The sequence below is a fragment of the Pseudoalteromonas sp. DL2-H2.2 genome (genome assembly GCF_021532535.1).
GTDB lineage: Bacteria > Pseudomonadota > Gammaproteobacteria > Enterobacterales > Alteromonadaceae > Pseudoalteromonas > Pseudoalteromonas rubra_A.
Map to the genome: position 1 here is coordinate 1 of NZ_JAKGBD010000019.1, position 82,727 is coordinate 82,727.

The following is an 82,727-nucleotide window of genomic DNA, read 5'->3' on the forward strand; positions in this document are numbered from 1 at the left end:
CATCTTCTAGCAAGCTAGAAATGTTACCGCTCGACTTGCATGTGTTAGGCCTGCCGCCAGCGTTCAATCTGAGCCATGATCAAACTCTTCAATTAAAAGTTTTTTGTTTGAAGTAAACTTCAAACCATGCTCAATGAATTCTGATTTTGTCTGTTTCTACTTTTAAAAAAGTAAAATCAAAACGAATTGACTATGTTAGTCACTCAGTTCAGTTGAGACTCTAAATTTTTGTGCGTCATTCAGTAAAACTAAAATCGGCTGTTAGAACTCAATCTGTACGAGTGCCCACACAGATGATTGCTTCATATTTTTAAAGAACAGTGCGACTTAATGTCGCTGCGCTGTTAGCGCTGAGGGTTGTGCATTCTAATCACTTCCCATTTTATGTCAACACTTAATTTTGAAAAGATTCAGAATCAAGTTTTATTTGACTCCCAACTCGTTGGCTCGTTGCTTTTCAGCGTTGTGCCCCGTGTCGGTGGATGCGCATTATAGGGAAATCGAAACTCAGCGCAACCCCTTTTTTGAAGAAAAGTGAGAAAAACGGCGCGTTCGGACAAAATTACAGCAAAGCGGGGGTTTTTGATACTTTATGTACAAAAAGAGCGCTTAATCGCGCTCAATTTTCAATATCCAACCGGCTTTTTCCTGATACCCGGCCTCTGACTCCAGCTCACTTCGCATCAATGGATGCTCATGTAGCCAATCTCCTGGTAAAGTCAGGGTCAGTGTTTCAGGCTCGGTTGCCGTAATATAGAGATCAGGTAGTACATCATCTTGACGGCGCATTGATAAAATCACTGCAACCCGGAGTATCCTGACAAGCAACTCAATCAACCCTTGATGATTACCAAACTGAGAAAGCAAACTTTCTTCGACATCAAGTCGGTGATTACCGACTAAAGCGACTACCATCTGCTTTTGTACTCGCGAATATCCCGGCATGCCTGTGTGCTTCAAAATGTAGGCACTGTGCTGGTGATAAGACTTGTAATCAACGACCAGGCCAATCTCGTGCATAGATGCAGCTGCGCTCAATAAGTCACAGGCATTTTGAAAGTCAAACTGCATCGGAGCTTCGAGCTGCTTCAGTAGTATTTTACATATCTCAAAAACACGTGCCGCCTGGCTAGTGTCAACATGATATCGCGACATAAAACCATCAAGCGTCCGTTTACGAATATCAGCCTGATTGAGTTGATCAATCATGCTATATAGGACACCCTCACGTAATGCACCGCCAGCCAGACCCATTCGCTCAATCTGTAATGCTTCAAAAAGCGCTATCAATATCGCCAACCCGGATACAAATACCAGGCGGCGCTCTTCGCTTAATCCCGGTAGCTCAAGCTGCTCTATGCTTTTGAACTGGATTGCCTGCTTGCGAATTGCCTGAAGCTTGTCCAGAGTCAGCAATTCATCTAAGCCAAGCGCAGCAAAGATCTCCTGAATAGCCTGTACCGTGCCGGATGCGCCAATCGCCAGCTCCCACCCGGCAGTTTTGTATTGTGTTGTGAAAGGTGCAACGACACTATGCGCAGCCGCTGTGGCCGCAGCAAAATTTGCCTCACTCAGTGCGCCATCAGAGAAGTAACGCTCCAAGTAGGTAACACACCCCATATTCAGACTGTGGTATAAGTGCGCTTCAAAACCTTGGCCAATGACTATTTCTGTACTTGCACCACCTATATCGACAACAAGTTGTCGCCCCTGACATGCGGAGGTATGTGCAACGCCTTTGTAAATAGAGCGCGCTTCTTCTTCACCACTAATAATAGAGATAGGATGACCAAGAATTTCCTCTGCTCTAAGCTTAAACACATTGGCATTGGTCGCCAGACGCAAAGTTGCAGTCGCGACAATACGAATATTTCCGGCCGGAATATCCTGAAGCCGTTCGGCAAACAAAGATAAACACTCCCAACCTCGCTGCATCGCTTCTTCACTCAGCAGGTTTTGCTCATCCAGGCCTGCGGCCAGGCGTACTTTACGTTTTACTCGCCCGATTGTATGCACGCCGCCGGCCATATGTTTTGCGATCAGCATATGGAAGCTGTTTGATCCTAAATCAATCACCGCATACACATTTTCGTGTGGAGATTTCTGAACCACGCTCACTAACCTCTATTTACCTCTACCAAAACGCCCGGCTAGCTGCGCGGGCGCGATTTTTGGTAACTACCTTGTCGGCGGTTATTACCGCTGCGATTACCGCGCTGACCGGATGGATTTCTGCGCCTTTGTTGTCTGGCTGGCGCTTTTATATCATCCAGTAATGCTGACTTATCGTAGTGAGAAACCGGAATTGCATGGTCAATGTATTCTTCAATCTCATGTAAGTTGTAAGCATATTGCTCACAGGCAAAGCTAATTGCATGCCCTGATGCACCCGCTCGGCCAGTACGACCGATACGATGCACGTAATCTTCGCAATCGTCTGGTAAATCAAAATTGAGCACATGACTCACTTCAGGGATATGTAAGCCCCGCGCTGCAACATCCGTCGCAACGAGCAGATCTAACTCACCTTTAGTAAACCTAGACAAAATCGACAAACGTTTTTTCTGATTCACATCACCGGTTAGCAGTCCCACCCGGTGTCCATCATTTTTCAGCCACTCATAGACGTTTTCACAACTATGCTTAGTATTGGCAAATACAATGGCTTTGTCTGGCCACTCTTCCTCAATCAGGGTGAGCAGTAAAGGAATTTTGTCCTCTTGCGAGGGATGGAACAATTCTTCTTTGATCCGTTTGCCTGTTTTTACATCCGGCTCTATCTGCACATGAATAGGGTTGTGCATGTGTTCAAAAGCCAATTCCTGCACGCGATAAGACAAGGTTGCAGAAAACAGCAGGTTCAGACGTTGCTGGGTATCCGGCATACGATTGAACATATAACGAATATCTTTAATGAAGCCCAAATCAAACATGCGATCCGCTTCATCCAGTACAACAACTTCAATGTTATTAAGGTTATAGGCACCTTGTTTATAGAAATCGATCAGGCGTCCGGTCGTGCCGATTAGGATATCCACCCCTTTTTCTAACTGCGACCGTTGTTTTTCGTATTCTTCGCCACCATATACTAAGCCAAGCTTTAACCCACACGCCGGCGCCAATATTTGTGCGTCTTTGTGGATTTGGATCGCAAGCTCTCGTGTCGGTGCCATGATCAATGCACGTGGCTGACCGGCAACCTGAGCGTCAGATTGGCTTTGCAACAGTCTATGGCAAGTCGCAGTTAAAAACGCGAGCGTTTTACCTGTTCCTGTCTGAGCCTGACCGGCAATGTCTCTGCCCTCACTAATGTAGGGCATGCACTTTGCTTGGATTGGCGTACAGTATTCGAAGCCACTCGCTGTCAAACCGGCGACCACTTCCGGCGCTAAAGCAAAGTCGATAAATTTTTTATTGGTCAAATGTGTCTTAGTCATAGCAATTAAGCATAACGTTTAAACTTGCAATAAGAAACAAGAGTGTTTAAATACGCATTAAATAATTGACCTAATTCTAACGGAGAGCGCAATGAGCGACAAAATTATTCAACTAACTGATGACAGCTTCGAAGCAGACGTGCTTAAGTCGGATACCCCTGTACTGGTAGATTTCTGGGCTGAGTGGTGTGGTCCTTGTAAGATGATCGCCCCTATCCTGGACGAAATTGCAGACGAGTTCGAAGGTCGCGCGACCGTAGCTAAGCTTAATATCGACCAAAACTCGCTAACACCGCCTAAGTTCGGTATTCGTGGCATCCCAACTCTGCTTCTGTTCAAAGACGGTGCTGTAGCAGCAACCAAAGTTGGCGCATTGTCAAAAACACAATTGATTGAGTTCCTTGAGAACAACATCTAACTGATCACTGATTAATGGCACCGGCATACGCTGGTCGCCAATCAGTCACAGTCTAAAGACATCAGGTAGCGCCATTTTGGCCTGCCTGATTAAATTTGTATAAAGACTGGACGACTGCTCCCCTAGCTGCTAACTTATAGAGCCACTAACCTAAAGCAATTTCAATTCAATCCCTCGTACCACGAGAGAACAACTTTTAAATAAAGAACCCACCAATATGCATTTACGCGAACTGAAAGACAAGTCAATCAATGAGCTTGTAAAACTTGCCGAGTCTATGGGGCTCGAGAACGTTGCCCGTCTGAGAAAACAAGACATCATCTTCGCCATCTTGAAAGCGCACGCTAAAAGCGGCGAAAACATTTATGGCGGCGGCGTGCTGGAAATTCTTCAGGATGGCTTCGGCTTTTTACGCTCATCAGAAGCCTCCTACCTGGCAGGCCCGGATGACATTTATGTTTCGCCCAGCCAGATCAGACGTTTTAGCCTGCGTACAGGCGACAGCATCAGCGGTCTGATCCGCCCACCAAAAGATGGTGAGCGTTACTTTGCGCTGCTGAAAGTAAACGAAGTTAACTTCGATAAGCCAGAAAACTCCAGAACTAAGATCCTGTTCGAGAACCTGACGCCAATTCACGCCAACGAACGTATGGTGATGGAACGTGGTAACGGCAGTACAGAAGACATCACTGCGCGTGTTCTGGACCTGGCTTCTCCAATCGGTAAAGGTCAACGTGCACTGATTGTTGCACCACCTAAAGCCGGTAAAACCATGCTGCTGCAAAACATTGCACAGTCTATTTCTTACAACAACCCAGATGCAACACTGATGGTACTGCTGATCGACGAGCGTCCGGAAGAAGTAACAGAAATGCAGCGCCTGGTACAAGGTGAAGTAGTCGCCTCAACGTTCGATGAGCCAGCAAGCCGCCACGTGCAGGTTGCAGAAATGGTCATCGAAAAAGCGAAACGTTTGGTTGAGCACAAAAAAGACGTCATCATTTTGCTGGACTCTATCACGCGTCTTGCTCGTGCCTACAACACAGTGATCCCATCGTCTGGTAAAGTACTGACAGGTGGTGTCGACGCTAACGCACTGCACAAGCCAAAGCGCTTCTTCGGTGCTGCACGTAACGTAGAAGAAGGCGGCAGCCTGACTATCATCGCTACAGCCCTGATCGACACGGGCTCTAAAATGGATGAAGTTATTTACGAAGAGTTTAAGGGTACCGGTAACATGGAACTGCACTTAAACCGTAAGATTGCTGAAAAGCGTGTCTTCCCGGCCATTGACTTTAACCGTTCAGGTACGCGCCGTGAAGAACTGCTCACAAAACCAGATGAGCTGCAAAAAATGTGGATCTTGCGCAAAATTGTCCATGAGATGAGCGAAATCGATGCAATGGAATTCCTGATCGACAAGCTGTCAATGTGCAAAACCAATAACGAGTTCTTTGACTCGATGAAGCGTAAATAACCAATCGCTTGAACAGAAAAAGCCTGCTTATGCAGGCTTTTTTTATGCACTCGTTGCTTGGAACTCTCAAGGGTGTGTTCTATATATAAAAGGATACGTAAAAGACATTGGAACGCGAATAAGGACTCGCTCCTTATCCTGCAAGTCCGATAAAGGAACCCATACCCATGCGTTTAGTAGCCAGTGCCATGGCCGTGACGACAGTGAACATAGCCGCCGTGCTGGTCTGTACCGCCATCTTTTCTCTCCCCCTGACTGTCACTGCCACTTTAATCACCATGATGCTGGTTGCGTCTGTGCTGATCACCGTGTGGCTAGATAAAAAACAAGAAAAGGGTGCCTATTTACAAAGCTTTGTCAGCGCACTACATCACCAGGACACCATAGACCTCACCTTTCGTTTTGACGAACAGGACAAAACGCTGCCTAAAGCGTGCCTGGCCATTAATGCCAGTATGGCCATGATGGAACACATTATTGGCGAAGTCTATGCGTCTTCTTCCCGTCTGACCCCTATGGCCGACAACCTGCGCGATACCTATGCCTCAATGACACAAAAGGCCACCATACAGCATGCCCACGGTGCGGATCTCGCCACGGCCATCAATCATATGCTGACGGTATCAAGAGAGCTGGATGACAGCCTGGAGAAAATTTACAGCTCAGTCGAAAACGCCACACAGGCGGTCAAAAAAACACGTATTGATACTGACCGCAGCCAGCAAAGCCTGATGACGCTGGCGACGAATATTCAGGCCACCAGTGAACAAATTGCGGCACTGAAAGCAGACAGCGACGCCATTAGTTCCGTCATTGATGTGATTAATGCCATTGCTGATCAGACCAACTTACTGGCGCTCAATGCCGCTATTGAGGCAGCTCGGGCAGGTGAGCAAGGCCGGGGCTTTGCCGTGGTCGCCGACGAAGTACGCAGCCTGGCCGCACGCACCAGTCAGTCAACGCAGGAAGTACGGACCATGGTCAATAAAATTCAGGCCGGCACAGACAGTGCCCATGCACTGATGCTCACTGCACTGGAAGAAACCGATAAAACGGTCAGTTTATCAGAAGCCTCCACCAAAGAAGTCGACCAGATAGAAGGCGCCATGATTGAAATAAATGCGATGTCACACAGTATTCACGACCAGGTCAGCCGGCAAAAGGCGGTCTCAGACGAAGCACAATCGAGCATTGAGTCTATGGTTGAACTCAACTCGGATGCACTATCTGCCTCTAAGATCCAGGCCGTATCGAGCAGCGATCTGATTAACCTGGCCGCAAGCATTCATGAAAAGCTGTCAATTTTTACAGCCCAGCGACCTGAACTGGATATGTCCCACCGCACCGACACCAGTCGCTACAACTATGATACAGAGTCGAAGGCGGTGTCGAAACCAGGCCACACTACACAGCCTGACCAGCACAGTGAATTAGGTGACATCGAATTGTTCTGAATAACTGCACACCTTGAGTTCATCACACAAGATCAGAAACAAGTCCTGATACAGTGCGGTTTGTTGTTGCTTCAGCGCTGTTTCAAATTGCGAGGCGACATCGGCGATATGCACAAACTCGAACATACTCGCTGCGCCATTCAATTTGTGGCAATGATGCTGCAGGGCTTGCCAGTCCTGCTCCTGCCACAGATCAATCAGCTTATAGCGCTCTTGTTCCAGCGTTTGTGCAAAGCTCTGTTTGAGGTCACTCATATCGATCGCCAGGTCCAGTGCCTGTGAATCACTGGTATGGCGTAAAGACTTGGCAAGCGTCTGATATAACAGCTCGCGGTTAATCGGTTTGCTCAGGTGCCCACTGAAGCCCTGGGCCAGATAATCTTTGATTTCATGCTCCATCACATTGGCCGTCAGTGCATAAACGTCACCTTCAAAGCCTGCCTGGCGCAGTAATTGTAGCGCTTCCAGGCCATCCATCTGGGGCATCTGAATGTCCATCAACACCACATCCGGGTAGGCGCTGAGACAGCGCTCCACCGCTTGTCGTCCATTGCTGACCGCATCCACTTCCAGACCCATTCTCTGAAGCATACGGACGATCAGAGCACGATTATCATCATGATCTTCGGCCAGCAACACAGTGCCGGATAAGCGTATTTCTGAGGCCGGTAGCAGAGCATCGTCAACCCTGTGAGCCTCTTCGCCTGTTTCACTGCCCTGACTTAAGCGTGCACAAGGCACTAACAGCGTAAACTGGCTGCCCTTATCCACTTCACTGTGTACCGAGATCTCTCCTCCCATCATTTTAGCTAGATGCTGTGACAGACTGAGTCCTAATCCTGAGCCGCCAAAACGGCGGGTGATGCTATTGTCTCCTTGCTGGAAACACTCAAAAATCCGTGCCACCTGGGACTGAGACATGCCAATACCGCTGTCCCGGACGATAAAAATCAGGCCATCGTCATGTTGTCTGATGAGCAGCTCAACCTGCCCCTGGTGAGTGAACTTCACCGCATTGCTGAGCAGGTTAATTAAGATCTGTTTCAGCCGCACATAGTCAAGCCGCACCAGGTAGGGTGTGGGCAAGTCATTTTCGACCAGTAAGGCAAGCGATTTTTCCATGCAGGGACGCTGGAACATATCGCAGACATCCGCCAGTAAATTCTCGATGGTAAACTCGGTGTATTCCAGCTCAAATCGCTGCGCTTCAATTTTACTCAAGTCCAGTACATCGCTGATGAGATCCTTAAGATGATTGCCCTGACGTGCCACCACCGCCAGAGAGGACATCAGGTGAGCATCATGTGCATAGTCTTGCTGCAAACTCTCCGCATGGCCCAAAATAGCCGTCAACGGGGTGCGAATTTCATGGCTGATATTAGCCAAAAACTGGCTCTTCACCTGGTTGGCATTACGTAACTCATCCGCGCTCTGTTGTAACTGTGCGGTGCGCTGCGCCACTTTTTTGCTGAGTTCAATTTTCGCCCGCCGCTCGTTCGCGCGATGATAAAAGGCAAACACAGAAATCAAGGTCAGACACAAGATCAAGCCACTCATCCACAGCAACTGATTGCGCTGCTCGTCTTGCAACTTTTGCAGCTCCTGCGCTTGCTTCATCTTTGCCAGCTCCTGGCTTAACTGACTTTCTTCAAACTTGCTTTGGTATTTATTCAGGCGAGTGATCAGACCTTCATTTAGCAAAGAAAACTGTAAGTCCCGGTAGTGATCCAGCGTTTCTGCCGCAGCCTGCATCTTGCCAGTGGCCGCCTGCACCAATGCCAGCAAATGCAGAAATTCACGCTCCCTGAGTCTGTCTCCCAGCGTACGGGTTAGCGTTAAACCCCGTTCGATACTCACTTCGGCTCCGCTGATATCACCACGCATTAACTGTAGCCTGGCCGTTGGGTGCAAAGCATGCATGACGCCAGCCTGATTGTCGGCCTTTTCGGCATAGTACATGGCAAAGTTCACTTCCTGCCCCGCCGTGATGTAATCGCGAAGCAGCAGGCTGAGTTTTGCCATATTGACGTATTCGAATGCCAGATGGCGCGTATCATTGATGCTGTGATAGTATTCTACGGCGGCTTTTACCGCGACGCGCGCCAGCTCAGGACGGTTTGACTCAGTATAAATGACACCCAGGTTCCCCTGCGCCAGCGCTACACCATACTGATCTCCCAGGCGCTCAAACAAGGTCATCGCGCGCTTGAGTAACTCTTCTGCTTTGTCATAGCGAAACTGGCGAATATACACCCCGGCCAGATTCAATAACATGTCAGCTCTGTCTTGCTCGTTACCGTGTTGTTCATACAACATGTATGCAGCCAGATAATGCTCCAGTGACGCTTCTAAGTCGTGGATCTGGATAAATGACATCCCCAGATTATTATGGATATCCGCGCGCTCAATGGGGTTATCTCTTTGCTCTGCCACACTCAGCGCCTGCTGATAGTCGGTCACCGACGCGGCATAGTCTCCCTGGTAGAAGGCGCTGATCCCTTGCATCTTAAGTGCATGATACAAGCTGTCAGACAACTGCTCGCTGCGACTTGAGGATTCAAGTTGTTCAAAATAGCGGATCGCCATGTCGTAGCGTGCGCTCTCCAGGGCAATTTTTCCGATCGCTGTCAGGGTGGCGGCACGTTGCACGGGGCCGAGTTCATTGTGCTGTAACAAGCGCTCAGCACTGAGCACTTGCTCCTGCCAGTTTGGCAGCTCTGATAACGCGTCAATTTGCGACGCAATCGCTGGTTTGGCGGCAGACGTATCAGCATGGCCCAGCGGTGACCATATACCCACTATTAGCACTGTGGTCACAGCCCACTTAAAACCCTTTATCATCCCTGCCTGCCCCGTATTACTTGCAATCAACGCGTCAAAAAATAAGAATTGAACAAAGAAGATACACTATGTTTACAGGCGGAACAATGTTGAACCCCCTCCTTGATGCCACATTTAGGATAATCACCCGTGAGCGTGCCACGCAGCTACACCGGCTGGCAGCCACCCTGGATGCCGAAATCGGCCTGCCAACGCTGGACAGCGACCCGGATAAAGACCTCTTTAAGCGTAATTTTTTGTTGATGAATGCCCTGTATCAACTGCAACAAGAGGTTGCTGAGCAAGGCTATTATCTTCAGGTTGAGGCAATGGATATCCGCCTGAGTGAGCAGTCCCTTCCGTCTGCATTACAAACCCGGGATCCGCTCAGAGAATATTATTTAGATTGGTGCAACTATGATACCAGCAAAGAGGAAGTGAACGCGCTGCTGGGTCAGTTTTGGCAACGCTATCTGAAAGTACCCACCCTGGCACCACAGCAGCACAACGAATTAATACAGAAGTGGCAACTGCCCAATCCGTATTCACGGCGCCAACTGAGTAAGCGCTGGCGCACGCTGGCTTTTGCAGCCCACCCGGACCAACAAGGGGAGAGTTCAGCGTTTGTGCAGCTGCAACACGAATACGAACAACTTAAGTACTATGCCCATGCGGAAGAATAACTACAGGCTCATCCGCTTGGCTTTAAATTTACGCCCCTTGAGCTTGCTCTCCTGCAGTTTTCTGAGTGCCGGTTTGACACCTTCTCTGGCCACGGCGACAAACGCCTGATGGTCCAGTAAATCGATATTGCCAATCAGGCTGGCACCTATCCCTTGCTCCGACGTCAGACATCCGACAATGTCCCCGGCGCGCAGCTTGTCTTTTTTACCACCATCGACCTGCAAGGTAACCATTGGGGGTTTAAAGACCGGCTTGTCGAGCAGGCTCAAAGGTGGTGGCGTTGCCGGTTCAAACGTTTGCTCGTAGATTTCACCCAGTTTGGCAACTTTAAAGGCCTCATTTTCGCCATATAGCGAACAGGCGAGTCCCTTCTTGCCACCGCGCCCGGTACGACCCACCCGGTGCACGTGCGTTTGTGGATCCAGCGCCATATGATAGTTAACCACCATATCTACATCTTCGATATCCAGACCCCGTGCCGCGACATCGGTGGCCACCAACACCGAAGCACTTTTATTGGCAAAACGGATCAATGCACGCACCCGCTCGGCCTGGTCCAGATCGCCATGCAGAGTCACCACATTGACGCCACAGCTTTTGAGTTCACTGTACAGCTTCTTGGTCTCAACTTTGGTATTGCAAAAGGCAATACAGCTGACCGGCTTGTAATGCTGCAATAACAGGCGCAGTGTGTTAAATCTCAGTTTGTTGTTTTTGAGGGCAAAAAACTGCTGTTTGATCTGCCTGTTAAGGGTCTCTTCTTCTCCTTTGACCATTACAGGTTCACGCATAAACTGCTGTGTCAGCGCTTCGATGTCCTGCTGATAGGTGGCGCTGAACATCAATGTCTGACGCTCCGGCGGCAGATAAATTGCGATATTTTCGAGCGCTTCAACAAAGCCCATGGCCAGCATTTGATCGGCTTCATCCAGGACCCAGGTTTGCACCTGAGTCAGGTCAAGCGTGCCCTTATACAAGTGTTCTTCAATCCGACCCGGTGTGCCAACCACAACGTGCGCACCATGCTCCAGAGAGCTGATCTGCGGCCCGATGGGCTCACCTCCACACACTGTGAGTACCTTGATATTTTGCATGCTACGCGCCAGCTTGCGGATCTCTGTAGCGACCTGTTGCGCCAGCTCGCGGGTGGGCGCCAGCACTAAGCTTTGGATCACCTGCTCTTCGGCCACCAGTTTATTGAGCAAGCCAAGGCTAAAGGCCAATGTCTTACCCGACCCGGTTTTTGCCTGAGCAATCACATCCTGGCGGGCAATAATGGCGGGCAATGCCTGCGCCTGAATGGGTGTCATGGTGGTAAAACCGGCTTGTTGTAAACCAGTTTGCAGATGGCGGGCCAATGGCACTTGATTAAACGACTGAGTCACACTATTACCTCGGATGAACTTAATCCGCCAAGTTTAGCAAATCCCGCATAGCGCCGTCACTTCAGTAAGCAAAAACGCCCGTTCACCCCGAAACAGTTTAATTTAGCAGCAATTGTTGCGACAATCTCAGGCGATATAAATTACCAAGGGTTACTATGGATCAGATGATACGCTTTACGCCTTTTAGCAGGCTAAGCAGCGCTGCCAAACACTGGCTGTTACCACTGTGTGCATTAACCGTCAGTGCGGTTGCACAGGCGCAGGAATTCACGCAAACACAACTCGAAGACGTCGCTAAAGTGCGCACACTGGCGAGCCAGAGTGATTTAAGCTGGCAGTTACTGGAGTCGCTGACAACAGAGATTGGCCCGCGCCTGCCTGGTACAGAAAATGACAAGTTAACGGTGGCCTGGGCAGAAAAACACCTTAAGCGCTTGGGTTTTGACAAAGTCTGGCTGGAAGCCGCGACCTTCCCTGAATGGCGCCGCTATCACGAATCGGCGAAACTGATCGCCCCCAGTGAACAGCCTCTGCATATCACCGCGCTGGGCAACAGTATCAGTACACCCGAGCAGGGTCTGCGTGGCGAGGTTGTATTGTTTGAAACATTCGACGAACTCAAAGCCGCGCCGCCGGGCAGCCTGAAAGGTAAAATTGCTTTTATCAACTACAGAATGAACCGGGATATCGATGGCAACGGCTACGGCCCGGCCGTTCAGGCACGTAATAAGGGCGCCGTAGAAGCCGCCAAAAAAGGCGCCATTGCCTACATGATGCGCTCGGTCAGTACCGCCCATCACCGCTTTGCTCACACCGGCGGCAGTCATTACGATGATCAGGTAACAAAAATTCCAACGACCGCCATTGCAAACCCGGACGCCGATCAAATCGCACGCTTGCTCAAACATGGTCACACCCCGCAGGTCGAAATCAATATTCAGACCGAAGATTTGGGTGAAGGCACCAGCTTTAACGTGATCGGCGAAATCACCGGCTCGGAACATCCGGACCAATACGTGCTGCTTGGCAGCCATCATGATTCCTGGGATCTGGGCACAGGTGCGCTGGACGACGGGGCCGGTATGGCGCTGACCATGGCGGCGGCCAAGCACATTGCGTCTGTGACCCGCCCCAAGCGCAGCATCCGGGTAGTGCTGTTTGCCGCCGAGGAGCTGGGATTATGGGGAGCAAAAGCTTACTTTAAACGCCATCAGGACAATCTGACGCAGATTGTTGCCGCTGCCGAATCCGACTTTGGTGCCGACGTGGTATATGCCTTTGAGTCCAATGTGAACGCCGCTTCTCTGCCACTGGTACGCGCCATTGCTGAGCAGCTGAAACCGCTAGGTATCAAATATATTGGTGCCAACCGCGCGCGCGGTGGTCCGGATCTGATCCCATTAAATAACCTGACCTCTGCGCCGATTTTCGATCTCCATCAGGATGGTACTGACTACTTTGATTATCACCACACGGCCGACGACACGCTGGATAAAGTCGACCCGGATAAACTCAAGCAAAATACCGCCGCCTATGCCGTCTTTGCGTTGATGGCAGCGAACGGCAAAACCCGAATGCAGGGTAAGTAATCGTCGCTTTATTGGCGCGACGGACTCTGCCAAACCGGCACCAACCTGACAGGTTTGGTGCCAGTTCCAACCACAGGGAGTGACTTTGAATAAACTCATCGCCGGACTGTTTGTGTCTCATGACATCATCAGCCGCTTTCTGATCCGCTTTAAACACGGCCTGATGATAACTTGTTTGCTGGGTATCATCGCGTATTTCTGGCAGCAACAGGTGCAGCAGACGGCCCAATATCAGCGCCTGTTACTCGACCCACAAACAGATGATCTGATCTTAATCGACCTCGGGCGCTTCGATGCAAACAGAGTCTACCAGGCCCAGTTTCGCATCACCCAGGTCATTGCTACCAGCGAAGATACGATCACGGTTAAACAAGGACGCTATACCTATGGGCGCAAACGAGATATAAAGCGCGCCATTCAGTTGGACAACCTGATGATCGACAACTATTTCGACCCAGACCCCATTGAGTGGCCAAGAGCCGCACTGACGGATTACTTTGCGCGTAACGCAATCTACGCCATCCACCGACCTAATGATATTTATGTGATGGGCGGCATCGTCAAGCAAAGAGCACTTCCCCGTCTGCACGTGCCGGTGGCAAAATACCGGCTTTCACCAGACAATCAGCGTGGCATTGCCCACTATCAAGTGGGTGAACTATCCGAAGCGCGAGAGGCCTTTGCTGCGGCGGTACATAAGGATGATCATTGGGGGCAATACAATCTGGCCACTATGCTGCTTGAGGGCGAAGGTGGCGAGGCCGACCCTGCACAGGCAATAGCCTTGCTGCGCCAGGCCGCCGCACATGGCAATCACAAAGCCCTGACACTGCTCGATACGCTGTGTCCGGGTAATACAGCTTGTGACTAACGCGCCAGACTAGTTGACTCAGCCGCCGTATCTGGCAGCGCGTTATAATCGCGGATAAAGGCTTCGAATTGCGCTGCGTCACCGGGTTTGGCATGCAAAAAGCCTTGCGTATAATCGCAGCCCAGTTCCTGTAAAAACGCCAGCTGGGCGGGTGTTTCAACCCCTTCAGCAATCACAGTTAGATGAAGCTGGCCAGCCATGGAAATGATGGCACTCACCAGTGCCCTGTCTTCCTCATCGTCAGGTAAATCACGGATGAAGGCGCGGTCTATTTTCAATTTCGAAAGCGGGAAGCGCTTCAGATAACTCAAAGACGAATACCCGGTGCCAAAATCATCAATGGCCAGACCCACCCCCATTGCACGCAAAGTCTCCAGCTGACGCTGAATATGGCCCGAGTTATCTGCCAGTACAGTTTCGGTGATCTCCAGTGTCAATGCCTCGGCCGCCAATCCGGTTTCCTTGAGCACTTTGGCCACCAGACTGGCAATATCCTGGCGCTTAAACTGTGTGCTCGACACATTCACCGACACAAACAAAGACTGACCGGTTTGTGTGATCCAGGATTTGGCCTGCGCACAGGCCTGATACAATACCCACTCGCCGATGGTGATGATCAGCCCAAGTTCCTCGCAGATGGGCACAAAATCAGCCGGTGACACCTGCCCAAGCTGAGGGTTGTGCCAACGCAGTAACGCTTCGCACCCCAGCCGTTGCTGACCAACAATGGGCTGATATGCGAGGTAAAGCTCACGATTTGTCAGCGCACGATGCAGCGCCCCTTCCAGCGCACTGCGTGCTTTGGCATGTTCGTGCATGGCAGAGGTAAAGAACTGAAAACAATTTCGGCCATGGTCTTTTGACTTATACATGGCACTGTCGGCATTTCTGAGCAGCACTTTGCGATCGGCACCATCATCGGGATAAAAGGTGATCCCCATGCTGCCAGACACAAATGCTTCATGGCCTTCGAGAAAAAACGGCTCGCTCAGTACATGCAGGACTTTGCTTGCCAGCTTTTCCATGTCGCTGATCTTGGCCATATCTGGTAGCAAGAGCGCAAACTCATCACCGCCCAGGCGCGCCACCGTGTCTGAATTGCGGGTGCACTCACGGATCCGATTGGCCGCTTCAACTAGCAGCTGATCACCAATATGGTGGCCCAGCGTATCATTTACTGCCTTAAAGCGGTCCAGGTCGATAAAACACACCGCCAGACGGGTTTGCTTTTGCTTGGCCTGAGCCAGGGCCAGGTCAAACTTAGTGTGATAATGATGACGGTTGGCAAGCCCGGTGAGGTTGTCAAAGTTGGCCTGCTGCCACATTAATTGCTCATTGCGCTTACGCGAGGTAATGTCGTTGAACAGCGCGACATACATATCGATTTCGCCGGACGCATCAAATACCGCGGAGACCTGCAACCAGCTTGGGTATACTTCGCCGTTTTTACGCTTGTTCCAGATCTCGCCTTCCCAGTGCCCACGCGCACTCAGCGCGTCATACAGCTGAGCAAAATAGGCAGCATCATGGCGGCCTGAATTAAAAATCGACGGCGTATTTCCCAGCACCTCTTCAGCCGAAAAACCGGTAATATCGGTAAAAGCCTGGTTAACCATTTGAATTTGATTGTCGCGATTAGAGACCAGCACGCCTTCACTGGTGGTTGCAAATACCGTGCTGGCAAGACGCTGCTCTTTTTCGTCCGCCAGGCGCTTGCTGATGTCCTGAATAAGATAAATCGAGCCACTTTGTGTACCGGCACCATCCAGCACCGGCGTTTTGCTGATCTCAACATCCCGTTGCTGACCGGCCAGTATCACCCGGCACTCAATGGGTTCTGCACCAAGTGCTTCGAGGCAGGAGCAACCCTCAAGCACAAACGTCATCGGGCGCCCCTGAATAGCGCCTAAATCGCGCAGCGCAGCCTGATTGGCCGAAGCCACCACATTGCTTGCGTTGGTATAGATAAGGTAATCGCCAATGGCGTTGAAGATGGCACTGAAGCGGTTTTTCTGCAGCTCTGTGCGACGCTTGGCACGGCGCAGGCGCAGCGTAAACATCACCAGCACCAAAATGGACCCGGCCAGGATCGCTATCACACTGCCAAGCAAAACAAGCTGCACTGTGTTGGCGTCTTTCAGCTCTGCGGTTTGCAGCGCCACTTGTTGCTCCAGATTCGACTGATAATGCCATAAGTCTTGCTCCAGGCTGCGCTGTGTGCTGATGTCCTGGATCACCGATAGCAACAAAGGCTGGTCTTGCGCACCACGGAACGGCGCCGAATAAACACTCACAGTACGCACTTCATCATTGGCAAGCTGATGCTGAAAGATAAAGTAGTTGCGGCCTTCACTGAGCGCAGACATGCGCTCCTGCTCAACCTGCTGGGCTGAAAACTGATTGATCTGCTGGATCTGCATGGTTTCCAGCTGTGTTTTGTCATAGCCATAAAACAGTGCCGCCGCCTCATTGGCCTGGACGATGTCGCCAGATTTGGGCTCAATGATCAGCATTACCGCACTGTGTTGCTCAAATGCACTCATTGGCAAAGAGGACGCCGCCTCGCTGTCCATTGCAAACAATGAGGTCCAAATGGCAATACATGAGCTGGCTACTATGGTTGTTATTTTCAAGCCGCCTCCAAACAAATACTGCGCAATGCGTCCGACTATAACTGAAAGCCAAAAGCAAAGATATATGAGGACTAAGGACTATTGCGCCGAATCAATTAATTCTACTGTTAGCATAATAGTAGTTAATAAAGTTGCAATGCACACTCAGTGTCTCCGGGTAAACCAGACGGGCACGGCGAACGTAAATACCTGTTCTACCTCTGGCGACTTGTTATACTAGCGCCATCAACTCTGAGTAGCCCAAGATAGTGATGAAATATAAAGATTTGAGAGAATTTATTGCCCTGCTGGAAAAACAGGGTGAGCTGGTGCGGGTCAGCCAGCCCATTTCCACCAAACTGGAAATGACCGAAATTGCCGATCGTACATTGCGCGCCGGGGGACCTGCCATCCTGTTTGAAAATCCCATAGGCTTTGATATGCCGGTGCTGGCCAACTTGTTCGGCACCCCCAAACGAGTGGCGATGGGCATGGGCCAGGATGATGTCGGCGAATTACGCGAAGTCGGTAAACTGCTGGCATTTTTGAAAGAGCCAGAGCCCCCGAAAGGCATCAAAGAAGCGCTTGGCCAGATCCCGGTGTTTAAGCAAGTGCTCAATATGCCAACTAAGGAGCTGAAAAAAGCCCCCTGCCAGCAAGTGGTATTGCAAGGGGATGAGGTGGATCTCACCCGCCTGCCCATTCAACATTGCTGGCCCGGTGATGCCGCGCCGTTGATCACCTGGGGCCTGACGGTCACCCGTGGACCCCATAAAAAACGTCAGAATCTGGGCATTTATCGTCAGCAGCTACTCGGCAAAAACAAGATCATTATGCGCTGGTTGTCGCACCGTGGCGGGGCACTGGATTTTCAGGAGTGGTGCCAGCAAAACCCGGGCGAACCGTATCCCGTGTCGGTTGCACTCGGCGCCGATCCGGCCACCATCCTGGGCGCAGTAACGCCGGTGCCCGATACCCTCAGCGAGTATGCCTTTGCAGGTCTGCTGCGGGGCAGTAAAACCGAGGTTGTAAAGTCTATTTCTAATGACCTTCAGGTGCCGGCCACTGCAGAGATCATTCTCGAAGGCTACATTCAACCGGGCGAGACAGCACCGGAAGGCCCTTATGGCGATCACACTGGTTATTATAATGAAGTCGATGACTTCCCGGTCATGACGGTGACCCATATCACACATCGTGAAAATCCCATTTATCACAGCACCTACACCGGCCGACCACCCGATGAGCCAGCTATTTTGGGCGTTGCACTGAACGAAGTGTTCGTGCCCATATTGCAAAAGCAATTTCCTGAAATTGTCGATTTCTACCTGCCACCAGAAGGCTGCTCTTACCGCATGGCGGTGGTGACGATGAAGAAACAATATCCGGGCCACGCCAAACGTGTGATGCTGGGCGTATGGTCCTTCCTGCGTCAGTTTATGTACACCAAGTTTGTGATTGTCTGCGATGATGACGTCAATGCCAGAGACTGGAACGATGTGATCTGGGCAATCACTACGCGGATGGACCCCGCCAGAGACACCACTATGATAGAAAATACGCCGATTGATTACCTCGACTTTGCGTCGCCGGTATCGGGCCTTGGCTCTAAAATGGGGATGGATGCCACCAACAAATGGCCGGGTGAAACCGACCGTGAGTGGGGCGAGCCCATTGTGATGGATGAGGCAACCAAGCAACGCGTAGATGACATCTGGGACAGCCTCAAAATCATGAAGCCATAATCAATCTGACAGACTTTTTTCTGGCATGTCGCAATGCATCATGCCGGAATCTGTCTGTCTCGGTGTGAAAGCGGTTACAGGGTAAACGTGAGTGTGCTAAAGTGCACACACTTTCACCACCGTGCTTATTTTCTAAGGTAAAAAATGCAAGTACTTAAAGCCACCGTGGCCGAGATTTCGCCACTGACTGAATACGTATCTAAAGTTGTCTTAACACCGGAGCAGGATGCCGAATTTGCCGCTGGCCATTACCTGCAATTAGTACTGGGTGAAAAAGACAAACGCGCTTTCTCAATCGCAAGCAGCCCGTCAAAGAAAAACGCCCTAGAGCTGCATATTGGCGCTTCGGGCGCCGATTCTTACGCAATGCAGGCGCTGGATCATTTAAAAGCGGCACACACCAGCCAGACTCAGGTAGACCTGGAAGTGGGTCTGGGTGTCTCTCAGGTTCGTCCTGAGCAGGCAAGACCGCTGGTTTTACTGGCGGGCGGTACCGGATTTTCTTACGTCAAATCCATGGCCGACCACCTGGCTGAAATTAACTACGATCAGCCGGTACTGTTTTACTGGGGTGTGAAAGAAGAATCTGCCTTGTATGCCAAAGCGGAAATGGAAGCCTGGGCAAACAGCAGAGCCAACTTCCAGTTTATTCCTGTGGTAGAACATGCCTCAGAGGCCTGGACGGGCCATACCGGTTACGTGCACCAGGCGGTGATGAAAGACATTGTGTCTTTGGAGCCATACAGTGTTTACATGGCGGGTCGCTTTGACATGATTGGCATTGTGCGTGATGACTTCATCACCCACGGCGCCCAGCGCGAATTTATGTTCGCGGATGCATTTGCATTTATCAAGTAATGCACTGTGATGCGCGGTTGCCAGATCGCGCATCAATTCATAAAACCAATCGCTGAGATATAATTAATCCATTTTAAAAATCAATTGCCTTTATCCATACTGACTCTGTCACTTAACAGGAGAACTCATATGGCTAAACAATTTATCGCAGACATCATGTCGACCCAGTTTCCGCTGATCACACCCGAGACCGAAATCACCGACGCCATTGCTCAGCTCGAAAAGTTCGCCCTCTTCGGCGCACCGGTGCAAAATAGCGAAGGTAAACTGGTGGGCTTTATTTCTGAGCAACAATTACTGACGCCGTTACTGCAAAGTAGTTACTTCTGTGATGGTGCCACTGCGGTTGGTCAGCTCATGCGCACAGAGACTCTGTCGGTCAGTCAAACCACGACTGTGGTCGACCTGGCTACACAGATGCAACAGGACAAACCTAAAATTTATCCGGTCATCGAAAATGACAAGGTAATTGCGGTTGTAACCCGCAGCCAGGTGCTCAGTGCACTGAAAGAGAATTACTTAAGCTGCTCAGCACACTGAGCAGCTTAACGCGCAGGGTTAGGCGTATTTTTGCAACAGCGCCTGCTTGTCTGAATCACTTAAGAAGGCAATTTCAATCGCATTCTTTTGCGCCTGAAGAATATCTGACTCACTGAGGCCTGCCAGTGGCGCCGCTTTTTCAAACTCGTTGTCCAGCTCGACCCCTTGTACTGCCGGATCATCGGTGTTGATTGTGGCCAGAATACCGTGGTCCAGGAACTGTTTAAGCGGGTGTGTTTCTATGCTTGCCACTGTGCTGGTCTGTAAGTTGCTGGTCAGGCAAGATTCAATACCAATGCGATTATCGCGCAGATAATCCATCAGTTTAGGATCTTCGATGGCTTTTACGCCATGGCCAATGCGCGTTGCGCCGAGCTCGTTGATCGCCTGCCAGATACTGCTGGCACCTTCCGCTTCTCCGGCATGGATAGTGGCACCCAGATACGCATCGCGTACTTGCTTGAAGTGATCGATAAACAAGGCACCCGGGAAGCCGATTTCATCCCCGGCCAAATCGACCGCGACCAAATCGTTTTTAAACGCCAGCAAGGCATCCAGTTCATACTGGCATTTTTCAACGCCAAAGGTGCGCGACATAATGCCAATCAGATTCACCTGGATATCCTGCCCGCGCGTTGCGGCTTTGATCCCGTCGACCACGGCTTCCACCACGCCCTGCGGATGCAGGTTATGGGTTTTGGCCATGTAATACGGGCTAAAACGCAGCTCAGTGTAATCCATGTTTTGCGCCATGGCGTCTTCGACATTTTCTACGGCAATACGGCGACAGGCATCATAATCTCCCAATACCTTAACGCCCCAGTCCAGCTTTGCCAGAAAGGCCATCAGGTTAGGTGCATTGTCAATGACCTGGACGTGAGGCCTCAGACCTTCTACATCCAGCGCAGGCAATGGCATATTAAACTTCTGACCGAGGTCCAGTATGGTCTCAGCACGGACGTTACCGTCTAAGTGGCGATGTAAATCAAGTAAAGGTAATTTGGTATTGATCATAGGACACCCGGATTGCAGATAAAATTTTTCAGATCATACGCAGCCTAAGTGTAGATTCAAGGACAAATATCCGCAAAGTGACAAATTAAACCCAAACCCCTTCAATGCCAGGTCAATTGGCAGGGAAAATTGGCACAAAAAAACCGGTCGGGCGACCGGTTTTTTTATAAATCTCTTGAGGTTACTGCGTAGCCAACAGGTAGGCTTTATCAAACTGCCTGGTTTTGGCATAAGCCTGCTCTGCCTGCTGCTGCCACAGTGCCTGCCACGGCGATTTTGCCAGTGTATCGAAAATCTTGGCCGCCAGTTCATGCTCTCCTTCGGCATTGGCCAGACACGCCAGACTGAATAATAACTCGGCCTGCTCCGGCTGCTTCTGCAATGCCGCCTGGATCAGTTTGCGTAATTCAGGATCGGAACTGCCAGCATATTGTAAGGCCTCTGCGAGCTGCTGATACTGACCTTTTTTCAGGTATTTTAATAAGTCTCCGCGCACCGCATCAAATTGACCCAAACGCAGCGTCTGTTGAGTCAGTGCCGGAGCAGCCAATGGCCGCAACGCTTTGGGTAAGGCATTAAACGTGGTCTGTGCCGAGCTTTCGTCAATGGCAAACAACGCATGCAGGTACTGTTGCCAGCGCGATTCCGACCAGCCCAGTTGTTTGTGTCTTTGCTGGATCAGTGCCAGTGCTTGCTGCCCTTTACCAGCCTGGAGCAAAGCGTCCAGGTAACTGGCCACAACATTGTCCGAGACTTTTTTCTCGTCCATTTGTGCGCCAAGTAACAACAGTGCTTGTTCTCCCTGGTTCGCTTCCAGCCACAACCTGGCCACCTGACCTTGTGCCTCTGGAGACATCGCCTGTAACTGTGCCAATGCCTGAGCCGGCTGTTGCTGCTGCAATGCAACCCGCGCAGCCATTGCACGCTGCTGATCCTGCCACTGGTTTGGTAAATCAGCGATGCTCAGGGCCTGCTGTAATTGTTCGTCATCGCCATTGATACATGCCCACAGCGCAGCTTCAAACGCCTGTTGCTGACGCTTGCTTCTACGGCCTTTCAACCAGCCACGACTGCGGGCAAATGCCCGCCACAAAGTGCCGGCCAGGTTTAACAGCAAAGACCCCAGCAGCAGCGCAAAAATCAGTATGACACCGAGTGCAAACAGGGAGGTTTCTATGGTGTAGTTGTTCACCGCAACCAGTAAGTAGCCTTTTTCATCGATCAGCAAGTGGCCCGCCGCCAGCACACCCAGCAGCACCATGACTGAGATCAGAGTGCGTGTCATTGTAACCACTCCTTCACCGCCTGCGGGGTTTGTAGCTCAAGCACGCCTTGCGTTGCAAACTCTTGCTGCTGTAATACTTTCAGGCCGGTTTGCATTGCCGCCACCGCACTGTTCTGGGTACGGTAATAACGCGCTAAGGTCGCGCTTGCCCCTTCCAGGGCGGTGAAATAAACACTTTGCTGATGCTGCATCAGGGCCGTCTGCGCCTGACGTAAATAACTGCTCAGCTGGGCCCGAATAAGCTGCTGCTCTTCACCGTCCAGTAGCGGATCGATGACAGGTTTATCATGCGAGCGCACCTTAATAAACTGATCCTGAATTTTGAGCCAGGAGCGCCAGGCATTGGCTTTCCAATCACTCACCTGCTCGGTCAGCTCACTGCGCTCACTGTGTTGCTGCGCCGGTTTGGTCATCACCTGTAACGGTAATTTGTCAGCCTGGCTAATATAGCCATGCAAGTCCAGATAGAGCGCTTCTTGCTGAGGTTTCGGCTGCGCTTTGAGCAGGGCAAGATCGGCAGCAATCGCGGTTTGCACCGCCGTTGTATTGCTTTGCGAACGTACCAGATCATGCAAACGCGTGAGCGTCGCCCCCGCCGCCAGATAGTGACGTTGAATATTGGCCTGAAACTCTGCGCTGCGGATCAGCGCATTGATTTCGGCTTTCTGAGCACCGCCAAGCTGTTTTTTAGCAGCCTGTAATGTGCTTTTCAGCCGCTGCTCCAGCTGTTGAGTTTGCGCACTCAGTTGTTTTTCAACTTGTTGTTCGCGCTGGCTCACCTGCGTATTCAGCGCAGCCAGCGTTTGCTCACTGGCACTCAGAGCCTGGCGCAATTGCTGATTGTCGCGGTTAAGCTGAGCCACAGCCTGCTGGTACTGGGTCAGCTGCTGCTGTCCAAGATAATACACACCCGCAGCACCGGCGCCGGATGCCAACGCCACCAGCAGCGCCAGTACGGCGGTTTTGCTGACTTTGTCTGAAACGGCTGCGGGTTTGGCTGCCTTGCCCGAAGACTGAGGGCCTGAGTGACTTTGTTGTTGTTCTGTCATAGTTCCACCTTGGCGGGGCTGATTATCCATAATGCAGGCCAGTAACGCATCGTTATCTGCCCCTGCACTGATGGCGATTTGTTTGTCTTCAATCGCGTATTGTTCGCGAAGGTATTCAGCACTGCGTTGACTGACCAGATAAAACCGGCGACTACTCAGCCAGTTCAGTAATTCGCTCTGCTGGGTATTAAAAATGGCATCAATGGCCGCATTACTGGTGATCACTATACCGTCAATACCCTGCCTTTGCCAGTGGTCCAACCAGATATCAGAACCAGTCGCAGCCGGGATCCGCTCATACACCACACAATGCGATAGCGAAGCACCACGCTGTTTCAGTATTTGACTGATCAGGGTACGACCGCCACGCCCTTTGACCACCACAACTCGTTTATCTTCAACCTGTTGCAGCTCAGGCAGAGCGAGCAACCCCTCTGAGTCATGTTGCTTTGGCACACGTGCACGGCGACCAAAACAGGCCTCGATGGCGGCTGCGGTCTGCTCGCCTACGGCGAAAAACTGACAATCGGGGGAAAAATCAGGCTGATGCTGTGCCAGATAGTGCACGGCATCCTGAGAAATGAAGATCAGCTGCTCGGCATCCACAATGGGTGCCAGTTCGGCCTCGCTGACAGGCAGTTTTACCAGCTCCAGTACGGGGGTACAGTCACACTGGACCCCCTGCGCTTCAAGCTGCTGTGCCAGCAAGGTTCCTTTGCCGGCCGGGCGGGTGATGGCTAGTTTCACATTAGTTGTCCCGATAAACCTCGGCCAGGATTTGGTCCGCACCTTGTGCCAGCAAAGTCTCGGCCAGGCGGATCCCCAATTGTTCAGCATCCGTGACCGGACCGCTTTGTTCACCGCGTAAGATCTGGCTGCCGTCAACCGCACCCACCAACCCGCGCAGTGTTAGCTGCTCGCCTGCAATTTCGGCAAAGGCACCAATGGGCACCTGACAGCCACCTTCCAGACGACGGTTCATGGCACGCTCTGCCAGTACTCTCATCCGCGTTTCACTGTGCTCCAGTGGGGCCAGCCAGGCCTGAACCTGTGCATCATCACTGCGGCACTCAATCCCAACCGCGCCCTGGCCATTGGCCGGTAGAGAGTCTTCAACGCTGACAAAGCTGGCAATGCGCTCAGCCATTTCCAGTCGGATCAGGCCTGCGGCGGCAAGAATAATGGCATCGAATTCACCGGCATCCAGCTTCGCCAGTCGGGTATTCACATTACCACGTAAGTCTTTGATCACCAGATCCGGGCGCATTGCGCGGATCTGACACTGACGACGCAAGCTGGAGGTGCCCACCACGGCACCCGCCGGCAGGTCAGCCAACGCCTGATAATGGTTCGACACAAACGCATCGCGCGGATCTTCACGCTCACAAATAGTGTGCAGCTCCAACCCTTCAGGGAAATCAACCGGCACGTCTTTCATCGAGTGCACGGCGATATCCGCACGCCCTTCCAGCATAGCCTGCTCCAGCTCTTTTACGAACAAGCCTTTACCGCCAATTTTAGCCAGCGGCGTATCGAGGATTTTATCCCCCTTGGTCGACATAGGTACCAGCTCGACGGTCAGGTCGGCGTGAAACTTTTCCAGTTCGGCTTTTACAAATTCGGCCTGCCACAAGGCCAGCGCACTTTTTCTTGTTGCGATACGCAACACATTATTTTTCGTCGTCATGCTTTACTCAGTCTGCTCACTATTGAGCGGTTGCAATAATTCTAAAGGTTTTTTGTGCCAACAGCTGATCATCAGCGGTGATCACTTCAATGCGCCACTGGCCACTTTGGCTGGGCATTATGTTTTTGCTGGAATAGGTGCGATGGCGGTAGGCACTGATAGCCAGGTCAATCTCTGCCATCAGCTGATCCTGATGAAACCACAAATGGCGGATGGTTTGCCCCTGCAGGCCACGTACTTCGGTAAAGAAATACAACTTATCTGCAAAGGCCGATTGCTCCACGCTGTCTTTGAGTACATTCACCGGCTCGCGGTTGACCACCTCAGTGGTCAGCACTGCGCGGCTGATGTGATTGGTATCCACTTGTGCCGCCATGGCCACGCTGGCTACCTGAGCGTCGTCAGCAAAGCGCTTGGTCGGCTCGTTGCTGGCTTCCTCATCGGTCGTTAGATCCGCACTCTGTGGTGCAACATCGTCACTGCTTTGCTCATCGTCCCGCTCTGCTTCAACCCGGGTGACAGCCGGTACGACAGCTGCCGTCACAACTGCCTGAGTTGGTGGTGCTTCGATGACAAGCTCAGCGACGAATTCATTGGGCGCGGATGCCGCGACACTAACAGGCTCGGGCTCACTGACGGGCGCAGATGTTTCAACACCATCCGGTTGCGGCGCTGGTTGCACAACCGCCTGATAGTCATTCAGTGCCGAGGCTGGTTGCTCATCGGCACTGACCGAATTCACTATCCCATAAAACAAAGCGGCTAAGCCACATGCCGCCACACTGCCAACGGCACCAATTCGGCGCCAGTGATATTGGTAGGTCACGGGCCTGGCTGGGCCTTCGTTTGCTTTGGTTACCGCTGTTTTAATCACAATGCGTTGTGTCATGGGTGTTCACTCTGTTGTCACGTTAACCTGGCCAGTAACCAGGTGCGGATTGCCTCCAGCTCTTCCTGACAAACCTGATGCTGCATCGGGTAATCCTGCCAGCTTACTTCATAGCCTTGTGCTTGTAAGGTTTCAAATGCCTGTTGTCCTGCCATCATCGGCACCACAGGGTCCAGACTGCCATGTGCCATAAACACATTGAGGTCAGTTTGCTGTGCCTCCTGAGCCAGTTTATCCGGGGCACACATGTAGCAAGAGAGCGCCAAAACGCCGCCCAGGCGCGTCTTAAAACGCGGTGCTACGTGCAGCGCCATCACGCCGCCCTGCGAAAATCCAGCCAAAATAATACGCTCCGGTGGTATCCCCACAGCCAGCTCGGCATCAATTAATGCCTCGACCAATTTCGCTGAGTCTCTCACACCGGCCTCGTCGGCTCTTTTATCCAGATCAAAAGATTTGATGTCATACCAGGAGCGCATCACCATGGAGTTGTTCACAGTCACCGGCTGCTCTGGCGCATGCGGGAAAATAAACCGGACACCCAGTTCGGCGGGTAATCTTAGCTCTGGCGCAATAGGCAAAAAGCCATCGCCGGAATCGCCAAGGCCGTGCAGCCAAATCACACTTGCCCTGTGGGTTCCCTGGGCCGGGTATTCTACAAACGGCAGCATCAGTCGTGCTGCCATTCAATACACTGACCCGCCTGGCGGGTTGCGGCATCGCTCATAAACTGCCAGAACTCAGCGCCACTGCGGTTATCAATCCACTGGGTGTCGCGCAATTCAAAGTGATGCCCGTTAAACTTAGTCGCCACCCACACCTGGTGCAGCGGGGCTTGCTTATTAATCACAATTTTACTGCGATCCGGAAAAATGATTTCCAGGATCCCGGATGCCGATTCATAATCCAGGTCCACCTCACAGTCGTCAATTTGTTCCTCAATGGTTAACATTAACGCATCGGCTAACTCGTGATATTCATGATCTGTCATAGCTTGATCCTTACTGTGCAAACCCCGAAAGTCCGCCACTTTGGCGCAATTAAATTTACTTTCTAAGCTGCTTTTTTTACCAATTCTGTTACTCTGCGATTATAAAGGCACTGACATCATTAATCTAATGAAAGCGACACACACTCAATTTAGCCTATTTACCCTGATCTTGACCAGCCTCTTGCTGTTAAGTGGATGCGGTCAGAGTGGGCCTCTATACTTACCCGAGCAACGCGCCCAACCGACCAACGCGCCCGAGCAGGCTCCTCAGCCTGAACAGGATAGCGGATCGTCTGAGGATGCTGATACGAAACAGGAGTCATAAATGGATTTCTTTCACTATCAGGATAATCAACTCCATGCTGAGCAGGTCGCCATCCGTGACATCGCCGAAAACTATGGCACGCCCTGTTATGTGTATTCCCGAAAGACGCTGGAGCGTCACTATCATGCGTTCACCGACGCGGCACAGGGACACCCTCACCTGGTTTGTTATGCCGTCAAGGCCAACAGCAACCTGGCTGTGCTGAATGTCTTGGCCAGATTGGGCGCCGGATTTGATATTGTCTCTCAGGGGGAGCTGGCGCGGGTTCTCAAAGCGGGCGGCTCCCCGGCCAAAATCGTGTTTTCCGGCGTTGCCAAAACGGCTCAGGAAATCGCTTTTGCGCTCAAAACAGGCATCAAGTGTTTTAACGTAGAGTCTGCCGCTGAATTGCGTCGCATCAGTGAGGTTGCCAGTGAGCTTGAGCTGCTCGCGCCCATTTCTATTCGGGTTAATCCGGATATAGATGCCAAAACACACCCGTATATTTCCACCGGGCTGAAAGAGAATAAATTCGGTATCGACATTAAAGAAGCCTTTAATGTTTATCAGCTGGCATGTGCCCTGCCCGGCATCAAAGTCGTAGGCATCGACTTCCACATTGGCTCACAGTTAACTGAAGTTGCGCCCTTTATTGCCGCGCTGGACAAAGTGCTGGCGCTGGTCAACACGCTTGAGTCGGCCGGTATTACCTTGCAGCACCTGGATATTGGTGGCGGTCTGGGTGTGCCCTACGACAGCGAAAAACCACCCCACCCCAGCGCATATGCCGCTGAGGTCAAGGCACGACTTGCCGACTATCAACATCTGGAGCTGATCTTTGAACCAGGCCGTGCCATTGCAGCGAATGCTGGCATACTGGTTACCAAAGTGGAATACCTGAAACCGACCAAAGACAAGCATTTTGCGATCGTCGATGCGGGCATGAACGACATGCTGCGCCCTTCGCTATATCAGGCGTGGCAGCAGATCATTGCGGTCGCCCCAAGACAGGACGATACACCCTTGCATACCTATGATGTTGTAGGGCCTGTTTGTGAGACCGGAGATTTTATCGGCAAAGACCGACCGCTCGCGATTCAGCCCGGAGACTTGTTGGCACAACGCGGCGCCGGGGCCTATGGCTTTACCATGAGCTCAAATTACAACTCACGCCCGCGCATTGCAGAAATCATGGTCGATGGCGATACTTGCCACCTGATCCGCCAACGAGAAACGCTGGAATCGCTGTGGCAGGGCGAGCAAGTGCTTCCGTAATAGCGCACGGCGTGGCAAAGTAAGGGTATCACAATCATAAAATAGGTGCGTGCATACACAGCGCGACACCAAAATAGATAAGGCTTTATGTTTGTAAATTTTTCAAAGATGCATGGTTTGGGCAATGACTTCGTGGTCGTGGATAACGTGACCCAGAATGTCTTTTTGTCGCGGGACCAGATCCGTAAACTGGCACACCGCAATTTTGGCATCGGATTCGACCAGCTACTGTTGGTTGAACCGCCCTATTCGCCCGACCTGGACTTTCATTATCGTATATTCAATGCCGACGGCACCGAAGTAGAACAATGTGGCAATGGCGCACGCTGCTTCGCCCGCTTTGTCCGCATGAAGGGCCTGACCAACAAACACAAAGTGAGCGTGTCCACGAAAGGCGGCAATATTACGCTGTTTACCGAAAAAGACGGCCAGGTCACCGTGAATATGGGCAAACCCGAATTTGCGCCTGCACAGGTGCCATTTAAGGCAAAACAGCAAGAACAAACCTATATTCTGCGCGCCGAAGAACATACGGTGTTTTGTGGTGTGGTTTCTATGGGGAATCCGCATTGCGTGATTGAGGTCGAAGACATTGAGCAGGCAGATGTGAACACGCTGGGACCGCTGCTGGAAACCCATGAGCGCTTTCCAAAACGTGCTAATATTGGCTTTATGCAGATCATTAACCGTGAACATATCAAACTGCGTGTCTGGGAGCGGGGCGCCGCAGAAACCCTGGCATGTGGCAGTGGCGCTTGCGCTGCCGCAGTCGTCGGCATAGCGCAGGATAAACTGGCCAGCACAGTGCGTGTTGACCTGCCCGGAGGCAGTATTCAGGTGCGCTGGAATGGCCCAGGCCAGAGCGTTAAAATGACTGGCCCTGCAGAACACGTCTTTGACGGACAAATTGCGTTATGAGCCACTCAGAAGGTCCACTGACACACCAGCTGGTGCAGGACTTTCTGCACCAGCATCCCGATTTTTTGCTAGCGCACCCGTATCTGTTGCTGGAGCTGAACCTGTACAGCGATACCCAGGGCGCGCCTAACCTGGCACTGTTACAGCAACGTACTTTGCGTGAACAAAATCAGCAGCTGCAAAAGCAAATTGCGCAGATGGTCGCGCACGCACAAGAAAATGAACAGATTTATCGTTTGTTCAGTGAGTGTCAGCGACGCCTGTGGCAATGTCAGGATGTGTCAGCCCTGACCGAGCTGTTGAGTCAGGAGTTAACCCAACTGCCTAACGTCAATCACTGCCAGCTGGTTAACCTCAGTGACGACAGTGAGCAAGCCCGTGCAGTGAATGCGCTCAGGCACAGCCGCTTAAAAGACAGCAATGGTTATCAGGGCCGCCTGAATCAGGCAGAACGCACCGGCCTGGTCGAAGACGAACAATGTCAGTCGTTTGCGTTATATACACTGGGCGACAAGGATAACCCGCAGGCCGTGTTATTGTTTGCCAGTCATTGCGCCGATCATTTTGCCCCTGGTAACGGCTCGCTGTTTGTCAGTGAGCTAGTGTCTTCTTTGCAACTTAGATTGCAGCATCTGGCATGAGTAAGCCACACCTGGATGTGGATCCAAGCGAGCTTGGGCCGGGCTGGCTGGAGCCGATTGCCGACTTTGCCAATTACCTGAAATTTGAACGTCAGTACTCAGCCCACACCCTGGGACAGTATCACCGCCAGTTATTGCAGGCGGCAGCTTTTTTTGCCCCCCACTGTGAGCACTGGCTGGCAGTCAGCAGTGAGCTGGTCAGGCGCTACTCAATGCAGCTGCGCACCCGCCAATACAACCCGCGCAGTATCAATCTAAAACTCAGCTGTGTGCGCAGCTTATACAAGTTTTTGCAGCACAAACACGCTACAGATCAAGACGCCTACAACCCGGTCCAGGGGCTACGTGGACCAAAATTTCAAAAGCCGCTGCCAAAAAGCCTCGATGTGGATCAGATGGCGCAACTGCTAGACATTGCAGATGACGATGCGCTCGCAGTGCGCGACAAGGCCATGATGGAGCTGATGTATTCCAGCGGACTGCGAGTAAGCGAGCTGGTCAATGCCAACCTGCACGATATCCGCGATGGTGAAATACGAGTGCTGGGTAAGGGCAATAAAGAGCGGGTTGTGCCCGTGGGCGGTAAGGCCCTGGAGGCCATTGCACTGTGGTTAAAATATCGTCCTTTGTTCGCCCCTGCTGATGAGCCGGCACTGTTTGTCAGCAAACGCAAAACCCGCATCTCGGCCCGTCACGTGCGTGCCAGAATGCAGGAATGGGGGGTCCGCCAGGGTATTACCGGTACCATTCACCCCCACAAATTGCGTCACTCCTTTGCCACCCACTTACTCGAATCCAGTGGCGATCTACGGGCCATCCAGGAAATGCTGGGCCACACCAGCCTGTCGGCAACTCAGGTCTATACCCATGTCGACTTTGGTCATCTTGCCAAAGTGTATGACAACGCCCATCCCCGAGCCCGCAAACAACGTAAAGACTAAGTAGGCCTGAAGCGTTTCTTTAGGTACACTCTGGCAAACTTGAACAACTGAGAGGTGTTATGCGATTTAACCGTGCTATTGATAAGATCCAGGTACTGAGCTTCGACCTGGACGATACTTTGTATAACAACCACCCTATCATTGCGAATGCGGTGCAGGCAATGAACGACTACGTGAATGCACTAGCGCCCTGGCGTGCCCAGGGTCCACAATTTTGGCTCGAATGCCGCCAGCACGTTGCCACCGAGCAAAGCGAGCTCACCAATGACGTTACCCGCTGGCGTCAGGCTGCACTGCGCTATGGCTTACAGCAAGCCGGGTTTAGCGATGCAGACGTTGAGCAACATGCCGATGCTGCTTATCAGGCGTTCGCAACCGCACGCAGTCAGATTGAGGTTAGCGCATCGGTCTTGGCGCTGCTGGCGCGTTTGAGCAAGCGCTTCCGGTTGATTGCCATCACTAATGGCAATGTTGAGGTAGAGCGCTTCAACCTCGCCGGTCAGTTCGAACAGGTGTTTATGGCAGGGCGAGATGGCCGTGCTAAGCCCCATGCCGACCTGTTTGACGCCGCCTGTCAGTACTGCGCTGTGGCGCCGCACCAGATACTGCACATAGGTGACAGCCTGGATACGGATGTGCAAGGTGCCAACCTGGCTGGATGTCGCAGTGTTTGGCTAAACAATCAGGATGTTGCCTACCGTTATCAGGGTCTCGCCGACATTGAAATTGGTGATATCCATGCCCTGTCATTACTGCTGAAATAACCTCTGCGCAGGGCATTTCCTCTCGGTCGAAGGCCAACTGACTTCGGTTGCAAATTTTTAACAAATCACGTACTAATAAGACTTTCGGATAATAAAACAACAATCGGAAGTCTATTATGTCATCTCAGGACACTCATCTTGATACGGGATTTTTTGGCCATCCCAAAGGCCTGTCTACCCTCTTTTTTACTGAAATGTGGGAGCGCATGAGCTACTACGGTATGCGCGCCCTGCTGGTGCTTTTTATGACCGCCTCTTTGCAAGAAGAAGGCCTGGAGTTCACCGTGGCAGCAGCTGCGGCCATCTATGGCTTATACACAGGCGCGGTGTACTTTCTGGGCTTACCCGGCGGCTGGATAGCCGATCGTCTGCTGGGCGGTCAGCGCACCGTCTGGTACGGCGGTATCATCATCATGTGTGGCCATATCGTGCTGGCCATTCCGGCCCATGAAACCTTTTTCATTGGCCTGATCCTGGTGGCTGCGGGCACCGGTTTGCTAAAACCCAATATCAGCGCCATGGTGGGTCAGCTTTATCGCGATGAAGACGAGCGACGCGATGGCGGCTACGCCCTGTACTACATGGGGATCAACCTGGGGTCGGTGCTCGGCTATACCATTTGTGGCTACTTTATGGAAAACCTGGGCTGGCACTGGGCGTTTGGCGCGGCCGCGGTAGGCATGGGTGTTGGCCTAATTCAGTATCGCCACACTCTGGGTAATATTGCCGAGGTCGGCGACCAGCCCAGCAACCCGCTTCCTGCTGAAAAGGCGCGCAAGGCCTGGTCGGTCATAGGGGCGGTGGTTGCCGTCGTTGCGGGCGTGGTGGCACTCACCTACAGTGGGCTGATCACCATTAATCCTGTGGTGGTTGCCCAATATGTGGCCGTGGCGTTTACCCTTATCTTCTTCGCCTATTACGGGTTTATTTACTTTGCCGGCGAGCTGGAACACGATGAGAAACGCAAAATGTGGGCACTCTTTTTGGTCTGTGTGGCCTCAGCCTGCTTCTGGTCCGGGTTTGAGCAGGCTGGTTCTTCTTTGAACCTGTTTGCCCGCGACTATACCGACCGACTGATTGGCGACTTTAGTATTCCCACCGCCTGGTTCCAGTCGACTAACTCCTTTTTTATCATCATACTGTCGCCCTTCTTCGCGGCCCTGTGGATCAACCTGGCCAAGCGCATGATCTCGCCGTCGTACACAGTAAAATGTGCCATTGGCCTGGTGATCATGGCCAGTGGCTTTATCGTCATGTTCTTTGCCGCTCAGTACGCTGCGCAAGGCCTTAAGGTCGCGCCCATGTGGCTGGTAACCACTTACTTTCTGCATACAGTTGGTGAGTTATGCCTGAGCCCGGTGGCACTGAGTGCAGTCAGCAAGCTGTCGCCAAAACGCTTTGCCGGACAGATGATGGGCGTATTTGTGTTAACTTACTCAATCGGAAACATTATCTCGGGCCTGCTGGCTGGTAATTTTGACCCCAATAACGTGGAGCAGATGCCGAATCTGTATCTGCAGATCAGCCTGTTCTGTATTGGCGTGGGGATCCTGGTTGGCCTGTTTGGCTTGCGTGCCAAAGTCTGGGAAGGTCAGGGTCAGCAGCAAGCGGCATAACGCATTGTGCTTTAACTACCGCTTATTGAGGGAATGGGGTCTGCTAAAGTGCAGACCCCATGCTTTATAGGCTAAAATAGACAGTACCCGCCACAACTTTGCTTTGTTCAACAAAAAAGTGACCAAACCAGCTTTGCTGTTCAATTTCCAAAACATCATCCACTAATTCTTCATCTGTTATATCAAGGTCAGATAGCGCTGTGTGATATGCAAGATGGCGAAATTGCCACGGCTGAAAGTCAAACAGGCGTGTGGCCTGCCACAGTTGCGCATTTCTAATGCGGATAGGTTCAAGTAAATCCAACTGCTTAACTCTGCCGCCCTTCTCCAGGGTAATCACCTCGCTGCACCCGCTCATATACACCTGCTCACCTTGCACTGATACAAGCTCAATCATCCCGGTAAGATCTTTTTCTTTTACCGATGTGCTCTGCGCTGTGGTCAAACAAGGTAGGGATGATACCCCGTTTGCAAGCGAGGGTAATTTCCCTATTTCAAGGTGCTCCAGCTTAGTGGCCTCACTCCCCTCATCGGCCAGCCTGACTTTAACCGTTTGATTAACAGAAAATGCTTTACGAATAAACTCACTTTGCGAGTCGTCCATCATGAGCCCGTTTGATACCGTCAGCGAATTCTCACCCACAGTGAGCATCATGTCCAGGGACTGAAACTCGACAAGATTATTAATGACCGTTGGGAAAAGAAAGTTAGCATACTGGTAGCCCACAAACTGATCATCGACAAAAAATAGCGCATGATTGCGTCCTATCGTAGCCAATCGAGTTTTGGCATCAAGTTGCCAGAGCAGGCTAAAGCGCCCGATCAAACGTTCAGCATCCGCAAAGCGGGTACCTAAATGAATACCGAATACGCTCGATGGCGTAATAACATTGGTGGGCAAATGCTGCTGCTTCACCTCACGCACGATATCAATATTGATTGCGTATTCGGTCACAGATGACTGTTGGTGTTGATTAACCGGTTGCACATTCAAATCAGCGGCACGTGTAATGCGATTATTACTGGCGCATGTCTTAACAGCATGAGCCGTGAGCTTAGCTTCTACAATCGTGTGGTATAACGCTGAGCCGGATACTTCGTCATAGTCGAAAGTGAGTGAGTCAATCTCAACGCCATTAGGATAGCCAGACAACTTACTCTGCAGCTCGTCAAAGAGATCTGCTTTTAATAAGTCGATAATATCATGGAGCTGCTGACCTTTTCGTTGTTTCAATTCAGCTTGAAGTTTCATGGCTGGGCGGACATCATCCAGCGTGCAGCTGCTGCCAATTGGATAAATTGCTGCGGCCACCACATTGCCACAAAACAGTGATACCGTGGCCATCAGAGCACGGACATTCAGTATTTTCATTGCAAATCCTTCTGTGTTGTAATAACAGTTTGCAGGTACAATAGAACACAGTTAGCACACTTTCGCAACGGAGCCAGCATGACGAAAATCGCCATTACCGGCGCTACCGGATTACTCGGGCGCGCCATTTATAGCACACTAAAACCACACCATGACGTGATAGGGTGTGGCTACCGGCGAGCTACAGCTCCCTTGGTGGCACTGGATCTCAGTGAGCAGGCTGAGGTTTGTCGATTTTTGGACACCTATCAGCCGGACGTGCTGATCCACGCTGCCGCAGAGCGAAAACCAGATGTTTGTGAAACGGATCATGCTCAGACGCTGGCACTCAATGTTGCTGCCAGTGAGTACCTGGCCGCACAATGCAACCAGCGTGGGATCCGATTATTTTTTATCAGCACCGACTACGTCTTTGACGGCACTCAGCCACCTTATAACGAGCAGGCAACAACCAACCCGCTCAATTTTTACGGTCAGAGTAAGCAACGGGCAGAGCAGGCCGTGCTGTCTATCGACCCGGGCCATTGCGTTATCCGCATCCCCGTACTGTATGGTGAGGTCGAATACCTGGCTGAGTCGGCAGTAACAGTTATTGCCGAGCAACTCAAAGCATCCCCATCCGGCGCGCACGACGACTGGGCCGTCCGTTACCCTACTCATGTTGAAGATGTCGCACTCACGCTGGCCGACTTAGTGGCACTGCCTGCTGAGAAACTAGGTGGGATCTATCATGTGTCGGATACTCAGGCGATGACCAAGTATCAGATGGCACGCACTATGGCAGCGCAGTTAGGCATAGACGCCGAACAGCTTGTTGCTGTGCCTGAGCCGACGCAAAGCGCAGCCCGGCCGCACAACTGTGCACTTCAGGACACCCGCCTGCACGAGTTAGGGATTGCCCATCATCGCGATTTTACCTCAGCGATAGCAAGCGTGCTGAGTAAGCACCGCTAGGAGCACAGGTAATGCAGGTGAAATCAACGCTGTTAGGACTCTCTTTGCTGCTCAACACTTACCTGGGCTGGCAGCTCTATCAGTTATCGCCTGCATTGCAACCTGCAGACTCGACCTTGCCTCCTTCGACTCCACAGGCCAGAGCAGTACAATCCAAAAACAGCGGCACGCCAGCCTCTTTTGCCCAGGCCCAGCAGGCATTTGAGCAGGCCCGTTATGAACAGGCTCTGGCCAGTTTGCTGCAAGCGCGACAAACCCACCCGGACATCACAAAGCGTTATGCGCAGCAGTGGTGGCAATGGATAGATACCCAGTTGGCACAAGCCAGCCGTGCCCAGTTGTTTGCCCAGCTGGCGCTGGTACAGGGTTACCTCAGAGCCGACCCCCAGGCAGTGACAGCACAACGGCTAGAAATTATGCTCTATCAATCTCTTGGGCAACCCGATGAAGCACTTACCCGGCTCCTAATTGCGTACCGGCGCAACCCACAGTATGCAAAATGGCAAACGCTGGTTGATACGTTGCTGGTGCCACGCCTGGTTGAACTGAGCCAGCAGCAACAATGGCATGAGCTGCTGACACTTGCCGCGCCCTGGTACGATGAAAAGCCACACATGCTGCCCCTGCTGACACACCAGGTCGAGGCACACCTGGCATTATTGCAGCCTGCCGAAGCCTTGTTTTTAATTGCCCAGGCGGATCATACCCTGCGCCACCACCAAAAGACGGAGGCACTTTATCAGCGCGCACAAGCGTTGCAACAGGGCGTTACGCATGTCCCGCTGCGTCGCCTGGGTAGTCATTTTGTCGTCGAAGCCCGGCTCGCTGGCACCACCATTGAATTGATGATAGACACCGGCGCCAGCGTGACGTCGCTGACCCAACAACAATTCGCGACCCTGGCGCAGGCCGTTGACTACCTCGATACCCGCACCGTGTCTACGGCCAATGGTCTGGCGAGCGTCGAATTTTATCAAAGTGAGCAGATGCAAATTGGCGATCAGGTACGTGGTCCCATGCAGTTTGCGGTGATGAATGAGATGCGCTCAGGCCCCGGACTGCTGGGCATGAACTTCCTGCGCCATTTTGACTTTGATATCGACCAGCAAAATGCAGTGCTGATTTTGCGCCCGCGCAGCCACAATTGATATACTGAGCTTTTGCTCCCGGGTTATCTCCTTTATGCAGCCAATGCGCCTAGCCAAATACCTGAGTCACTGTGGTATCTGTTCCCGCCGTCAGGCCTCTCGACTGATCGAAGCCGCTGAGGTGACTGTGAATGGTCGCCCGGCGAACCACATTGACCATGTTACCGACGACGACGACGTTTCTGTCAGCGGCCGCCCGGTGTCCGGTCCGGCCCCGAAAAAGCTCTACATGTACCACAAACCTGTGGACATTGACTGCAAGTTACGCCCGGACGACACTAGCAGCCTGATCCATTACCTGCCCCCGGGTGAGCGTGTTTATCCTATTGGACGGCTGGATAAAGACAGTCGCGGATTGTTGCTACTCACCAATGACGGCGAACTCTGTAACCGGCTTATCCACCCCGACCATCATCAGGAAAAAGAGTATCGGGTGGTGGTAGACCGCCCGTTTGATGCGCAATTTTGTGCGCAAATGCGTGCAGGTGTGCCAGTAGATGGCGTCATGACTCTGCCGTGTCGGGTCGAGCCTGTTTCAGCCGATTCCTTTACCATCATTCTCAAACAGGGGCTGAACCGGCAGATCCGTAAAATGGCGCGTTATTGTGGTTATCGGGTGGTGGATTTATATCGGGTGCGGATAGCCAATTTGCACCTGAATGCACAGGCTCTGCCGCCCGGACACTATCAGGCCATTGCCCTGACGCAGCTTGAACTGCTGGAAAAGGAAAAATAATACCGCCCGACCGGCTGCCTGGGCGGTAAAAAGTAGCATCGCTAAGCAGTATAGCGCGCGGCGAGCCGCGACACACTGTGGCAAATTGTCGCACCACCATTGACCCTTTTTATGCTGAATATTTCTCAAGGCGCTGGTAATTCTCGGCCGACGCAGGTAGCGTCAGGGCTCCTGAATTACTAAAAGTCATTACGTATGGAATGGATTGCCTTTACCTGTCTGGCCGCATTTAGCCAGGCCTGGCGTAACGCCCTGCAAAGCCGTTTGAGCCAGCACGCCAGTGTGGCCAGTGTCACGCTGGCCCGTTTTCTGTTAGCCACGCCTCTGGCCGCGCTATACCTGCTGGGCCTGTACCACTGGCAGGCGGCACCCGCACTGACCTTTAATCCAACTTTACTGGGCTATATTGGCGGCGCGAGCGTGATGCAGATCATCGCCACCGGGTTAATGGTGGTCCTGTTCAAACGCAATAATTACGCTGTGGGTGTGGGCCTGGCCAAAAGTGAGGCTTTATTGGCGGCTATGCTGGGCGTGGTGTTTTTTGGCTCTCACCTGAGCGCGCTGGGCTGGCTGGGTGTTGTGCTCGGCGGCATAGCCGTGCTGATGCTCAGCGGCGTGACCCTGCGGCAATTTCAGCTGTCGACCGCCCTGCTGGGACTTGCCTGCGGCGGTGCCTTTGCACTCACGTCTTTGTGGGTGCGAGAAGCCAGTATTGCCACTCAGTTACCCTTTCCTCACAGCGCAGCCTGGGTGTTGTTGCTGGTGTTATCCTGTCAAACTCTGCTGCTGTCGGGTTACCTGAGCTATGCCGAAGCCGACTCCTGGCGGCAGCTGTGGCAACACCGCCGACTGACTAGTGCCATCAGCACCACCAGCTGCATCGGGTCGATTGGCTGGTTTAGTGCCATGAGCTTGCAACACGTTGCTTATGTGAAGACCCTGGGTCAGATTGAAGTGTTCTTCACCCTTGCTATCTCATTGTGGTGGCTGAAAACCCCCGTTGGCCGACGTGATACCCTGGGACTGGGGCTGATAGCACTGGCCGCAGTGCTGGTCATGACGGGCTAGGTGACTGGCCTGACATAAATTTTCAGGGAAAAAATGCCGACGCTTTCTATACTGAAGATATCGCAACAATAACAATTGAGTGCCTTACGTGCCGATTGCGCAACACATTTATAGTCAGCCGGACGAAGTAGAGCTGGTCAAAGTAAAGCTGTTTAAGCAAGTCGCTTATTACTGCTTGTGCTTGCATTTGCTGTTTATTTTCGCCTTCTGGTACAGCCAGGTGTATATCCTGGCCATCGCCAATATCGCCAGCGTCGCAGCCTGGGCAACGGGTATATATTTGCTCAATCTGGGCCACAGCCATTTGGCACTCAGGGTATTTTGTGTCGAAGTCACCGCCCACTCGGTACTGGTGTGCGCCACCCTTGGCATGGACTATGGTTTTCAGTATTACCTGTGGACCATCGCCTGCATGTTGCTGCTGGACATGAAACTGAAATTACGACTGGCCATCACCCTGTCGCTGAGCCTGATCGTGCTATTTGCCGCCCTGTTTGAGCTGTTTAATGACGTGCAAACCGCATTTGTGTTCCATGACTACGCTCGCCCAATTCATTTTATCAATGTCTTTGTCTGCGGCCTGCCGATGATTTACGTCATCGGACAGATACGCGAAAGCACCTTTATTCAGCGTCGGCAGCTGGCAACTCTGGCCGCAAGAGATCCACTTACTAACTTGTTTAATCGCCGTTATGCAAAGGAGTTGATCTTAAGAGCCCATGCCAGTTGTGTGCACAATGATCAACCTCTATGTGTCGTGATGGCCGATCTGGACCATTTTAAACAGATCAACGACCAGCTGGGCCATGACGTAGGCGACGAAGTACTGCAAACCGTATCTAATATTTTGCGCGAGCATGTCACTGATCAGGACATTGCCGTACGCTGGGGTGGGGAGGAGTTTTTGCTGGTACTGGTTGACTGTACACTGGAAGAAGCGCTCCAACGCCTTGAGACACTGAGACAAACGCTGGAAAAGCAGCGCTTTAACGGCGATGAGCTGACGGCAACCATGAGTTTTGGTGTGGCCTTATGGCACACTGCGCTGCCCTTTTCTGTGACCTTGCAGCTGGCCGACGATGCACTATACAGCAGCAAAGCAAAGGGCCGCAATTGTATTACTGCAGCCCGCTCTGGCTAGTTCAGGGGTTTAAACGAAATGCGATGGGTGATTTTACCCGGAAACAGGGGCACCGCCTCACCTTGTGCATAGCCACTAAAGCCAGCCCGATAAAACGGCGATAAAGGATGGCCGCTTTGCCCTCCCGCAATGCTCATAATGGCGTTATCCAGGTGGCCTGGTTGCGCGATAAAACGCTGAGAGGCGCCAAACGCCGGCTTTTGTACCGCGGGCATATAACTGTCACCAAACCCCGCAACCACCGGCATATCGAGCAAGCCACTGAGCAGTGGCATTTGCCGGCTAAACGGATGCTTTACCTCGAGCTGATTCACTCGCCCCCACTGCCACGCCGCCATATCCCGACCCTGGGTTTCTGTTAGCTGCGTCTTAGCCGCTTCATAAGCAGCCAGTAACAGGCTATCCCAGTCAGAATACTGTGCTTGCCAGTGCGCAGGTTGCTCACGCAGCAGCTGCCACGCAGCCGGCTCAAGATAGCGCTTTAAGGGTGACAAGCTGCCCTTTGCTTGTTGCAGCTTTGTTTCTACCGGTGCAAACAGCTGATCAAGCGTATGATCACGAAAACGCCTGACTAGGGTATAACCAACCGAGCCCGGGCAAGCGCACGCCTGCCAGTCGGCCAGGTAATGGCTGTCACGGGCATAGCGGTCGCCATTGTTTGCCAGTAGCTCGCTGAGCAGCTGATGCCAGGGCATGAGAAAGCGCGCTTCATTATCAAGCTGCAAACGCATAAAGTCTGCCTCATCAAACTGGCTCTGCGCCATCAGGCGATCGCGGATCTGCACTGCCCGCGCGCCCAGTGCATAACCACCATCACCAAAGCGCAGATGCTGCTGCGCCGACACCACCCGGGAGTTGGCCGTCCAGAGCTTGCCATGAGAGGGGTTTTTAACCACGGGCCGCTGAACTTCGTTGTGTTGCCAATCGGTACTGTAATTCTGGCTGTCAACCGCCAAATCACTGGGCTCTGGGCGACCTGGCACCGCGCCCGTTGGGCGCCATGCGGCATTGCCTTTGGCATCCACAACCACCAAGTTTTGCACCGGGATAGCAATGTGTGCGGCCTGCTCCAGCGCACTATCCACAGAGTCGGCCTGCTCCAGTGTCAGTAGCCCAAGATTAACCGAATAGTCCTGGTGTGCCACCCAGCTCAGCGCATAGGGCTGACCCTGGATCTCCTTGACCGGGCCAAAATCACTCATTGTCAGCTTGAACGTTTCACTCTTGCCACCCGGTAAATTCAGTTGCTCAGTTACTTCCCAGGTATTGTCATTCTGCGGGTCGAGCTGGATCCAGTCGGCAGTATCCAGATAACCATTGGTAAATCCCCAGGCGATGTGATTGTTACTGCCCACCACCACAGCGGGTGCTCCCGGTAAAGTGACGCCCGTCACCTGAATGGGCTGATTTGTTGCGGAGTTATAGTTTAGTTGCGCGCGATACCAGATAGCCGGTGCGTTTAAGCCAAGGTGCATATCGTCTGAAAGCATGGCTGCACCAGTTTGAGTATGCCGTCCTGTAACAGCCCAGTTGTTACTGCCATAAAGCGGAAGCTCTTTGATATGAGTAATACCAACAACATAAGCAATGTCGTCTAAATTTGGTGTCAAAACCTCCTTTTTGGTGACTTTAGACCCATCAAGCGACGCCTGATAATTTCCTGGCTGCAGAATAAAATCTACCATTTCTTTTCCAAATAAAGACTCCACTAAAATTAGTGACTCATCTCTTTTTATCGTACTTTCTTGTAAATCCAGATACATACTGAAAATTACCAGCAAGCTGTCTTCTGGCTGCCAGGGTCTGACTTCAGCACCTAACAGCAGGTATTCAAAGCTTGTCATTCCACTTTGCGCTTGTCCTTCATTCACTCCCTCGGTGTAACGTGCCAGCAACACCTGCTCAGACTCCGGCAGTTGCTGCAAAATGGTCTGACTCAGAGCACGAAAGCGGTGAAACCTTAGGCGCTTATCCAGCCCAATCGCCGCTTCACCAAATAGTTCACTCAGCTCTCCGGCGGCATTACGACGCAGCAGGTCCATCTGGAAAAAGCGATCCTGGCCATGTGCAAAACCCAGTGCATAAGCAGCATCATGGCGGTTTTTAGCCGTGATCACCGCCTGTCCGAGCGCATCTCGCTCCAACGTCACGGTTGCACTCACCCCCTCCGACTGACCCTGCCCGTCGAGCGCCGGCAAGCTCAGTGATAACACGCCATACACCACTGCACTGGCAGCCAGTGCGAGCAACACCAGCACCGCAACCCCGCGTTTCAGCCAAGTCAGCATATCTTTCCCTCATTTGATTGATTAATGACCTTAGCCAGCTTAGCGGTTATTGTGCTGTATTGCATTACATCTCAGTGAATCTGACGCTACCAGTACACAGAGTTGCAAAGTGCAGCTCGCACGACTTCATCAGTGCGTTAGATCAGATTATGTATACCAAGGTACTGGTCAGCCTCGGCAACGGTTTTTTTGTGCTTTAAATGTATCTGGGCCTTGGCGAGTTTTCATACAGACAACTATAGTTAAATGATTCAAGGATACTTTTTCATGTTTACATGCAAACCATAAACGTGCTGTCGTCAAGGAAAGCTTTTTTAACCCGCTTTATGGTGGGCGCACTTTTATTGGTGATCCTGGCGGCGGGTTGGTACATAGATGGCGTTAACGAGCGACGCCTGATTGAAGTGGAAAAAAACCGTACGTTTGAAGAGCTCAATGTCTATCGCACCCAGCTTGAAGGCACGCTGGCGTCTAATATTCAGCTGGTCCGAGGGTTAGCCATTGCATTGGCGCCACAACCAAACCTCAATCAAGCGCAGTTTGAGCGCTTTGCCGCCCCGCTCTTTGAGACCAGCCAGGTGCTGCGTAATGTTGGTGCGGCACCGGACATGGTGCTACAAATGATCTACCCGCTCGAGGGCAATGAAAAAGCCATCGGGCTCAATTACCTTACTCATCCAGAGCAAAAGAAAGACGCCATCAAAGCCCGCGACTCTCGCACCATCGTGCTGGCCGGGCCGCTTGAGCTGGTCCAGGGCGGTATGGCGTTGATCGCGCGAGTCCCGGTGTATGTTGATAAGGACCAGTTCTGGGGCCTGTTGTCGGTTGTGATTGATATGCCTAAACTGTACGAGCAAGTGTCACTGAACAAGCTCGAAGGGGATTACCTGATCGCCATTCAGGGCAAAAATGGCCTGGGTGAAAGCGGCGAATATTTCTATGGCTCGCCCACCATACAGGAGCACAACCCGCTCGCATTTACCATTCATGTGCCATCGGGCAGCTGGGTAATGTATGCAGCTCCCCGCTACGGCTGGAAAGCGTCTTCCGCCGCATTGTGGCCATTTCGGCTTGCATTACTAACCATAGTGCTGTTCTTTTTGTTCGCTTTTTCGTTTTACACCCGGCTGCTCTCTGAACTTAAAAGCAAGACCAGTGCGCTGACCAACATGGGCTCATTGGCCAAAGTCGGTGCCTGGTCGGTGGACCTGGCAACTCACCAAATCACCTTGTCGGAAGTCACCCGTCAGATTTTTGCCGTACCACCGGATTATCAACCTACCTGGATGAGCAGCACAGAGTTTTTCAAAGAAGGTCCGCATCGCAAGAAATTTCAGGATCATATGAATCAGGCGATCAAATACGGTAAGCCTTTTGAGGCTGAGTTCATTGTACAGCCACATAAAGGACAAGAATGTTGGGTGCTCGTTAAGGCTCAGGCCAAGCAGCATAACGGCTGGACCTTGCAGGTGTTTGGCTCAGTACAAAATATCAACGACCGCAAACTGATGGCCATTGAACACGAAAAAGTGGCCAGAAATAACGAGCTGCTGGCGCAGCTAAGTACCCATGAAGCCATCCTCAATAATCACACTGAGCGGGCTCAGGAACTGTGTACCGATGCCGTGTGCCAAGCCGCACGCGCTTCACGTGCCAGTATCTGGCTACTCAGCGAAGATCACGCGCTGCTCTATCCCACTTGCTTTAGTAATACCCGACGAGATAGCCTGCAACACTTCCCTCCCTGGCGCAAAGCCACCCTGCCAGGCCTGTTTTCAGCGGTGCTCAGCAAGCAGGTGATTGAGGCCAGCATGGCAACCAAGCACCCGATAACCCGACCACTGGCCGATCAATATCTCGACCCCTTTGAGGTCGAAGCCATGTTGGTCATGCCTATCCTGCATCGCGGTGCAGTGTGCGGCATACTCTGCACTGAATACGGCGACCCGTACCCGGACTGGACCGACAGTGACAGGCGTTTTATTCACGCCATTGCCGCAATGCTGGCGAGTTTGTTCAGTGGTCAGCAGCAACAGCAAGCAAAGCGCAAAGCCATTATAGAAAAGGAGCTGGCGGAGCAATCAGCCAAAATCAAGGCCGACTTCCTGGCCAGTATGAGCCATGAGATCCGCACACCGATGAATGGCATCATAGGTATGCTCGAGATCCTCGGTAATTCACAGCTGACAGATACGCAGCAGCGCAACCTGGCACTGGCACAAAGCTCTGCGGAGTCATTACTGACGATTATTAACGACATCCTAGACTTCTCTAAAATTGAGGCGGGTAAGCTCAATATTGAGCAAATTGAATGCGATCTTATCCAGATCATCAGTGACTGTTTTGCCGCCTTTGCCCCGCGTGCCAATGATCAGCAAACTGAGCTGTTTATTGACAGCCGGAATATGCAATATCAGCACGCCAAAACCGACCCACACCGGCTCAAGCAAATTCTTAATAACCTGATCAGCAACGCCGTTAAGTTCACTGAAAACGGCAAAGTGACATTGACCTGTTATACGGAGCGTACCAACGAGCAGACACGCCTTTGGTGCAGTGTTGAAGACACAGGGATCGGGATCAGTAAACAGCAGCTGAGTAAGATCTTTGACTCCTTCACCCAGGCTGACCCTTCAACTACCCGCAAATTTGGTGGGACCGGGCTGGGTTTAACGATAGCAAGGCAATTGTGTGAGCTGATGGGTGGCGCACTTAATGCCTACAGCAAACCCAATTTAGGCAGCACTTTTACCTTTTACATTGAACTCACTGATCCTCAGCCGATCCGTGCGCTGGATACCAATAATGACAGCCTGTATGTCATAGATGCCCACTGCGCATCCGACCTGGCTGCTCGGCATATGCTGGATGCCTGGCACATACCCAGCGAGCATTTTGAAAGCGTTACACATATGCTTGCGGTATATGAAGAAGCACCATCGCAGCGGCCTGCCCTGATCATCGCCACTGACGTACTGAACGATACACCGGAATCTGACATCAACCGCTTGCTGAAGCACATCAAAACCAAGCAGCTAAGCTATGCACTGCTATGTAAAAACATGGCGCAGACTCAAGCCTGGCCACAGTTTTCGTCCAATAATGTGTTGCTTGCGCCACTCACCCCCGCTAATGCATTGTCACTGGTGAAACGCAAAGAGCAACTGGCCGCTAAAACTGTTGACGATGTATGCCTGGATGTCGACATCTTGCTGGTCGAAGACAACAAGATCAACCAAACCGTGGCAACCACCCTGCTTGAGAAGTTGGGCGCCCATGTAACCTGCGCACACAATGGCCTGGCCGCCCTTAACCACCTCAAAGTGCGCGACGAGTCCTATGCCATTATCCTGATGGATTGCCAAATGCCTGAGATGGATGGCTACACGGCAACAAGAGAAATCCGCGCCGGCGTGGCCGGTGAACAACACCAGCAAACTCCCATTATCGCACTGACGGCCAATGCGATGGAGGGCGACGAAGAAAAATGCCTGGCTGCCGGTATGGATGCCTACCTGAGTAAGCCAATTAACTTTGCGGCGCTAAGTAAAATGCTACAGCGGTGGGTGGATGAAGCAAAAACCTGCTAAACCGCATCCTGAAAATACCCGCTATTCACCTGAGGCCACTATGCAAGGTCTTGTAAATCGCATAGAGTAAAGTCATGAAAACTAACCTGATGTGCTGCACTGTGCGGCAGCACATCATATAGGGAATGAATATGAACTTATCCAAGATTGAACAACGGATCATTGGCTGCCTGCTGGAGAAGCAAACCACGACCCCAGATCAGTATCCGTTGTCACTCAACGCACTGACCAATGCCTGCAATCAAAAATCGAACCGCGAGCCTGTGATGTCACTGTCAGAGTCAGAGGTGCTGGACACACTGACACAGCTAGAACAAAAGCGCATAGTGGTCTGCGATGAAGGTTTCTCCGGAAGGGTAAGTAAGTACCAACATCGATTTTGTAATAGCGAATTCGGTAGCTTGCAGCTCACCGAACAACAACGGGCCATTGTTTGCTTGCTGCTGTTACGCGGACCACAGACCCCCGGCGAACTGCGCACTCGCAGCGGTCGGCTGGCGGAGTTCGCCACGGTCGGTGAGGTAGAAGCGGCACTCAACGCACTGATACAGCAAGAACTTGCCACACGCCTGGCCAGAGAGCCCGGTAAACGCGAAGCGCGCTATCAGCACCTGTTCGGTGACATTGAAGACAATGCGCTCAGTGAGCAGATGAGCACACCCGGTGCAGAGCCGGTCGTGAACCTGGATGAACTCCTGCAGGAAATCGATCAGCTTAAGCAGGAACTACAGACTATCAAGCAGCACCTGGGTTTGTAACTATCACGGCAAGAAACAGATCTAATCTGTCATAATTTCAAGTAAACTTAGAACAATCAGTCATTATTAGACCAACCGGATATAATACGGCAGGTCAGAGGGAGTCCCCATGCGTGAAGCTATCATTGCTGAAATGAAAGTTCAGCCAACCATTGATGTTGCGGCAGAAGTTGCCCGACGTGTTCAGTTTATTAAACAAACCCTGATCTCAGCCCATTGCCACAGTCTGGTACTGGGGATCAGTGGCGGTGTTGACTCGTCGACTTGTGGTCGCTTATGCCAGCTGGCCATTGACGAGTTGAATGCAGAACAAGGTCGCCAGGGATATCAGTTTATTGCCATGCGCTTGCCATACGGCACCCAGGCTGATGAAGACGAAGCACAGCAGGCGCTGGAGTTTATTCAGCCCAGTAAGCGCCTGACCGTTAATATCAAAGCCGCAGCCGATGCCATGCATGAGCAGGCAATTCAGGCGATGCAGCTCAGCGATACCCAGTTACCCAGTGCCGCTCTGGTCGATTTTGTGAAGGGTAATGTCAAAGCCAGACAGCGCATGGTTGCTCAGTATGAGATAGCAGGACTGACACGCGGCCTGGTGGTTGGTACCGATCATAGCGCAGAAAATATCACCGGTTTCTATACCAAGTTTGGCGACGGTGCCTGTGATTTAGCCCCGCTATTTGGTCTGTCTAAACGTCAGGTGCGTGCATTGGCCGATCACTTGGGTGCACCGCAATCATTAGTGCATAAAACCCCCACCGCGGACTTAGAGTGTGACCGCCCGGGTCTTGCCGACGAAGAGGCGCTGGGTCTGAGTTATGATGACATTGATGACTTTCTGGAAGGTAAACCCATCAGTCTGGATGTTGAACAGCTGCTGATCGATATTTATCAAAAAACACAACACAAGCGCCAGCCCATACCAACTATCTACGACCATGAGTAATACCCCAATGTAGTCTGAGTGATCTGGCCTGCGCTGCACCACGTACAAGGCCAGACGCACTACAGGTACAAACGCGGGATCACCCGCCACCCGTTCAATTTGCAAAGAAGGATAGATGCCAATGACAGCGCCCATTTTGATCACCGGAGCCGCACAGCGTATTGGGCTGGCGATGGTTCAGCACTTTGTTGCTGAAGATATCCCGGTGATCATGACATATCGCACTAAACACCCGGTCATCGACACCCTGACGAAACAGGGCGTGATCTGTATCCAGGCCGATTTTAATCAAGCCGGAGCCGTTGACGCTTTAATCGCTCAGGTTCAGCAACATACTGATACGCTGAGCGCCGTGGTACACAATGCGTCCAGCTGGGATTGCGAAGCGCGCAACCCGGACCACAATGCCCTGTTTGATGCCATGATGCACATTCACGCCAAAGTGCCATATCTGCTGAATATGGGCCTGGCGCCTTTGCTGCAAAATTATCATGAAACAGCGGACGTCATTCATATTACGGATTATGTGGTCGAAAAAGGCAGCCCGAAACATATTGCCTACGCGGCCAGCAAAGCGGCGCTGGATAACCTCAGCCGCTCCTTTGCAGCCAAGTATGCGCCGGATATCAAAGTAAACTCGGTGGCCCCGTCACTGATCATTTTTAATCAAGATGACAGTGAGGAATACAAGGCGAAAACACTGAAAAAATCCATTATGGGCATAGAACCGGGTTGTCGCGAAGTGATCGACGCCATCGAGTTGCTGCGTAAAAGTAATTACATCACCGGCCGTACTTTGGCCGTTGACGGAGGCCGCCACCTGAAATAGCGGGCCTGAGCGAATCAACTACAGTGAGTTTTATTATGCATGAAGAATTAAAGAGCAGTTTTCAACAGATCATTTCCGCCGTTGGCGAGGACAAAGACCGTGAAGGGCTGCTCGATACCCCCAAACGTGCTGCCAAGGCAATGGAATACCTGACTCAGGGCTATCGTCAGGAGCTTAGTGATGTGACTAACAACGCGGTGTTTAGCTCTGACGCCGATGACATGGTGCTGATCCAGGACATTGAGCTGTATTCTATGTGCGAACACCACTTGCTGCCTTTTGTCGGGCGCGCCCACATTGCTTACATTCCCAATGGTAAGGTGTTAGGCTTATCTAAGTTTGCACGCATTGTTGATATGTACGCACGCCGCTTTCAGATCCAGGAACAGCTGACGCACCAAATTGCCAAAGCTGTAGAGGAAGTAACCGGAGCGCGCGGTGTCGGTGTGGTTATTGAGGCAAAGCATATGTGTATGATGATGCGTGGCGTTGAGAAACAAAACTCACAGATGCGCACCTCTGTCATGCTGGGTAACTTCCGAGAAGATGCCAAAACACGCAATGAATTCCTACAACTACTGAAACGCTAAGGACCGCTTATGCACACGGCCATCATCAATATTACGAACCTGAGGTTACGTACTTTCATTGGTTTCAATCAAGAAGAAAGAGAGAAAAAACAGGACGTGGTGATCAATATCGAGATCCACTACCCGGCTGATGCGGAGTGCCTGTTCCACGATGAGGTTGGCCACGCGCTGAACTACAAAACCATTACCAAAGCGGTGATCGCGAAAGTCGAAGATGGCCACTTCCTGTTGTTAGAGAAGCTGGTCGCCGACATTCTGACGGAGTGTCATCAGCACCCGGACGTCAGCTATGCCAAGGTCAGGGTTGATAAACCGCATGCACTGCGCTTTGCGGACTCAGTTTCTCTGACCCTTGAATGGCGCAAACCCGCCTAAGCACAACCTGGCAGCCACTTATATCAATTTGGCTGCCAGCCCTATCACCACCGCATATCGCAGACCCTTACCCACAGTCACCAGCAACAGGAAAAGGCTAAACCGGGTACGGAATACACCGGCAACCAGCGTGAGCGGATCGCCCACCACGGGCAGCCAGGCAAACAGCAGGCTATACACCCCATATTTCTGAAATTGCCGCTGTGCCTTGTCCATTGCTGGTCTGGAAACGGGAAACCAGCGTTTGTTTTCAACTCGGCTCACCATAGTGCCCAAGTAATAATTAATCACACTGCCTAGCACGTTGCCAGCCGTTGCACTGAGCCACAGCATCAACAGCGCCCCCTGCTGCTTTACAACCAACCCACTCAGCAGCAACTCCGAAGAGGCAGGCAATAAGGTTGCGGAGAGCAACGCCGAAAAGAACAAAGAAACATACAACATGGTTGTGACACTCTGAAATGAACTCTGATGGGTTCAGATGGGTGTGTTTAGGCGCATCCTAAGATACGTCGTTGAAACTTGCACTCACCTGAAAAATACGCATTAATGGGGAGCATTGTAACGCAAGGACCACAATAATGATAAAACGTCTCGCCATGGCTGCTTTGATAACTGCGCTGGGCAGCCAGCTTAGCGCCTGTCATACCACACAGCAGCCCGCCCCCCATGCAAAGGGGTATGAAACTTACATCAATCCGGGTGACACCTTCAAGCATACTCAGCTGACCAATATAGATGGCCAACCAGTCGTGCTGGCCCAGAGAAAGAAGCTGGTAATTCTTTTTGCCACCTGGTGTTCTGACTCTCAACGCACCCTGAATGAACTCAAGGCGTCTGCGTTGCTGACGGATCCCACGCTGCAGATCATTGCCATAGGCCGTGAAGAAGATGCCGATACACTCAAAGCATTCCGAACATCCTTTGGTATCGACTTTCAGCTGGTTGCCGACCCCGATCGCGTCATTTACCAGCACTACGCCAATAAAGGGATCCCGCGCCTGATCATGCTGGACGAGCACAATCGGGTCGTGAATACACTGATTGGTGAACAGCCGGGGGTCATTGAGCAGGTACGCTGGCGATGAATGGGGATGTTGTCAGCATACTAACGATGGCCAAGGTGATCCAAACCGCGGTAGCACCGGTTTTTTTGATCACCGGTATTGCAGCCACTTTGGGGGTCTTATCAAATCGTTTGGCGCGGATCACCGACCGAGCCCGATTGCTGGACCGTAAATTAAACAACAGCCAGGATGAAGAGCTAAAAGATCACCTTACCCGTGAAATGCGCGCTTTACTTAAACGTTCGCGCTATATTCATGTGGCTTTTAGCATGAGCGTGCTGTCTGCGCTGTTAGTGTGCGCCGTGGTCATGGTGCTGTTTGTGTCTCACCTGTATACCCTATCACTGGGCGTAACCCTGTCGAGCTGTTTTATTGCCGCCATGCTGCTGTTGATCTGCGCATTTTTGGCGTTACTCGCTGAGGTTTTTCTGGCCACTCGCAGTATGCGGCGTGGCATGATATTCAAGGATATCGGGGAATAACCTGCTCATTTACGATGCGTGACCCAAACACCCAACCTTTTCATTAATGCCCGGGCTGTGAGAGCAGCCTGAGCGAATACTTCTCCTGTCCATCCATCACCTTATGACGCTCACAATGGATAGCGCTATTACTAACCGTGATAGCGCCAATCCTGCTCCTTCGGCGCTCAGCCATAAAAAAACCGCCCCGAGCGAACCCGGAGCGGCTTTTTCAACTAATGCTTAATTAGTTGCTTATTTACGCTTACGGCGACGTAGCGCTGCAAACGGTGCTGCAAGTAACGTCAACCAAGCCAGTGAACCTGAATCGTCGTCGTCATTGTCATCACCACCAGTCACGTTAGTCACGTTAACACGTACAGTTACAACCTCTGATACAAACTGTGCAGAGTCTTTCGCCTGAACCTGGAAGCTCACTTCTTTTTCAAATTCGAAGTCAATTTCGCCGCTCACACGGACGGCGCCATCAGCGTCAACAGTGAACAGATTAGTACCCGTTACGATGAACTCAGTTACAGGTGATACATCTGCATCTGGGTCAGAGTAAGCCAGTCTGCCGATAACAGTACCTAGCTGAGCGTTTTCAGTTACTGAGAAGATTTGACCGTGGTCAACCACTGGTGAGTGCAGTGCAGGGTTCAGTACAACATCAACCGTTACGTCAACCATCTCAGACTTCAGACCTACGCTGTCTTCAACCATTACTTTGAAGGTATAGCTCGGCACTGCCAGCTGGTTGATTTCAGCTGTTGTTACCAGTTCACCTTTCTCGTTGATTTCAAACAGGTCAGTACCCTCTACAGTACCACCAACAATGCCATCAGCTGCGCTTTCAAATACAGCGTAATCAAGCATACCAACAACAGTACCGGCTGGTGCACCGTCCATCATGCTGAACACTTGGCCGTGTGCAACCACTGGCATCTCGTCATGCTCATTGGTCACTGCGATTTCAATGTCAGTCATGGTTGAAGAACCCAGAGTGTCCATCGCCATCACTTTCAGCTCTACGCTTTCAACGCCCATCTCAACGTCTAGGTTTTCAGAGCTTACCAGTGAGATAACGCCCTTATTGTCAATCGCGAAGCTGTCTGCGTGCATGCCTTCTATACGGTAACCCATAATTGGGAACGCAGGAGACTCAGCACCGAAGGTAACCGTTGCAACAGGCATTGGCTCAGCGTTTTCGCTTACGCTCAAGTCACCGTCAACAACCAGTTCAGGTAGTGCTGGTACGTCCAAGTCACCTGGAACAACTGCCATGACGTTTGTGCTTGTAGTGGATGTGAACGCAAATGGCATATCGAACTCAACCATCGCTTTTTCACCTGGTGCCAACTCTCTTAGTGCTTGATCTTCACTGTCTTTCAGCGTGACCGTCGGGTTCATACCAAAGATAAAGCCACCACTTACTGAATCAGTCGGCTTATCCCAGATACCAACATCGTAGTTTTCCTGACCAACAAACGCCTGAACACCAATTGGCATGCCAACCGCGTCTGCATTCAGCCCCAGTGATTCAGTACACGCAGCAAATGTTACAGTGTCTTCACCAGACTCATGTAACATAGGCGTACCCCATTCCCACTGATCCTCGCCATCAACGATTGAGCCAATCAGTGTACGGCTACGACCACGCACCGCGGCATTGTCACCAACATCGTTCAGGTTCGTCATGAACTTATCAGCAATACCGTCGTTGTTAAGATCAAACTCCATACGGTAGCCAGCTTGACGCAGGTGGTTAAGTCCATCCTGTAACTGAATAGAGAAAGTTGTGAAAATGCCTGACTCACAGTTATCGCTCTGGAATGCTGCGGTTGTAACCGACTTGATGTCAAATTGACGGTTATCATCTTCACTGATTGCCACAACTTGCTCAGCCATACCCGAGATAGCCACAGCACCGGTGTTCTTAACCATCAGGTGAGACATTTCCTCGCCGGCTTCGATACCAAACTCAGCTTCCTCTGCTGCTTTTGGCAGTACATGGTAAACAACATGCAAATCATGGTCGCCATCTGTTGCCGCATCATCAAAGATTAAGGCACCGTCGTACTCAGCTAAATCCAGTGCTGCAACACCTTGTGCCAGTTCGTCATTGTCGAACGGGTTCATGATGCCAAACTCAGGCAGCTTGCTTGGATCTATGGTCATATCAACGTCAATCAGGATTGTCTGATTTGCTGGTACAACTACTGTCTGCGGGTGCTCAAACATCACTGCGCCAGAGTCCACATCGTTCTGATAGCGGTGCTCCATACGCAAGTTATAAGTGCGCTCTTCATTTGAGAAGTTACGTAACACGACAGACTTAGTATAGGTTTTAGTCTCTGCAAGACGTTTAGCACCAAACGACAGAGCCGCTTGCTTAGTATCAAACTCTGGCAGATCTACCCAGGCAGCCACAGGCGACGCAATCGCTTTTTCAACATCAACCAGACCCGCACCGATGCGGCTGATTGGCGCCAGTGGTGACTCAGGGTCAACATTCAATGAATCTACATGGATATCCAGGTTGGCAGTGTTCATCAGCATTGCTTTGATTTCAAAGGCATCCAGCTCAGGACGACCTTCTTTCATCAGTGCCACAGCACCTGCCACCATTGGGCTCGCCATAGAAGTACCTGACTTTCTGTGCAGCTGATCACCGCTACCTGGAAGCGCCGCCAGAATATCTGAACCTGGTGCCGCAATTTCAGGCTTCAACAAACCGTCCATTGAAGGACCACGTGAAGAGAAGTCAGACACGCCGCCGGTCTGAGATTTCAAAGTACCAGAGATGCTATAGGTTGCCGCACCATCACGCAGTTGGTTTTTAAGCGCTGTACCCGCTGCAAAGTTAATACCCACAGACGGGATAGTCACTGCCGCATCGCTACCACCCATAGGTGCTGGTGTACCATCGTCATTGTTGTTCGCAATCAGAACCAGCGCTGCACCACGCTCCTGAGCATTAAGTACTTTCTCTGTGAAAGCACAGGCACCACGGTCAATCAGAACCGCTTTACCTGTAAAGTCCATGTCAGCAAACGGGTTTGCTCCGCCATCCAGGTCACAGCCATTTTGGTTTTCGCTTGGGTAAACCAGCTCTGCATCGTCTTGGGTAAAGGCAAAAGCGGTTTGCGGGCCAAAGCTCGCAGGCTGGATCACAGTTTCTGAACCGGCCATTGTGCCTTCACCAAACAGGCTCTCAAGCGTAGGGTGAGTCAAAGACGCAACTGAAATTGCATTAGGTGTTGTACTTGGGCCACCAACACGGAACGGAATATCGTCGTCATTACCGGCCGCAATGATCATATTGGTACCTAACTCAACCGCGCGCTGGATAAGGTATTGTGTGCCGTCGCCTGTGTACGTGCTACCAAATTCGCCACCCAGTGACATATTCATCAGGTCAACACGGTCGCTGATGTCGCCATCACCATTGGGGTCCATTGCCGCCTCAAGTGCGTTGATCTGCGCAGCCCAGGTACAACCCTGATCACCACACACAGAATACACATACAATTCAACATCTGGTGCGATACCCGTTACATCATGTGATACGTGGGTACCGTGGTCAGAAAGTCCATCCGCTTCCGGGCGAAACTTAGGGTCATCCTCAATCGGGTCAGCGTCGTTACGCACAAAGTCGTAACCCCCTTTTACCTGGCCTTGTGGCCAAGCTACAGTTGTCGGGTCGGCAGCTTCCGCTTCATAAGCCTCGACTGTACCGGCGGCTTCGTTAAATACTTTGTGTGTGTAATCAATACCAGTATCCAAGACTGCGACTTTGACATCTTTACCGGTAACATTCAGGTTTTGTTTTACGGCATCAGCACCGATGTAACCTGAGCTCTCTTCAACAAACAGTCGCGAATTTCGAAGTGGTAAAATACGCTCTACAGAAGCATCATTACGCAGTTTATCAAGGGTGCTGTCGGATGCCTCAACGATCAGCGTAGAAGCCAGCACTTTGGTTGAACCCAATACTTTAGCACTCGGCTCAAGCTTTTGAATTTGTTCTCTTAAATTAAACTGTGCGGCCTGTACGGTGGCATATGTATGCTTTGCTGCGGCTCTGCTGTACGTACCTTTAGACATCAGGTCAACCGCTGTAGACTGCTTCAGAACAACTAGATATGCTCCTGCTCTTTCCTGTTGCGGGTTGCTGAGTGCTTCAGCTTTTACCTGTAAAGAAGCGGGTGCTGTTGGAAGCTGCGTCGCAGCCGTCGCTGACGCTGCCATTAATGCACCTGAGACCGCTGTTGCTACCGCGGTGGCTTTAAATGAATACTTGGCCATAGTTTCCCCTAGGACTTGTTGTGTAAAAGATGTTTCTTTTAGTTTTAGAGAGTAGATTCGTCCATCAATATAGTGTGACTTCACTGTTAATTACAATATTAAACACACAAAGAAGTTACAAAGTTTTCAATCAAATCACAACAACAGACACAAGCCTATGTTTATTAAGAAGTTTGAGACTGTAAACAAACGTAAACCAACACGCCATCATGTTGTCACATTGATGAAGTTGTAAAGCAGTAAGAACAAAAAACATACAAATTGAACATCAATCTTAGTCCAGAACACCCAACTCGTCTAAGAGACTTGCAATATCTTCTGTAAAGGCATAGAAAAGGAGCTGTTTTTTAATTTAAGGGGTCAAAATGAGAATCACGTTACTATTAACAAGTTTGCTAAGCGGACTCGCTCTGAATGTACAAGCAAGTTCAATATTCGAAAAACCAGAAGACGCCATCGAGTACCGTAAAGCCGCGTTTCAGCTGATCCGTTATCAGATTGGCGATATGGGCGATATGCTCAAAGGCAAGGTACCGTTTGATGCAGAGCGCTTTAAGCAGCGCGCAAACAATGCAGCCCAGCTGTCTGCAATGCCTTGGGAAGCCTTCCCGGCAGGATCTGATAAAGGCGCAACAGACGCTTTACCAGCAATCTGGTCTGACAGAGCGACGTTTGATAAGAAAGCACAAGCTTTCGCTGACTATGCGCAAAAATTGTCGGTAGCAGCACAATCAGGTGACAAAAAGGTCATTGGCGCAGCATTCAAAGATTGGGCAAAAGGCTGTAAAGATTGCCACAACTCATTCAAAGACTAAGCTTATAAGATAAGTAAGGCAGCTGGCGCTGCCTTAGTCTTTAATTCTGTATCTCGGCACACTAGGGCATGTCGAGTTGGCCTGACTGGCCAGTTTACCCGCTCAATCGTCTAAAAAATCTAGGTCGTCCTCTCCAAGATTACGTTTCAGCCGTTTCTGCTCCAGATAGTCATCCAGACGGCGCTTCACCCGCTTCTTTTGCTGTGCCTGTAATTCTTTGTCTAACGACCCGAAGTCGTCTTCATAATCATCATCTGACGGATCATAGGAAAATGTTTTACCCACGATGAGCTCCAAAACTTAATTGTGCTAAATAGTCCAGCAGTACACGCTGTGCTGACACTGCTTAAGTTAGTATTTAGCGCTAAATGCGGGCGCTGAAAAGCAAGACTTTTTTATCTATACGATAAATATTTTTTATTGCCAAAATCGTCAATATACAAACTGGTTAAAAGCACTACTTTTTGGTCATATCACAAACTAACAAGCACGCCAGCAAAGCGACCAAAACAATCAAAAGCCATGTTTATCAATAACATAATAATCTGGCACTGTTTTTGTTACTTCCTCTGTGTCATCAACAGCCCAAGGAACATAGCATGAAAACAATTTTACTCGCTTCAACGCTGGTTTTATCTAGCCAGGCGATAGCCCATACCGATACACATTTTTCTGTCAGTACTGATGAGTGCGCCGTAGATTTTAAAAACGATGTACAAATTACGCCCGACCAGGTGTATATCAAAAATGGCAATGGTCAGCCTGTGATGATAGACGCGCAGGGTTATCTGTATATCGCAGATCAACCCGTTAATCTCAGCCAGGATGAGCGCCTGGCCATGCAAACGTATGCCGACACCCTCAGGGCCGAACTGCCCAAAGTAGCCAGCATTGCATTGCAGGGCGTCGAGTTGGCCGGAGTCGCGATTGGGGAAGTCGCCTCTGCCTTCAATTTGCATAGCTTTGATACCTTGACTGGGCTGATTGACGAGCTGCACTCAGAAATTGAAGGCGCGTTTTATCAACAAGGTACCTTTGTAATGGGTGAGCAAACCTTCAATGAGTTTGGTGAACAATTTGAGCACCAGTTTGAAGAAAAAATAGAACAAGCGATAGAAGGTGCCATGATGGAGTCAATTGGCAGCCTGTTGGTTGCCATTGGATCTGAAATGGTGAACTCCGGCGGCGACATGGACAGCTTCGAGCAGCGCATGGAAAATCTCGGCAGTGAGCTGGAGCAACGCGTCGAAGGCCAGGCAAAAGCTCTGGAGCAACAGGCCAACGCGTTATGTGGCCGATTTGAATCAATTGCAGCACAAGAGGCACAACTGAGTGCGATGATCCCTCAGCTAGCAGGCTATCAATTGTTTAACTATCGCTAAATCAAGGTTTTCCCTGTACAGTCAGCCACACCGATATACGAGTTTCACTTACTGCGGTTGTGGCTGCTTTTTCGCCTGCTGCACAAGCGCGCCAAGGGTGCGCACATAGCCCTCCATTTCTGCGCTCCAGGGCAGACCATAACTGATCCGCACGCAACTGCGATAGCGCTCATAGGCGCTGAATATGGCGCCCGGCGCCACGCTGATCCCGGCGCGCAGTGCCAACTGAAAAAACAGCCCGCCATCGTAAGCTCCGCCCAGGTCCAGCCACAACACACACCCCCCTTTTGGGTCACTGACACGCACATGTTCGGGAAAATACTTTTGCACAGCCAGGCGCATTTTCTGTTTATTATCGTAAAGGCGCTTGCGTAATTGCCGTAAATGGCGCTGAAACTCACCACTGGCCATAAAATCTGCCAACGCCCATTGATTCATCATCGGCGCCGAGCAGCTCAGCGCGCGTTTAAAACGCTTAGCCCGCGCGCTGTAAGGCCCTGCCAGCATCCAGCCAACCCGGTAACCCGGTGCCACAGTTTTAGAAAACGACGAGCAGGTCAGCACCTCGCCGGGTGTTGCAAAGCACTGCGCCGGTCTTATTCGCTGCTCACCAAAATATAAATCGCCATACACATCATCTTCAATGAGTACCACGTCATGTGCGCGCAGTAATTTCAGCAACTGCTGCATACGAGATTCGGGCATCTGACTGCCCAGCGGGTTATTGATACTGGTCGAAAACAGACACGCTTTGATAGGATGACGCGACAACGCAGCACTGAGATCGTCAAGCCACAGTCCGTCGTCCGGACATACGGGGATTTCTATCGCTTTCAGACCCAGGTTTTCTACCAGCTCGACAATGCCAAAGTAGCAAGGTGATTCTATCGCCACGATGTCACCGGGCTGAGTCACACACTGCAACGCAATGGCGATCGCCTCCTGGGCACCATTGGTGATGATCAAATCATCGCTGTTCACCGTTAGTCCCAGCGCCAGATAATATTGCACTATCTGCGCTTTGAGCATTGTTAGGCCATCGATAGCACCATAATCCAGCATCCGCTCCTGAGCCTGACGCATTGCCTGGCGCATGCTTTTGGCCAGCGCCTGTTGCGGACTGGCTGCTGCGACCGGGTTGGCGAGCCCCAGCGGTGCCACGTCTGGCAGGTGGATCCCCTCATATACTTGCTCAATGAGCTGCTGTTTATTCACCATCACAGGTTTGGCAGGTAATTTACTGCGCCTGGGAGTGGCTGTGTCATGACCACTTTGCAAAAAGTAGCCGGACTTTTCACGGGCAACCACCAGGCCAGTCATCTCAAGCTGCTGGTAGGCCTGTTGCACCGTAGGAATACTTACACGCAGCCGGCTTGCCATGGCTCTGAGCGACGGCAACTTATCCCCTGGCAGCAGCAACTCCTGCTCAACCATCTCTTTGACCACGGTGATGACTTGCTGATAGAGGTAATCGGGCTTAAAAGTAGAATGATCCATCGCGATCCCTATCTGTATAGGTTTAAAAACACATTTTTTGTATCTGGCATATACAGAATATATCGCTAAACTGGCCACGCTGACTAGTCCTTCCTGTGAGTTGAAAGAATGAACAATGCTTTTCTGTATACGATCACTGTCCTGATCTGGGGCTCCACCTGGCTGGCAATTGAATTCCAGCTGGGCACGGTAGACGAAGTGGTCTCTTTGTTTTACCGCTTCGCGATTTCTGCCGCCTGTATGTGGTGTTATGTGCTGATCAAACGACCACCGATGCGCTATTCGCTCACTGATCACGGCTTTTTTATGTTGCTGGCGCTGGGCAACTTTGGCTTAAACTATCTCTTTCTCTACTGGGCGCAAGGCAGCCTGACGTCCGCGATGGCCTCAATTGCTTTCTCACTCTTGCTGGTCGCCAATATCGTCAATACCAGACTGTTTTTTGCCAAGCCCATTGCGGGCCGCATCTACATTGGTGCAGCACTGGGACTTGGAGGGATCGTTAGTTTATTCTGGCAGGATCTGCGCAGTGCCGACCTCAGCAGCGATGCTTTTATTGGTTTACTGCTGGCGCTGGCGGGTATGTTTATCGCTTCGCTCGGTAACATGGTCAGTGTTCGTAACTCCAATCGCCAGATTGGCGTATTACAGGGGAATGCCTGGGGCATGCTGTATAGTGCGCTGTTTTTAGGCGGTTATGTGGCGCTCAGCCCGCTGCAATTTAGCATTGAGGCCGACGCGCAATACTGGGGATCGCTGCTGTATTTGTCGGTGTTTGGTACTGTGATTGCGTTTGCCTGTTACTTCCACCTGCTCAAAAACATTGGCCCGGAAAAAGCCAGTTACCTGATCGTGCTGTTCCCTCTGGTGGCAGTCACCCTCAGCACCTGGTTTGAAGGGTTTGTCTGGCAGCTCAATACTTTTATCGGGTTCTCGCTGGTGCTGATCGGCAATGCAATCGTACTTACACCGTACCAGCGCATTCGTGCCTGGCTCAGTCCAACAACACCGTCGCAGGCAAGACCCTAAGCTGCACAGCGCCAGGCAGGCTGCGGATGGTCACGGGGGTTGTAGCCACCAGGTCGCCGTCGGCCTCCACCGTCAGGCCTGGTGTTGTAATATCCAGCTGGGTGCGTTTTTCCCGATGCACCCAGGGTAAATGCTGATGACACCCCACCAGCATAGCCGCAAACACCACCAAGCGCTGCCACCAGTTACGAGCAGAGAACCACACACACTCCAGCTGAGCGTCCTGTAAGCTCGCCAGAGGCGCAGGCTTTAATCCGGCGGCAAAAAAGCGACCATTGGCCAGCAACAGCATCATGCCGTGCTTTAATTCAGGTCCCTGGGCCGTTGTCAGTTGCACCGTCGGCGCACAGAATAACTGTTTAATACCGCCCCACACATAGCTCAGCGCCCCGACACTTTTATTGCCGCGCAGGCTCTTGACCACCTCCGCATTAAACCCAACGCCGGCAATATTGACAAAATAGCGCGCGCCGATGGCCCCCAGATCCAGGGCAATACAGTGTGACGAAAACACCGCCGCACGCCATTGCCGCTGTGAATAACCAAACTGACGACAAAAATCATTGCCGGTTCCGGCTGGCAGGCACGCCAGCTGGGCCGCTGATCCGTACATTGCATTGACAACCAGGTTGATGGTCCCGTCACCCCCGACAACCACAATCAGTTTCTGGGCCTGAGCCTGCAACCGGATAGCATCATGATCCCGGCCATAAAACCCGCTGGTCTCATACCAGCTAATGATGATCTTGCGCTGCTTTGCCTGCGCCCGTAACCAGCGTAGATGCCGCTGCGTTCTTCGCCCCCCTCCGGGCTTATAAACAACTAACAACTAACAACTAACCCCCAAAATAATAAAATCAATTTATCTGAATAACTACCCACGAAAAACCCCCAAGAGAAAAGAAAAACAAGGCAAGCAATTGTAAATTAACACACAAATTAGAGTATCATCATTCACAAAAGTGAATAAACAACCATTTAAGAGACTATAAAAAGCATCTAACGCGCAATTTTTAATTAGTTTTTCTAATCTCTCACCGGTAATTTTTATCGTTTTATTTTTGGCCACAATGCACGCAAAATAACCATGTCGATACAGACCGCATTTACTAACGATTTTGAGGAGTCAGACATGCTTAATTCAGCTGCAGCGTGCAGCAACACGCAAACCACCCTAAACCCAGTCGAAGCGCCAGTGATTAAACGCCGCTTTAACCTGACAGCCTGGTTGAACAAGCTGGGTAAACAACTGATGTTAAGTCAGGTGGTTATGTATAAGTAAGTCTGCTTCGGGCATGATCTTCCCAACCGATCATGCCCAGTTTCTGCCATCTCCCACTTATCTCAATATCATAAAACACACCTATTCGCCTATAAATCGGCCAAAATCGTAAAAAACTGACGTCATTAGCACAAAATTTAAGCAAACAATTCAAAAACTATTTACAGCGCCAAATTCGCTAAGTATTATCTTTGCCCATGGAGAGATGGCTGAGTGGTTGAAAGCACCGGTCTTGAAAACCGGCATACGTTAATAGCGTATCTAGGGTTCAAATCCCTATCTCTCCGCCATTTTTAAGTTTTTGCGCCGGAGAGGTGGCCGAGTGGCTGAAGGCGCTCCCCTGCTAAGGGAGTATAGGGTTTGTAGCCCTATCGAGGGTTCGAATCCCTCCTTCTCCGCCATTACTTTAAAAAAACCGCCTATACGGCGGTTTTTTTATGCCCGAATTTTACCTCTTCACGAATGAGAAGGCGGGTGAGAACCCTCGACCAGGGTTCGACAATTTTGTCTGGAACAAAATTGAACGCACTTCAGTGCGGCCCGCAGGGCAAAATACAGGACGTATTTTGTCATCCCTCCTTCTCCGCCATTACTTTAAAAAAACCGCCTATACGGCGGTTTTTTTATGCCCGAATTTTACCTCTTCACGAATGAGAAGGCGGGTGAGAACCCTCGACCAAGGTTCGACAATTTTGTCTGGAACAAAATTGAACGCACTTCAGTGCGGCCCGCAGGGCAAAATACAGGACGTATTTTGTCATCCCTCCTTCTTTGCCATTACTTTAAGAGAACCGCCTCAATGTGGACGGTTTTTTTATGCCCGAAAGCGAATCCCTCACTCTTGTGCACACACCATTACTTTTAAGAGAACCACCTATACGGCGGTTTTTTATGCCCAAAAGCGGATCCTTCACTCTTGTACTCACGCAATTACGACTAGAAAAACCATTTCTTACCCGGACATCCACCACAAATAGTATGCGCCCGGCTCCTACTCAAACTCGTCACACAGACACTCCACTGATCAGACTTATTTGAGCACCTATTACCCACTCCACACTCGTTGCACATTTCAGTGCTGGAATATCTGTATTCGAAAAAGGGGGATTCGGATCGCGTCTCTTTTCCTGTGTTACTGGTCAGTCGCTTTTACCTGTACCAAAAAACACGAGCAGAGCGGGCTACCCGGACACCTTGAGGACAGACATTGAGTAACAGCATGACGACACCCACAACACAGTCGGTTTACCCTTTAGGCCAGCATATTATTGTCGACCTGTTTGATGCTTCTAACCTGATAGGTGAGGCGCACATAGAAAAGATGATGATTGAATGTGCCAACGCCGCAAACGCTACCATCTTGAAAACCCATTTACACCCATTTGAAACCAATGGCGGGGTGTCGGGCATGATCATTCTGGCCGAAAGCCATATTTCTATTCACACCTGGCCGGAGTACAACTTTGCTGCCATGGACATTTTTATGTGCGGCGACGCGCAGCCTGAACTGTGCCTGCCGGTGATAGAAGCGTGTTTTCAGCCCGGCCGAATGGTCATTAATACCCTCACCCGGGGTGGCTCTGTGAGTCGCACCGGAGCATTTCAGCCCCTGTTAGATAATCAGTTACACGCACCCCTTAAAACCGCACAACAACGGAGTATTCACGCACATGACTAAGATTAATTGGCATTACGAGCAAATGACAAGTGGCGTTCACATTGCACTTCGTTCAGAAAAAGATTTAGTCGACGTAGAAACCGAGTTCCAGGATGTCAGCATCTTCGAAACCCGTCACCTGGGCAAAGTAATGCGCATAGACGATGGTATTCAGGTCACCACCAAGGGTGAGCACATTTATCATGAAATGATGGCGCATGTCCCAATCCTGTTTCACGGCAAAATTAAAAACGTGCTGATTGTGGGTGGCGGAGACGGCGGCAGTGCCCGCGAAGTCTTAAAGCATAAAAGCGTCGAAAACGTCGTGATGGTGGATATTGATGAGCAAATCATTCAGTTAAGCCGCAAGTTTTTACCCGAAATCAATAACGGCGCATTTGATGACCCCAGGTTTGTCTTGCGCATAGGAGATGGCGCGGAAATCATCTCTCAGTACAGTGATTGCTTTGATCTTATCATCCTGGATGCGGCAGATCCGGATGGCGGCGCATCAGAAACCCTGTTTACCCAATCTTTCTTTGGCAATTGCTTAACCGCACTGAAGACAAACGGGATTTTGGTCGCACAAGGTGGCACACCGTACTTTGAACCCTACATGATGCAGTCTATGGTGTCGCGTTTGACTCAGGCGTTTAACAACCCTGCGGGCATTTATATGGGCGGCTGTTACGACTACTTTGGCGGCTCTCATGCGTTTATCTGGGCAACACGCAGTGGCACCATAGACACGCTATCGCTTGATGAGCTGGAATCACGCTTTACCCAGGCCGACATTCACACCAAATACTACTCACCTGAGGCCCACTTTGGTGCCTTCTTCTTGTCAAAAGACATGCGGGATTATGTCAATCAGGCTGTGAAGTGTGAAAACGTGGATGAGCTGTCGATGCCAGAAGCCGGTGACTGGGATGACTACACCCCGGCCACCTCCAATCAGAGTGATGATGACGAATAAGCCTTTCTCCTGCATGACATAAAGGTAAATTACCATGACACTCAGAGCCACTGTCACGACACTCTGTCATCGTGCCAGTGGCTTATTTGGTCCAGGTTCCGGCAACACAGCCGGAGCAAAACCCGATCCGCCCAGGTGCCATACAACACAATGAAATCATTATTTAAGCTATTTGAGAAATTAGGCCACAAAGACACCTTTGACAGCCAGTTAACACCAGCAGAGCATAACCTGCCGTTTATTCGCCAGTGCGCCAAAGAGTTCTCTGGCTGGATAGTCATCGCCTTTGTCATTTCTTTGCTGGGTGGTCTGTTACAGATAGTGACGTTCGACTTTTTAGGCGACTTAGTCGACTGGCTGGATAGTGCAAGCGGCAGCGTAGAGCTCAATGACAAAGGCCACACGCTGGCCCTCGTTGCAGTTGCCATCGCCGTGGTGATCCCCACCATCACCCTGATTAAAAACCTGGTGTTTCATCAGTTGCTCGGACCAAACCTGCAAAAAAATACCATTATAAAATTATATCGAACCCTAATTGCCTCTCCTGCCAGTTACCACGAAGAAGATGATCCTGGCTCAACCGCCATTGTCATTGTGGATACCTCCGAAGCTATCATCGATGTGGTATTACAGTTTTGTGGCTTTGCCGGGTTTTTGCTCGCGTTTCTGGGCGCTCTGCTGTTTTACGTGGGCAACATTGACGGCTGGCTGGCACTGCCTTTCCTTATCTGGACCGGCCTGTTTTTGGCTATGTTGCTGGGGCAATGGATCCCCAAAGCCAAAACCACCAACCGACTCGAAGCAGAGAGTTGCGCGCAGATCACCGGAAAATTCACCGAGCGCTTTGCGCGGATCCGCACCGTAAAAATGCTCTCCAACACCGACTATGAACAACGATTTGCCGAGAAATGGGCCACCCGACACCGCAGAGTAGTGGCGAAGGAATTCCGCGTATTCTCAAACTTTGCCTCTATGGTTGGCCTGCTCAATGGTCTGTTAGTGGTCGGTACGGGCGCATTGTGTTTGCAGCTGTGGATGCAAGGCAGTATCTCCATTGGTGAGTTTTCCATGGTGCTTGCCCTGGTGTACCGGGTGATCTCGCTGTCACAGTGGTGCCAGGACGAATTTGACGCCTTCTTTGTCTCCTGGGGCCAGGTTACCGTGGGCAGAGAGGTGGTCAACGAGTTTCTGGAAGATGTAGAACCCATAGAAGACGAAGGCAACTTTAATGTCGCGAACGGCAAAATCACCTTTAAACAGGTTGAATTTGGCTATGAGAACAAAGCGCCACTGTTCACCGATCTGTCTTTAAAAATCAAAGCCGGTGAAAAAGTCGGGATCATCGGCCCTTCCGGTGCGGGTAAGTCCTCGATGCTGAATATGCTTGCCGGCATTGACGAAATTGAAGCGGGCGCGATTTATATTGATGGTAAAAACATCGAAGACTACTCAACAGACAAAGTATGCGGTGAGATTAGCTTTTTGAACCAGGATATCGGCCTGTTTAATCAAAGCATTTATGAGAATGTGGCGTTTGGTTTGAATAACATCAGCCGGGAGGCTGTGAAACAAGCCCTGGTACAGGCCAATGCCCTGACGTTTGTTGAAAACTACAGTGATGCCCGGGGTCGCACTGGCTTATCGGCCTTTATTGGTGAAAATGGCGGACAACTGTCGGGTGGCCAGCGACAGCGCCTGGCACTGGCCAGAGCGCTCCTCAGAGATAAAAAAATCCTCTTACTAGACGAAGCAACCAGCGCCCTGGACCCGGTGCTTAAGGCTGAGTTTATCGCGTCTCTCAAAACACTGATGAAGGGCAAAACCGTGATTTCGGTTGCGCACTCTTATGACGTGCTCGCCATGATGGACCGCATTATTGAAATTAAAGACGGTAAAATCGTGCGCGAAGGGAAACCTGAAGACATAATTGCACCTGTGCCTTCGTAAGATTAACAAAGTACCGCCAAAGCCAGATGCAGAGCATGAGGCTTTGGCACAGGCGCACAGATAAAAGCCGCCGGCCAATTTTCTATTCCCTTATCTGCCCTTCTCAAAGTTAAAAACTTGTGAAATTTATGTTTATATTGCTATGATGGCATTGTGGCTAACGGCTGCAATTAAGCCTGCAAATCACAAGCTGTAAGGCGACTGTCCTGGGCTACTGGGCTTGCCTGAATTCAGACACTGTATTGTGGTTGGCAAATTAACAACCAACGTGCCATGCGATCGCTCGTAATCAGGCAAGTTTAACGTGAACACCGGGCAGGTGAGCTAAACGCGAGTCAGTATTCAATGTGTCATGCCCAGTGCCAAATCGGATTTTTACGCTTACTGCTTTACGTAAGTAATATAAGGAGGATGTATGACTAACAAATCGTCTCGCAGAGACTTTATGAAAAAAATAGGCATAGGTAGCCTGATTGTTGGATTTAACCTGCAAAGCCAAAGCTGGGCAACCGAAGCTGATTTACTCAATGCGCCTCCTGAGGTGTTTGCCGATAACTTTCCGGTGTTTGAAGGCGAGCTGATCACCGATGAAACCAGCCTGAGCGAAGCCGCCGATGATTTTGGCCATATTCATCGCTATGTGTCCCGGGCAATCTTAAAGCCTGCTGTTTATCAAGACATTATCAAAATGGTGAAGTTTGCGAATCAGCATAACTTAACCATTGCGGTCAAAGGACAAGGCTATTCAACCAATGGGGAAACGCAAACCCAGGGTGGCGTGGTCATTGATATGGTGTCATTAGCGGATATCTCTGAGGTGAATGATCAGCAAGTAGTCGCCCAGGCTGGCGCACGCTGGATTGATTTGCTGACCAAAACGGTGCCGCACAATTTGGGTTTGCCAATCGTGACTGACTTTATCGACTTAAGCGTCGGCGGCACCCTGGCCGTTGGCGGCCTCGGCGCGCAATCATACAAACATGGCTGCATGGCCGACAATATCTGCCACCTCAAAGTCATTACTGGTGACGGGCGTTTACTCACCTGTTCGCCATACCAAAACAGCATGCTATTCCATTCCATGAAAGGCGGATTAGGCCAGCTGGGTATTATTGTAGAGGCAGGCTTTGAACTGGAGCCAACCCCCAGCCAGGTCAGAGCCTATCAGCTGGTTTATGATGACTTAACACACTACTTAAATGACAATCAGCGCCTGCTGGACGAAGGTATTTTTGATGGCGTACAGGGTGGCGCAGAGCCCGATCCCGCCGGTGGCTGGCGCTACGTTATGCAACTGGCGAAGTACTTTGAACCTGATACTCCTCCTGTGGATGCCGAGCTACTCGATGGCCTGAACTTTGTGTATGGAGAGGAGGTGATCCAGGACCTCCCTTACTTTACATTCCTGAACCGTTTAGCACCTGTGGTTGAGCAATTAAAAGCAGCCGGACTTTGGACATTGCCTCATCCTTGGTGCCCGTTGCTGATCCCCGCATCAAAAGCCCAGGCATTTATCGAGGATACCCTGGCAAACACGCCACCCAATGATGTCGCGGGCCCGGTATTAATGTCGATGCAACAAAGAGAAGCATTTGGCAGTCTGTTTTTCAGCGTACCGGAAGAAGATAAGTTCGTGTATTTCTCATTGATGCGCACCGCCATTCCACCCACACCGGAACGAGTTGAGCAGCTCACCCAAGCCAACAGAAGTATTTATGAAGCGGCGCGTGCGCTGGGCGGTTGCCAATACCCGGTGGGCGCCATCCCCATGAGTACAAGAGACTGGAAGAAGCACTACCACAGGAAATGGTTTTTACTGAAGTTACTGAAAAACTGGTTCGATCCGAATAACCTGTTAGGCCCGATGAGAGGGATTTTTAAGCGATAGCTAACGCCCTCATCCTCGTGTCAGCGACAGGTTCACATTGAACCTGTCGCAACACCTGTCCACCAGCCAGGCGTGGATGTCCTTGCTCAATCTCGTCGCGCATTTAAACTTTTACTGTCAATCTGATAAATGCAAAATCTGCTCTGTAAAGGGATGTTGCTCCGATTCACTATCCCAGGTCACCGATAACACACACCAACGCCGGCCATCATTCAGCAGCTGAAAAGAGTTCACCCCTCTTGCATAAGGCGCTAACTCTGGAGAACGTCTGGATTCATAAACACTCAATACATTGGCCATATGACCAAATGTGAATACTTTCTGAGAGACCTCACGCTCAAAAAAGCCTTTATCTTTGAACAGGCGCTTATTTAAAGCGATAAACTGCTCAACACTGCCTGGTTGGGCAATCACGTCTTTCCCGTTATGAAAAACCGGTGTGATCATCGCCTTTGGAGAAAAAAGCTGCTTGAGAAGGCGCCAGTCCTTAGCTTCTCCCGGACGTCCTGAAACTATGTCATATAAAGTGGGTATCAGTGTTTCAATTTGTGCTGCCTGTTTCGGGTTATCGGCACCACAAAAATAGCTTGTTTCTGCATAAGTACTTGTCGCAAAAGCACATACCAGCGCTGCAATGAATTTATATTTCAATGTCCTTTTAGCCACGCTCTTCATTTGCTTCTCCTCTGTATCATTGCGCCTCTTAGCGCGTTACTAAAAACAGAGGTCAAACTAGCAATTACATTCTAACCACACAATTGATATTCTTTACCCACCTATGAATAAAACTCACAGTTAACTATGGCCACACCTGTAATGCCTCCGCTCAAATCACTTTATATTTTTTCTGTTGCAGCCAGGCATTTGAATTTTTCCAGGGCGGCTGAAGAACTATGCATTACACCAAGCGCGGTAAGCCACCAGATAAAAAGGCTGGAAGACTGGCTTGGCTGTAAGCTTTTTGAAAAGAGCGGAAAGCAACTGGTCATGACTCAAAAAGCGCAAAATTATGCACTGCAAATTCGTCAGTCTTTTGAGCATATTCATAACGCCACCTGTGAAATTACGTCATATCAATCCGGACCTATTCAACTAGGAATAAGCAGCGCATTTGCCATGAAACGACTGATGCCAGCTCTGGAAAAATGGCAGCTGGCCAACCCTGAGATAGACCTCAGAGTTCGTATGCTTAACTGCGAAGATAAACCCGAAGCGCTCGAACTTGACGCTGTCGTTGCTAATCAAATTCATCACGTTTCTTACCAAAGCAAGTTTATCTGTCATGAAAGTTACCACCCTATGTGCAGCCCCTCTCTTGCCGAGCAAATTCCCGGCTTTCCTAACTTGGATGCTGCCAGCGATATTCCGCTTATTGATATTGAGGGCGTTAATATCTGGTCATTATGGCAACAAGACAAAAATATCTCTTTCCCTGAGGGCCAAGCACATATTCTGTTCGGCCACACGCTGCTGCTGGTACAGGCTGCCCTCTATGGCCAGGGTATTGCCATGTTAGAAAAGACCTTAGTTAAAAACGAACTTGAGACTGGGGCACTCATATGCCTGGACGATGATGGCTTTATTCCACCACAAACAGCCTACTATTTTTCATGGCGTAAGAGTCGTCGAAACGACCCAGCACTCAAGAAACTTCAGTCATGGCTGGAGGAGTTGTTATTCGAATAACTGGATTGCCAGTGATGCGCTTCGACTCGCCTCACTGAGCTGTATAACTCACTCCCTGTCCACAAGGTCTGCTGGCCAATTGCTTGCAGGTCAGATTGCAACAGCCACTTTAGCCTTCCCAGCCCAACCATAATTTCACCTTGCCTATCTGGTCAGATGTGTTACCTATATGGAATGAGTGCGTGCGAATACATTACCAACATGAAGATACATACAATCGAAGGCTATATTCAGAATATCTATCTGGTGGAATATCCGGATAAGTTGCTGCTACTGGATGGCTGCAGCCGCGCCGACGTGTCGCTGATCTGCCGTTTTATTAGCGATGAACTATGCCGCCCGGTGCATCAGCTTAAGCTAATTGTGGTCACCCACATGCACCCGGATCATGCCGGGGGTGCCCATCTATTGCGAAAAATAAGCGGAGCACAAATTGCGACGGCCAATTGCCCGGGACAGTGGTACCGCGGCATAGATGGTGTGCTGATGCATTTATCCGACATCGCACTGGCACTTTGGGTAGCGGGGCGTAAACGCAAGGCGCGTAAAAACCTCTGGTATGCGCGCACCTTAAAACCGGATGTTTATTTGCCCGACGGTGCAACCTTACCCGGCTTTGAAGACTGGCAGGCACTGCACACCCCCGGCCACACAGATCGGGATATCAGCCTCTATCATGCCGGGCGCAGCACAGTGTATATCGCCGATGTTATGGTGCAGGTGCACGGTAAGCTCATACCGCCCTATCCGGTGTTTTATCCGCGTCTGTACCGGGCAACCCTGCTTAAGCTTCAGCAACTGGCTCCCGCCTCTGTGATGCTGGCGCACCACAGTGAAATCGCCTTTGCCGATATCGATTTTGAACAGCTGTTACAACTGGCGCCAAAGCAGCCCGTGACGCACTGGCGCTCAGTCAAAACCAAGACGAAAAAGGCACTGGGGCTGAGCCATAGCTCAGGCTAGTAACGCCCTTTTGAATACCCGGATAAAGGCATCAATGTCTGCTGGCGTATTGTAAATATGCGGGGAAACCCGAATACCGAGCTTGCGCGCATCGACCGCAATACCGGCCTCACGTAACGCCGCCAGTACCTTATCCTGCGCATCGCCCGCATTCAGGATGGCCGTCCCCGAGCAGCGCTGTGCCTCGGTTGGCGCTATGTACCAGGGAGCCAGCTCAGTGTGCAAGCGTGCCAGCAGATTCAGGTTATGCGCCCGCACTGTCTCAACACCAATCCGGGCAAAGTACTCGATGCTGTGGGCGGCAAAGATATAAGCAGCCACGGACGGGGTGCCCCCCCAAAACCTCAGCGCGCTGTGGTGTGGGGCAAAGTGGTGAATATCAAACTCCATGGGGTTTTGGTGGGAAAACCAGCCCACATCTTTAGGCTGGCATTGGTCGAGTATGGCCGGATTCACCCAGATAAACCCGGCCCCTGGTCCGCCACATAACCACTTTACGCAGGAACCCAGTACACAATCCGCCGCACTGTCAGACAGGTCGATGGGGATCACGCCTGCGGCCTGAGCAACATCAACAATCACCCGACAGCCCTGGGCTTTTGCCAGCTGCGTAATAGCGTCAACGGGCGCCTGCTGGCCGGTATTTGAATACACCTGACTGACAAACACCCAGTCTATCTCATCACTGAGGTGCTGCTGCCAGACATTCAAGTCTGACATATCCAGGGCCGCAGGGATAAAGCATATCTCCACATCGGGCACCGCTTGTTGCAGTACAAACCCCATGCTGGGGAAGTCGCTTTCACTCATCAGCACCCGCACCGGTTGCTTACCCGTTTCCGGTAGACTCATCACCCACTTAGTCAGGCCGCTGGAGAGGTTGCTTTGCGGACAAAAGTATTCGGCCTGACTGTTGAACAGTTGGGCCAAAGCCGCAGTGAAACGCTGTATACCATCGATCCATTGGTACCAGGGCTCATGATTGTCACCAGCCCAGGGGTGAAAATAGCGCTGCATAAAATCCTGCTCGGCACTGGCCAGTGGCCGCCCTACCGAATGACTGAGTAAGTAGTGGCCCTGAGGCAGCGAAAAGTCGACCTGGTTCATTAGAAGTCCTTAGCAATGCTGCGGCGCAGCGTGTTCAAATCATCAAAACGGGTAAACACATCGTCACGCTTTGCTGCTGCCCGTTTGTCGCGCAACAGGGCCAGCTGATTAAGCAGCACAGGTAAAGGCGGCCCGCTGGCGGTCACTTTATCCAGGTGCGCCGTGTTCATATCACCCGACGGCTTGGCGATGTACTTTTCCACCAGCTGATTATGGTGCTGAATAGCAGTATCGCCGTGCAGCTTACACACCTGCACAAACGCAGTCACCGCTTCCTGGTACCAGCCACTGGCATGATGCTGGGGCGCAGCGGCTAAGAACGCATCCATCAGATTGGGCAGGCGCATGCACTCTCGCAGTGTAGCCTGATCCTCGGGCATCATATACAGGAACTTGTCCACCAGCATCTGAGCGTAGTTCACATCATTGGCCTGACACAAGCCAAGCAGCATATCAATCACGTTGATCCCGGCGAAATCCCCGGCATTAGCGCCCCGATAGACCTCCTTACCAACCCGATAAGGCTTGTAATACGGGCGTACCACGTAAAAGAAGGCGTCGGTATCGAGCTGCTCAAACAAACACTGATTAGAGCGGATCACATCGAGCAATGCTTCTTTGACCTGCATCAGCAGCACCGGGGTCATTGGATGTGAAATACCCAGAGGCTGGATCTTTAATAAACATTCCGCGGCACGTTTATAGGCCAAAATTGCCCGGGTGTTGTAGTCAATAAACAGCTGCTCAGCTGGATGGCTGGTGAAGCGTTTATAGACCCCGTTAATGGCCCGATTGTGAGTCGTCAGGTGTGCGGTGGCAAAGCGCGGTGTAACCCCTATCGAAGCGCCAATATGCATGGCCAGCGCGGAGGCTTCTTTGAGCGGTGAATATTGCTCCCGGCTGGGTTCAGTTAGTTCATGGCGGCGGCACGCTGCCATATACAGACCCACGTTGCCGAGTAAGTCGAAGGCATTGTCAAAGCCTTCATCGGTATTACCCTCTGACAGCAAAGCTTGAATATGCTGCTGCCCTTCGTTGAGTAATTGTTGTTTTATGTCGTCTTCGACACCCTCTACATTGGCCTTATCCTGCTGCTGCCAGTAGGCAGCCTCCAGCTTATCGTTAAGCGTCACAAAGTCACTGCGGATCCAGTGGTCGAATGCCTGTGTCAGCGTGGTCATAGTTACTCTCCAAATTCTAGAGCTTCAGGCTATCAAAACTCGTGCGCTAAAATTTGCTAAAATTCATGTAAACGCTAGACTAGATTAGTAATAATTATAATTAAAAAACCATAAATTAGCAGAAGTCACTACCATGGCACACATTGACAACAAAGATCGCATCCTGCTCAGGGCCTTGCAGCACAATGCCCGACTCAGCAATGCCCAACTGGCTGAACAAGCCAGCTTATCCGATACCCCTTGCCTTAGACGGGTTAAAAAGTTACAACAGGATGGCGTGATTTTAGGTTACCATGCCACGTTGGCACCGCAGTCACTGGGCTATACTGTACTGGTATATGCCTTTATTCGGCTGAGTGAGAACTCTGCGCAGGCAGCCACCCAGTTTGAAGCGGATGTAGAACAACTGCAACAGGTGCTCAGCTGCTCGGTGGTCTCTGGCGCACATGATTACTTACTTGAGATCATTGCCGAAGACTTACCCAGCTACGAGCATTTTGTAAAGCACCGGCTTGGTGCCATCGGCTGTATTGCAGGGATTGAGTCAACCATAGTTTTGAAGCAAACGTTTACCAAACGTCCCCTGCCAGTTTAACACAAAGGACAGGATCGATATGCAGTTCCAATTTCGCACAGTGTACCATCAGTGGACTGCTTACTTGCTCATGGCAGTGAGCTACTTTGCACTGGGAAAACTGCTCACCGCATTTGCCTTTCAGGATCAGGTCTTGCCCATTTGGCTACCGGCCGGCGTAGGCCTGGTAGGCTCTTTAGTGTGGGGCTGGCGTTTTCTGCCCGGCTTATTTATGGCCTCGGCATTATTCAACTGGACCACAGCCCATGGCTATGTGTTTACTGATGCCACCCTGGCGCAGCTGCTGCAGGTGTCGATTATCGCTCTGGGTGCCTGTTTTCAGGGACTGGCCGGAGGCTCTATCCTGCGGCTTTGGCTGGGCGATCCACTACGTATGCGCTCGCGCAAGCATATTGCCTACTATATCTTTTTGGTCGGCATTGCGTGCAATCTGATCTCGGCCAATATCGGTGTCTTCTCACTGAGTTTGTTTAACCCCGACTATCAATTTAGTCATCACTGGCAAAACGTGGTGGCCTGGTGGCTGGGCGACAGTCTGGGCATACTGATCTTTACCCCGTTGCTACTGCTGATGCTCGACGCATGGGCTTTTAAACAACACAGCTATCACCGCGGCCGCAATGTGTTTGCTACCAGCTTTGTGCTGTTTTTATCTGTGGTGCTGACCACTTACTTGTACAATCAGGGCAATGTTCAGGCCGCCAAGCGAGAAGCACAAAGAGAGCTGAGACTGGTAGAAAATTTACTGTTACAGCAGGTCAACCTCAGTATGCTGGCCGTGCAGGGCGTGGCCGCTAAGCTGCAATCTCTGAGCGAGGTCAATGCCGAGGAGTTTCACCAAATTGCCGAACAGCAGCGCGTCCGCTACCCGTTTTTGCGGGCCATTTCCTGGAATGTCAGGGTCGCTCAAACGCAGGGCAACGACCTGCAGGAGAAATTTGATGCACAGTATAATGGCCGGGTTAAGCTCAAAGGGCTGCCCCTGGCACCCGATGATCCTCTGGTGGTCGTGACCTATATTTCGCCACAGGCAGACAACTTCGGCGCACTGGGCTTTAATGTGTATTCACGTGAAAACCGCAAGCAGGCACTGGAAAACCCAGCCATTACGGTGCGGCCACAGGCCACAGACATCATTGAGCTGGTCCAAAGCGATACGCCAGAACCTGCTTATCTGTTGCTTTCTCCGGTCTACCACCGAGGCGCGGCCGACTCTCAGGCGGATATTCTTGGCTATGCCGCAGCGGTGGTGCAAACCGACACCTTACTGGGCTCAGTGCTTAAACGCTCGCAGGCGGGTAGTTACAATATTGCGGTCTATGATGGCAATGCAAACGTACCTTTCTACAGTAACCATCCTATCTCAGCTAATAGTGTACCGGCAGATAACCTGTTTGAGACGCGCATTCAGTTTGGTGGTCAGGTCTGGCGTATCAAGCTGGAGCTCAGAGCCGACTTTGTAGCCAGCCTCAACCACCGCCAGACGGTGTTGCTGCTCCTGCTGCAACTCAGCATTACTGCGCTGATCACCTTTATCGTATTACTTAACAACTATCAGCACTATGAACTCAACCATCTGGTTGAACAGCGCACTCAGTCGCTGCGCCAGGCGGTTGAAGATGCCGAGCGTGCCAACCAGGCTAAAAGCCGCTTTCTGGCTAATATGAGCCATGAGCTTCGTACCCCACTGAATGCCGTGGTGGGGTTTGCCTCTTTGATGAAAACCACAAACTCATTCGAAACGCTCCAGTCTTATGCCAGCCGCATTGATATGGCAGCAAAAACCTTACTGAACCTGGTGAACGATATTCTGGATATTGCCAAAATCGAATCCAATCACCTGGTCATTGAACAGCACGACTTTAACCTGCAACACCTGCTTAGCCGCATAGACAGCCTGTTTGCCACCAGCGCCTCAGACAAAGGGCTACAGTGGCAACTCAATACCAATATCAGCAGCGCCTGCTGGATCAAAGCAGATGAACTGCGGATAGAGCAGATCCTGCTGAACCTGAGCAGCAATGCTGTGAAGTTTACCGACAGTGGTAAGGTTACATTGCACTGTGAAGCTCTGCATGGAGACAGTGACTACCTGCTAACTTTCTCCATTATTGATACCGGCATTGGCATTGATGAACACAAACAGCAGCTCATTTTTGCCCCCTTTACACAGGCTGATGCCTCCACTTCGCGGCGCTTTGGCGGCACCGGCCTGGGCCTGGCTATCAGCAAGGAGCTGGTTGAACTCATGGCAGGCGAGCTGAGTGTGCAAAGCACGCCTGGTCAGGGCAGTACCTTTACCTTTTCGCTGCGTTGCCCTTTTGGCGATGCGCAGCTGGCGCACACGGCAACACCGGACCACACCGTGCTTAAAGGCATGCAGGTACTGGTTGCCGAAGATAACCCGGTCAATCAGCTGGTGATCAAGGCCATGCTTCAGTCCATTGATGTAGAATTTGTGCTGGTCAGTGATGGCCAGCAAGCAGTTGATGCCTGTGAGGAGCAAACCTTTGATCTGATCCTGATGGATTGCCAGATGCCACTGCTTGATGGCTATCAGGCCACCGCACTGCTGCGTAAACGTTTCAACACCCAGCAGCTGCCAATCATCGCCCTGACAGCCGACGTGATGCCCGAAGACAAGGCGTACGCACTGGCAGTCGGGTTCAACAGCCACCTTGCAAAACCACTGGAGCGCGATAAGCTGGTGCAATGCTTAACACAATACCGACCGTCATGATCAAAAAAGGATTATTCTTTTCTATCACGCTCGCGCTGTCACATCTGGCAGCCGCGTCAGTACAAGCACAAACATGCCAAAGCCTGGTGACAGACATTCCACGCTACCAGACCGACGCGCAACAAGGCAGCTATCGCTTCGCCAATGAAGCCGGCCCTGCCGTGCTGGATATTCCCGAGGCGCAATCGTACTCCGCCTATATTCGCGCTACCCGGGAATTGATCTCTGCGCGAAATCCCAAAGCCATGCTCAGCTGCGTGCTGGCAACCCGAGTCTCGTCACTGCTGCCGGGTAAACCTACCCAAGTAGTGGACTATGTTGCCCCGTTTGAGCTAACGCATCCCAATAACCAAAAGGCCGTGTTACTGATCCATGGCCTGACAGATTCGCCATTTACTTTTCATTCTCTGGCGGCCGATCTGCACGCACAGGGCTTTGATGTCAGAGCCATGCTCCTGCCCGGACACGGTACGGCGGCCAGCGACCTCAAAGAGGTGGATTACCGGGACTGGCAGCAACATGTGCGCTATGCCATTTCACGCACAGCAAGCGATTACAGCGAGTTTGCAGTATTGGGCTATTCGACCGGTGCCGCACTGGCAACCTCGGAAATTGCCAAACGCCGGCCAGATAACCTGGCAGCGCTGGTACTGGTCGCGCCTGCAACACAAAGCCACAGCAAGGTGGCCTGGCTGGCCAAATGGCTGGACTGGGTGCCCTGGGTTGACTGGGTAGATAAGGGTGCAGATCTCGACCTGGCCAAGTATGAGTCATTTCCCTTACATGCGGTCACTCTGGTGGAGCAGGCCATGGCCGATATGCGTGCAGCCAGCTTACCGGCATCACTGCCCACAATGGTGGTCGCCAGTGATGTGGATGCCACCATTGATAGTCAGGCCACCTATCAGCTGCTGTTGCGCTGGGCACAGGCACGTACAGCGCCGCTGGCACTGCGAGTTTATGCGCCAACCTCTATTGCCGCGCTTCCGGATTCAGTCAATGTCACTGAAGTCACCACGCTTGATGGCGTGATTGATATGTCTCATATTGGCTTTTTGAATCCCCCCGCGCACCCTTACTATGGTGCAATGGGGATATTTCGTAACTGTGATGCCTATCTGGATGACACTGCAGCATTTACTGACTGCAAAACCACGGATAAACCCTATTTTGGCGAGCGCAGTGAGACAAACCTGGCGCAGTATCGTCCTCTGGTTCGGGTGTCCTACAACCCGGATTATAGTCCTATGCTCTCTCAGCTGGTTACGTTTTTACACAAGGCAATGCAATAACCTATGTATCAACATCGCTTTATTACCAGTCTTGCTGCGCTCACCGACAGCGAGCGCGCTAGTTTGTCGGGCGAGTCCCCATTTAGCAGCCTTGAGTGGCTTGAAGCGCTGGAGCTCAGTGGCTGTGTTGGCGAGGAAACCGGCTGGCTACCGTATCACCTGAGCGTGTATGACAACGAGGTGTTGGTCGCGTTGCTGCCAGGTTATATCAAGCTTCATTCCTATGGTGAGTATGTGTTTGACTGGGCCTGGGCAGAAGCGTATGAGCGTCATCAGCTGGCCTACTACCCTAAGTGGATCTGCGCTATTCCGTTTACGCCCGTGGTCGGCAGCCGTATTTTATCCAGCCAACCCGTGTCAGATCCCCTGTATGATTATGTCACCGCTGCGCTGCATCAGGCGGCCGGACAACAGCGCTGGTCGGGGTGGCATATCAACTTCCCCGCGCACCGTGCAGGCTGGCAAGGCCAGTCGCTGATGGAGCGCCATGGTGTTCAGTTTCACTGGAAAAATCATGGCTACAGGCAGTTTGAAGACTTTTTAAATGCGATGACATCGCGCAAGCGCAAAGCCATTAAAAAAGAGCGAAAAGCGGTCGCCAGCCAGGCATTAACCATACGCTGGTATCAGGGCGCTGAGGTAGGTGATGACATACGCCAGGCATTTTATCAGTGCTATGCCATCACCTACCTGAAACGCTCTGGGCATCAGGGTTATCTGAATGAAGCGTTCTTCCAGCGTATCTTTGACACAATGGCCAGCCAGGTTGCCATTGTGTGTGCGATGGAGCACGACAAGATAGTCGCAGCCAGTCTATATTTGCACGATCAGGATACGCTGTACGGACGCTACTGGGGCGCCTTGCAAAGTCATGCCCATTTGCACTTTGAGTTGTGCTACTACCAGGGCATAGAGTATGCCATCCGCCATGGATTAGCCCGCTTTGATGCCGGCGCACAGGGAGAGCACAAGCTGGCGCGTGGTTTTGAGCCGGTCACTACCTACTCCTACCACCACATCAGCCACCCTGACTTTGCCTTAGCAATCAAAGACTATCTGGCTCGAGAGCAAGCCCATATGGCTGTTTATCGCAGCCAGTGTGAAGCTTCACTACCGTTTAAAGATCAGTAACCGATTGTTCGCTGGCATCGTGTTGTCTGCGTGTAACGTCAGCCCGGCGCTTTTTGCCAACGCGCAGATCCATTCTATATCGCGGATCCCACTGTCGGGATCGCGACTGCGTAGAAACGCATCGAATTCCTGATTGCTGGCAGAGGTAAACTGACCATGGTAATTAAATGGGCCGTATATCATCAGGACTCCCCCGCTTGCCAGATGCTGCTTGACCCCGGCAAAGAAAGCCTCAACTAATGCTTCAGACACTATGTGCAAGGTGTTCGCCGTGTAGATAGCCGGGACCGCGTTTACCGGCCAGGGCGTTGACGATAAGTCGAGCGTGAGTGGTGCTGGCAAATTAGTGGCCCCACTGTCTTCACACCACATTTGGATCCCGGCATGGTTAATCGCCAGATCGCTGCACTGCCATTCTAAATGGGGCAATGCCCTGGCAAAAAATGCGGCATGCTGTCCGGTGCCTGAGCCGACTTCAAGTACCGACACCACTTCGCTGACATAGGGCCGTATTTTCTCCAGTATGGGGTGTTTATTGTTTTCACACGCTTGTGAGAAAGGTTTATCCATAGCTAATGCACCTCGATGATCCAAGTTTGCGCCCTATTGAGGCAACCTTACCACCAAAAAGCAAGTCATTTGAGATTGCATATGGTTAAACACATAAAAAATATACGCTTTTATCCTTGGTATAAAGCATGCATTGTCTATACTGAAATTTAGACACAACGCTTGGAGCACATTATGACAACTTCAGATCTTTCTCAAACCCCACTACAAAGCCGTGGTCTGATAGACACGGAAGCAGAACCAAATTTACTGGAAAGCGAGGACTACTGCCAGGAGGTCGCGAACATCCTGACCAGCCCAGAGCAAGAACGCGAAAAAACAGCCCAGCAATTTTTGCTCGGTTATAACTAATTCACCACAGTGAAACCAATTCAGACTTGCTAACCTCGCCCTTTGGTGTAATGATAATTATTATCGTTACACCAAAGGATACTTCACTATGCTAATACCACTTGCGCTTATCAATTTTAAGCCGCACCTCAATGCACACTGCACACGCCCACATCTGGATGCGCCACAGCAGGTTGCTGAGTTCATACGGACTGGCTGCGAGCTGGCAAAGTGGTACGAGCGACAATCCTGCACCTTGTTGCAAGAATTGTATCTCAGGCGGGTATTCTTTGAGTTACTTAATCACATTGCTGATCCCCTGGTTCATACCTGCATCAGACAACAATGCCTGGAGCAAATTTATAAACCACTGCTGGCCCTGAAACGCTATTACAAAGCCAGGCGTAAAGGGCTAAACAAATTCTACCTGCTTGAGCGGGAAGCCAGGATCATCAGCCATGAATTTAATCCGTACAGCTAGGAGTTGTTATGAGCGAATTTCGTCAAGTTTCAGATAGCATGGGCGTGTTAGACGTACCAAAAGAGGCGCTGTACCAGGCGCAAACACAACGGGCGATTAATAATTTCCCCGTCAGTGGGCTGACATTACCAGGCAGCTTTATCCGTGCTCTGGCATATATCAAACAAGCGGCTGCGGAATCAAACCAAGAGCTGGGCCATTTACCACCGCACCAAGCTCAGGCAATTGTTAGCGCCTGTCAGCAGATCATTGATGGTAAGCACCAGGAGCAGTTTCCGGTCGACGTCTTCCAGACCGGCTCCGGCACCAGCTCGAACATGAACGCCAATGAGGTCATTGCTTCTTTGGCCAGCCAGCACAGTGGTGAAACAATTCACCCCAATGACCATGTAAATATGGGGCAAAGCTCCAATGATGTGATCCCCACCGCCATTCATGTAAGCAGCGCCATACTTGCCGTGTACGAGTTACTACCGGCACTGAAGCACTTGTCTCAGACAATAGAGCATAAAAGCAAAGAAGTGGGCCATCTGGTCAAAACCGGCCGCACGCATTTAATGGATGCCATGCCAGTGACCTTTGCACAGACGCTCAGTGGCTGGCAACATCAGGTCGATTCTGCCTGTGAGGGCATAGTTCAGGCACTGGACAAGATCTATGAGCTGGGCCAGGGCGGGACGGCTGTAGGAACCGGTGTGAACGCCGATGAGCGCTTTGCCGCCACGTTTAATAGCTACCTGAGCAGCAATGTTGGGATCCGCTTTACGCCCAGTAAAAACTTCTTTTATAACATAGGATCGCAAGACGCCATTGTGGCGCTGTCGGGCCAGCTGAAGACACTCGCCGTGGCTAATATGAAAATAGCCAATGACTTACGCTGGATGAATTCAGGCCCACTGGCCGGATTGAGCGAAATAGAGCTACAAGCACTCCAACCCGGCTCGTCCATTATGCCTGGCAAGGTAAATCCGGTGATCCCGGAGGCAGCAGCTATGGTCAGCGCTCAGGTCATTGGTAATGATGCGACCATCACAGTGGCAGGCCAGTCGGGTAATTTTGAGCTCAATGTGATGTTACCTGTCATCGCTTACAATATCCTGCAAAGCATCGAGTTACTGGCCAATATGTCTCGTTTGCTGGCAGACAAAGCCATTGCGACCTTCAAGGTCAACGAAGCCAGCATTCAACAGGCGCTAAAGCGAAACCCCATACTGGTAACCGCGCTGAATCCGGTGATCGGGTATGAGAAGGCTGCCTATATTGCCAAGCAAGCTTATCAGCAGGGCCGCCCCATTATTGAAGTTGCGGCAGAGCATACAGACCTCAGTGAAGCTCAGTTACGCGAATTACTAGACCCGCAAAAACTCACGCTCGGCGGGCTGTAACCGAATCACGCGCCTGTTATTATGGCGCGTGACCTCTTGTATCTGAAGAAAAAGCGCGGCACACTGGATAAAAAATTAACAGGATCAGATATGAACGCGTTTAAACTCTCTCTTTGTAGTTTGTTATTCGTCGCAGGCTGTAGCGCCTCGCCCAATGACCCCAAAAATAACGAGGAAACCGCAAGCTCGCAGCAAAGTAGCACAGAAAGTCGTACTGTCGCGCCCGCCAAATTACAAACAAAAGCAGCAGTACGCCACGATGTTGGACATAGCAAACCTTCACCTGCAGACAAAGTCCATAAAGCAGAGCCTGCTGCTCATCTGGACAAAGACGCCGTTACAGAAGCGGGTCTGAAAAACCAACGCGCCTATTTGAAGTTTATAACCAAAGACAAAGAGTGTGACACTACCACCCAGTGCCAGGTACTTCCCGTGGGTAGCCGTGCCTGTGGTGGCCCTTCAGACTATGTCATTTTCTCAACAAAAACAGCCGACCCCAACAAGGTCAAAGAACTGGCTGACCAGCTTACTCACGCTGAAGCGACCTATAATGCCAAGAATAAAATGATCAGCATCTGTCAGCACCTGGCCGTACCTGCAACTCAGTGCGTAAACAATAAATGTGTTAAACTCGAGCATTCAAACCAGGCAACCTACTAGGGATTTTCGATGAAGTATCAGTGTTTGGCGCTTTTTTTACTGACAGGCTTACTGAGTGCTTGTAGTAGCACTCAGACTACACCACACAACCATGATGATGATAATCAGGCATTGTCGGAGTTAGTTGCAGATAAAGGGTGTGATGCGAGCTTTCAATGTAAAGTGATCGGTGTCGGTGAACGGCAAACCTGCGGCGGACCGAGTCAGTATGTTGTGTATTCGGTGCGCAATGTCGATGAAACTCAGGTCGAGCAAATGGCGACAGCCATTACGCAAAAAGAGCAAGCTATTAACCAGCAAACTCCCCCCAGTGAAGTTTGCAAACAAGTGCTGCCCATACAGGCTCTATGTATCAATCGTGAATGCCAGGCAATTACACTGAAGTAACCACTAGAACAACGCCTCTGTTTAGCTGCCAGCAAGCCTGGTAGCCTGCCCTCTAAACTAGCCACTGACTGAGCAACGAAATGGGTATAATGAGCAAAGCACACAGACATGCCCGCCATACATACCTAATTTCAATCTGCTTCTTTACCCAATAACAATAGATAAACTTCACCAGATAGGTGGAAGCACAGCCAAACAAGGCAAAAATAATAAAGAGAACAATTAAATATAGAGACACAATCAGCTCAGAACAACGGCAACTAACGCTCATCATAACGGGTCATTGCGTACAGAGCAATGTAAGCGCTTCAGTGAAGCTCTGTCGTGCAAAGTACAATGACAGCGAGCAACGCGAGTACATTTACTTTGCGCAAGGTGAAATGAGCTGGTTTAGCTGTTGCTGAGGGACTTAAACGCAAAAAGCCTAACTCGTTCGATTCGAGCTTTCTCGTTTGGAGCCTGACAATGATTGTCGGATTTCAGTGCAGCTCATGCTCACGGTGTGGCCAGTTAGAAGATCCCGCATCAAGTGCGGGATGACGCTAGTGTGGGCTGTAAGAGTCGAATATAAGCGACTTCTTCAAAAGCACTCGTTCTATAAAGAGTCTGAACAAACGGTACTTTTAACCCATTCCAGCAGCGACTCATACCAATTTGCTTAATTAAGTGTTCTATTTTGAGGCGAGAAAATATCGTCGATAACCAGGCAAAAATTTCGCTATTTATACCAAATTGATTAAATTTATGATCTAATATCAAAATCTAATATCCATCGATGTGATAATGATTTTGCAGCCCTCTGAATTTATTAAGCTCTCCAAACAAACTAAAGATCCAAGAAAGAAAGTGCG

The 82,727-nt window shown here is 51.1% G+C and carries 71 protein-coding genes, 2 tRNA genes and 1 rRNA gene; 50 read left to right on the forward strand and 24 right to left on the reverse strand.

What is annotated here, in order from left to right:
- The 3 genes from L1285_RS21375 to rhlB form a co-directional block, all read right to left on the reverse strand.
- Nucleotides 1-95: ribosomal RNA gene (locus tag L1285_RS21375) — 16S ribosomal RNA — on the reverse strand; the annotation flags it as partial.
- Nucleotides 96-609: 514 nt separating this feature from the next.
- Nucleotides 610-2,112: a guanosine-5'-triphosphate,3'-diphosphate diphosphatase gene (gene gppA, locus L1285_RS21380; protein ID WP_328285075.1), complete on the reverse strand. Its 1,503-nt coding sequence runs from the start codon at nt 2,110-2,112 to the stop codon at nt 610-612.
- Nucleotides 2,113-2,150: 38 nt separating this feature from the next.
- A complete protein-coding gene (gene rhlB, locus L1285_RS21385) occupies nt 2,151-3,437 on the reverse strand; it encodes an ATP-dependent RNA helicase RhlB (protein WP_046005853.1) in 1,287 nt (428 codons plus the stop codon).
- Between the two features lie 91 nt (nt 3,438-3,528).
- Between rhlB and trxA the strand changes: the two genes are divergently transcribed.
- The 3 genes from trxA (at nt 3,529) to L1285_RS23940 (ending at nt 6,786) form a co-directional block, all read left to right on the forward strand.
- Nucleotides 3,529-3,855: a thioredoxin TrxA gene (trxA, locus tag L1285_RS21390; protein WP_010387092.1), complete on the forward strand. Its 327-nt coding sequence runs from the start codon at nt 3,529-3,531 to the stop codon at nt 3,853-3,855.
- Nucleotides 3,856-4,072: 217 nt separating this feature from the next.
- On the forward strand, nt 4,073-5,332 hold the full coding sequence (rho, locus tag L1285_RS21395) for a transcription termination factor Rho (protein WP_010387091.1): 1,260 nt from the start codon (nt 4,073-4,075) through the stop codon (nt 5,330-5,332).
- Between the two features lie 167 nt (nt 5,333-5,499).
- Entirely contained in the window at nt 5,500-6,786 is a 1,287-nt protein-coding gene (locus tag L1285_RS23940) for a methyl-accepting chemotaxis protein (protein WP_328285077.1), read from the forward strand.
- Here L1285_RS23940 and L1285_RS21405 read toward each other — a convergent pair.
- Nucleotides 6,763-9,627, reverse strand: a complete 2,865-nt coding sequence (locus tag L1285_RS21405) for an ATP-binding protein (RefSeq protein ID WP_235414260.1) — start codon at nt 9,625-9,627, stop codon at nt 6,763-6,765. The genes L1285_RS23940 and L1285_RS21405 overlap by 24 nt on opposite strands.
- An 86-nt stretch (nt 9,628-9,713) precedes the next feature.
- On the opposite strand from L1285_RS21405, the gene L1285_RS21410 reads away from it, so the two are divergent.
- Complete coding sequence (locus L1285_RS21410; protein WP_235414261.1) at nt 9,714-10,289, forward strand: DNA-J related domain-containing protein; 576 nt, start codon at nt 9,714-9,716, stop codon at nt 10,287-10,289.
- Here L1285_RS21410 and dbpA read toward each other — a convergent pair whose 3' ends face one another.
- Nucleotides 10,290-11,675 (reverse strand): ATP-dependent RNA helicase DbpA, encoded by a 1,386-nt coding sequence (dbpA, locus tag L1285_RS21415; RefSeq protein WP_209053122.1) that lies wholly within the window; start codon nt 11,673-11,675, stop codon nt 10,290-10,292.
- 155 nt (nt 11,676-11,830) lie between these two features.
- On the opposite strand from dbpA, the gene L1285_RS21420 reads away from it, so the two are divergent.
- Together L1285_RS21420 and L1285_RS21425 are read left to right on the forward strand one after the other, a co-directional pair.
- Nucleotides 11,831-13,264 carry a M28 family peptidase gene (locus L1285_RS21420; RefSeq protein WP_235414262.1) on the forward strand — a complete coding sequence of 478 codons (1,434 nt, stop codon included), beginning with the start codon at nt 11,831-11,833 and terminating at the stop codon, nt 13,262-13,264.
- Nucleotides 13,265-13,349: 85 nt separating this feature from the next.
- Complete coding sequence (locus L1285_RS21425) at nt 13,350-14,135, forward strand: tetratricopeptide repeat protein (RefSeq protein WP_235414263.1); 786 nt, start codon at nt 13,350-13,352, stop codon at nt 14,133-14,135.
- Here L1285_RS21425 and L1285_RS21430 read toward each other — a convergent pair.
- On the reverse strand, nt 14,132-16,768 hold the full coding sequence (locus L1285_RS21430; protein ID WP_235414264.1) for a sensor domain-containing protein: 2,637 nt from the start codon (nt 16,766-16,768) through the stop codon (nt 14,132-14,134). The two genes, L1285_RS21425 and L1285_RS21430, sit on opposite strands and share 4 nt — an antisense overlap.
- Nucleotides 16,769-17,019: 251 nt before the next feature.
- Here L1285_RS21430 and ubiD point away from each other — a divergent pair, with 251 nt between their 5' ends.
- The 3 genes from ubiD to L1285_RS21445 all read left to right on the forward strand — a co-directional run bounded on the left by ubiD (nt 17,020) and on the right by L1285_RS21445 (nt 19,890).
- Nucleotides 17,020-18,492, forward strand: a complete 1,473-nt coding sequence (ubiD, locus tag L1285_RS21435; RefSeq protein WP_046005857.1) for a 4-hydroxy-3-polyprenylbenzoate decarboxylase — start codon at nt 17,020-17,022, stop codon at nt 18,490-18,492.
- Between the two features lie 144 nt (nt 18,493-18,636).
- Nucleotides 18,637-19,350: an NAD(P)H-flavin reductase gene (gene fre, locus L1285_RS21440; RefSeq protein WP_235414265.1), complete on the forward strand. Its 714-nt coding sequence runs from the start codon at nt 18,637-18,639 to the stop codon at nt 19,348-19,350.
- A 129-nt stretch (nt 19,351-19,479) separates the two neighbouring features.
- On the forward strand, nt 19,480-19,890 hold the full coding sequence (locus L1285_RS21445; protein WP_046005859.1) for a CBS domain-containing protein: 411 nt from the start codon (nt 19,480-19,482) through the stop codon (nt 19,888-19,890).
- Nucleotides 19,891-19,908: 18 nt separating this feature from the next.
- On the opposite strand, the gene add is transcribed toward L1285_RS21445, so the two are convergent.
- From add to cyaY, 7 genes are all read right to left on the reverse strand, one after another.
- Nucleotides 19,909-20,904: an adenosine deaminase gene (gene add / locus L1285_RS21450; RefSeq protein WP_125783704.1), complete on the reverse strand. Its 996-nt coding sequence runs from the start codon at nt 20,902-20,904 to the stop codon at nt 19,909-19,911.
- 181 nt (nt 20,905-21,085) lie between these two features.
- Nucleotides 21,086-22,189, reverse strand: a complete 1,104-nt coding sequence (locus L1285_RS21455; protein ID WP_235414266.1) for a heme biosynthesis HemY N-terminal domain-containing protein — start codon at nt 22,187-22,189, stop codon at nt 21,086-21,088.
- Nucleotides 22,186-23,985, reverse strand: a complete 1,800-nt coding sequence (locus tag L1285_RS21460) for a uroporphyrinogen-III C-methyltransferase (RefSeq protein WP_235414267.1) — start codon at nt 23,983-23,985, stop codon at nt 22,186-22,188. Before L1285_RS21460 ends, L1285_RS21455 begins: the two co-directional genes overlap by 4 nt.
- Before the next feature lies 1 nt (nt 23,986).
- The gene (gene hemC / locus L1285_RS21465; RefSeq protein ID WP_235414268.1) at nt 23,987-24,925 is read right to left on the reverse strand and encodes a hydroxymethylbilane synthase; all 939 of its coding nucleotides are present in this window, start codon (nt 24,923-24,925) and stop codon (nt 23,987-23,989) included.
- A gap of 19 nt (nt 24,926-24,944) precedes the next feature.
- Nucleotides 24,945-25,814, reverse strand: coding sequence for a DUF2914 domain-containing protein (locus L1285_RS21470; RefSeq protein ID WP_235414269.1), 870 nt, complete (start codon nt 25,812-25,814; stop codon nt 24,945-24,947).
- Nucleotides 25,815-25,831: 17 nt separating this feature from the next.
- Complete coding sequence (locus tag L1285_RS21475; RefSeq protein WP_235414312.1) at nt 25,832-26,485, reverse strand: alpha/beta hydrolase; 654 nt, start codon at nt 26,483-26,485, stop codon at nt 25,832-25,834.
- On the reverse strand, nt 26,485-26,805 hold the full coding sequence (gene cyaY, locus L1285_RS21480) for an iron donor protein CyaY (protein ID WP_235414270.1): 321 nt from the start codon (nt 26,803-26,805) through the stop codon (nt 26,485-26,487). Before cyaY ends, L1285_RS21475 begins: the two co-directional genes overlap by 1 nt.
- Nucleotides 26,806-26,932: 127 nt before the next feature.
- Here cyaY and lptM point away from each other — a divergent pair, with 127 nt between their 5' ends.
- The 7 genes from lptM to L1285_RS21515 all read left to right on the forward strand — a co-directional run bounded on the left by lptM (nt 26,933) and on the right by L1285_RS21515 (nt 33,264).
- On the forward strand, nt 26,933-27,130 hold the full coding sequence (lptM, locus tag L1285_RS21485; RefSeq protein WP_125721501.1) for an LPS translocon maturation chaperone LptM: 198 nt from the start codon (nt 26,933-26,935) through the stop codon (nt 27,128-27,130).
- Nucleotides 27,131-28,384 (forward strand): diaminopimelate decarboxylase, encoded by a 1,254-nt coding sequence (gene lysA / locus L1285_RS21490; protein ID WP_235414271.1) that lies wholly within the window; start codon nt 27,131-27,133, stop codon nt 28,382-28,384.
- 87 nt (nt 28,385-28,471) lie between these two features.
- Nucleotides 28,472-29,302: a diaminopimelate epimerase gene (dapF, locus tag L1285_RS21495; RefSeq protein WP_130244944.1), complete on the forward strand. Its 831-nt coding sequence runs from the start codon at nt 28,472-28,474 to the stop codon at nt 29,300-29,302.
- The gene (locus L1285_RS21500; protein WP_235414272.1) at nt 29,299-29,943 is read left to right on the forward strand and encodes a DUF484 family protein; all 645 of its coding nucleotides are present in this window, start codon (nt 29,299-29,301) and stop codon (nt 29,941-29,943) included. The genes dapF and L1285_RS21500 overlap by 4 nt, the downstream gene beginning before the upstream one ends.
- Nucleotides 29,940-30,884, forward strand: coding sequence for a tyrosine recombinase XerC (locus L1285_RS21505; protein ID WP_235414273.1), 945 nt, complete (start codon nt 29,940-29,942; stop codon nt 30,882-30,884). The genes L1285_RS21500 and L1285_RS21505 overlap by 4 nt, the downstream gene beginning before the upstream one ends.
- A 59-nt stretch (nt 30,885-30,943) precedes the next feature.
- Nucleotides 30,944-31,648 carry an HAD-IA family hydrolase gene (locus tag L1285_RS21510; protein ID WP_235414274.1) on the forward strand — a complete coding sequence of 235 codons (705 nt, stop codon included), beginning with the start codon at nt 30,944-30,946 and terminating at the stop codon, nt 31,646-31,648.
- A 116-nt stretch (nt 31,649-31,764) separates the two neighbouring features.
- Nucleotides 31,765-33,264: a peptide MFS transporter gene (locus tag L1285_RS21515; RefSeq protein ID WP_235414275.1), complete on the forward strand. Its 1,500-nt coding sequence runs from the start codon at nt 31,765-31,767 to the stop codon at nt 33,262-33,264.
- Between the two features lie 64 nt (nt 33,265-33,328).
- On the opposite strand, the gene L1285_RS21520 is transcribed toward L1285_RS21515, so the two are convergent.
- A complete protein-coding gene (locus tag L1285_RS21520) occupies nt 33,329-34,636 on the reverse strand; it encodes a hypothetical protein (RefSeq protein WP_235414276.1) in 1,308 nt (435 codons plus the stop codon).
- Nucleotides 34,637-34,714: 78 nt separating this feature from the next.
- Between L1285_RS21520 and L1285_RS21525 the strand changes: the two genes are divergently transcribed.
- The 5 genes from L1285_RS21525 (at nt 34,715) to L1285_RS21545 (ending at nt 39,683) form a co-directional block, all read left to right on the forward strand.
- Nucleotides 34,715-35,590 carry a dTDP-4-dehydrorhamnose reductase family protein gene (locus tag L1285_RS21525; RefSeq protein WP_235414277.1) on the forward strand — a complete coding sequence of 292 codons (876 nt, stop codon included), beginning with the start codon at nt 34,715-34,717 and terminating at the stop codon, nt 35,588-35,590.
- An 11-nt stretch (nt 35,591-35,601) separates the two neighbouring features.
- Nucleotides 35,602-36,738: a retropepsin-like aspartic protease family protein gene (locus L1285_RS21530; RefSeq protein WP_235414278.1), complete on the forward strand. Its 1,137-nt coding sequence runs from the start codon at nt 35,602-35,604 to the stop codon at nt 36,736-36,738.
- Nucleotides 36,739-36,781: 43 nt separating this feature from the next.
- Nucleotides 36,782-37,474, forward strand: coding sequence for a pseudouridine synthase (locus L1285_RS21535; protein ID WP_235414279.1), 693 nt, complete (start codon nt 36,782-36,784; stop codon nt 37,472-37,474).
- A 195-nt stretch (nt 37,475-37,669) separates the two neighbouring features.
- Nucleotides 37,670-38,542, forward strand: a complete 873-nt coding sequence (locus L1285_RS21540; protein ID WP_235414280.1) for a multidrug transporter — start codon at nt 37,670-37,672, stop codon at nt 38,540-38,542.
- 88 nt (nt 38,543-38,630) lie between these two features.
- Nucleotides 38,631-39,683 (forward strand): GGDEF domain-containing protein, encoded by a 1,053-nt coding sequence (locus L1285_RS21545; RefSeq protein WP_235414281.1) that lies wholly within the window; start codon nt 38,631-38,633, stop codon nt 39,681-39,683.
- Here L1285_RS21545 and L1285_RS21550 read toward each other — a convergent pair.
- A complete protein-coding gene (locus L1285_RS21550) occupies nt 39,680-41,971 on the reverse strand; it encodes a penicillin acylase family protein (RefSeq protein ID WP_235414282.1) in 2,292 nt (763 codons plus the stop codon). The two genes, L1285_RS21545 and L1285_RS21550, sit on opposite strands and share 4 nt — an antisense overlap.
- 275 nt (nt 41,972-42,246) lie before the next feature.
- Here L1285_RS21550 and L1285_RS21555 point away from each other — a divergent pair, with 275 nt between their 5' ends.
- The 6 genes from L1285_RS21555 (at nt 42,247) to folX (ending at nt 49,059) form a co-directional block, all read left to right on the forward strand.
- Nucleotides 42,247-45,561, forward strand: coding sequence for an ATP-binding protein (locus L1285_RS21555; protein WP_235414283.1), 3,315 nt, complete (start codon nt 42,247-42,249; stop codon nt 45,559-45,561).
- Between the two features lie 131 nt (nt 45,562-45,692).
- Entirely contained in the window at nt 45,693-46,319 is a 627-nt protein-coding gene (locus tag L1285_RS21560) for a YceH family protein (protein ID WP_046005880.1), read from the forward strand.
- Nucleotides 46,320-46,428: 109 nt separating this feature from the next.
- The gene (gene nadE, locus L1285_RS21565) at nt 46,429-47,265 is read left to right on the forward strand and encodes an ammonia-dependent NAD(+) synthetase (protein WP_235414284.1); all 837 of its coding nucleotides are present in this window, start codon (nt 46,429-46,431) and stop codon (nt 47,263-47,265) included.
- A gap of 121 nt (nt 47,266-47,386) precedes the next feature.
- Nucleotides 47,387-48,094, forward strand: a complete 708-nt coding sequence (gene folM, locus L1285_RS21570; RefSeq protein ID WP_235414285.1) for a dihydromonapterin reductase — start codon at nt 47,387-47,389, stop codon at nt 48,092-48,094.
- 35 nt (nt 48,095-48,129) lie between these two features.
- Entirely contained in the window at nt 48,130-48,684 is a 555-nt protein-coding gene (folE, locus tag L1285_RS21575) for a GTP cyclohydrolase I FolE (protein WP_209053102.1), read from the forward strand.
- A 9-nt stretch (nt 48,685-48,693) separates the two neighbouring features.
- Complete coding sequence (gene folX / locus L1285_RS21580; protein ID WP_046005884.1) at nt 48,694-49,059, forward strand: dihydroneopterin triphosphate 2'-epimerase; 366 nt, start codon at nt 48,694-48,696, stop codon at nt 49,057-49,059.
- Nucleotides 49,060-49,077: 18 nt separating this feature from the next.
- Here the strand turns inward: folX and L1285_RS21585 are convergent, their stop codons facing one another.
- Nucleotides 49,078-49,503: a YqaA family protein gene (locus L1285_RS21585; RefSeq protein WP_235414286.1), complete on the reverse strand. Its 426-nt coding sequence runs from the start codon at nt 49,501-49,503 to the stop codon at nt 49,078-49,080.
- A 137-nt stretch (nt 49,504-49,640) separates the two neighbouring features.
- Here L1285_RS21585 and L1285_RS21590 point away from each other — a divergent pair, with 137 nt between their 5' ends.
- A complete protein-coding gene (locus L1285_RS21590) occupies nt 49,641-50,147 on the forward strand; it encodes a TlpA family protein disulfide reductase (protein ID WP_235414287.1) in 507 nt (168 codons plus the stop codon).
- Nucleotides 50,144-50,608 carry a DUF2721 domain-containing protein gene (locus tag L1285_RS21595; protein ID WP_046005887.1) on the forward strand — a complete coding sequence of 155 codons (465 nt, stop codon included), beginning with the start codon at nt 50,144-50,146 and terminating at the stop codon, nt 50,606-50,608. Before L1285_RS21590 ends, L1285_RS21595 begins: the two co-directional genes overlap by 4 nt.
- A gap of 234 nt (nt 50,609-50,842) precedes the next feature.
- Here the strand turns inward: L1285_RS21595 and L1285_RS21600 are convergent, their stop codons facing one another.
- Entirely contained in the window at nt 50,843-54,895 is a 4,053-nt protein-coding gene (locus L1285_RS21600; protein ID WP_235414288.1) for a S8 family serine peptidase, read from the reverse strand.
- A gap of 365 nt (nt 54,896-55,260) precedes the next feature.
- Between L1285_RS21600 and L1285_RS21605 the strand changes: the two genes are divergently transcribed.
- Nucleotides 55,261-55,710 (forward strand): c-type cytochrome, encoded by a 450-nt coding sequence (locus tag L1285_RS21605; RefSeq protein ID WP_235414289.1) that lies wholly within the window; start codon nt 55,261-55,263, stop codon nt 55,708-55,710.
- Between the two features lie 102 nt (nt 55,711-55,812).
- Here the strand turns inward: L1285_RS21605 and L1285_RS21610 are convergent, their stop codons facing one another.
- Nucleotides 55,813-55,995, reverse strand: coding sequence for a PA3496 family putative envelope integrity protein (locus tag L1285_RS21610; RefSeq protein ID WP_235414313.1), 183 nt, complete (start codon nt 55,993-55,995; stop codon nt 55,813-55,815).
- 314 nt (nt 55,996-56,309) lie between these two features.
- Between L1285_RS21610 and L1285_RS21615 the strand changes: the two genes are divergently transcribed.
- Complete coding sequence (locus L1285_RS21615) at nt 56,310-57,092, forward strand: YggN family protein (protein WP_235414290.1); 783 nt, start codon at nt 56,310-56,312, stop codon at nt 57,090-57,092.
- A 48-nt stretch (nt 57,093-57,140) separates the two neighbouring features.
- Here the strand turns inward: L1285_RS21615 and L1285_RS21620 are convergent, their stop codons facing one another.
- On the reverse strand, nt 57,141-58,589 hold the full coding sequence (locus L1285_RS21620; RefSeq protein ID WP_235414291.1) for an aminotransferase-like domain-containing protein: 1,449 nt from the start codon (nt 58,587-58,589) through the stop codon (nt 57,141-57,143).
- 108 nt (nt 58,590-58,697) lie between these two features.
- On the opposite strand from L1285_RS21620, the gene L1285_RS21625 reads away from it, so the two are divergent.
- Complete coding sequence (locus tag L1285_RS21625; protein ID WP_125783762.1) at nt 58,698-59,618, forward strand: DMT family transporter; 921 nt, start codon at nt 58,698-58,700, stop codon at nt 59,616-59,618.
- On the opposite strand, the gene L1285_RS21630 is transcribed toward L1285_RS21625, so the two are convergent.
- The gene (locus L1285_RS21630; RefSeq protein ID WP_235414292.1) at nt 59,584-60,447 is read right to left on the reverse strand and encodes a diacylglycerol/lipid kinase family protein; all 864 of its coding nucleotides are present in this window, start codon (nt 60,445-60,447) and stop codon (nt 59,584-59,586) included. The two genes, L1285_RS21625 and L1285_RS21630, sit on opposite strands and share 35 nt — an antisense overlap.
- 303 nt (nt 60,448-60,750) lie before the next feature.
- Between L1285_RS21630 and L1285_RS21635 the strand changes: the two genes are divergently transcribed.
- The 7 genes from L1285_RS21635 (at nt 60,751) to L1285_RS21665 (ending at nt 67,368) form a co-directional block, all read left to right on the forward strand.
- Nucleotides 60,751-60,900, forward strand: a complete 150-nt coding sequence (locus tag L1285_RS21635) for a hypothetical protein (protein ID WP_164488166.1) — start codon at nt 60,751-60,753, stop codon at nt 60,898-60,900.
- A 199-nt stretch (nt 60,901-61,099) separates the two neighbouring features.
- Nucleotides 61,100-61,190, forward strand: a tRNA-Ser gene (locus L1285_RS21640).
- Nucleotides 61,191-61,208: 18 nt separating this feature from the next.
- Nucleotides 61,209-61,301 (forward strand) — tRNA-Ser (locus L1285_RS21645).
- Nucleotides 61,302-62,119: 818 nt separating this feature from the next.
- The gene (gene speD / locus L1285_RS21650) at nt 62,120-62,578 is read left to right on the forward strand and encodes an adenosylmethionine decarboxylase (protein ID WP_235414293.1); all 459 of its coding nucleotides are present in this window, start codon (nt 62,120-62,122) and stop codon (nt 62,576-62,578) included.
- On the forward strand, nt 62,571-63,533 hold the full coding sequence (speE, locus tag L1285_RS21655; RefSeq protein ID WP_235414294.1) for a polyamine aminopropyltransferase: 963 nt from the start codon (nt 62,571-62,573) through the stop codon (nt 63,531-63,533). The genes speD and speE overlap by 8 nt, the downstream gene beginning before the upstream one ends.
- A gap of 150 nt (nt 63,534-63,683) precedes the next feature.
- A complete protein-coding gene (locus L1285_RS21660) occupies nt 63,684-65,480 on the forward strand; it encodes an ABC transporter ATP-binding protein (protein WP_235414295.1) in 1,797 nt (598 codons plus the stop codon).
- Between the two features lie 415 nt (nt 65,481-65,895).
- Entirely contained in the window at nt 65,896-67,368 is a 1,473-nt protein-coding gene (locus L1285_RS21665; protein WP_235414296.1) for an FAD-binding protein, read from the forward strand.
- 117 nt (nt 67,369-67,485) lie between these two features.
- On the opposite strand, the gene L1285_RS21670 is transcribed toward L1285_RS21665, so the two are convergent.
- Entirely contained in the window at nt 67,486-68,043 is a 558-nt protein-coding gene (locus L1285_RS21670; protein ID WP_235414297.1) for a hypothetical protein, read from the reverse strand.
- Between the two features lie 141 nt (nt 68,044-68,184).
- Here L1285_RS21670 and L1285_RS21675 point away from each other — a divergent pair, with 141 nt between their 5' ends.
- Both L1285_RS21675 and L1285_RS21680 read left to right on the forward strand, forming a co-directional pair.
- Nucleotides 68,185-69,054 (forward strand): LysR substrate-binding domain-containing protein, encoded by an 870-nt coding sequence (locus L1285_RS21675; protein WP_268836280.1) that lies wholly within the window; start codon nt 68,185-68,187, stop codon nt 69,052-69,054.
- A gap of 201 nt (nt 69,055-69,255) precedes the next feature.
- Entirely contained in the window at nt 69,256-70,017 is a 762-nt protein-coding gene (locus L1285_RS21680; RefSeq protein ID WP_235414299.1) for an MBL fold metallo-hydrolase, read from the forward strand.
- Here the strand turns inward: L1285_RS21680 and L1285_RS21685 are convergent.
- Entirely contained in the window at nt 70,009-71,124 is a 1,116-nt protein-coding gene (locus L1285_RS21685; RefSeq protein WP_235414300.1) for an aminotransferase class V-fold PLP-dependent enzyme, read from the reverse strand. The genes L1285_RS21680 and L1285_RS21685 overlap by 9 nt on opposite strands.
- A complete protein-coding gene (locus tag L1285_RS21690) occupies nt 71,124-72,305 on the reverse strand; it encodes a PrnB family protein (protein ID WP_235414301.1) in 1,182 nt (393 codons plus the stop codon). Before L1285_RS21690 ends, L1285_RS21685 begins: the two co-directional genes overlap by 1 nt.
- Before the next feature lie 133 nt (nt 72,306-72,438).
- On the opposite strand from L1285_RS21690, the gene L1285_RS21695 reads away from it, so the two are divergent.
- Genes L1285_RS21695 through L1285_RS21710 form a run of 4 tightly spaced genes read left to right on the forward strand, consistent with a single transcriptional unit; the run spans nt 72,439 to nt 78,063 of the window.
- Nucleotides 72,439-72,900, forward strand: a complete 462-nt coding sequence (locus L1285_RS21695; protein ID WP_046007245.1) for an Lrp/AsnC family transcriptional regulator — start codon at nt 72,439-72,441, stop codon at nt 72,898-72,900.
- A 19-nt stretch (nt 72,901-72,919) separates the two neighbouring features.
- Complete coding sequence (locus tag L1285_RS21700; protein WP_235414302.1) at nt 72,920-75,640, forward strand: ATP-binding protein; 2,721 nt, start codon at nt 72,920-72,922, stop codon at nt 75,638-75,640.
- Nucleotides 75,613-76,932 (forward strand): alpha/beta hydrolase, encoded by a 1,320-nt coding sequence (locus L1285_RS21705; protein ID WP_235414303.1) that lies wholly within the window; start codon nt 75,613-75,615, stop codon nt 76,930-76,932. Before L1285_RS21700 ends, L1285_RS21705 begins: the two co-directional genes overlap by 28 nt.
- Nucleotides 76,933-76,935: 3 nt before the next feature.
- Nucleotides 76,936-78,063 (forward strand): GNAT family N-acetyltransferase, encoded by a 1,128-nt coding sequence (locus L1285_RS21710; RefSeq protein ID WP_235414304.1) that lies wholly within the window; start codon nt 76,936-76,938, stop codon nt 78,061-78,063.
- On the opposite strand, the gene L1285_RS21715 is transcribed toward L1285_RS21710, so the two are convergent.
- On the reverse strand, nt 78,043-78,633 hold the full coding sequence (locus tag L1285_RS21715; protein WP_235414305.1) for a DUF938 domain-containing protein: 591 nt from the start codon (nt 78,631-78,633) through the stop codon (nt 78,043-78,045). The two genes, L1285_RS21710 and L1285_RS21715, sit on opposite strands and share 21 nt — an antisense overlap.
- A gap of 174 nt (nt 78,634-78,807) precedes the next feature.
- On the opposite strand from L1285_RS21715, the gene L1285_RS21720 reads away from it, so the two are divergent.
- The 5 genes from L1285_RS21720 (at nt 78,808) to L1285_RS21740 (ending at nt 81,876) form a co-directional block, all read left to right on the forward strand.
- Nucleotides 78,808-78,984, forward strand: a complete 177-nt coding sequence (locus L1285_RS21720) for a hypothetical protein (protein ID WP_156158744.1) — start codon at nt 78,808-78,810, stop codon at nt 78,982-78,984.
- 88 nt (nt 78,985-79,072) lie between these two features.
- Nucleotides 79,073-79,444, forward strand: a complete 372-nt coding sequence (locus L1285_RS21725; RefSeq protein WP_235414306.1) for a hypothetical protein — start codon at nt 79,073-79,075, stop codon at nt 79,442-79,444.
- A gap of 8 nt (nt 79,445-79,452) precedes the next feature.
- Complete coding sequence (locus L1285_RS21730) at nt 79,453-80,829, forward strand: class II fumarate hydratase (RefSeq protein ID WP_235414307.1); 1,377 nt, start codon at nt 79,453-79,455, stop codon at nt 80,827-80,829.
- A 90-nt stretch (nt 80,830-80,919) separates the two neighbouring features.
- A complete protein-coding gene (locus L1285_RS21735) occupies nt 80,920-81,489 on the forward strand; it encodes a hypothetical protein (RefSeq protein WP_235414308.1) in 570 nt (189 codons plus the stop codon).
- A gap of 9 nt (nt 81,490-81,498) precedes the next feature.
- The gene (locus tag L1285_RS21740; RefSeq protein ID WP_235414309.1) at nt 81,499-81,876 is read left to right on the forward strand and encodes a hypothetical protein; all 378 of its coding nucleotides are present in this window, start codon (nt 81,499-81,501) and stop codon (nt 81,874-81,876) included.
- The last annotated feature ends 851 nt before the right edge of the window (nt 81,877-82,727 follow it).

Coding starts and splice junctions, on each gene's coding strand:
- L1285_RS21470 (WP_235414269.1), bottom strand. CDS start 25,814: ATGACACAACGCATTGTGATTAAAACAGCGGTAACCAAAGCAAACGAA.
- L1285_RS21535 (WP_235414279.1), top strand. CDS start 36,782: ATGCGCCTAGCCAAATACCTGAGTCACTGTGGTATCTGTTCCCGCCGT.
- L1285_RS21740 (WP_235414309.1), top strand. CDS start 81,499: ATGAAGTATCAGTGTTTGGCGCTTTTTTTACTGACAGGCTTACTGAGT.
- L1285_RS21515 (WP_235414275.1), top strand. CDS start 31,765: ATGTCATCTCAGGACACTCATCTTGATACGGGATTTTTTGGCCATCCC.
- L1285_RS21680 (WP_235414299.1), top strand. CDS start 69,256: ATGAAGATACATACAATCGAAGGCTATATTCAGAATATCTATCTGGTG.
- L1285_RS21475 (WP_235414312.1), bottom strand. CDS start 26,485: ATGCTGCCGTTTGTAGAATACCCGGCCCAGGGAACCCACAGGGCAAGT.
- L1285_RS21595 (WP_046005887.1), top strand. CDS start 50,144: ATGAATGGGGATGTTGTCAGCATACTAACGATGGCCAAGGTGATCCAA.
- L1285_RS21500 (WP_235414272.1), top strand. CDS start 29,299: ATGAGCCACTCAGAAGGTCCACTGACACACCAGCTGGTGCAGGACTTT.
- speE (WP_235414294.1), top strand. CDS start 62,571: ATGACTAAGATTAATTGGCATTACGAGCAAATGACAAGTGGCGTTCAC.
- L1285_RS21735 (WP_235414308.1), top strand. CDS start 80,920: ATGAACGCGTTTAAACTCTCTCTTTGTAGTTTGTTATTCGTCGCAGGC.
- L1285_RS21510 (WP_235414274.1), top strand. CDS start 30,944: ATGCGATTTAACCGTGCTATTGATAAGATCCAGGTACTGAGCTTCGAC.
- L1285_RS21620 (WP_235414291.1), bottom strand. CDS start 58,589: ATGGATCATTCTACTTTTAAGCCCGATTACCTCTATCAGCAAGTCATC.
- L1285_RS21670 (WP_235414297.1), bottom strand. CDS start 68,043: ATGAAGAGCGTGGCTAAAAGGACATTGAAATATAAATTCATTGCAGCG.
- L1285_RS21660 (WP_235414295.1), top strand. CDS start 63,684: ATGAAATCATTATTTAAGCTATTTGAGAAATTAGGCCACAAAGACACC.
- L1285_RS21685 (WP_235414300.1), bottom strand. CDS start 71,124: ATGAACCAGGTCGACTTTTCGCTGCCTCAGGGCCACTACTTACTCAGT.
- lptM (WP_125721501.1), top strand. CDS start 26,933: ATGAAAGCGACACACACTCAATTTAGCCTATTTACCCTGATCTTGACC.
- fre (WP_235414265.1), top strand. CDS start 18,637: ATGCAAGTACTTAAAGCCACCGTGGCCGAGATTTCGCCACTGACTGAA.
- cyaY (WP_235414270.1), bottom strand. CDS start 26,805: ATGACAGATCATGAATATCACGAGTTAGCCGATGCGTTAATGTTAACC.
- hemC (WP_235414268.1), bottom strand. CDS start 24,925: ATGACGACGAAAAATAATGTGTTGCGTATCGCAACAAGAAAAAGTGCG.
- trxA (WP_010387092.1), top strand. CDS start 3,529: ATGAGCGACAAAATTATTCAACTAACTGATGACAGCTTCGAAGCAGAC.
- L1285_RS21625 (WP_125783762.1), top strand. CDS start 58,698: ATGAACAATGCTTTTCTGTATACGATCACTGTCCTGATCTGGGGCTCC.
- folX (WP_046005884.1), top strand. CDS start 48,694: ATGCACACGGCCATCATCAATATTACGAACCTGAGGTTACGTACTTTC.
- L1285_RS21700 (WP_235414302.1), top strand. CDS start 72,920: ATGCAGTTCCAATTTCGCACAGTGTACCATCAGTGGACTGCTTACTTG.
- add (WP_125783704.1), bottom strand. CDS start 20,904: ATGATCAATACCAAATTACCTTTACTTGATTTACATCGCCACTTAGAC.
- L1285_RS21720 (WP_156158744.1), top strand. CDS start 78,808: ATGACAACTTCAGATCTTTCTCAAACCCCACTACAAAGCCGTGGTCTG.
- L1285_RS21405 (WP_235414260.1), bottom strand. CDS start 9,627: ATGATAAAGGGTTTTAAGTGGGCTGTGACCACAGTGCTAATAGTGGGT.
- L1285_RS21715 (WP_235414305.1), bottom strand. CDS start 78,633: ATGGATAAACCTTTCTCACAAGCGTGTGAAAACAATAAACACCCCATA.
- L1285_RS21665 (WP_235414296.1), top strand. CDS start 65,896: ATGACTAACAAATCGTCTCGCAGAGACTTTATGAAAAAAATAGGCATA.
- L1285_RS21455 (WP_235414266.1), bottom strand. CDS start 22,189: ATGACACGCACTCTGATCTCAGTCATGGTGCTGCTGGGTGTGCTGGCG.
- L1285_RS21615 (WP_235414290.1), top strand. CDS start 56,310: ATGAAAACAATTTTACTCGCTTCAACGCTGGTTTTATCTAGCCAGGCG.
- folM (WP_235414285.1), top strand. CDS start 47,387: ATGACAGCGCCCATTTTGATCACCGGAGCCGCACAGCGTATTGGGCTG.
- L1285_RS21725 (WP_235414306.1), top strand. CDS start 79,073: ATGCTAATACCACTTGCGCTTATCAATTTTAAGCCGCACCTCAATGCA.
- rho (WP_010387091.1), top strand. CDS start 4,073: ATGCATTTACGCGAACTGAAAGACAAGTCAATCAATGAGCTTGTAAAA.
- speD (WP_235414293.1), top strand. CDS start 62,120: ATGACGACACCCACAACACAGTCGGTTTACCCTTTAGGCCAGCATATT.
- L1285_RS21520 (WP_235414276.1), bottom strand. CDS start 34,636: ATGAAAATACTGAATGTCCGTGCTCTGATGGCCACGGTATCACTGTTT.
- L1285_RS21525 (WP_235414277.1), top strand. CDS start 34,715: ATGACGAAAATCGCCATTACCGGCGCTACCGGATTACTCGGGCGCGCC.
- L1285_RS21550 (WP_235414282.1), bottom strand. CDS start 41,971: ATGCTGACTTGGCTGAAACGCGGGGTTGCGGTGCTGGTGTTGCTCGCA.
- rhlB (WP_046005853.1), bottom strand. CDS start 3,437: ATGACTAAGACACATTTGACCAATAAAAAATTTATCGACTTTGCTTTA.
- L1285_RS21600 (WP_235414288.1), bottom strand. CDS start 54,895: ATGGCCAAGTATTCATTTAAAGCCACCGCGGTAGCAACAGCGGTCTCA.
- L1285_RS21410 (WP_235414261.1), top strand. CDS start 9,714: ATGTTGAACCCCCTCCTTGATGCCACATTTAGGATAATCACCCGTGAG.
- L1285_RS21560 (WP_046005880.1), top strand. CDS start 45,693: ATGAACTTATCCAAGATTGAACAACGGATCATTGGCTGCCTGCTGGAG.
- L1285_RS21505 (WP_235414273.1), top strand. CDS start 29,940: ATGAGTAAGCCACACCTGGATGTGGATCCAAGCGAGCTTGGGCCGGGC.
- L1285_RS21705 (WP_235414303.1), top strand. CDS start 75,613: ATGCTTAACACAATACCGACCGTCATGATCAAAAAAGGATTATTCTTT.
- L1285_RS21730 (WP_235414307.1), top strand. CDS start 79,453: ATGAGCGAATTTCGTCAAGTTTCAGATAGCATGGGCGTGTTAGACGTA.
- ubiD (WP_046005857.1), top strand. CDS start 17,020: ATGAAATATAAAGATTTGAGAGAATTTATTGCCCTGCTGGAAAAACAG.
- folE (WP_209053102.1), top strand. CDS start 48,130: ATGCATGAAGAATTAAAGAGCAGTTTTCAACAGATCATTTCCGCCGTT.
- L1285_RS21585 (WP_235414286.1), bottom strand. CDS start 49,503: ATGTTGTATGTTTCTTTGTTCTTTTCGGCGTTGCTCTCCGCAACCTTA.
- L1285_RS21710 (WP_235414304.1), top strand. CDS start 76,936: ATGTATCAACATCGCTTTATTACCAGTCTTGCTGCGCTCACCGACAGC.
- L1285_RS21690 (WP_235414301.1), bottom strand. CDS start 72,305: ATGACCACGCTGACACAGGCATTCGACCACTGGATCCGCAGTGACTTT.
- L1285_RS21695 (WP_046007245.1), top strand. CDS start 72,439: ATGGCACACATTGACAACAAAGATCGCATCCTGCTCAGGGCCTTGCAG.
- L1285_RS21530 (WP_235414278.1), top strand. CDS start 35,602: ATGCAGGTGAAATCAACGCTGTTAGGACTCTCTTTGCTGCTCAACACT.
- L1285_RS21555 (WP_235414283.1), top strand. CDS start 42,247: ATGCAAACCATAAACGTGCTGTCGTCAAGGAAAGCTTTTTTAACCCGC.
- L1285_RS21590 (WP_235414287.1), top strand. CDS start 49,641: ATGATAAAACGTCTCGCCATGGCTGCTTTGATAACTGCGCTGGGCAGC.
- L1285_RS23940 (WP_328285077.1), top strand. CDS start 5,500: ATGCGTTTAGTAGCCAGTGCCATGGCCGTGACGACAGTGAACATAGCC.
- lysA (WP_235414271.1), top strand. CDS start 27,131: ATGGATTTCTTTCACTATCAGGATAATCAACTCCATGCTGAGCAGGTC.
- dapF (WP_130244944.1), top strand. CDS start 28,472: ATGTTTGTAAATTTTTCAAAGATGCATGGTTTGGGCAATGACTTCGTG.
- L1285_RS21635 (WP_164488166.1), top strand. CDS start 60,751: ATGCTTAATTCAGCTGCAGCGTGCAGCAACACGCAAACCACCCTAAAC.
- L1285_RS21675 (WP_268836280.1), top strand. CDS start 68,185: ATGCCTCCGCTCAAATCACTTTATATTTTTTCTGTTGCAGCCAGGCAT.
- L1285_RS21445 (WP_046005859.1), top strand. CDS start 19,480: ATGGCTAAACAATTTATCGCAGACATCATGTCGACCCAGTTTCCGCTG.
- nadE (WP_235414284.1), top strand. CDS start 46,429: ATGCGTGAAGCTATCATTGCTGAAATGAAAGTTCAGCCAACCATTGAT.
- L1285_RS21540 (WP_235414280.1), top strand. CDS start 37,670: ATGGAATGGATTGCCTTTACCTGTCTGGCCGCATTTAGCCAGGCCTGG.
- L1285_RS21605 (WP_235414289.1), top strand. CDS start 55,261: ATGAGAATCACGTTACTATTAACAAGTTTGCTAAGCGGACTCGCTCTG.
- L1285_RS21420 (WP_235414262.1), top strand. CDS start 11,831: ATGGATCAGATGATACGCTTTACGCCTTTTAGCAGGCTAAGCAGCGCT.